Origin of the sequence: Streptoverticillium olivoreticuli subsp. olivoreticuli (assembly GCF_003391135.1) — a bacterium.
Taxonomy (GTDB): Bacteria; Actinomycetota; Actinomycetes; order Streptomycetales; family Streptomycetaceae; genus Streptomyces; species Streptomyces blastmyceticus.
This window is the reverse complement of record NZ_CP031455.1, coordinates 7,763,096-7,877,705: the sequence shown is the minus strand read 5'-3', so window position 1 is coordinate 7,877,705 and position 114,610 is coordinate 7,763,096. Positions and strand designations below refer to the sequence as shown.

At 72.6% G+C, this 114,610-nt stretch carries 94 protein-coding genes and 2 tRNA genes (2 of these 96 cut by a window edge); 39 read left to right on the top strand and 57 right to left on the bottom strand.

Annotated elements, in window-relative coordinates; genetic code table 11:
- Both DXZ73_RS34165 and cynR read right to left on the bottom strand, forming a co-directional pair.
- Positions 1-209 carry the beginning of a terpene synthase family protein gene (locus tag DXZ73_RS34165; protein ID WP_116214810.1) on the bottom strand. Its footprint begins 814 nt before the window's first position, so the window shows 209 of its 1,023 coding nt (coding positions 1-209); the start codon lies at positions 207-209; the stop codon falls past the left edge of the window.
- Positions 210-910: 701 nt separating this feature from the next.
- A complete protein-coding gene (gene cynR / locus DXZ73_RS34160; protein ID WP_116214809.1) occupies positions 911-1,819 on the bottom strand; it encodes a transcriptional regulator CynR in 909 nt (302 codons plus the stop codon).
- A gap of 136 nt (positions 1,820-1,955) precedes the next feature.
- Here cynR and DXZ73_RS34155 point away from each other — a divergent pair, with 136 nt between their 5' ends.
- The 4 genes from DXZ73_RS34155 (at position 1,956) to DXZ73_RS34140 (ending at position 4,096) form a co-directional block, all read left to right on the top strand.
- On the top strand, positions 1,956-2,570 hold the full coding sequence (locus DXZ73_RS34155; protein WP_116214808.1) for a carbonic anhydrase: 615 nt from the start codon (positions 1,956-1,958) through the stop codon (positions 2,568-2,570).
- Positions 2,571-2,627: 57 nt separating this feature from the next.
- Positions 2,628-3,098, top strand: a complete 471-nt coding sequence (gene cynS, locus DXZ73_RS34150; protein ID WP_116216062.1) for a cyanase — start codon at positions 2,628-2,630, stop codon at positions 3,096-3,098.
- Positions 3,099-3,176: 78 nt separating this feature from the next.
- Positions 3,177-3,677, top strand: a complete 501-nt coding sequence (locus DXZ73_RS34145; RefSeq protein WP_116214807.1) for a nucleoside deaminase — start codon at positions 3,177-3,179, stop codon at positions 3,675-3,677.
- 11 nt (positions 3,678-3,688) lie between these two features.
- Positions 3,689-4,096, top strand: a complete 408-nt coding sequence (locus tag DXZ73_RS34140) for an NUDIX hydrolase (protein ID WP_205519286.1) — start codon at positions 3,689-3,691, stop codon at positions 4,094-4,096.
- A gap of 56 nt (positions 4,097-4,152) precedes the next feature.
- On the opposite strand, the gene DXZ73_RS34135 is transcribed toward DXZ73_RS34140, so the two are convergent.
- From DXZ73_RS34135 to DXZ73_RS34100, 8 genes are all read right to left on the bottom strand, one after another.
- The gene (locus DXZ73_RS34135; protein ID WP_240351613.1) at positions 4,153-5,706 is read right to left on the bottom strand and encodes a GMC family oxidoreductase; all 1,554 of its coding nucleotides are present in this window, start codon (positions 5,704-5,706) and stop codon (positions 4,153-4,155) included.
- 2 nt (positions 5,707-5,708) lie between these two features.
- Entirely contained in the window at positions 5,709-6,110 is a 402-nt protein-coding gene (locus DXZ73_RS34130; RefSeq protein ID WP_116214805.1) for a VOC family protein, read from the bottom strand.
- Positions 6,107-7,618 carry an MFS transporter gene (locus tag DXZ73_RS34125; RefSeq protein ID WP_162890438.1) on the bottom strand — a complete coding sequence of 504 codons (1,512 nt, stop codon included), beginning with the start codon at positions 7,616-7,618 and terminating at the stop codon, positions 6,107-6,109. The genes DXZ73_RS34130 and DXZ73_RS34125 overlap by 4 nt, the downstream gene beginning before the upstream one ends.
- 106 nt (positions 7,619-7,724) lie before the next feature.
- Positions 7,725-8,681 carry a hypothetical protein gene (locus DXZ73_RS34120; RefSeq protein ID WP_116214803.1) on the bottom strand — a complete coding sequence of 319 codons (957 nt, stop codon included), beginning with the start codon at positions 8,679-8,681 and terminating at the stop codon, positions 7,725-7,727.
- Complete coding sequence (locus DXZ73_RS34115) at positions 8,678-9,541, bottom strand: alpha/beta fold hydrolase (RefSeq protein ID WP_116214802.1); 864 nt, start codon at positions 9,539-9,541, stop codon at positions 8,678-8,680. The genes DXZ73_RS34120 and DXZ73_RS34115 overlap by 4 nt, the downstream gene beginning before the upstream one ends.
- Complete coding sequence (locus tag DXZ73_RS34110; RefSeq protein WP_116214801.1) at positions 9,534-10,682, bottom strand: SDR family oxidoreductase; 1,149 nt, start codon at positions 10,680-10,682, stop codon at positions 9,534-9,536. The genes DXZ73_RS34115 and DXZ73_RS34110 overlap by 8 nt, the downstream gene beginning before the upstream one ends.
- On the bottom strand, positions 10,679-11,248 hold the full coding sequence (locus tag DXZ73_RS34105; protein WP_116214800.1) for an acyl carrier protein: 570 nt from the start codon (positions 11,246-11,248) through the stop codon (positions 10,679-10,681). Before DXZ73_RS34105 ends, DXZ73_RS34110 begins: the two co-directional genes overlap by 4 nt.
- Positions 11,245-12,870, bottom strand: a complete 1,626-nt coding sequence (locus DXZ73_RS34100; protein ID WP_162890437.1) for an AMP-binding protein — start codon at positions 12,868-12,870, stop codon at positions 11,245-11,247. The genes DXZ73_RS34105 and DXZ73_RS34100 overlap by 4 nt, the downstream gene beginning before the upstream one ends.
- Positions 12,871-13,296: 426 nt before the next feature.
- Here DXZ73_RS34100 and DXZ73_RS34095 point away from each other — a divergent pair, with 426 nt between their 5' ends.
- Positions 13,297-15,606 carry an AfsR/SARP family transcriptional regulator gene (locus DXZ73_RS34095; protein ID WP_162890436.1) on the top strand — a complete coding sequence of 770 codons (2,310 nt, stop codon included), beginning with the start codon at positions 13,297-13,299 and terminating at the stop codon, positions 15,604-15,606.
- A 64-nt stretch (positions 15,607-15,670) separates the two neighbouring features.
- Here DXZ73_RS34095 and DXZ73_RS34090 read toward each other — a convergent pair whose 3' ends face one another.
- The 11 genes from DXZ73_RS34090 to DXZ73_RS34040 form a co-directional block, all read right to left on the bottom strand.
- On the bottom strand, positions 15,671-17,122 hold the full coding sequence (locus DXZ73_RS34090; RefSeq protein WP_205519285.1) for an aldehyde dehydrogenase family protein: 1,452 nt from the start codon (positions 17,120-17,122) through the stop codon (positions 15,671-15,673).
- Between the two features lie 2 nt (positions 17,123-17,124).
- Positions 17,125-18,423 (bottom strand): hydroxyacid-oxoacid transhydrogenase, encoded by a 1,299-nt coding sequence (locus DXZ73_RS34085; protein ID WP_116214796.1) that lies wholly within the window; start codon positions 18,421-18,423, stop codon positions 17,125-17,127.
- A 94-nt stretch (positions 18,424-18,517) separates the two neighbouring features.
- Complete coding sequence (locus tag DXZ73_RS34080; protein ID WP_205519284.1) at positions 18,518-19,507, bottom strand: aldo/keto reductase; 990 nt, start codon at positions 19,505-19,507, stop codon at positions 18,518-18,520.
- Positions 19,504-20,856 (bottom strand): aspartate aminotransferase family protein, encoded by a 1,353-nt coding sequence (locus DXZ73_RS34075; RefSeq protein WP_116214795.1) that lies wholly within the window; start codon positions 20,854-20,856, stop codon positions 19,504-19,506. The genes DXZ73_RS34080 and DXZ73_RS34075 overlap by 4 nt, the downstream gene beginning before the upstream one ends.
- On the bottom strand, positions 20,843-21,964 hold the full coding sequence (locus tag DXZ73_RS34070; protein WP_162890435.1) for an alpha/beta fold hydrolase: 1,122 nt from the start codon (positions 21,962-21,964) through the stop codon (positions 20,843-20,845). Before DXZ73_RS34070 ends, DXZ73_RS34075 begins: the two co-directional genes overlap by 14 nt.
- Complete coding sequence (locus tag DXZ73_RS34065) at positions 21,961-23,679, bottom strand: fatty acyl-AMP ligase (RefSeq protein ID WP_116214793.1); 1,719 nt, start codon at positions 23,677-23,679, stop codon at positions 21,961-21,963. The genes DXZ73_RS34070 and DXZ73_RS34065 overlap by 4 nt, the downstream gene beginning before the upstream one ends.
- Before the next feature lie 44 nt (positions 23,680-23,723).
- Complete coding sequence (locus tag DXZ73_RS34060; RefSeq protein WP_116214792.1) at positions 23,724-24,839, bottom strand: M14 family metallopeptidase; 1,116 nt, start codon at positions 24,837-24,839, stop codon at positions 23,724-23,726.
- Entirely contained in the window at positions 24,836-25,603 is a 768-nt protein-coding gene (locus tag DXZ73_RS34055; protein ID WP_116214791.1) for a hypothetical protein, read from the bottom strand. Before DXZ73_RS34055 ends, DXZ73_RS34060 begins: the two co-directional genes overlap by 4 nt.
- A gap of 56 nt (positions 25,604-25,659) precedes the next feature.
- Positions 25,660-26,379 (bottom strand): iron-containing redox enzyme family protein, encoded by a 720-nt coding sequence (locus DXZ73_RS34050; RefSeq protein ID WP_116214790.1) that lies wholly within the window; start codon positions 26,377-26,379, stop codon positions 25,660-25,662.
- Positions 26,380-26,420: 41 nt separating this feature from the next.
- Complete coding sequence (locus DXZ73_RS34045; protein ID WP_116214789.1) at positions 26,421-27,509, bottom strand: hypothetical protein; 1,089 nt, start codon at positions 27,507-27,509, stop codon at positions 26,421-26,423.
- Positions 27,510-27,784: 275 nt separating this feature from the next.
- Positions 27,785-28,885: a hypothetical protein gene (locus tag DXZ73_RS34040; RefSeq protein ID WP_205519283.1), complete on the bottom strand. Its 1,101-nt coding sequence runs from the start codon at positions 28,883-28,885 to the stop codon at positions 27,785-27,787.
- Between the two features lie 216 nt (positions 28,886-29,101).
- Between DXZ73_RS34040 and DXZ73_RS34035 the strand changes: the two genes are divergently transcribed.
- On the top strand, positions 29,102-30,802 hold the full coding sequence (locus tag DXZ73_RS34035; RefSeq protein WP_116214788.1) for an aldehyde dehydrogenase family protein: 1,701 nt from the start codon (positions 29,102-29,104) through the stop codon (positions 30,800-30,802).
- Between the two features lie 43 nt (positions 30,803-30,845).
- Here DXZ73_RS34035 and DXZ73_RS34030 read toward each other — a convergent pair whose 3' ends face one another.
- Entirely contained in the window at positions 30,846-32,216 is a 1,371-nt protein-coding gene (locus DXZ73_RS34030) for a S53 family peptidase (RefSeq protein ID WP_116214787.1), read from the bottom strand.
- A 296-nt stretch (positions 32,217-32,512) separates the two neighbouring features.
- Here DXZ73_RS34030 and DXZ73_RS34025 point away from each other — a divergent pair, with 296 nt between their 5' ends.
- The 3 genes from DXZ73_RS34025 (at position 32,513) to DXZ73_RS34015 (ending at position 34,677) form a co-directional block, all read left to right on the top strand.
- Positions 32,513-33,049 carry a DoxX family protein gene (locus DXZ73_RS34025; RefSeq protein WP_116214786.1) on the top strand — a complete coding sequence of 179 codons (537 nt, stop codon included), beginning with the start codon at positions 32,513-32,515 and terminating at the stop codon, positions 33,047-33,049.
- 138 nt (positions 33,050-33,187) lie between these two features.
- Positions 33,188-33,841, top strand: a complete 654-nt coding sequence (locus DXZ73_RS34020; RefSeq protein WP_116214785.1) for an ABC transporter ATP-binding protein — start codon at positions 33,188-33,190, stop codon at positions 33,839-33,841.
- On the top strand, positions 33,838-34,677 hold the full coding sequence (locus tag DXZ73_RS34015; RefSeq protein ID WP_116214784.1) for an ABC transporter permease: 840 nt from the start codon (positions 33,838-33,840) through the stop codon (positions 34,675-34,677). Before DXZ73_RS34020 ends, DXZ73_RS34015 begins: the two co-directional genes overlap by 4 nt.
- On the opposite strand, the gene DXZ73_RS34010 is transcribed toward DXZ73_RS34015, so the two are convergent.
- The 10 genes from DXZ73_RS34010 to DXZ73_RS33965 all read right to left on the bottom strand — a co-directional run bounded on the left by DXZ73_RS34010 (position 34,674) and on the right by DXZ73_RS33965 (position 45,672).
- The gene (locus DXZ73_RS34010; RefSeq protein ID WP_116216059.1) at positions 34,674-35,396 is read right to left on the bottom strand and encodes a DsbA family oxidoreductase; all 723 of its coding nucleotides are present in this window, start codon (positions 35,394-35,396) and stop codon (positions 34,674-34,676) included. The genes DXZ73_RS34015 and DXZ73_RS34010 overlap by 4 nt on opposite strands.
- 94 nt (positions 35,397-35,490) lie before the next feature.
- Entirely contained in the window at positions 35,491-39,234 is a 3,744-nt protein-coding gene (locus DXZ73_RS34005; protein ID WP_116214783.1) for a multicopper oxidase domain-containing protein, read from the bottom strand.
- Between the two features lie 94 nt (positions 39,235-39,328).
- Positions 39,329-40,363, bottom strand: coding sequence for a methyltransferase domain-containing protein (locus tag DXZ73_RS34000; protein WP_240351612.1), 1,035 nt, complete (start codon positions 40,361-40,363; stop codon positions 39,329-39,331).
- Positions 40,360-40,653 carry a Rieske (2Fe-2S) protein gene (locus DXZ73_RS33995; protein WP_240351611.1) on the bottom strand — a complete coding sequence of 98 codons (294 nt, stop codon included), beginning with the start codon at positions 40,651-40,653 and terminating at the stop codon, positions 40,360-40,362. Before DXZ73_RS33995 ends, DXZ73_RS34000 begins: the two co-directional genes overlap by 4 nt.
- Entirely contained in the window at positions 40,650-41,480 is an 831-nt protein-coding gene (locus DXZ73_RS33990; RefSeq protein WP_116214782.1) for an iron-containing redox enzyme family protein, read from the bottom strand. Before DXZ73_RS33990 ends, DXZ73_RS33995 begins: the two co-directional genes overlap by 4 nt.
- The gene (locus DXZ73_RS33985) at positions 41,477-42,271 is read right to left on the bottom strand and encodes a dihydrodipicolinate synthase family protein (protein ID WP_116214781.1); all 795 of its coding nucleotides are present in this window, start codon (positions 42,269-42,271) and stop codon (positions 41,477-41,479) included. Before DXZ73_RS33985 ends, DXZ73_RS33990 begins: the two co-directional genes overlap by 4 nt.
- Positions 42,271-42,783, bottom strand: a complete 513-nt coding sequence (locus tag DXZ73_RS33980) for a DUF6190 family protein (protein ID WP_116214780.1) — start codon at positions 42,781-42,783, stop codon at positions 42,271-42,273. The genes DXZ73_RS33985 and DXZ73_RS33980 overlap by 1 nt, the downstream gene beginning before the upstream one ends.
- Positions 42,773-43,972, bottom strand: coding sequence for an aminotransferase class I/II-fold pyridoxal phosphate-dependent enzyme (locus tag DXZ73_RS33975; protein ID WP_116214779.1), 1,200 nt, complete (start codon positions 43,970-43,972; stop codon positions 42,773-42,775). Before DXZ73_RS33975 ends, DXZ73_RS33980 begins: the two co-directional genes overlap by 11 nt.
- Before the next feature lie 761 nt (positions 43,973-44,733).
- On the bottom strand, positions 44,734-45,309 hold the full coding sequence (locus tag DXZ73_RS33970) for a YceI family protein (RefSeq protein ID WP_116214778.1): 576 nt from the start codon (positions 45,307-45,309) through the stop codon (positions 44,734-44,736).
- A gap of 18 nt (positions 45,310-45,327) precedes the next feature.
- A complete protein-coding gene (locus DXZ73_RS33965; RefSeq protein WP_116214777.1) occupies positions 45,328-45,672 on the bottom strand; it encodes a rhodanese-like domain-containing protein in 345 nt (114 codons plus the stop codon).
- A 93-nt stretch (positions 45,673-45,765) separates the two neighbouring features.
- Between DXZ73_RS33965 and DXZ73_RS33960 the strand changes: the two genes are divergently transcribed.
- The 3 genes from DXZ73_RS33960 (at position 45,766) to DXZ73_RS33950 (ending at position 48,275) form a co-directional block, all read left to right on the top strand.
- The gene (locus DXZ73_RS33960; protein ID WP_240351610.1) at positions 45,766-46,242 is read left to right on the top strand and encodes a MarR family winged helix-turn-helix transcriptional regulator; all 477 of its coding nucleotides are present in this window, start codon (positions 45,766-45,768) and stop codon (positions 46,240-46,242) included.
- A 137-nt stretch (positions 46,243-46,379) separates the two neighbouring features.
- Positions 46,380-48,128, top strand: coding sequence for a TIGR03767 family metallophosphoesterase (locus DXZ73_RS33955; protein ID WP_116216056.1), 1,749 nt, complete (start codon positions 46,380-46,382; stop codon positions 48,126-48,128).
- Positions 48,129-48,201: 73 nt separating this feature from the next.
- Positions 48,202-48,275, top strand: a tRNA-Lys gene (locus DXZ73_RS33950).
- A gap of 51 nt (positions 48,276-48,326) precedes the next feature.
- Here the strand turns inward: DXZ73_RS33950 and DXZ73_RS33945 are convergent.
- From DXZ73_RS33945 to DXZ73_RS33925, 5 genes are all read right to left on the bottom strand, one after another.
- Positions 48,327-49,547 (bottom strand): beta-ketoacyl-[acyl-carrier-protein] synthase family protein, encoded by a 1,221-nt coding sequence (locus DXZ73_RS33945; protein ID WP_116214775.1) that lies wholly within the window; start codon positions 49,545-49,547, stop codon positions 48,327-48,329.
- Complete coding sequence (locus DXZ73_RS33940; protein ID WP_116214774.1) at positions 49,544-49,783, bottom strand: acyl carrier protein; 240 nt, start codon at positions 49,781-49,783, stop codon at positions 49,544-49,546. Before DXZ73_RS33940 ends, DXZ73_RS33945 begins: the two co-directional genes overlap by 4 nt.
- Positions 49,784-49,806: 23 nt before the next feature.
- Positions 49,807-50,736 (bottom strand): lysophospholipid acyltransferase family protein, encoded by a 930-nt coding sequence (locus DXZ73_RS33935; RefSeq protein ID WP_116214773.1) that lies wholly within the window; start codon positions 50,734-50,736, stop codon positions 49,807-49,809.
- Positions 50,733-51,497 carry a GNAT family N-acetyltransferase gene (locus DXZ73_RS33930; RefSeq protein ID WP_116214772.1) on the bottom strand — a complete coding sequence of 255 codons (765 nt, stop codon included), beginning with the start codon at positions 51,495-51,497 and terminating at the stop codon, positions 50,733-50,735. The genes DXZ73_RS33935 and DXZ73_RS33930 overlap by 4 nt, the downstream gene beginning before the upstream one ends.
- A gap of 236 nt (positions 51,498-51,733) precedes the next feature.
- Positions 51,734-52,108, bottom strand: a complete 375-nt coding sequence (locus tag DXZ73_RS33925; RefSeq protein WP_116214771.1) for an ArsR/SmtB family transcription factor — start codon at positions 52,106-52,108, stop codon at positions 51,734-51,736.
- 96 nt (positions 52,109-52,204) lie between these two features.
- Here DXZ73_RS33925 and DXZ73_RS33920 point away from each other — a divergent pair, with 96 nt between their 5' ends.
- The 4 genes from DXZ73_RS33920 (at position 52,205) to DXZ73_RS33905 (ending at position 58,640) form a co-directional block, all read left to right on the top strand.
- Positions 52,205-54,190, top strand: coding sequence for a heavy metal translocating P-type ATPase (locus DXZ73_RS33920; protein ID WP_116214770.1), 1,986 nt, complete (start codon positions 52,205-52,207; stop codon positions 54,188-54,190).
- A gap of 207 nt (positions 54,191-54,397) precedes the next feature.
- On the top strand, positions 54,398-55,174 hold the full coding sequence (locus tag DXZ73_RS33915) for a lysophospholipid acyltransferase family protein (RefSeq protein WP_116214769.1): 777 nt from the start codon (positions 54,398-54,400) through the stop codon (positions 55,172-55,174).
- A gap of 289 nt (positions 55,175-55,463) precedes the next feature.
- On the top strand, positions 55,464-57,221 hold the full coding sequence (locus tag DXZ73_RS33910; RefSeq protein WP_116216055.1) for an ABC transporter permease: 1,758 nt from the start codon (positions 55,464-55,466) through the stop codon (positions 57,219-57,221).
- 39 nt (positions 57,222-57,260) lie between these two features.
- Positions 57,261-58,640, top strand: coding sequence for a nitrate/sulfonate/bicarbonate ABC transporter ATP-binding protein (locus DXZ73_RS33905; protein WP_116214768.1), 1,380 nt, complete (start codon positions 57,261-57,263; stop codon positions 58,638-58,640).
- On the opposite strand, the gene DXZ73_RS33900 is transcribed toward DXZ73_RS33905, so the two are convergent.
- Positions 58,641-59,063 (bottom strand): ArsR/SmtB family transcription factor, encoded by a 423-nt coding sequence (locus tag DXZ73_RS33900; RefSeq protein ID WP_116214767.1) that lies wholly within the window; start codon positions 59,061-59,063, stop codon positions 58,641-58,643.
- Positions 59,064-59,267: 204 nt separating this feature from the next.
- Here DXZ73_RS33900 and DXZ73_RS33895 point away from each other — a divergent pair, with 204 nt between their 5' ends.
- Complete coding sequence (locus tag DXZ73_RS33895; protein ID WP_425315886.1) at positions 59,268-60,269, top strand: SMP-30/gluconolactonase/LRE family protein; 1,002 nt, start codon at positions 59,268-59,270, stop codon at positions 60,267-60,269.
- A 33-nt stretch (positions 60,270-60,302) separates the two neighbouring features.
- Here the strand turns inward: DXZ73_RS33895 and DXZ73_RS33890 are convergent, their stop codons facing one another.
- Both DXZ73_RS33890 and DXZ73_RS33885 read right to left on the bottom strand, forming a co-directional pair.
- Positions 60,303-61,097, bottom strand: coding sequence for a GNAT family N-acetyltransferase (locus DXZ73_RS33890; RefSeq protein WP_338059150.1), 795 nt, complete (start codon positions 61,095-61,097; stop codon positions 60,303-60,305).
- Between the two features lie 198 nt (positions 61,098-61,295).
- Positions 61,296-62,108: an SDR family NAD(P)-dependent oxidoreductase gene (locus tag DXZ73_RS33885; RefSeq protein ID WP_116214766.1), complete on the bottom strand. Its 813-nt coding sequence runs from the start codon at positions 62,106-62,108 to the stop codon at positions 61,296-61,298.
- Between the two features lie 410 nt (positions 62,109-62,518).
- On the opposite strand from DXZ73_RS33885, the gene DXZ73_RS33880 reads away from it, so the two are divergent.
- The 4 genes from DXZ73_RS33880 to DXZ73_RS33865 all read left to right on the top strand — a co-directional run bounded on the left by DXZ73_RS33880 (position 62,519) and on the right by DXZ73_RS33865 (position 68,125).
- Positions 62,519-64,504: an APC family permease gene (locus DXZ73_RS33880; protein ID WP_425315933.1), complete on the top strand. Its 1,986-nt coding sequence runs from the start codon at positions 62,519-62,521 to the stop codon at positions 64,502-64,504.
- Positions 64,505-64,612: 108 nt separating this feature from the next.
- Entirely contained in the window at positions 64,613-65,914 is a 1,302-nt protein-coding gene (locus DXZ73_RS33875; protein ID WP_116214764.1) for an MFS transporter, read from the top strand.
- Positions 65,915-65,934: 20 nt separating this feature from the next.
- Positions 65,935-67,107 carry an anhydro-N-acetylmuramic acid kinase gene (locus DXZ73_RS33870; RefSeq protein ID WP_116214763.1) on the top strand — a complete coding sequence of 391 codons (1,173 nt, stop codon included), beginning with the start codon at positions 65,935-65,937 and terminating at the stop codon, positions 67,105-67,107.
- Between the two features lie 88 nt (positions 67,108-67,195).
- A complete protein-coding gene (locus tag DXZ73_RS33865) occupies positions 67,196-68,125 on the top strand; it encodes a DUF5996 family protein (RefSeq protein ID WP_116214762.1) in 930 nt (309 codons plus the stop codon).
- A 22-nt stretch (positions 68,126-68,147) separates the two neighbouring features.
- Here DXZ73_RS33865 and DXZ73_RS33860 read toward each other — a convergent pair whose 3' ends face one another.
- Entirely contained in the window at positions 68,148-69,005 is an 858-nt protein-coding gene (locus DXZ73_RS33860) for a maleylpyruvate isomerase N-terminal domain-containing protein (protein ID WP_116214761.1), read from the bottom strand.
- 219 nt (positions 69,006-69,224) lie between these two features.
- On the opposite strand from DXZ73_RS33860, the gene DXZ73_RS33855 reads away from it, so the two are divergent.
- Positions 69,225-69,671, top strand: a complete 447-nt coding sequence (locus DXZ73_RS33855; RefSeq protein WP_116214760.1) for a nitroreductase family deazaflavin-dependent oxidoreductase — start codon at positions 69,225-69,227, stop codon at positions 69,669-69,671.
- A gap of 98 nt (positions 69,672-69,769) precedes the next feature.
- Here the strand turns inward: DXZ73_RS33855 and DXZ73_RS33850 are convergent, their stop codons facing one another.
- The gene (locus DXZ73_RS33850; protein WP_116214759.1) at positions 69,770-70,837 is read right to left on the bottom strand and encodes an ABC transporter permease; all 1,068 of its coding nucleotides are present in this window, start codon (positions 70,835-70,837) and stop codon (positions 69,770-69,772) included.
- A gap of 75 nt (positions 70,838-70,912) precedes the next feature.
- Between DXZ73_RS33850 and DXZ73_RS33845 the strand changes: the two genes are divergently transcribed.
- Positions 70,913-71,359 carry a MarR family winged helix-turn-helix transcriptional regulator gene (locus DXZ73_RS33845; RefSeq protein ID WP_116216052.1) on the top strand — a complete coding sequence of 149 codons (447 nt, stop codon included), beginning with the start codon at positions 70,913-70,915 and terminating at the stop codon, positions 71,357-71,359.
- Positions 71,360-71,509: 150 nt separating this feature from the next.
- Entirely contained in the window at positions 71,510-72,397 is an 888-nt protein-coding gene (locus DXZ73_RS33840; protein ID WP_116214758.1) for an MBL fold metallo-hydrolase, read from the top strand.
- Between the two features lie 27 nt (positions 72,398-72,424).
- On the opposite strand, the gene DXZ73_RS33835 is transcribed toward DXZ73_RS33840, so the two are convergent.
- From DXZ73_RS33835 to DXZ73_RS33810, 6 genes are all read right to left on the bottom strand, one after another.
- The gene (locus DXZ73_RS33835; RefSeq protein ID WP_162890434.1) at positions 72,425-73,342 is read right to left on the bottom strand and encodes a hypothetical protein; all 918 of its coding nucleotides are present in this window, start codon (positions 73,340-73,342) and stop codon (positions 72,425-72,427) included.
- A gap of 147 nt (positions 73,343-73,489) precedes the next feature.
- Positions 73,490-78,034, bottom strand: coding sequence for an AAA family ATPase (locus DXZ73_RS33830; RefSeq protein WP_116214756.1), 4,545 nt, complete (start codon positions 78,032-78,034; stop codon positions 73,490-73,492).
- Positions 78,031-78,438, bottom strand: a complete 408-nt coding sequence (locus tag DXZ73_RS33825) for an effector-associated constant component EACC1 (protein ID WP_116214755.1) — start codon at positions 78,436-78,438, stop codon at positions 78,031-78,033. Before DXZ73_RS33825 ends, DXZ73_RS33830 begins: the two co-directional genes overlap by 4 nt.
- Positions 78,439-78,511: 73 nt before the next feature.
- The gene (locus DXZ73_RS33820) at positions 78,512-79,060 is read right to left on the bottom strand and encodes a PadR family transcriptional regulator (protein ID WP_116214754.1); all 549 of its coding nucleotides are present in this window, start codon (positions 79,058-79,060) and stop codon (positions 78,512-78,514) included.
- 31 nt (positions 79,061-79,091) lie between these two features.
- Positions 79,092-81,113 (bottom strand): FAD-dependent oxidoreductase, encoded by a 2,022-nt coding sequence (locus DXZ73_RS33815; RefSeq protein ID WP_116214753.1) that lies wholly within the window; start codon positions 81,111-81,113, stop codon positions 79,092-79,094.
- A gap of 137 nt (positions 81,114-81,250) precedes the next feature.
- Positions 81,251-82,612, bottom strand: coding sequence for a glycosyltransferase (locus DXZ73_RS33810; RefSeq protein WP_116214752.1), 1,362 nt, complete (start codon positions 82,610-82,612; stop codon positions 81,251-81,253).
- Between the two features lie 587 nt (positions 82,613-83,199).
- Here DXZ73_RS33810 and wecB point away from each other — a divergent pair.
- From wecB to DXZ73_RS33780, 4 genes are all read left to right on the top strand, one after another.
- Positions 83,200-84,522, top strand: a complete 1,323-nt coding sequence (gene wecB / locus DXZ73_RS33800; RefSeq protein WP_116214750.1) for a non-hydrolyzing UDP-N-acetylglucosamine 2-epimerase — start codon at positions 83,200-83,202, stop codon at positions 84,520-84,522.
- Between the two features lie 178 nt (positions 84,523-84,700).
- Positions 84,701-87,007, top strand: a complete 2,307-nt coding sequence (locus DXZ73_RS33790) for an NHL repeat-containing protein (RefSeq protein ID WP_205519281.1) — start codon at positions 84,701-84,703, stop codon at positions 87,005-87,007.
- Positions 87,008-87,029: 22 nt separating this feature from the next.
- A complete protein-coding gene (locus tag DXZ73_RS33785; protein ID WP_116214749.1) occupies positions 87,030-89,336 on the top strand; it encodes an NHL repeat-containing protein in 2,307 nt (768 codons plus the stop codon).
- A gap of 132 nt (positions 89,337-89,468) precedes the next feature.
- Positions 89,469-90,545: a hypothetical protein gene (locus DXZ73_RS33780; protein WP_240351609.1), complete on the top strand. Its 1,077-nt coding sequence runs from the start codon at positions 89,469-89,471 to the stop codon at positions 90,543-90,545.
- 22 nt (positions 90,546-90,567) lie between these two features.
- Here the strand turns inward: DXZ73_RS33780 and DXZ73_RS33775 are convergent, their stop codons facing one another.
- Positions 90,568-91,641, bottom strand: a complete 1,074-nt coding sequence (locus DXZ73_RS33775; RefSeq protein WP_116214747.1) for a HoxN/HupN/NixA family nickel/cobalt transporter — start codon at positions 91,639-91,641, stop codon at positions 90,568-90,570.
- Positions 91,642-92,172: 531 nt separating this feature from the next.
- Here DXZ73_RS33775 and cseB point away from each other — a divergent pair.
- The 6 genes from cseB to DXZ73_RS33745 all read left to right on the top strand — a co-directional run bounded on the left by cseB (position 92,173) and on the right by DXZ73_RS33745 (position 99,097).
- Positions 92,173-92,868, top strand: a complete 696-nt coding sequence (gene cseB / locus DXZ73_RS33770; RefSeq protein WP_116214746.1) for a two-component system response regulator CseB — start codon at positions 92,173-92,175, stop codon at positions 92,866-92,868.
- A gap of 5 nt (positions 92,869-92,873) precedes the next feature.
- Entirely contained in the window at positions 92,874-94,136 is a 1,263-nt protein-coding gene (locus DXZ73_RS33765) for a sensor histidine kinase (RefSeq protein ID WP_240351608.1), read from the top strand.
- Positions 94,137-94,259: 123 nt separating this feature from the next.
- Positions 94,260-95,105 (top strand): ABC transporter ATP-binding protein, encoded by an 846-nt coding sequence (locus DXZ73_RS33760; protein WP_116214745.1) that lies wholly within the window; start codon positions 94,260-94,262, stop codon positions 95,103-95,105.
- A 73-nt stretch (positions 95,106-95,178) separates the two neighbouring features.
- Positions 95,179-97,716, top strand: coding sequence for an FtsX-like permease family protein (locus DXZ73_RS33755; protein ID WP_116214744.1), 2,538 nt, complete (start codon positions 95,179-95,181; stop codon positions 97,714-97,716).
- A 144-nt stretch (positions 97,717-97,860) separates the two neighbouring features.
- A complete protein-coding gene (locus tag DXZ73_RS33750; RefSeq protein WP_116214743.1) occupies positions 97,861-98,652 on the top strand; it encodes an alpha/beta fold hydrolase in 792 nt (263 codons plus the stop codon).
- Between the two features lie 133 nt (positions 98,653-98,785).
- Positions 98,786-99,097 (top strand): hypothetical protein, encoded by a 312-nt coding sequence (locus tag DXZ73_RS33745; protein ID WP_116214742.1) that lies wholly within the window; start codon positions 98,786-98,788, stop codon positions 99,095-99,097.
- Positions 99,098-99,159: 62 nt separating this feature from the next.
- Here DXZ73_RS33745 and DXZ73_RS33740 read toward each other — a convergent pair whose 3' ends face one another.
- Entirely contained in the window at positions 99,160-99,756 is a 597-nt protein-coding gene (locus DXZ73_RS33740; RefSeq protein WP_240351607.1) for a 2'-5' RNA ligase family protein, read from the bottom strand.
- A 400-nt stretch (positions 99,757-100,156) separates the two neighbouring features.
- Here DXZ73_RS33740 and DXZ73_RS33735 point away from each other — a divergent pair, with 400 nt between their 5' ends.
- Positions 100,157-100,567 carry a hypothetical protein gene (locus tag DXZ73_RS33735; protein WP_162890433.1) on the top strand — a complete coding sequence of 137 codons (411 nt, stop codon included), beginning with the start codon at positions 100,157-100,159 and terminating at the stop codon, positions 100,565-100,567.
- Between the two features lie 27 nt (positions 100,568-100,594).
- On the opposite strand, the gene DXZ73_RS33730 is transcribed toward DXZ73_RS33735, so the two are convergent.
- From DXZ73_RS33730 to DXZ73_RS33705, 6 genes are all read right to left on the bottom strand, one after another.
- The gene (locus DXZ73_RS33730; RefSeq protein WP_116214740.1) at positions 100,595-103,405 is read right to left on the bottom strand and encodes a pyridoxal-dependent decarboxylase; all 2,811 of its coding nucleotides are present in this window, start codon (positions 103,403-103,405) and stop codon (positions 100,595-100,597) included.
- On the bottom strand, positions 103,402-104,292 hold the full coding sequence (locus DXZ73_RS33725) for a hypothetical protein (protein WP_162890432.1): 891 nt from the start codon (positions 104,290-104,292) through the stop codon (positions 103,402-103,404). Before DXZ73_RS33725 ends, DXZ73_RS33730 begins: the two co-directional genes overlap by 4 nt.
- A 22-nt stretch (positions 104,293-104,314) precedes the next feature.
- Positions 104,315-105,688: a pyridoxal phosphate-dependent decarboxylase family protein gene (locus DXZ73_RS33720; RefSeq protein WP_116214738.1), complete on the bottom strand. Its 1,374-nt coding sequence runs from the start codon at positions 105,686-105,688 to the stop codon at positions 104,315-104,317.
- A 151-nt stretch (positions 105,689-105,839) separates the two neighbouring features.
- Positions 105,840-107,327 carry a CoA transferase gene (locus tag DXZ73_RS33715; RefSeq protein ID WP_116214737.1) on the bottom strand — a complete coding sequence of 496 codons (1,488 nt, stop codon included), beginning with the start codon at positions 107,325-107,327 and terminating at the stop codon, positions 105,840-105,842.
- Between the two features lie 39 nt (positions 107,328-107,366).
- On the bottom strand, positions 107,367-108,365 hold the full coding sequence (locus DXZ73_RS33710; protein WP_116216049.1) for a 3-hydroxyacyl-CoA dehydrogenase family protein: 999 nt from the start codon (positions 108,363-108,365) through the stop codon (positions 107,367-107,369).
- A gap of 50 nt (positions 108,366-108,415) precedes the next feature.
- Positions 108,416-109,153, bottom strand: a complete 738-nt coding sequence (locus DXZ73_RS33705; protein ID WP_116214736.1) for an acetoacetate decarboxylase — start codon at positions 109,151-109,153, stop codon at positions 108,416-108,418.
- 209 nt (positions 109,154-109,362) lie between these two features.
- Between DXZ73_RS33705 and DXZ73_RS33700 the strand changes: the two genes are divergently transcribed.
- On the top strand, positions 109,363-110,259 hold the full coding sequence (locus DXZ73_RS33700) for a LysR family transcriptional regulator (protein WP_116214735.1): 897 nt from the start codon (positions 109,363-109,365) through the stop codon (positions 110,257-110,259).
- Between the two features lie 127 nt (positions 110,260-110,386).
- On the opposite strand, the gene DXZ73_RS33695 is transcribed toward DXZ73_RS33700, so the two are convergent.
- Positions 110,387-110,463 (bottom strand) — tRNA-Pro (locus DXZ73_RS33695).
- A 66-nt stretch (positions 110,464-110,529) separates the two neighbouring features.
- On the opposite strand from DXZ73_RS33695, the gene DXZ73_RS33690 reads away from it, so the two are divergent.
- From DXZ73_RS33690 to DXZ73_RS33680, 3 genes are all read left to right on the top strand, one after another.
- Positions 110,530-111,174, top strand: coding sequence for a transketolase (locus tag DXZ73_RS33690; RefSeq protein WP_240351828.1), 645 nt, complete (start codon positions 110,530-110,532; stop codon positions 111,172-111,174).
- 19 nt (positions 111,175-111,193) lie between these two features.
- Positions 111,194-112,105 (top strand): transketolase family protein, encoded by a 912-nt coding sequence (locus tag DXZ73_RS33685; RefSeq protein WP_116214733.1) that lies wholly within the window; start codon positions 111,194-111,196, stop codon positions 112,103-112,105.
- A gap of 142 nt (positions 112,106-112,247) precedes the next feature.
- A protein-coding gene (locus tag DXZ73_RS33680; RefSeq protein ID WP_116214732.1) for an amidohydrolase family protein crosses the window boundary here: on the top strand, positions 112,248-114,610 show its 5' portion. The gene runs 865 nt beyond the window's last position; 2,363 of the gene's 3,228 nt are visible here — the first part of the coding sequence; its start codon is at positions 112,248-112,250; its stop codon lies off the right edge, out of view.

The window sequence follows — 114,610 nt, the reverse complement described above, 5'->3', positions numbered from 1 at the left end:
AGGCCGAAGGTCAGCTCCCGCTCGGAGACGTCCGGCAGGAAGCCCGCCGCGAGCAGGGCGATGTTCCACGACCGGTAACGCTCTATGTTCTGCTGGCTGCTGAGCAGACCCGCGGAAATCAGCCATCGCTCGTTGCGATCGGCCACGGCGTCCACCCGTGGATTCGTCTTGGTGGGGAACGGTATGTCCAGGGCGATGTCCTGTGGCATCTGGGGCCGGCCTCCTTCGGGCCATTCCGAGCCGAACTCGTCGTTGCGGTACGGGGTTGCTCGGGCCGGGCGCTGCCGGTCCTCATGCGCGCGTGGTGCCCTCGGCGGAGCGGAGGCTGGCCTTCCGTCGGGTCGGCACGGAAGAAGGAGGGGAACGCCTGCGTTCGCTCCCCCATGGCGCGGCACCCGCGCCGTGTCCCCCTGGACGGTCGCTCCCAGGCTGGATCACTGCCCTCTCCCTCGTCCCCCCGCGGCAGGCCGTGCCTCCGGGCCCCGACTCCTCCCCGGCGCGGGGCCTGGCAGGATGGTGCCCTCTAGACGCGAGCGTAAAAACGAAAACCATACATTCGATAGATGTATTGGGGCACACGGCGCACTCGGTCCATGCTGCATAGGCATTCGTCCTGATCCGTGCGCCACGCGCCCCCTGATGCGGTTCAACTGCGGCGCAGGGGTTCCGGCGCCGTGATCCGGACGCCCGGGGAGGGCACACCGCGAGCGTGCGGCAGGGGCTCGGCGGGCCACCGGCGACACGCACGGCACTCGGGTCCGCAGCAGCGCCAGTGGGCACCGGTACGGACCTGGCTACGCGCCCATCGGCATATGGTGTCGGCATATCGGAGTGACCTGAAACCGTACCCCGCGACCGTCTGTTCCGGCCCGGAAGACAGCGAACGGGCGGCCGTGCGCCCCATGTTCGCTCACCTGCGCGGTCCGCACACCGCCCCGGCGGCGACGTCCCGGGCCAGGGCGGTGAAGGCGCGGGCGGCCGCGCTGCGGTAGGCCGCGTCACGGCGCAGCAGCGTCACGGTGCGCGTGGGCAGCGGGGGGTCCAGGGGGACCGGGTGGAGGTGGGGCTGTCCGCTGGTGATGGCGTCGGGCAGGACCGTCGCGAGGGGGGTCCTGCCGACGATCTCGACGAGCGCGCTGATGGAGTTGGCCTCGACGGCGACGTCGGGCCGGACCTTGTGCTCCGCGAAGTGCGCGTCGATGTGCCGGCGGGTGGCGAAGTCACCGCTGAGCAGGGCGAGCCGGTGCCCGCCGACCTCCCCGAGCGGCAGCGGCTCCGCGCGGCCCGCGTGCGGATGGCCGGGGCCGACGACGAGGCCGAGCGTCTCGGTGAAGAGGTCGGTGCCGGCGATCCCCGGCAGGTACGTCCCGCTGAAGGCGATGCCGAGGTCGAGCGTGTCGGCGAGCAGCTCGGCCTCGATGCGGTCCTGGGTCAGCTCCCGGATGTCCAGGGTGATGCCCGGGTGCCGGGCGTGGAAGTCCGCCACGAGCGGGCCGAGCAGATAGGCGGTGAAGGTCGGGGTCATGGCCAGCCGGAGGCTCCCGCGCGAGAGGTCCTGCACGTCGAGGACCGCGCGTTCGCCCGCCGCCAGGTTCTGCAGGGCGCGGCGCGCGTAGTCCGCGTACACCTCGCCCGCACCGGTCAGCCGCACCGCGCGCCCGGAGCGGTCGAGCAGCTGGACGCCCAGGGCCCGCTCCAGCTGTTTGATCTGCTGCGAGAGCGTCGGCTGCGAGACGCGCAGCGCCTCGGCGGCGCGGGTGAAGCCGGCGTGCTCGGCGACGGCGAGCAGATACCGCAGGTGGCGAAGTTCCAAGACCATGCGACCCACTATAGATGCCATCAATGGGTTTCATGGATACCACGTCTTGGACACTATAGGTACAGGTCATGCATGGTGGAACACGTCGGACGGCGGGACACGCCGACCGGCACCGTCACCGGAGAAGGAGTGACCCATGCACGACATCGCCGAGGGGTTCCAGCGCTTCAGGCAGGACGTGTTCCCCGCCCGCGCCGAGCTCTTCGCCCGGCTCGCCAACGACCACCGGCCGGGCGCCCTGTTCATCAGCTGCTCGGACGCCAGGGTCGTCCCCGAGCTGATCACCCAGCGCGATCCGGGCGAGCTGTTCGTCATCCGCACCGCGGGGAACCTCGTACCGCCTTACGCACCCGGTGCGGACGGCGTCGCCGCCAGCATCGAGTACGCGGTCGGCGTCCTCGGCGTCACGGACGTGATCGTCTGCGGGCACTCCGACTGCGGCGCGATGACCGCGCTCGCCTCTGGCGGCGACCTCGGCACCCTCCCGGCGGTGGCCGACTGGCTGCGCCACGCCGACGCGGCCAAGGCCCGCACCGACGCCACCGGCCCCGCCTCGGGCGCCGGCCGGGTCGCCGCCCTGGTCCGGGACAACGTCCTGAGCCAGCTGGCGAACCTCCGCACCCACCCCTCGGTGGCCCGGGCCCTCGCCCGGCAGGAGGTGACCCTGCACGGCTGGGTCTACGACATCCCGTCCGGCTCCGTCGAGGAGCTCGACACCACCAGCGGGCGCTTCGTCGCCCTCGCCGGCTGAACCACTCCCCCGTTCCGGGTGACCGCCCGGACCACCGACGCAACGAAAGGCTTCACCATGATCCACGCACAGGCGGACCAGAACGCCCGTCAGCAGCTCGCCGTCCAGGTCGTCGACGCCAAGACCCGCAAGGACCTCTCCTGGCAGCAGCTCGCCGACGTGACCGGCCTGTCGGTGGCCTTCGTCACCGCCGCCCTGCTCGGCCAGCATCCCCTGCCCGCCGACGCGGCGAAGGCCGTGACCGAGCTGCTGGGCCTCGACGAGGACGCCGCCCTGCTGCTCCAGACGATCCCGCTGCGCGGCAGCATCCCCGGTGGCATCCCCACCGACCCGACGATCTACCGCTTCTACGAGATGCTCCAGGTCTACGGCTCCACGCTGAAGGCGCTCGTCCACGAGGAGTTCGGTGATGGCATCATCAGCGCGATCAACTTCAAGCTCGACGTGAAGAAGGTCGAGGACCCCGAGGGCGGCTCCCGTGCGGTGATCACCCTCGACGGCAAGTACCTGCCCACCAAGCCGTTCTGACCGGTGGCAGGGGCGGGGCCGGTTCCGCCGGCCCCGCCCCTGCCGCACCGCACACGCACGTCACGCACAAGGAGCAGCATGGACTTCGCACAGCGCACCATCGACATCGCCCGGGCCAATGTGGCGGAGGGCGGGCGTCCGTTCGCCACGGTCATCGTCCGGGACGGCGAGATCGTCGCCGAGAGCCCCAACAAGGTGGCGCAGACCGGTGACCCCACCGCCCACGCCGAGATCCTCGCCATCCGCGACGCCTGCACCCGGCTGGGCACCGAGCACCTGACGGGCTGCACCATCTACGTCCTCGCGCACCCCTGCCCGATGTGTCTGGGCTCGCTCTACTACTGCAGCCCGGACGAGGTCGTCTTCCTCACCCAGCGCGACGACTACGAGCCGCACTATGTGGACGACCGCAAGTACTTCGAGCTGGGCACCTTCTACGCCGAGTTCGGCAAGGACTGGGAGGACCGGCGCCTGCCGATGCGCTACGAGCCGCGAGAGGCGGCCGTCGACGTCTACCGGACGTGGCAGGACCGCAACGGCGGCGACCGCCGCGTCCCCGGCGCCCCCACCGCGGCCTGAGGAGGAAGACCATGGCCAAGCTGATCGAGAAGGTCGCGTGGATCCGGCTGGAGAACGGCCGGGTGCTCACCGCCCGTACGCAGGACAGGGCCGCGTTCTATCTGCCGGGCGGCAAGCCGGAGGCCGGTGAGAGCCGGGAGGAGGCGCTGGTCCGGGAGATCGAGGAGGAGCTCGGCGTCACGCTGGACCCCGCAACGATCGCCCACGCGGTGACGGTCGAGGCCGCGGCGGACGGCAAGGCGGCGGGCACGGTCGTGCGGATGGTCTGCTTCACGGCCGAGGGCTCGGGCACTCCGGTGCCGAGCGCCGAGATCGGCGAGGTGGCGTGGCTGGGCCACGAGGACCGCGACCGGGTCAGCGCGGCGACGGCACTGGTCCTGGACGAGCTGGTGTCGGCGGGTCTGCTGCCGCGGGCGTGAGACCGCGTACGCCGCGCGTTCCCGATGGGTTCGGGAACGCGCGGCCGCCCGCGTCGTCAGCCGCGGATCAGATCCGCCGCCCGTTCCGCGATCATGATGGTCGGGGCGTTCGTGTTGCCCCGGGGGATCATGGGCATGACCGACGCGTCGCACACCCGCAGCCCGTCGACACCCGTCACCCGGAGCGCCGCGTCGACCACCGTGCCCATCGCACAGGTGCCGACCGGGTGGTAGAGGGTGTCGGCGCGGGCGCGCGTCCACCGCTCCAGCGATCCGCGGTCCGTGCCGGACAGGGCGTACAGCGCGCCGAAGTGGCCGTTCAGCGGCCGGGTCGTCCCGATGCCGATGACCAGTTCAAGGCCGTCGACCAGGCGTGCGAGGTCGGTGGGGCCGGTGCCGTAGCAGGGGTCGATCACCGGGGCGGCCGCCGGGTCGGCGGAGCGGAGGGTGATACTCCCCCGGCTCTCGGGGGTCAGCAGGGACACCCCGATCGTGAAGCCGGGGCACGGCGGAGGCGTCAGGCCGTGGTTGTCGAACAGCACGGGGGCTGCGTGCAGTTGCAGGTGCGGCGGGGCGTCGCCGGCGGCGACGAATCCGCCCGCCTCGACCACGTGCGACGCCAGCGGCCCGCGGCGCGCGCCCACGTAGCGCAGCACGTTCGCCGGGCGCAGGGCGGACTCCAGCGTACGGATGCCCCGCACCTCCCAGCCCGCGCCGATGGTCAGGTGGTCCTGGAGGTTCCGGCCGACCTGCGGGCTGTCGGCGACCACGGGGATGCCCAGCGCGGCGAGCTCGGCGGCGGGGCCGATGCCGGAGAGCAGCAGCAGCCGGGGCGAACCGATCGCACCGGCCGCCAGGATCACCTCACGGCGGGCACGGAACTCCCGTGCCCGCCCTTCGAGTTCGGCGCTCACCCCGACCGCCCGGCCGCGCTCGACGACGACGCGCCGTACGGTCGCCCGTGTGCGCACCGTCAGATTGCGGCGCCGCGCGGCGGGCCGGAGGAAGGCGCGCGCGGTGCCGTCGCGGCGGCCGCGCCGGACGGTGGCCTGGTAGAAGCCGACGCCTTCCTGGCGGGCGCCGTTGAAGTCGGGGTTCGCGGCCAGCCCCGCCGCTTCGGCCGCCGCGAGGAACGCCTCGCTGAGCGGGTGCCGATCGCGGAGGTCGGAGACGGCGAGCGGGCCGCCGGTGCCGTGGTGGGCGTCCGCCCCGCGCGTGTTGTCCTCGGAGCGTCTGAAGTACGGGAGGACGTCGCGGTGGCCCCAGCCGTCGAGGCCGCGGGCCCGCCAGCCGTCGTAGTCGGCGGCGTTGCCGCGGATGTACACCATGGCGTTGATCGAGGAGCCGCCGCCGAGGACCTTGCCCGCGGGCCAGTACAGCTCCCGGCCGTCGAGCTCGCCCTGGGCGTGGGTGCGGTGGTCCCAGTCGACCTCGGTCCGGAAGAGCGTCGAGAAGGCCGCGGGCACGGATATCGCGCGGACCGCGTCGTCCCGCCCGGCCTCCAGCAGGAGGACGCTGGTGCCGGGGTCCGCGCCGAGCCGTGCGGCCAGGACGCAGCCGGCGGACCCGGCGCCGACGATCACATAGTCGTGGACCGCCTCGTCCCGCACGCTCACTCCCGGTCGTGATGGCAGACGGCTTCGAGCAGGAAGCCGTGGGGGTCGGTCCAGAACGTGGCGTAGTAGGGCGGCGGGTACTCCGGGAACTCCCGGGGCGCGTGGAGGAGTTCACCGCCCGTGCCGATCACCGCCGCGGCGACCTCCCGGACCCGGGTGCGGGTGCGGACCATGAAGGCGAGGTGCTGGAGGCCGGTGCGGTGGCGCGAGAACGCGCCGGAGGGTTCGGCGCTCTCGTACAGGAAGAGGTAGGTGCCGGGCTTGCCGTCCGCGGGCCGGTAGGCGTGCTGCGTCGCGTCGCCGAAGTAGGTCTCGAAGTCCAGCAGCGGCAGGATCCGGTCGTAGTAGGCGACCGCGGCCCGCAGGTCGGGGACGTTGAGGCCCAGGTGGCCGATCATGTGGTGCCGCCCTTCTCCGGGGACGAGGCGCGGCGCGGCATGGCGACCAGCACCAGCACGGCCGCGACGAGGTTGCACACGGCGGCGATGCCGATGGCCGTCTGGATGCTGTCGGCCAGGGCCCGGCCCGCCGGTTCGAGGATCGCCGCGCGCGCCCCTGGCGACAGCGCGGACACGTCGGGCCGGCCGCCCGAGGACAGCCGGTCGACGATGCGGGCGCGTTCACCGTCCGGGAGCACGACCTGCGCCAGCGCGTGGGGCAGCCGGTCGCGGAAGTGCCGGATGACGACGGTGCCCAGGACGGCGACGCCCAGGACGCCGCCGATCTGCCGGGAGGTCTGGACGATCCCGGCGCCCATGCCCGCGCGGTTCTCCATGACCGCGGCGAGCACGGCGATGGTCCCGGGCGTGACGGCCAGGGTGGTGCCGAAGCCGATGAGGACGAACGGGCCGGCGTACTCCAGGTATCCGTCGTCCATCGGCACCCGGGTCAGGGCGATCAGGCCCAGGGCGGAGACCGCGCAGCCCGCGGCGAGCGGGAGCCGGGCGCCGTACCGCCCGGTCACCCACCCGGCGACGGGCGCGGCCACCGCGGTCGCCGCGGTGAGCGGGAGGAAGCGCAGTCCGGTGTCGTACGCGGAGAGCCCTTCGAAGGACTGGAAGTGGACGGACAGGAACAGCAGGACGCCGAACATGCCGAAGAAGGTGACCATGCCCGCGAGGTTGGGCAGGGTGAAGGACCGGTCGCGGAAGAGGCCCGGTGGCAGGACGGGCGCACGGGTACGCAGCTCCCAGCCGCCGAATCCCGCGAGGAGCACCACCGACAGGGCGAGGACGGACAGGGTGGCGGCAGAGGTCCAGCCCCAGTCGTTGGCCTGGATGAGGCCGAGGGTCAGGGAGCCGACGCCCGCGGAGAAGAGCAGCATGCCGACGGTGTCGATGCGGCGCTCGGCGTGGCCGCGCGGCGCGGCGATGTACCGCCGGGCGGCGAGCGCGGCGAGGAGCCCGATGGGCACGTTGACCCAGAAGACGCTGGCCCAGCCGAAGTGGGTCACGAGCAGGCCGCCGATCAGCGGGCCGCCCGCCAGCCCGAGGCTGCCGACGCCGGACCAGATGCCGACGGCGGCGGCGCGGACCCGCGGGGTGCCGCCCTGAGCGGTGATGAGGGAGAGCGAGATCGGCATGATCACCGCGCCGGAGGCGCCCTGGAGTCCGCGGGCGAGCAGCAGGACTCCTATGTTCGGCGCGGTGGCGCAGAGCGCCGACGCGGCGGTGAACCCCAGGATGCCCGCGAGGAACACCCGTTTGTGGCCGAACACGTCGCCGATATCCCCGGCCACGAGCATGAAGCACGCGAACGTCAGGGTGTAGGCGTTGACGACCCATTGGAGCCCGGTGAAGGTCGTGCCGAGAGAGTCCTGGATGTCGGGCAGCGCGACGTTGACGATGGTCGTGTCGAGCCAGACCATGAACAGCCCGGTGCACAGGATGACGAGCACCGGCGCCATGGATCGGAGCGTGACATCCGGCGCGCGCCCGGCCCGCCCCCCGGCGGGCTGTGCCCGCCTCTCCGTCTCCGTCATGTCTCTCCACGCCTCCTCGGCCCCGGGGGGCCTACCGGCTCACAGCCGAGATCCGACAGTCCAGGTCGGCCGGTGCGGTGCGGCACCGGTGGGCGAACAGTTGCTCCCCGAGCGGGGCGGCGCTGGGCACGAGGCGGTCGGGGCGCGAGCCCGCGAAGGCCTCGGGGGCGACAGCGTCCGGTCCGAACAGGGTGCGGGCGAGGTGGTGATGGGCGACGTCGACGCTCTTCCACTGCCCGTCGTCGTCCCGGACATCGAGCCAGGTGTGGCCGACGACCTCCGGCCCCACGAGCCAGCCGGTACGGCCACGGACCTCGTATCCCGCGGCGGTGAGCCGCCGCGCGAGCGCGAGCGTACCACTGACGCAGTCGACCAGTCCCCGGTCCGCCATCCACGCGGCGTCGGCGCGTACGGCGGCGGGCATGCGGACGTAGCGCAGCGGCCGGGCGAGTTCGTCGGCGGTCTCGGCGCGCAGCCGGGGGGACTCCAGGCGGGCGTGTACGCCGCGGGTCCGCACCGAGTGGCGCAGGGTGTGTACGGCTTCGGGGCCGGACCAGCGGTGCGGCCCGGCATCGGTGACGGGTGTGTCGTACGGGACCGGTGGCCAGGCCCGCCAGTGCCCCTCCCCCTGGTGGCGTAGGCAGGTCAGTGTCGTGCGCAGCTCCCATTCCCGCGTCCGTGACCAGTGCCGGGGGTGCTGCCGGGCGAAGCGCAGGGCCAGCGACAGGGCGAGTTCGGGTACGGAGGCGCGGGATCCGGAGTGGACGGCGAGGTTGAACAGGTCCCGGCTGTCGTAGCGTTCCCCGTCGGGCGTGGGCCGGCCGGTCAGGCCCCCGGCGGTGAGCCGCTCCCACACCGGGGGCGGGCAGCGCAGCAGGTGCCGGGCCGTGGCCGCGTCCAGCTCGGGCCGGGCGTGGGCGCCGGGCACGGGCACGAAGCCGTCGAGGGCCGCCGCCCAGCCCGTCTCCGTGTCGGCGGGGCCGCTCATCCCTCGACTCGCCCCTTGGCCACGAAGCGGCCCACCACGGTCTCGAACTCCTCGGTCGCCTCGATGAACGGCATGTGGCCCGCGCCCTCGACGACGTGGCCGACGGCGTCGGGCATCAGGTCCGTGGCGTCCTTCAGGGTGGTGCGGGACCACAGGTGGTCGCCGTCGCCGATCAGCAGCAGGACGGGCCGGCCGATCCGTTCGAGCAGGGCGGGGTCGCCGGACGCCTGGCGGAGTTCGTTCACGCACGCGCGCACCTGGGCCTCGGAGTTCAGGGCGAGGAAGTGTTCGCGCAGCGCGAGGTAGGTGGCGCGGCCGCCGCGCTCGATGGCCTTGTCGGTGAACACCAGCGGATAGAGGTAGTCGAAGACGCCCGCGGCATGCGAGTGGTCAAGGCGCTGCAGCCAGTCCTTGGCCATGAGCCGCATGCGCAGCGGGCCGTACGGGGAGAAGGCCGGGCCGGTGAGGACCATGCCGCGGACGCGTTCGGGGTGGCGCAGGGCGAAGTCGCGGCAGATGAGGGTGGATGCGGAGGTGCCGATGAGGTGGACGTCGTCGAGCCCGAGGTGGTCGAGGAGGTCGCGCAGGTCCCCCACGTGGTCGTCGAAGTGGTGCTCGCCGGGGCCGGGGCTGGAGACGCCCTGGTTGCGCAGGTCGTAGGTGACGATGGTGTGGTCGCGGGCGAGGCGTGAGGTGAAGTTGCGCCAGGCGGGGGCGACGATGAAGAAGTTGTTCAGGCAGACGACGGGCGGCCCGGAGCCGACGCACTCGTAGTACAGCTCGGCGCCGGTGGCGGTGGGGCAGCGGCCCTGGCCGCGGTAGCGCAGGTCGAGGGTGCCGGGGTCGGCGAAGTCAAACACGCTGCGCCGCCTTCCGCTGCGCGCGGGCCGCTTCGGCGGCGCCGTCCTTGATGTAGCGGGCGATGTACTCCCCGATGCGCTCGGGGCCCAGCGGGACGGTGAGGAGGTCCGCGCAGTGTCGCCGGGCCCGGGAGGCGTCGAAGACCTTGTCCTGGAGCATGTAGGCGCCCTGGAAGTCGAGTCCTTTGTTGAACGCCTCGTCGATGGAGTTCAGTTCGGCCCGGTCGGACACCCAGCGCGGCGCGCGGATGCCGAGGGCGCCGGTCAGGGCGGTGAGGGCCTCGCCGAGACGGGTGGGTTCGGTGTTCGTCAGGTGGTAGATGCCGCCGGGCGCCCCCACGAGGCCGAGGCGCACCGCCGCCGCCGCGACGCGGTCGACGGGGACGAGGTTGCCGCGGGTGGCGGGGTCGCCGAGCATCGCCACGGGGTAGTGGTCGAGGTAGTTGCCGAGCCGGGGCTCGATCCGGGCGCGGAACGCGTTGAGTTCGCCCACGTAGCTGTAGAGGCCGAAGGCGGTCGGTGCGGCGAGGGTCTCGCTGTGGCCGATGACGATGCCGGGGCGCAGGATGCGTACGGTCCCGACCGGCACCCCGGCCACCAGGGCCTCGGCCGCCATCTTGGAGCTCTCGTAGGCGTTGTTGGGGCGGCAGTCCGCGGGGACGGGTTCCTCGGTCAGCAGTCCGGTGCGGTCGCCCACCGCGTAGGCGGTGCTGACGAGGTCGAAGGTGTGAGCGCCCAGCCGTACGGCCAGTTCGGCGACGTTGCGGGTGCCGGTCACGTTGTGCAGGTCGATCTCCGCCCGGTCGCGGGCGCGGAACTTCAAGGACGCGGCGGCGTGCCACACCTCGCCGACCGCCGGGGGCAGCAGGCCTTCGGGTATGCCGCAGCCGGGGGCGGTCACGTCGCCGGGCAGCACCCGGCAGCGGGTGGCGATCGCGCCCGCGACGTCGTCCATGCCGTAGTCGGCGGCCGCGCGGGCGAGCAGCCGGGGGACCCGTCGGGCGGCGGGTTCGTGGCGGCGGTCGCGGGCCAGGCAGAAGACCTCGGCGTCGGTGCGGCGCAGCAGTTCGAGGACGATCGCGCCGCCAACGAGGCCGGTGACGCCGGTGACGAGTGCGGGCGGTGCGCCGGACGGCGTCATGGAGCGGGCTCCCTGTGGGCGGGGCGGCCGGTGGTGGCCGGTGGTGTGGCGTGGCCGTCGATGTGGCGGGCGAGGGCCGCGAGGGTGGCGAAGGTCTGGGGAGGGGTGTCCTCGTCCCAGGTGAAGGCGAATTCCGTCTCGATGCGGACGAAGAAGTCCACCAGGACCATGGAGGGGAGGCCGAGTTCGCGCAGGGGTGCCGACGGGTCGAGGCGCGTGGTGTCGAGCGGCTCCGGGCCGACGCGGGCGAGCAGGCGCAGGAGCCGGTCGAGGGTGTCGCCCGCCGGTGCTCCGCTCAGCCTGCGGTAGAGGTCCTGGACGTCGCCGACGGTGCGGAGGGTGGTGAACTCCTCGACGGCGTGGCCGGGTCCGGTGTCGGCCTCCTGGCCGAGGTCCTCGCTGATGCGGGCGGCGAGCGCGACCCTGGCCAGCGAGTCGAGGCCCAGGTCCTCGCGCAGGCGGGCCGAGGGCACGACGGCGGTGTGCTCCGCCCAGGGCGGCAGGGTCTCGGCGATCAGAGCGACGGCCCGTGCGCCGGGGTCGTCCGCCGGTGTCCGCTTGCTCATCGCGCCTCTCCCGTGCCGGGTGCGGGGGTCGTCCGTGCGGGGAGGTCCCCTGCCACAGGCGTGTGCGCCGGGGCGAACAGGCGCTTGCCGAAGTGGGCCGCGATCGCGGCGCGGTCCGGTTTGAGGGTCCGGGTCAGCAGTCCGTTGACAGCGGTGAACGCCTCCTCCGTGCAGAACAGACGGGCGATCCGGGCCGGTTCGGGCAGGGTGCGGTTGAACTCCTCGACGGCGCGGTCGAGTCCGGTGCGCACGGTGTCGTCGGCCGGGCCGCACAGGGAGACGACCGCGGTCACGACATGGGCGTGCTCGCCGCCCAGCAGGACGGCGTGCGCGACCCCCGGCAGAGCGGCCAGGGCGCGCTCGGCCGGTTCGGGCTGGAACTTGTAGCCGGATCGCGTGATGATGACGGCCTTCTTGCGTCCGGTGAGGTGCAGGTACGGGCCGTCGAAGCGGCCGAGGTCGCCGGTGCCGATCCAGCCGTCGGGGCGGTAGACGTCGTCGGTGCCGTGGTCGCCGTGGTAGCCCACGCTGCGGGGCGGCTCGAAGCGGATGAGGACCTCGCCGTCCTCGGCGATCCTGACGGTGCCGGGGAGCAGCGGCCGGCCCACGGAGCCGTGCCGGGTGCGGTCGGGCAGGTTCCAGGAGATGACGCCCGCCTCGGTCATGCCGTAGAACTCGTGCAGGGCGAAGCCGAGTTGTTCCATGAGCCGCAGGGTGGTCACCCGGGCGGGCGCCGAGCCGGTGAGCAGCAGCCGCGCCCGGCCGCCGAACAGGGCGTGCAGGTCGGCGAAGAGCCGTCGGCGGACGCGCTGCCGGACGGTGCGCAGGGGGATCAGCGCGGTGAGCCGCCGCAGCCGGTCGGCCTTGCGGCGGGCGGCGGGCGGCAGGGCGCGGTAGCGGCTCTCGACGGTCTCGAAGAAGGCCGGGGGGCCGACGACGACGGTGGGGGCCATCGCCTTGAGCGCCGGATGCAGCCGGGGGATGTCCGCGAGCCGGATGTCGAAGCCGCGCCAGATGGCGAGGTAGACCATGAGCCGCTGCGGGAAGGCGGTGAGCGGCAGGACCACGAAGATGGCGTCGCCCGTGTCCAGCCGCAGCTGGGCGGCGTACTCCTCCAGGGTCGCGACGGTGCCGGGCGCGCTCATCATGATGCACTTGGGCCGTCCGCTGGACCCGGAGGAGAACACCAGCGTGAAGACGTCGGCGCCGGGGCCGTGGTGGGCGTCGTCGACCGGTGCGACGACGGCGGCGCCGGGGTCGTCCAGCGGGGCGGTCCAGGGCGGGAGGGGACCGCGCCGGGTGTATTCGCTCCGCGACATCAGCAGCAGCCCGAGGCCGTACGCGGCGCGGAGCTCCTCCGGCGGGGTGTCGCGGTGGGTCTCGACGGGCAGGGCGACGGAGACGGCCCGCAGCCGGGTCAGCGCGAGGTCGGCGACGATCCACTCGTAGCTGTTCCCGCCGAGGATGCCCACGTGTGTGCCGGCGAGGACACCTGCCCCCTCCAGCGCGGCACAGGCGGCGAGGACGTCGTCGTGGACCTGTGCGTAGCCGCGGCGGACGATTTCGCGTCCCCGGTAGCACCACAATTCACGCCCGGGATATTCGGCGAGGCGATCGACCATCGTATGGAATTCGGAATTCGGATTTCCCCCGCGCACTCCGGGCGACTGTCCCTTCCGGCCCGGAACGCGCATGAACGATCCCCCCGTTGACACCTGCCGGCCCCTGACCACCGGACCCAGTCGACTTTAGGAGCGCACCGTCTACGCGACGTCTACCGGGCGTCCGCCGGGCGCGGACCGATACGCCTGCCGAGCCGGTCAGGGAGTTGCTACTCTCAGGCAATCGCTCTCCGATGCGCGGTGACCCCCGTTCCGGCCCCGGTGCGAGCCCTTGCTTGATCACCAAACAGCCGGTCCCCCGCCTCATCCGGAGTGCCCTCGAACTGACTACAATCCGCGCGACCGAAGGCGTCGCCCGGAGTCGGCAGATCCCCATCGGTGGCCCGCTGCCGGTCCGGCGTCAAACCTCTGCATCCCGGGGGAACCGTGAAATTTCGAGTCTTGGGATATCTGGAGATCCGTACTGCTGACGATCACGTTCTCGATATCACACAGCCCCAGCAGCGGGCCCTCCTCAGCATCCTGCTGCTGCACGCCAACCGCCCCGTGCCCAAGCACCGGCTGACCGACCTGATCTGGGGCCCCGGCCCCCCGGCCTCGGCCTGCGGCATGCTGCGTACGTATCTCTGGAGGGCGCGGTCCCTCTTCGACGACCCGGGCCGGCTGCGGACCCACCCCAGTGGTTACGTGCTCCACGTGGAGCCGGGCGAGCTCGATCTGCACGACTTCCGCCGCCTCGTCGACATCGGCGAGCAGCTCCTCGACGACGATCCGCACACCGCTTCGCTCCTGCTCCAGCAGGCGCTGGCCCTGTGGCAGGAGCCGGTCCTGGGCGATCTGCCGCCCACGGCCGCGATGGAGGCCGAGGCCATTCACCTGATGGACCGCCGCCGGCTCGCCGAACGCTCACTGGTGTGGGCGGAGTTGGCGCTCGGGCGGCATCATGAGATCGTTCCCCGGCTGCGGGCCATGGCCGCGGCCGACCCCTTGGACGAGCACGCGTGGGCGCAGCTGATGCTCGCGCTCTACCGCAGCGGCCGCCAGGCGGACGCCCTGATGACCTATACCCAGGTCCGTACGCTCCTCGCCGACGAGCGCGGGGTCGATCCCGGCCCCGAACTGCGCCGCCTCCACCAGCGGATCCTCGACGAGGACGAGTCCCTGGGCTACCGCGGCGCCGATACGGACGGGCCGGGCGGCGAGCGGGCGCCCGAGCCCCGGCCGCCGGCCGGACGGGGCGAGCAGCCGCCCGCCCCGCACCAACTTCCTCCGGACATACCGGATTTCACGGGGCGCGAGGCCGAGACGGCCCGGCTGGTCATGCTGCTCGACACGGCCGGGACCGCCGCCGCGCCGCCCGTCGTCCTGGTGTGCGGCCAGCCGGGCGCGGGCAAGACGGCGCTGGCCGTGCACGCCGCGCACCAGCTGCGGCACCGCTTCCCCGACGGCCAGCTCCATGTGCAGCTGGGGGCGACCACCGACAGCCCGAAGTGCGTCCACGACGCGCTCGGCGAGCTGCTGCGCTCGCTGGGCGTCGCCTGCGGGTCCGTGCCCGAGTCCACCGACGAGCGGGCGGCGCTGTTCCGTACGTGCCTGTCCGGTCGCCGCGTCCTGATCGTCGCCGACGACGCGGCGGGCCCGACGCAGGCGCGGCGGCTGATGCCGGGCATGGCGGGCTCCGCGCTCCTGCTGACGAGCCGGATGCGGCTGGCCGCGCCGCCGGGCGCGACCCTGGTCGACCTCGCGCCGCTCTCCCCCGCCGACTCGCTGCTGATGCTGGAGCGCATGATCGGCCGGCGGCGGGTCACCACCGAACCCGACGCGGCGGGCAGGGTCGCCGCCGCGTGCGCCGAACTCCCGCTCGCCCTGCGGATCGCCGGGATGCGGCTGGCCGCGCGCCCGAACTGGCCGCTGAGCACCTTCGCCGAGATCATCGGCGACCGGCACAGCCGCCTCGACGTGCTGGAGGCGGACGACGTGGGCGTACGGGCCCGGCTCGCCCCGAGCTGCGCGGCGCTGGACCCGCGGGCCCGGCGGGCGATCCGGCTCCTCGCGCACGGGGAACTCGACGACTTCGCGTCCTGGGTCGTCGCGGTCCTGCTCGGGGAGCCGTACGCCGACACGGTGGTCGGCACCCTGGTCGACCACTGCCTGCTCACCCCGGTCGGCGTCGACGCGACCGGCGAGCCGCGCTACCGGCTGCCGGAGCTGCTGCGGCTGTACGCGGCGGCCGGCCAGGACGGCGGCGGCCCCGAGGAGGCCGCCTCCGTGCGCGAACGGCTGCTCGACGCCTGGCTGTTGCTGGCCCGGGCCGCCGACCGCGGCATCGCGCGGGTCCCCCTCCTTCCGGCCGCGGACGACGCCCGCGGCGACTGGGCCGAAGCGGTCGCCGCCGCGATCCCCGGCCGGGTGGCCACCCGGATCACGGTGGACGCCTCCGCGTGGTTCACGGCGGAGCACGAGAACCTGCGGCGCGTCATCGACCGCGAGTGCCCCGTCCGCCCCGGCACGGCCGCCCGGCTCGCGGACCGCCAGTTCGCCTGGCAGCACCGGCACGGCCTGCTCGACGACGCCGAGCGGACGTGGCGGCGCATCGCGGAGTGCGCGGCCCGTCTCGGCCAGGAGGCGACGGTGTCGCACGCGCGGGTGCGCCTCGCGTGCGTGTCCGCCGCGCGGGTGCCGTGCGGGGTGGGCGCCTGCGGCGGGCTCGTTCCCCAGCCCCGCCCCTTCTCGTGACCAGGGGGGAGACCCCCGAATGTCCTCGGCGTCGGACGGGCCGGAATCAGCCCGTCCGGCGCGGTCACCAATCGGCCGCGTCGTCCACGCGGATCGCGACCGCCTTCACCCGCGTGTACTCCAGCAGCGCCGCGAACCCCTTCTCCCTTCCGAAGCCCGACCGCCGGTAGCCCCCGAAGGGGAGCTCGACGCCACCGGCCGCGCTGTAGGTGTTGACGAAGACCTGGCTGACCCGCAGCGCGCGGGCCACCGCGTGGGCCAGGCCCACGTCCCGGGTCCAGACACCGGCGCTCAGCCCGTACGTGGTGGCGTTGGCCAGGGCGACGGCCTCGGCCGTGTCGCGGAACGGGATGACGCACAGGACCGGCCCGAAGATCTCCTGTTGGGCGACGGCCGCGTCGGGCGGGACGTCGTCGAAGAGCGTCGGCTCGACGAAGAAGCCCCCCGGGGGGACGCTCGGCACTCCCCCGCCGACGACGAGCCGCGCGGCCTTGCGGCCGCCGTCGATGTGGTCGAGGACGGTCTCGCGCTGACGGGCGGAGATCAGTGGCCCCAGGTCGGGGTCCTCCGCGCCCGGCCCGATGCGCAGCGCCGTGAACGCCTCGGCGACCGCCTCGGTCAGCTGCGCGTGGACGCTGTGGTGGACCAGGACCCGGGTCCCCGCGGAGCAGTTCTGCCCGGCGTGCTCGATGACGGAGGCGACGATGCGCGGCACGGCGGTGGCCGGGTCGTGGTCGGGGAAGACGAGGTGCGGCGACTTGCCGCCGAGTTCGAGCGTGACCGGGACGATGCCGCGGGCTGCGGCGGTCATGACGGACTGTCCGGTCGCGCGGGAGCCGGTGAAGGCCAGGTGGTCGAGGTCGGGGTGCGCGGCCAGGGCGGCCCCGGCCTCCGCGCCGGTGCCGGGTACGGCGTTGAGCACGCCTGCCGGGAGGCCCGCCTCGACGGCGAGTTCGGCGATGCGCACAGGGGTCAGGGGGGCGTCCTCGGCGGGCTTGAGGACGCAGGTGTTGCCCGCCGCCAGCGCCGGGGCGAGGGTGCGGGCGGTGATCTGCATCGGGTAGTTCCAGGGGATGATGTGGCCGCACACGCCGTGCGGTTCCTGGAGGGTGTAGGCGAGCAGGTCGGGGTGGTCGAGCAGGGTCCGCCCGTGGAGCGCCTCGACGGTGCCGGCGTAGAAGTCGAAGTAGCGCGCGGCCACGTCCGCGTCGGTGTACGCCTGGCCGATCGGCTTGCCGGTGTCCAGGCACTCCAGTTCGGCGAGTTCCCGGCGGTGGGCGCGCAGGGTGTCCGCGATGGCCCGGCAGGCGGCCGCGCGGGTGGCGGCCGTGGTGCGGCGCCAGGTCGTCTCGAAGGCGGCGCGCGCGCCCGTCACCGCCCGGTCGACCTCGGCGGGCCCGCAGCGGCTCACCCGGGCACAGGGCAGGCCGGTCGACGGGTCGAGGTCGGCGAAGGTGTCGCGCGCCGGTACGCGCCGCCCGTCGATGAACGCCTCGACCAAAGGAAGTTGACGCATCGTCATATCACTGCCGCCGATCCGTGGTCGAGCGACCGGGCGAGGATGCCGGACAGGTGCGAGCGGTCGACGTCCCGCGGGCAGCAGGCCAGCAGCCGCTCCTGCCGGGCCGCGCCCTCGGTGAGGGCGGGGATGTCACGGGCGGTGTAGCCGAAGTCGGACAGCCCGCGGGGACCGCCGGTGTCGGCGACGAGGTCGAGGAGGGTCTGCGGCAGCAGGTCGGCGCCGTTGCGCACGGTGGTCCCGTCCAGGCTCGCGCCGAGGAGTTCGGCGGCGCGCAGGTGCCGCTCGGGGGACGTCGGATAGGTGAAGGCGAACGCGGCCGGGGCCGTGACGACCACGGACTCCCCGTGCGGGACCAGCGGGTGGTCGACCCGGTAGTCCCGGGGGCGGTAGTCCGTGACCAGGCCCGCGATCGGATAGGCGCAGGCGTGCGGGATGTGCGTGCCGGCGTTCCCGAAGCCCATGCCCGCGAAGAGCGCGGCCCGGCTCATCCCGGCCCGCGCCTCGATGTCGTACGGATTGAGGACGGCTCTGCGCAGGTAGCGCCCGACCAGGGTCAGGGCCTGCTCCGACCAGACGTCGCTGATCGGGTTCGAGCCGACGTAGATCGGGCGGACACCGGGCGAGGCGTACGGGGGCCGCCGGTCGTAGGGGCGCGCGGTGTACGACTCACAGGCGTGGGTGAGGACGTCGTAGCCGGAGGCGGCGGTCACGGCGGGTGGCATCGTGACCGTGTTCCACGGGTCGACGATCGCGGCGGTGGGGCGCAGCCGCAGGTCGGAGATGCCCGTCTTGACGCGTTCGGAGACGATGCCGAGCGCGACCATGGCGGTGCACTCGCTGCCGCTGCCCGCCGTGGTCGGCACGGTGATCAGGGGCCTGAGGGGCCGGGGCACGGGCGCGCCGTCGCCGATCGGCCGGTTGAGATAGCGCCGGAGCCCGCTGCCCGGGCAGCTCCGCAGCAGATTGATCACCTTCGCGGTGTCCATGGAACTGCCGCCGCCGAGGCCGATGTAGCAGTCGAATTCCCGGCTGCCGAGGGAGGCGGCGGCGGCTTCGCAGCCGCGGTCGGTGGGCTCGGTCTCGGCCTCGTCGAAGACGGTGGTCTCTATCCCCTCCTTCTCGACGAGCGCGCGGACGCGCTGCGGCAGGCCGAGGCGGGTGAGGTTGGGGTCGGTGACGAGGAGAGCGGACCGGGCGCCGAGCAGGGTGAGTTCGTGGCCGATCTCCTCGGTGGCGTGGAGTCCGTACCGAACGGGTGGGGCCTGCCAGGTGATCACGGTCTCGTGGGTGCGCATCGTAGGTGCCTCCTGTTGTGACCGTCGTGTTGTTCCCCGGCCCGGCCCCTTCCCGCAACCGGGGGCCGGCCCCCGGACCCCCGCCCGAGGAGGGTCACCCGTCCAGTTCCGCCATGCGGTGGGACGGATAGCGCGCTCCCGCCGCCTCCGGCGGCACCGCCGCGCCGATGGCGCTCACCTCCTCCGCGGTCAGGGACAGCCGCGTGACCTCCGCGTTCTCCCGGAGGTGACGCGACCGCCCCGTGCCCGGGATCGGCACGACGTCGTCGCCCCTCGACAGCAGCCAGGCCAGGGCGAGTTGCGCCGGGGTGACGCCGTGCCGGTCGGCGAGGTCGCGCAGGGGCGCGATGAGGTGGAGGTTGGTGGTGAAGTTCTCCGGCTGGAAGCGGGGGCTGGTGCGCCGGTAGTCGCCGTCGGCGAAGGCGTCGGGCGAGGTCAGTGTGCCGGTGAGGAAGCCGCGCCCGAGCGGGCTGTACGCGACGAAGCCGATGCCGAGTTCGCGCAGGGTGGCCAGCAGGCCGCCCTCGACGTCGCGGGACCACAGGGAGTACTCGCTCTGCACGGCGGTCACGGGGTGGGTCGCGTGGGCGCGGCGTACGGTGTCGGCGGACGCCTCGGACAGGCCGATGTGGCCGATCTTCCCGGCGGCGACGAGTTCCCCGAGCGCCCCCGCGGTCTCCTCGATGGGCACGGCGGGGTCGACGCGGTGCAGGTAGTAGAGGTCGATGCGGTCGACGCCGAGTCTGCGCAGCGAGGCGTCGCAGCACGCCCTGGCGTATTCGGGGCTGCCGTCGATGCCGAGCCAGGTGTTGCCGGGGCCGCGCCGCAGCCCGAACTTGGTGGCGACGGTGACCTGTTCGCGGATGCCGGCGATGGCCTTGCCGAGGAGTTCCTCGCCGGTGTGCGGGCCGTAGACGTCGGCGGTGTCGAGGAGGGTGACACCGAGGTCGACGGCCTCGCGCACGGTGCGGACGGCGGTGTCGGGGTCGGTGGTGCCGTAGAAGTCGGTCATGCCCATGCACCCGAGGCCCAGGGCGGAGACCTCCAGGGCGCCCAGGCGGCGGGTCGGCAGCGGCTGCGTCATGAGGCCGTGCTCACCTCTTCCAGCACCTTGGCGAGGGTCTCCATGCCCTGGTCGATCTGATCGAGTGTGGTGCTGGCCGGGGGGACGAAGCGCAGGACGCTGCCGCCGCGGCGCACGCTGAAGATGAGCCCGGCCTCGAAGCACCGGCGGCCGATCTCGTTGCCCGTCTCGAAGGCGGGTTCCTTGGTGTCGCGGTCCTCGACGAGCTCGACGCCGACGAGCATGCCGCGGCCGCGGAGGTCGCCGATGATGTCGTACCGCTCCATGAGCGCGGTGAGGTGCTCGCGCAGGCGGTCGCCCAGCGCGCGGGCCTTGGCGGGGACGTCCTCCTCGACGACGATGTCGATGCTCGCGGAACCCGCCGCGCACAGCAGGGGGTCGTTGCTGTGCGAGCGGGTGACGGTCAGTCCGGTCCCGACGACCTTGTCCTCGATCGCGTCGGTGGTGGTGACCGAGCTGATGCCGACGCCGCCGCCGAGGTGTTTGGCCAGGGTGACGATGTCGGGGACGATCCCCTCGTCGGTGAAGCCGAACATCGTGCCGAGCTTGCCCAGGCCGGTCTGCTCGTCGTCGACGACCAGCAGCATGCCGCGCTCGTGGCACAGCTCCCGCAGCCGCGCCAGCCAGCCCTTCGGCGGGTCGATGACGCCGCCCGCGCTGAACAGCGGTTCGGTGATGACGGCGGCCGGCTGGTCGGTGGCCTGGGCGTCGACGAGCTCGAAGCTCGCGTCCAGGCAGGCGAAGCCGCAGGACGGGAAGGACTTGGCCAGCGGACAGCGGTAGCAGTACGGGGCGAGGAGGGCGTAGGAGTCGCCGGACAGCGGGCCGTGGCCGCGCCGCCAGCCGGCGAAGGTGACCGAGCGGGCGCTCGCGGACAGGCCGTGGTAGCTCACGTGCGGGCTGAAGACCTCATGGCCGCCGGTGTAGATCCGGGCGATCAGCAGGGCCAGCTCGTTGGCGTCGGCGCCGGACTCGCCGAACAGGCTGCGGGTGAGCGGGTCGGGCAGCAACTCCCCGAGTTTCGCCGCCAGTTCGATCTCCTTGACGTTGAAGTGGCTGCTGTGGGCGTGCAGCATCGTGTCGCACGCCTCCTGGATGGCGGCGAGGATGCGCGGGTGGTTGTGGCCCAGCGCGGCGCACATCTGGCCCGAGTTGAAGTCGAGGTAGTCGTTGCCGTGCAGATCGGTGACGACGGAGCCGCGCGCGGACGCGAACACGGGACCGGAGAAGGCGCTCGTGTCGATGCGGCCGCGGAAGCTGTACCGCTGAGCGGTGTCCAGCAGCTCGCGCTCGCGCCGGCCGGGGTCGGCCGCGCCCGCGGGCCGGCCGGGGTGCTCAACTGTGGTCATCACGAGCTCCTTGTTCCATCGGGCGGTCTGTCGGGCGATCCGTCGGGCGCCCGGCCGGGCCGAGGGCGGTCTCGCAGACCGCCGCCAGCTCGGACACGTGCGTGGTGAACAGCGTCCAGTGGTCGCTCGGCACCTGGACGGCGCGGAACCGGCCGCCCACGGCGTAGGGGCCCCACCCGTAGTCCTCCGGGCCGGTGCCGCCACCGCCGCGGGTGCCCTCGCGGGTGTGGACGAGCGTCATGTCCCCGGCGTACGGGGGCGGTTCGTAGCCGGTCATGGCCCGGGCGTTCTCCAGGTAGACGGCGGCGAAGCGGCCCACCTGGCGAGGGGTGAGGCCGGAGCTTTCGCCGCCCGCCCGGTGGCAGATCTCGGCGGCCGCCGCGTCCAGTTCCTCGTAGGGCGCGGTGACCGGTGGGTCCAGGCCCAGGGCGCGGGAGACGAACTCGACGGTCCGGGCGCGGATCGCCGGGATGTCGGGCGGGCGCAGGTCACAGTCCAGGAGGAGCACGTGGGCGACCTGCTCGCCCTCGGCGGTCAGGGCGGCGGCCATCTCCAGGGCGACGGCGCCGCCCATGGAGTAGCCGCCGAGGAGGTACGGGCCGTGCGGCTGGACGCGTCGCATGTGGCGGATGTAGCGGGCGGCCATGGCGGGGACGGTGCGGTCGGCGCGCGCGGCGTCGTTGCGGCCGACGGACTCGAACCCGTACGTCCGGACGCGGTGTTCCAGGCGGCGGGCGAGCTGTCCCAGCACCAGCACGTGGCCGCCCATGCCGTGCACGCAGAACAGCGCGGGATGCTCGCTGCCGGGCGGTGCGAAGCGGACGAGGGTGCGTTCGGCGGCGTCCTCGGGGGTGCGGGTGGTGATCCAGTGGGCCATGCGGCGTACGGTCGCGAACTCGGCGGCGCCGCGCCGGGGCAGCCGCACCCGCAGGTCGCTCTCGACGCTCGCGACGAGTTCCGCGGCGAGCAGGGAGTCGCCGCCGAGGTCGAAGAAGTTGTCGTCCATGCCGACCGGGGTCCCCAGCACGCGCGTCCAGACGTCGCCGAGGGTCTTCTCCAGGCCGGTGCGGGGCTGCCCGGCGAGGTGCTCGCCGGTGGTGGCCGTCATCCGCGGCCCGCCCCGACCGGGGCGGGGACGCGGGCGATCTCGTCGAGCCCGCCGTGCAGATAGGCGTCCTTGGCCGTACCGCGGCGGATCTTGCCCGCGCTGGTCTTGGGCACGGTGCGGCGCCGGATCAGGACGAGTTCGGACAGGCGCAGGCCGCATTCGCGGGCCACGGCCCGGCAGGCGGCGGCGCCGACGGCGGTGGCCCCGTCGGGCGTGCCGTCGTATTCGGCGACCACGACCAGGCGGGTGCCGCCGTCCCCGCCCTCGGTGTCGAAGGCGGCGGCGCAGCCGGGCCGCAGCCGGGGGTCGGCGGACCAGACGGCTTCCTCCATGTCCTGGGGGTAGTGGTTGCGGCCGTGGACGATGATGACGTCCTTGATCCGCCCGGTGACGTACAGCTCGCCGTCGCGCAGCAGGCCGAGGTCTCCGGTGCGCAGGTACGGGCCGGTGCCCGGTGCGTCGGCGGGGCGGGCGGCGAAGGTGGTGGCGGTGGCGTCCGGGCGACCCCAGTAGCCCGCCGCCACCCCGGGGCCGCGGACCCAGATCTCGCCCTCGGTGCCGTCCGGGCGGGAGCGCAGGGTGTCGGGGGCGACGATGCGCACCTCGGTGCCCGCCACGGCGCGGCCGACCCCGACGACGACGCGTGAACCGGTGTGCCCGGGCAGGGGGGTGACGCGGGCTCCGGTGCCGGGGTCGGGGCCGGAGACCATGAGGGTGGCCTCGGCGAGCCCGTATCCGGGGGTGATCCGCTCGGCGGAGAAACCGGACCGGGCGAAGCGCTCGGCGAACCGTTCGACGGTCGCCCGGCGCACCGGCTCGGCGCCGTTGACGGCGAGCCGCCAGGCGGACAGGTCCAGGGCGGCGGCCCGTTCCGGGGTGGCCTTGCGGACGCACAGGTCGTACGCGAAGTTGGGCGCGGCGCTGAAGGTGCCGCCGAAGCGGGTGAGGTTCTCCAGCCAGCTCAGCGGGTCGACCATGAACTCGAACGGCGAGGAGAGGACGGCGTCGATGCCCCGGCAGAGCGGCAGCAGGATGCCGAGGATCAGGCCCATGTCGTGGTAGGGCGGCAGCCATGACACCTGGCGGTCGTCGGGGGTGAGCCGGAAGCGGTCGGCCATCGCGGCCATGTTGTCCAGCAGCCCGGCGTGGGTGACGACCACGCCGCGCGGGTCCCCGGTGGAGCCGGAGGTGTACTGGAGGAACGCGATGTCGCCGGCCCTCGCGGTGCGGCCCGGTGCGGTCGCGGCCTCGTCGCGGACGGTGTCGGTGGCGAGGCCGGGGACGCCGCGCAGGCCGGGGCTGGCGCGGTGGTCCGTCAGGTGTGCGGTGACGGTGGCGAACAGGGCGGGCCGCGCGTCGCGGACGATCGCGGCCACCCGGGCCGCGCCCGCGGGGGTGTCCGGCGGGTTCGCGGGCACGGCCACGACGCCCGCGTAGAGGCAGGCGAGGAACGCCGCGACGTACTCGGGCCCGTGCGGGTGGAGCAGCAGGACGCGGTCGCCGGGCCGCACCCGGGAGCGCAGGGCGGCGGCGAGGGCGCGGGCCCGGGTGTCCAGTGCCGCGCACGTCATCGCCGCGGTGTGGCCGGGGGCGTCCGGGTCGCGGGAGTCGAGGACGAAGCGGAAGGCGAGTGCTTCGGGGGTCCGCTGCGCCCGGTCGCGGAGCAGCGTGTCCAGCCCGGCGGCCAGGGGCCGGGGCATCGAGCCGATCGACATGTCGTGTGCAGTCCGTTCTGTGCGCGCTGGGTGCGGCGAAGGGGTCACGGTCGTGCGGGTCCGGGCCGCGCCTCGGGGGCGAGCCCGGCGAGCGCCGCGTGGAGGACACCGGTCCCGGCTCTCAGTACAGCGTCGCGCCAACCGGGGTCGTCCGGGTAGAACGCCGCGCTCATCCGCCGCCCGATGCCGTCCGCGAGGGCGGGCCGGTGGCCGGGGTGGAGCCACAGCCAGTTGTCGGCCCGCAGGGCGGTGAGCACCTCCAGGCCGGCGGTGGTGCCCATCTCCAGGGTGATCGCGGTCAGCGGCGGGCCGTCGCCGAGGACGTCGGCGACCAGGCCCGCGGTGTTGCCGGTGATCGGGGTGGAGCTGGAGGTGCCGTCCTCGGAGACGGTCAGCGCGGGGCCGTACCAGGCGCGGGCGCGGTCCAGGGCCCCCGGGTCGCGGCCGCCGCGGAAGATCGGTTCGACGTGGGCCCGTTCGCCGAGTCCGGTGTGGAGGTCGACGTAGGCGACGGCCTCGGCGCCGGCCGTGTACGCGGTGACCACGTCCCGCAGCACCCGGTGCGACCAGGTCGGGGCGGTGCCGCCGTAGAACAGCCCGTCCGGGTGGGTCCACTGGCCCTGGGTGACGGTCCGCTGGAGCGCGCGGGTGCCGTGGGCGGCGGCGAAGGCGCCGAGGGAGGTGTCCGCCCGGTGGTGGGCGGGGCCCTCCCAGTCGTCGGGGACGAGGGCCGCGTGCAGTTCGCCGTAGCGCGGGTTGGCCGGGGGGCGGGCGTGGTCGACGAAGTTGCGGTTGAGGTCGACATTGTCCTCGTCGACGCGGCGGCGGTGGGCGAAGCCGAAGGGGTTGAGGGCGTGCACGGCGACGAAGGCGACGTCGCGGACGCCGTACGGGTAGCCGTCGGCGACGAGCGCGGACTGCAGGGCGGAGCCCGCGTACCCCTCGATGCCGTGGGTGCCGCTGACGCACAGGACGACGCGGCGCGCGCCGGGCGGGCCGAAGCGGGCGACGTCGGTGCACAGCGGCTCGCCGCCGGGGCCGGTGGCGCGGTCGTTGCGGTAGGAGCGGGGGGTGGCGCCGCGGGCCCTCGCGCGGGCGAGGAAGGTGCGGCGCGCCGCCGCGTAGCTCTCGCAGAAGTGCTGGGCGGGGTGGTGGGTCATCGGCCCGCTCCCCGGGGCGTCGCCGCGCTCGCGTGGAAGGCGCGCAGCAGGGCGAGCGAGGCGCCCTGGCCTCCCGCGTCGAACACGCACAGGACGCGGTCGCCGGGCCGGGTGGTGCGGGCGAAGTAGGCGTTGACGCCCGCGTCCCGGCACACCGGGCGCCGGGGGTAGAGGTCCGCGGGGACCCCGATGCCGGAGATCACGCCGGTCTTCGGGTCGAAGGGGTGGCCGGGCGACAGCAGCGCGGCGATGCGCTCGGCGCGTTCCATGTGCGCGTGGTCCTGGGGCGCGCCCGAGCAGTCGGGGTAGAGCGAGGTGCCGGGGATCCGGGTGAAGGTCCGCAGGCCGCAGAGGACGACGGGGTTGTAGGTCTTGAGGGCGATCAGGCGCGGCAGGTCGTCGGCGGTGCGGCCCAGCCCGTCGAAGTGCGCGCCCCAGCTGGCGCGGAGGACGCCGGTGTGCCGCAGCCCCTCGGCGACGAACTGGGTGGTGACGTGGAGCAGTTCGGGACCGGCGGGGAGGTGGTCGGCGCGGGAGGCCAGGGCGCCGACCGCGCCGCCGGTCGCGCGGTCGACGGCCACGGTGATCAGGTCGGCGGAGCGGAACATGTCGCGGCGCAGCCTGAACAGTTCGCGCATCCGCAGGGCGGGCAGGGCGGCCGTGAGGCCGTCGACGAGCCACTCCTCGCGTTCCCCGGTCAGCTCTCCGGGTGGCCTGAGGTTCATCAGTTCCACGGCCGGGCGGTCCCCCGTGACCGTCGTCATCGTGTCTCCCCCGTGCTCGCGCGCGTCCTCGTCGGGTCTGCCGGGCCCCGGCCGGCTCATGCCTCGACGGGGGCGGGCAGGTCCAGGCGCCGGGTGGGGTCGACGGTGAGGCGGTAGAGCTCCAGGAAGTACAGCTGCCAGAGCTGGTAGATGTCCTTGAGGTGGGCGAGGGTGCGCCTCTCGTCCGCGGGGGTGCGGACCAGCCCGGCCAGGACGTCCCAGACGAAGTCGTCGTGGTCGTCGTCCAGGTCGGTGCCGACGTGGGCGCGCTGGCCCTTGATCTTGTCCCGGCCGAGGGTCTTCTCCAGGTTGTCGAGCCAGGAGGGCTGGGTGCGGGTGGTGGTGTACTCCACGAAGTAGACGCTGGCGACGAGGGCGAGCGGGCTGTCCTCGTACTCCAGGCCGTACTGCAGGTAGCCGGTCAGGAGCTTGGTCGACAGCAGGGGCTCGGTGGCGTAGATCTCCTCCTTGGTGACGCCGACCTTGGCGAGGTCCGCGGCGAAGAGGACGTCGTGCAGCATCTCGTCCTCGGTGTAGTGCGCCCACTTCTTGGCCGTGGCCGGGTCGGTCTTGGTCCAGTGGCGCAGGGCGAGGGCGTCGATGGTGCGCTTGCGGCGGAGCCGGAGGATGGTCTCGATGTTGTGGCGCTTGTAGTAGGCGAGGTCGATCTCCTTCGACTCCAGCTGGTGGCGGGCGAAGGGGATGTTCTCGTAGAAGTCCTTGATGCACAGGTCGAGATAGGCGTCCACCCGGGTGCGGAATTCCCCGTTCGTCATGCGGTCCTCTCCTTGTCTGTCCAGCACTGATTGACGGTCCGTCAGTGACAGCCGCATCCCGCCCTGTTGGTCCGCCTGAGACGGCGGGTTGTCGCGGGGGCGCCCAGCAGCACCTCGCCGGCGCCGTCGACGACGGCGGATCCGGGGCACAGGAAGGTGAGCGCGAAGCGGGTGAAAGGGGTCAGTCCCAGTCCGAGGTGCACCACGCCGTTCGTGGCTCCGTAGACCTCGTTGAGGCCGCAGTTGGCGGGGACGGTGTCCATCTCCGTGTGGATGCCGAAGCCGAGCTCCCACACCGGCCGGTAGCGCTCGTCGGAGTCCAGGAGCACCTCGAGGGCCTTAGCGGCGGCCGCCGCGGCGGGGTGGCCGGTCCCCGGGCGGCACGCGGTGACGGCCCCGGCGGTGACGGTGATCACGACGGGGTGCCGGTGCAGCAGCAGCAGCTGCCGGAACAGGGCGTCCTGGGCCGGCGCCAGGGCCGGGTCGTAGCCGGCGTGCACGATGGGCCAGCCGCGCAGGGTGAGTTCGCCGTCCAGGGCGAGGCGGCGGTCCGCGTCGAAGCCGGTGATGGGCATGGGCAGCACGCTGATCTCGCCGCTCGGGGCGATCTGCTGCTCGCCCGGCGCGAGGACCCCGGCCTGGAGGTTGATCTCCAGGTCCGGGTCGTCGAGACCCAGGGTGCAGGAGGTGCCCTGCGCGGCGTCGACGATGCGCGGGCCGTCCGCCTGTTCCAGGCCCGCGAAGAACCGGTCGGCGCGGGCGGACTGCGCGTCGGGGTCGGTGCGCTCCAGTACGGACAGGAAGTAGCGCAGGTGCCCCTTCTCCACGGGTGTCGAGCCGCAGGGCATGACGGCGATGCGGCGGGCGCCGACGACGGCCGGGTCGGGCGAGGTGACGAACGTGCCGGGGCGGACGACGAGGAGGTCCGCGGTCTCGGGGATCCGGGTCGCCAGGAGGTCCTGGAGGGTGTCGGCCGGGCGGGCGGCGACGATCAGCGCCCCGTCGTGGGCCCGCGGCTCCTCGATGACGAAGTCACCGGCCATCGCCTCGTCGGTGACCAGGCAGAAGGCGCCCTTGGGCGCGGTGAACTGCCGGTATGCCGCCGGGCGTACGACCAGTGGGGGTTCCACGGTTTCCTCCTGGATGGGCGTCGGGGATGTGCGACGCTGGGGGTTCGGCGGGTGGGCCGGGCATCAGCCGGCCCACCCGCCTCCTGACGCGGCGGGGGCGGCCGCACCGGGCCCGCGCTCGGCCCGTCGCGCGGCCGGGTCCACCGGCCGGGCCGGGTCAGCCCAGAAGGGTGCCCAGGTAGTTGCTGTTCTTCTTGACCTTGATCTTCTTGTCGGTCTGCTGCACGGCGGATCCTCCTTCCGGACAACTCGGTGGCGTTCTCCCATGCGGGAGTTCATGGGGCGGCCGGTTCCGGGGAGCCCGGCGCCGCGGTGGCGAGCCGGTCCTCGGTGTAGCCGCCGTCGACGCCCAGGACACGGGTCCCGGTGTCGGTGTAGACGGTGGTGCCGGGGGCGATGATGTCGAGGTGGTACTGCGTGTACGGGGTGAGGCCGAGGCCCCAGTGCAGGCAGCCCTCCGTGCCGCCGTACACCTCGTTCATCGCGTGGTTGCCCGGGAGCAGGTCCAGGCTGGTGTTGAGGGCGTGGCCGATCTCCCAGACGATGCGGTAGCGCGAGTCGACGGCGAACATCGCCTCCAGCATGTCCACCGCGGGCCGCGCGCCCGGGGTGTCGGCCCGCAGGGCGGTGATGGCGCCGCCCTCGACGCGGGCGACGACGGCGTTCCCGGTCATCGCCGCGAGCCTGCCGTGCACGCGGGCCTGGTCGCGGCGGGTGTAGGAGGGGGTGCCGTTGTGGAGGATCGGGTATCCGCTCAGGACGATCTCGCCTTCGAGGGGCAGCCGCATGTCCTCGTGGAACTCGGTGATCTCCACCGGCAGCACGCTGATCTCGCCGGAGGGCACGATCTGCTGCTCGCCCCAGTCCAGGGGGCCCGCCTGCTGGTTCCACTCCAGGCCGTCGTCGAGGTGGCGCAGGACGGCCCGGGTGCCGCGCCGGTCGTCGCGGTAGACCAGGTGGTCCGCCGCCTCGAGGTGGTCGAAGAACGTGTCGGAGAAGGTGCCCTGTTCGGCCGCGGAGGTGCGCTCCATCACCCGGAGGAAGTGCCGTACGGTCTCCGTCGACGTGGGCGTGGAGTTGCAGGCCATCGCCATCAGCTTGCGCCGGGGACCGAGGTCCTCCGGGCGCGGCGACGCGAAGAACGCGTGCGGCGAGATCGCCAGGACGTGGGCGGGCTCGGGGATCCGCTCGCGCAGGACGTCCTCGAACGCCTCGTCCTGCCCCATCGGCACGATCACGTGATCCTTGTACGCGCCGCTGCGGACGATCTCGATCCGCCCCGCCAGCTCCGGGTTCGTCACCAGGCAGAACACGGCCCCCTGCGGGGCGCCGAACTGCTGGAGCCGATCGGGATCGACCACTATGACCGGGCTCATCGGTGACCTACCTCCTGGCGGAGCGCGCACTGCGGGACTGCGGAAGTGCCACTGCCTGCAACGTAGGCGCAGCCGGGTCTGCGGGGTGTCTACCGGGCGTCAACCGCGCGTACGCCGGGCCGGTGCGGGCCCCGGGGCGTTGCCAACCGCCCCTGGGAGCGGGCATGTTCGGTGCGGGACTTTTCTCTCCGTGGCACGGGATTCGAAGGAGCGCGCGTGGAGCCGACAGAGCCGTCGCATCAGAACACGGGCGTGCTGCGCGGTGCCGCGGCCGAGTGGGCGGCCCTGCCGGTCGCGGAGGGGCTGCGGCTGCTGATGGCGACGCGGCCGCGGATCGTGGCGGTGGCGGAGCGCTGGGTGGCGGAGTCGTGCCGGGCCAAGGGCATCGACCCGGGTGCCCCGGCGGCCGGGGAGGAGTGGCTCACCGGCCCGTATCCGCTGCTGCGTTACGTCGACGCGCTGACCCGCACGCTCACGGCGGTCCGCGACGGGCGCGACCCGCTGCGGGGCGTCCGCTTCACCGCCCGGCCCGGTGGGCGCACGGCGGTCCGGGTCCTGCCCTTCGACCGGGCTGACCGGCTGCTGCTGCACGGGTTCCGGGCCGAGGTGTGGCTGGCGCCCGGGGTGGACGAGGCGGGGGCGCGCGCCGGTGCCGGGCGTGGCGTACGGCCGGAGGGGGGCGGCGTGTGCGTGGTCCTCGGCGCGGGCAACATCAACTCCATCGCGCCCCTCGACGTGCTGCACCAGCTGTACGCCGCCGGGACGGTGGTCCTGCTCAAGCTCAACCCGGTCAACGACTATCTCGCGCCGCTGCTGCGGCAGGTCTTCGCGCCGTTCGTCGCGCGGGGGTTCGTGCGGATCACCACGGGCGGCGCGGCGGCCGGGGCCGCGCTCGTGCGCGACCCCGGTGTCACGGCCGTGCACGTCACGGGCAGCGCCGCCACGCACGACGCGATCGTGTTCGGCCCGGGGCCCGAGGGCGCCGCCCGCAAGGCCGCCGGGCGGCCCGTCCTCGGCAAGCCGGTGACCAGCGAACTCGGCGGAGTGGGGCCCGCGGTCGTGCTGCCCGGGCCGTGGAGCCGGGCGGACCTGCGCTACCAGGCGCGGCACCTGGTGGCGCAGAAGCTCAACAACAACGGCTTCAACTGCGCGGCGGTGCAGGTGGTGGTCCTGCCGGAACACTGGGACGCCCGCGCGGAGTTCCTCGGCGAACTGCGCTCCGCGCTGCGCGCCGCGCCCGCCCGCGTCGCCTACTACCCCGGGGCGGGTGAGCGCCGGGCGCGGGCGGTGGCGGGCCGCGCGGACGTGGAGCTGCTGGACTCGGCGGAGGTGCCGCGCACGCTCCTGCCGGGCATCGCCCCCGACGCGGACGATCCCGCCTTCCGCACCGAGTTCTTCGCCCCCGTCCTCGCCGTCACGGCGCTCCCCGGCCGGACCCCGGCGGAATTCCTCGACCGGGCGGTGGAGTTCTGCAACTCCGCACTGTCCGGCACGCTCGGCGCGAACCTCGTCGCCCACCCCCGGACGCTGCGGAGCCTCGGCCCCCGGTTCGAGGAGGCCGTGGCCCGGCTGCGGTACGGCACGGTGGGGGTCAACTGCTGGACGGCGGTGGGCTACGCGCTGCCGCGCGCGGTGTGGGGGGCGTACCCCGGGCACACGCCCGCCGACGTCGGCAGCGGCATCGGCACGGTGCACAACGCGCTGCTGCTGCCGGGGGCCGAACGGACGGTGATCACCGGTCCGTTCCGGCCCGCGCCGCGTTCGGTGCTGACCGGGCAGTGGGCGCTGTCCCCCGTCCCGCCGTGGTTCGTCGACAACCGCACGTCCGACGGGACGGGGCGGCTGCTGCTCGCGTACACGGCACGGCCGTCGGGGCGGGGGCTGGCGTCGGTGCTCCGGTCGGCGCTGCGGGGATGAGGCGGGGACGGGCCGGCTGCCCGGCCCGTCCCGGTCGTGAAGGTCAGCCGCGCCGGCTCTCGCGTACCAGTGCCGGGACGAAGCGCGCCGCGTCGATCGTGCCGACGCCCGTCGCCATGTCGTAGCCGTCGACGGCCTTGTAGCCGGTGACGCCCTGGTAGCTGTTGTCCGTACCGTCGTTCACGTCGACGATGCCGGTGCCGGGCCGGTGGTCGGCGGCGCGGTCGTAGAGGGTGTACAGCGCGTCGTGGATGTTGCCCAGCCGGTGCCCGGCGGCCTGGTCGGCGAGGGCGACGATGCCGGAGAACAGGGGGCTGGACTCGCTGGTGCCGCCGGAGACGTCCCAGCCGGTGGCGGCGGGGTCGTAGCTGGAGTACACCCAGGCACCGCCGTTGACGGCGGCGGCCATGGAGATGTCCGGGGTGCCGCGGCGGTCGCCGACGACGTTCTGCACGCTGTCCTGGAAGTCCGGGCGGTTGAAGACGTGCGACTGGCCGCCGCCGCCCGCGCCGTTGTCGTTGTAGACGCTCTCCGGGGCGGTGCGCTCGCCCTTGTCGTTCAGGTGCAGCTGGGTGCCGCCGACGGAGGTGACCAGCGGGTCGGAGGAGGGCCAGGAGTTGACGCGCTCCTTGTAGTAGCCCTTGCCGTCCGCGGTGTTGTCGGTGGCGCCGCCGTCGCCGGAGGAGGCGAGGACGGTCACGTTCTTTCTCGCGGCCGCCTTGAAGGCGTACCGCAGGTCCTTGATGCTGGAGAAGTCGCCCTTGTCGAAGCCGGGGAAGGTGTTCTCCGTGGCGCCGAAGCTCTGGGTGATGACGTCGCCGACACCGTGGTCGATCATGAACTTCTCGGCGTCCATCATCTCCGGCAGGCCGGTTGTGCCCTCGGTCTCCGCGACGGCCGTCTCGACGAGCACGATCTTCGCGTCGGGCGCGATGGCGTGCGCCATCTCCACGTCCAGCGTGGTCTCACCGGCCCAGCCGGTCATGTCCGTGTTCTTCGGGTCCCACGCGGGGACGTTGCCCCACTTGACGACCTTCACCGGGGTGCTGGCCATCCCGAACTGCTTGCTGTAGACGTCCAGGTCGTGCTGGATCGTCGGCGAGCCGAAGGAGTCCACGATCACGATCGTGCGGCCCTTGCCCGTGATGCCCGCCTTGTACAGCGGGTCGAGGTTGTACGCCTTGCGGTACTGGAGCGGGTTGTAGCAGGCGATCTTCCACTTGGCCTGGCACTCCGTGGTCGAGACCGGGCTGACCTGGCCGTGGACCAGCTGGTGGCCTGCGACGGCCGGGACCACCTTGGTCCGCGGGACGGCGGCCGCCGTCGTACCGGCCTGCGGGATCGCCGCGGCGGCGAGCGCGGCGGTTCCTGCGGCCACGGCGAGGACGCGCAACCGGGGGCGGGCTATGTGCATGGGGTCTCCCTCTGTGGGGGTGATGCCGCGAGGAGCGGCTGCCGCGATCCCATCGGGCGAGTCATGTGCAGAACAAGAGCGTTTGTCCCTTGATGCCGAATGCTTTACCTGGCGCCGGATCCTTGGGGCTTTCATGGCCCGCCCATGGGGAAAGGGTGCGGCGTGTCGCACGCCTGTCCGACAGAGGGCGCGCTCTCGGGGCCGTACGGGGAGACACTGGGAGTTGAGCCCCAGGGGGGCCGGGGGGCGCACGGGACACCCGACGACCGGACACCCGGAGAAGGCAGGCACCCACCATGGCTTTCCGCAGCAGACACCCTCTCGCCGGGCAGGCGCCCGACTCGTCCGCGACCGCGTTCTCCGCGGGGATCCTGTTGCTGCGCCTCATGCTCGGCCTGATCATGATGGCGCACGGCGCGCAGAAGCTCTTCGGCTGGTTCGGCGGCGCGGGGATCGACGGGACGGGGAAGGGTTTCACCCAACTCGGCTATCCGGCGGGCAAGGTCATGGCCGTCGTCGCCGGTCTGAGCGAGGGCCTCGGCGGCGCCGGGATCTTCCTCGGGCTGCTCACCCCGCTCGCCGCGGCGGCGGTCCTCGGCACGATGATCAACGCGCTCGACGTGACCTGGGACGGCGGGTTCTTCGCTCCGCAGGGCGTGGAGTTCACGCTCCTGATCGCCGTCACCGCCGCCGCCCTCGCGCTCACCGGCCCGGGCCGCCACGCGGTCGACCACTACCTCCCCGTGCTGCGCCACCACCGCGTCTCCTACGGCATCGCGGCGATCGTCCTCGCCGCCGTGGCGTCGTGCGTCGTGCTGCTGATCCGTGACTGACGGTATTCACATCAAACACACACCGTACGCAACGCGGAGTCGCAGCATCGAGGGGAGGCCGGCCGATGGCCGGCCGGCGCAACGGATTCCCCCGCGGGTCGTTGAGGACAGGGGGATCCGAGGCCGAGGGACAGCTCCATGCCAGGAACACCGCATGCCCTGAGCGTGCGCGACGTGCACAAGTCGTACGGAACCCACGAGGTGTTGCGGGGCGTCTCGCTCACCCTCGCGCCGGGCACCCTCGCCGGGCTGGTCGGGGAGAACGGCGCGGGCAAGACGACGCTGCTGCGCATCCTGTGCGGGCAGATCGCCGCCGACGCAGGCGGGGTGGCGCACCTGGGGGCGCTGGGCTACTGCCCCCAGGACACGGTGCTCAACGACTTCCTCACCGTGGAGCAGCACGTGCGCTACTTCCGGTCCGCCTACGGCCTCGACAATGTGGACCGTGCTGAGGAGCTCATCGAGGAGCTCCACTTCACCGAGTACCGCCGCACCCGGGTCGACGCCCTGAGCGGCGGCACCCGGCAGAAGCTCAATCTGACGCTGGCCCTGATGCACGACCCGCAGGTGCTGCTGCTCGACGAGCCCTACCAGGGCTTCGACTGGGAGACGTACCTGCGGTTCTGGGACCTCGCAGCCCGGCTCCGGGACCGGGGGCGCTGTGTCCTCGTCGTCTCCCATCTGGCCTGGGACACCGAGCGGCTGGACGAGCTGCACCGGCTGCGCGAAGGGGTCGCGGCCCGCTGGGAGCCCGGCCGGGGCACGACCGCGGGCTCGGGAGCGGCGCGGTGAGCCGGGCCCGTTCGCGGCTCACCACGGCCATCGGCTTCGCCCTGCTGGAACACGCCCGCAACCGCTTCGCGCTCGTCCTGGTCGTGTTCTACATCCCGCTGTGGCTGACGCTGGAGCACTGGTTCGTCACGTCGGAGCCCGCGACGTTCCTGCTGCGCGCGACCGGGGCGCGGCTGACGGTCAATGGCGGCCACCTCACGATGGTGTCCGGGGCGGTCAACACGGTCACGCTCATCGTCGGCTTCATGATGTTCATGACGACGTTCAAGTCCCTGGCCTTCGACGGCCGGCTGGTGCTCGCGGGCTATCCCCGGCTCCACCTGCTGATCGCCAAGGTCGTCGCGATGACGCTGGCGGCCGCCCTGATCTCGGGCTACGCCACGGCCGTGGTCTGCTGCTACTGGGACCCGGCACAGCCCGACCTGCTGGCGATCGGGCTGTTCACCGCGGCGGTCGCCTACGGCGGGATCGGCATCCTGCTGGGCGCGTTCCTGCGCGGCGAGCTGGCGGGCATGTTCGTCATCATCATGGTCAGCCTGCTGGACACGATGCTCCAGAACCCGATCAGCAACCCGGCGGCGAGCAAGGACGGGGTCTATCTGCTGCCGGAGTACGGGCCGACGCAGGTGAGCATGGCGGCGGGCTTCACGGACTCGGTGCCGTGGCCGCAACTGCTGCTGGGGCCCGCGTGGTTCGCGGGGAGCTGGCTGCTGGGCACGGCGGCCTTCCACGTCCGCACCCGCGACCACCGCCCCCGCGCCCCGCGTCAGCCGCATCGAGTCCGCCCGTCGGCCGAGGACCGGGGTCAGGGGCAGAGCCCCGTCGGACACGGCTAGGGCAGCAACTTCGCCGCGTGCGTCAGCAACTCCTCGTACACCGCGGGCCGGTCCTCGTCGATCACCGGCGAGCCGACGCCGAAGTCACCGTTCACCCACCGCGCGGACACACCGGGGTTCGAGCAATCCGTACCGTCGTACAGGAAGACGTGCGGACTGCACCGCACCCTCCCGTCGCACGCCGCGCGGTACTGCTCGATCACCGCCCGCCGGGCCCGCCCCGTGTCCAGCGCGTCGGCGAGCGCCTCCACGTCCACCACCCCCGTGGCGCGCGCCGTGTCGAGGATGACGTGCCGCATGGAGATGCACCGGCCCTGCGCCCAGAAGGCGCGCCGCAGGGCCAGGTCGAGTTGTTCGCTCGCCTGCCACCCCTGTGCCTTGGCCGCCTCGACCGCCTCCAGCGCGGGCAGTGTGGTGACGGGGTAGGTCCAGTCCGGGCCCTGCCACAGCCGCCAGCCCGCGTCCGGCTCCAGCGCGCCGAGCACCGAGATCTCCGAGTCCACGCCGGGGCGGGCGTTGACCTCCTCGTTGAACAGCTCCAGCGGGAAGGCCCGCAGGTCGAAGTGGATGCGGCCCTCCAGCCCCAGCCGGCGCCGCGTCGTGTGCAGGCGGTGCACGGCGATGTGCGCGAAGGAGCAGTTCAGGTCGGTGAAGACGACGAGGGTGTCCGGGGTGTGCGGCAGCCGGGGGTCTCTGCCGGCGGCCGTGGTGTGCGGTATGTGCTTCACGTCTCTCCTCACGGGGAGTGCCTGGAGCGGGCACCGTCACGGCGTTGCCCGCTCCGGGCACCTTGTCATGGCGTACGACGCGCCGTCACGGCGTTTCCGTCACGCGCAGCAGCCCCCACCAGCCCTCGCAGACGCCCCAGTGCAGATTGCCGGTGCGGTAGGCGTAGTCGCCGGGGTAGTTGGCGCGGAAGCGGACGGTGCGGGTGCTGCCCGCGGCGAGGGCGCCGATGGTCGAGACGTACGGTCCCCGGCCGGTCTCGGAGCCGTCCCACACCTGGCCGTGCACGGTGAAGCACTGGTTGCGGCTGCGGGCCCCGCCGACGGCGAGGTGGATCGCGACCTGGTCGCCGGCCCGGCACTGCAGCAGCGGGGTGGGCGGCGCCGGGTCCGCCAGCACCGGGTGGAGCGGGTGCAGGGCGGCGGTGCGGTAGTTGTACGCCTTCTGGCCGTCGTCGTCCCTGCTGTCCGAGAACAGATCGGCGACGGGCTGGGTGAGGTCGCCGTCGTGGAAGAGCCGCAGCCCGTCCTGGGGGACCAGCACGAGCTCGTGCACCGGCTCCGCGTTGAGCCTGCGGACGACGGCCCGTTCGCCGGTCCAGCGCTCCTCGCCGGAGTCCGGGTCGTAGGGGGTGGCGTCCGCGGCCTCCACCACCAGCGCTCCCACCAGGCCGCGCCGCATGTGGGAGACCACGTCGGCCTGGTCGCGCAGCAGGGCCACACCGGGCTCGGCGGCGTACCAGTGGTAGGTGCGCGAGCCGCCGGGCTTGACGGTGCCGTCCTCGTTGTGGCCGACGTGGGCGCCGTCGTCGGTGAGGACGTCGTAGCGCAGGCGGGTCGGGTGCAGGGACACCCGGCCGGACAGCACCCGGGAGCCGGGGTCGTCCTTGGCCAGCAGCGGGGGGTCGAAGGCGCTCGCGGGCGGCGGCCCGTCCAGCTCGTTGATCAGGGTCACCTCGACCCATTCGCCCTCCCGGCAGCGCAGCACCAGCGGGCCCTGCCGCTCCTCGCCGTCGACCTCGTAGACGAGCCCGTACGGGTCGACGCGCTTGTCGCTGTAGAGGATGTCGCGGGCCTTGGCGCGGACGGTGAAGCGGCGGACGAGCTGCTTGGGCGGCAGGTGGCCGAGGGCCGGGGCGGCGGAGGGCAGGGCGGCGAGGCCCGGCCGGGGGCTGCCGTGCAGGCGCAGGAGTCCCCAGCAGCCCAGCCAGAGGTCGTCGGTCGCGCCGAAGGACCAGAGGTGGTCGCCCGGCCCCTGCCGGGGGTCGAGGTCGAGGTCGGCGGTGTTGGAGATGCCCAGGGTCCGCTGGCCGCGCCAGGGGGTGTCGGGGCGTCCGCGCCACTCGCGCCAGCGCAGCCCGTTGGTGGTGAAGCTGTGCTGGAGGTCGTGCGAGCCCTGGAGGACGTGCAGCCGGATCTGCTCACCGGGGTAGGCGTGGAGCAGGGGGGTGCCCGGGTCGCCGTGGACCCTGCTGGCGAACCAGTCGGCCGGGTCGCCGCCGCGCTCCGACAGGGGTTCGCAGCGGTAGTTGACGGCCATCACGCCCTGGTCGTCGGGGGCGCCGGGGGTCGGGGGCGGGTTGATGGGCCCGCCGTGGCCACCGGTCATCTGCGCGCCGTCCATCTGCATGTGCTCGACGAGGGGCACGAAGTCGGCGACGGCCAGCACGAATTCGCGGAACTGGCCCTCCGGGCGCTTCACGACGGCCTGGGTGCCGCGGCGCAGCGGAGTCGTCCCGTCGGCGGGCTCGAACCACTGCGCGTCCTCGGCCTCGGCGATCATCGCGCCGAAGAGGCCGTGGCGCTGGCGGTAGTTGGCGAGCAGGTGGTCGTGGAAGAAGACGGTGCCGAACTCCTCGTTCACATACCAGCGGTAGGTCCAGGAGTTGTAGCGGCCGAAGTCCTCCGCGCCCTGGTCGACGGTGGTGGTGCCGGAGATGTAGTTCCAGCCGATGCTGGAGCCGTCGGAGATCAGGGGGTCGTATTTGACGAGGTGGGTGTGGAGTCCGCACTCGGGCTGGAAGGGCAGCCGGGGGTCGAAGGCGCTCTCCTTCTGGGGGCCGGTGGGCAGCGCGTTGGTGAGGGTGAGTTCCAGGACCTCGCCCTTGCGGGCCCGGATGACCAGGGGCTCGACCGTGCGCTCGCCCGCCTCGAGCTGCCGCCGGAACTCCTCGAGCCCGCCCGCCTCCTCGAGCTCCTCGGCGAGGACGAAGAAGTGTCCGCGGTGGTCGTGCCAGGTCATGCCGTGCTCGGCGGTGGGGTCGCCGTGGTAGTAGACGGTGCCGGTGGTGGCGACCAGGTGGTAGCGGCGTACGGGCGCGTCCGGTGGGCCGATCTTGGTGAAGGCCTCGCCGGGCTGGGGGTCCGGGCAGAAGGCGGCGGCCTCCAGCGGGCTGGGCTCGCGGCCCATGCCGATGGGCTGGTGCGGGGTGCGCGGCGGCCGGGGCGACTTCTGCGGGTAGGAGGCGACTTCCCGCATGAAGTTCGGGAAGCCGGGCCTCTCGGGCGTGGGCAGCGGCGGCGGGGCGCGGTGCGGGAGCGGGGCGAGGGCCGTGATCGGGGTGCCGTCGGGGTAGGTCCCGGTGCCGTCCTGGAGGGTGTCGAACATCCGGAAGAGGCCCCACATGCCCATGTGGAAGTGGACGTACATGTGGCAGTGCCAGATCGCGTCGCCGACGGCCGCCTGAGCGGAGCCGAGGCCGCCGATCAGCTCCAGGGTCAGGCCCTCCTGGGGGCTGATGCTGACGGAGTCCACGATCGGGGACTGCGGGTCGGCCGGGTCGGTGCGCCACTGGTGGAGGTGGGTGTGGAAGACGTGGGTGTCGCGCATGCCGCCGTGGACCAGCCGGATCACCGCGGGGTCGCCCTGGTAGCCGCGCAGGACCGGGGTCGCGGGGTCGCCGAACATCCACGAGCTGTGGTGCATCTCCTCGCCCGTCTGGGCGTCGCGCACCGGGTCGAGCCGCCCGCTGTCCAGCATCTGCTGGTAGCGGTACATCCGCCATTCCATGGGCTCGATGCGGAGGTTGACCGGGAGCATGGCGAGGTTGGGCGGGGTGAGGTCGGCGAGGGTGTCCGGGCCCCGGCCGCCCGCGGCCCGCAGGCCCGGGGACAGGGGGGCGGCCGGGGCCGCGTGGGCCGGGCCGGCCGGCGTGTCCATGGAGTGCATCCCGCCCATGGGCATCAGGGCGGAGACGTCGGCGGGGTTGTCGTTGCTGGGGTACTCCATCATGAAGATGACGAACTCGCGGAAGCTGCGGTCGGGCAGGTGCACGTCCGCGTAGAGCCCGGACGCGAGGTCGCTGCCGGTCTCCGGGTCGCTCCAGGTGGCGTCCCGCGCCTCCACCACGAGGGCGCCGATGAGGCCGTGGCTCTGGGCGCCCTCACCGCGCGGGTCGGCCATGTCGCCGAAGTGGAAGACCCCTTCGTGCTCGCACGTCCACTCATAGGTGCGGGTGCCGCCGGGCGGGACGCTGGAGTCGGGGTTGAGCCCGACGGCCAGGCCGTCCTGGGTGCGGGCGTCGTACTGCACGCCCTGCATGGTGATGCCCGTGGGGCGGTCGAGCTCGTTGGTCAGGCGCACGCGCAGCCGCTCGCCGCGGCGCACCCGCAGGACGAGGGGCCGGGCCAGCGGGTGCGGCTCCGGCACCCGCTCGGGCTCCTTGAGGTAGTCCGGGAAGGGCGACGGCCAGGTCGCCGCGAGGGACCGCAGCTCCTCCGCGTCGTCGGCGAGCGTGTAGAGGGCGCCGTTGGAGTCGTAGTCGCCGAACGCGTTGTAGGCGATGGGGACGTGCAGGGCGACGACGTCGTACGTGCGAATGGGTGTTGCCATCAGTTGTGCTCCCCCGTGATGTCGTACGTTGCGCTTGCTCTTGTGGGTGATGTGTGGGTGGTGCGGGGTGCGGGGTCAGGCCGGTCGGCACCGGTCACGCGGCAGTGCTGTGCGCGAACCGCGCGACCTCCTTCCCCTCCGAGAGGACCCGCCCCTCCCACCGGTAGCTCTGCCCGAAGGGCCCGTCCGTGCCGCTCCGGCAGAACGTGAGCACGACCCGGTCCCCCCGCCGCACCGGAACCTGGTCCTCGATCGGCAGGAAACAGTGCTTCCAGCTGTCGGAGGCCGTCCGCTCCGCGATCCCGTCACCGGATATGTCCAGGGCCACCGTGTCCGAGAGCGTCGCCACGAAGTACCCCTTGAAGCCGCTCAGCACCCCGTCACGGTGCACGGTGAAGACGAGCGGCACTTCGTACGTCGCGGACGGCTCCCCCTGCTCCAGGTCGTAGATGCGGACGATCCGCGGCGCGGAGAGGTGGCCGTCCAGCGGCAGGACCACGTCGTAGTAGAGGTCGAACGGGCCGCGGGCCCCCCGGTCGCGCAGCAGCTCGGCGAACCGGCCGGCCCCGCCGCCGTCCTGCGGGGTGCCGGCCCGCACCTGGGCGTGGGCGCGGGCGGCGGTCACCGGGACGAGGTAGCTCTCCACCCGCCGCGGGAGCATCGCGCCGCCGGGCGCGAGGAAGCGGCGGCGCGCGTCGGCGAGGATCGTGGCGAACCCCTCGTTGTCGGCGAGGTTGCCCATGATCTCCGAGATGACGACGTCGACCCGCTCGGGCAGGTCCACGTCGAAGGAGAGGCCGTGGACGGGGAGGAACCGGTCGCCGTGGCCCGCTGCCGCCACCCGGTCGCGGGCGGTGCGCAGCACGTCGGCGTTGAGCTCGATGCCGTAGACCCGGCGGGCGCCCGCCTCCAGGGCCCACTGGGCGAGGATGCCGGTGCCGGTGCCCAGGTCGAGGACGGTGGTGCCGGGGCGTACGGCCTCCAGGACGGCGGCGCGGAAGGCCTCCATCCGCAGGTCGTCGCCGAGCATCAGGTCGTGGAAGGCGAAGTCCCAGTCGGTGAGCCGCTCGGAGGCGGGCAGCCAGACCTGTTCGGCGGTGTACGCCGGGCCGTCGGCCGTGGTGGTCACTGTCGCTCTCCTTGCGTTTGCGCCGGGGCGGTGTCCGTGGTGCCGTGCCCGGCGGGGCGGACCGGGAGCGGGCCCGCGCAGGGGCCCGAGACCTGACGGCCGGTGACGAGGTCGAAGGTGGAGCGGTGCAGGGGGCAGGTGATGCGCAGGGTGTGGGCGTTGACGTAGCCGTGGACGAGCCGGCCCTCGCGGTGCGGACAGGCCGCCGCGATCTCGTACGCCCGACCGTCGACGGTGACGCGCACCCACTCCCCCGGCAGCGGTTCGACGGTGGGGCCCTTCTCGCTCACGCCGCCTCCCGGGCCCGCTCGACGGCCGTCTCGAAGGCGGTGCCGATGAGTTCGGACAGCAACAGCGCGCCGACCCACAGCCGGGTGGGGTCCAGGCCGTGGGCGGCCTCGTACTCCCGGATGGCGACCTGCATCTCCTTGCGGTGGAAGGTGTCGATGTGCAGGTGCTCGGTGTAGTACCGGCCGTGGGCGATGCCGAGCCGCTCGCAGGCGCGGGCCTGGACGGTGAAGGCGGACGGGATGCTGGCCTCCAGATAGGCGAGGGCGCCGAGGAAGTACTCCATGTGCGGGGCGCGCTGGGTGAGCCAGTAGAAGACGTCGAGGAACGCGTAGGTCTCGTCGCTGGTGCGGTCCAGATAGGCGTCCAGTTCGAGCGGGAGGCCGAGCTCCGCGAGGAGCTCCCGGTAGAGCTGGGAGTGGGCCTGCTGGAGGTTGCCGCAGCCGAACTCGTCGATGAGCACCCGCATCACGGCCATCTGCGCGCGGATGGGCAGCCGGGGTATGGCGGGGAAGAAGTTCTGCGCCTCGGTGAGGCCGTCCGGGGCGAACTCCGCGACGACCGCCGTCATTTGACCGAGCGTCGCCTTCTCCGCGAGGTAGTGTCCGGCCGGGGTGCCCGCGCTCTCCTGTGCCAGCAGCTCGTCGAGCGCCTCGACCCATTCGGCGCGGGAGGCGAGCGGTGGCGTGGTCTCCTCGAGGCGGGCCACCAGGGGCACGATCCAGTCGCGTTCGATCCGCTCGATCTCGGCGTAGGTCCGGGTGTCGGGCAGGGAGCGGTTGTGGACGAACAGCCGCTTGAGGTCGCTGTCCGCCGGCTCGGTCCTCATGCGCGGCTCCCTTCCGGTGTCGCGGTACGGCCGGTGCCGATCACCCGGCGGCGGTGGAGTTCGGATTTGAGGGCGCGGTACCAGTCGGCCCGGTCCAGCCCGTGCCGCTCGCAGGCTTCGTGTACGGCCGCGTTGTACACCGGCCGGGCGCCGAACGCCGTGGCGCAGAGGGCGGGTTCGACGTTGGCGAGGGCCATGACCCAGCCGTCGACGTCCCCGCACTCGCCCACGAGGTGCTCCAGGCCCTGGAGGACCGGCACCCCGGGGTCGGCGGCGAGCAGGGCGCGGGTGGCCGCCGCGGAGCCCGCCGAGTCCTTGACGGCGGCCACGCCCGGCAGGGCGCAGATCTTCAGCAGGGTGCCGGGCTCGATGGTGTTCCCGGAGATCTCGGACTCGTGGTAGACGACGACGGGCAGCCCGGCGGTCTCCGAGACGGCCGCGTAGTGGTCGTACATCTCCTGCTGGGTGACGTCCGGCCCGTACGGGGTGGTGGTGACGACCGCGGCGGCGCCGAGGCGGGCCGCGGTGCGGGCCCGCGCGGCCACCTCGGCCGTGCTGGGCCGCTGGATGCCGGCCAGCACCGGCAGCCCGTCCGCGCGGTCGAGCGTGTGGGCGACCATGTCCTGCCACTGACGGTCGGTCAGGGCCCAGCCCTCGCCGGTGCTCAACGCCGGGAGCAGGGCGGTGACATGGGGCCGCACCGAGTCGACGAGGCGGGCGACGTCCCGCCGGGACACCTCGTCCCGGTCGGACAGCGGGGTCACCAGGGCGACCGTCACTCCGTGGTACATCAGTCCTCCCCCCACAGCCGCTCGTGCGGGATCCGCAGGGCGAGCGATGCACGGTAGAGCTTCTCCAGGTCCTCGGGGAAGGCGACTTCCGGTCCCGGTTCGGGCGCGAGGACGGGCAGCGCCCGGCGGGCGAGCAGCCGGGGGCTGACCGAGCGGAGGACGCCGTCGCGGCGCAGGACCATGCCGGCCAGCAGCTGCTCGTGCACGGGCAGGCCCGCCGCGGCGGGCGCGCCGAGCCCTGCCCCGATGTCCTCGCGCGTGTAGCCGAGGCGGTCGATGCGCATGTCGGTGTGCAGGTTGTCCATGAAGGGGTAGTAGGCGTCCTGGAGTTCGCGCGGGAAGCGCCACACCAGGTCGTCGCAGCGGCCCACCTGTTCCAGGCTCATCGCGACCCGGCCGTGGAGGCGGGTGGCGAAGAAGGACTTGCAGGCGATCCGGGTCGCCTCGTCGGCGCTGTTCATGCCGAGGAACAGGGTGGCGTCCACATACGTCGTGCGGAGCTCACCGGGCATGGCGGTCCAGCGCGGCGGCGAGGCGGGTCATCGCGGTGGAGAACATCTGCGGGTCGCGGGCGAGGGCGATCCGCAGATAGCTCTCGCCCTTGCCGGGTTCGCTCCAGTAGAAGTAGCGGCCGGGCAGCAGGTAGAGCCCGTCGGCGGTGAGTTCGCGCTGCAGCTCGGTGGCGGTCAGCTCGGGGTGGTCGATCCTGAACCAGGCGACGCTCACGTTGACCACGGGCTCCTGGTACTCCAGGATCGTCCCGTCCAGGGCCTTCCGGGCGGTCTCGCGGTTGCGGGTGAGGACGTCGCGGACCGAGGAGAGGTCGTCCTCGATGGAGTCCTCGATGTACTCGGCGAGCATGTTCAGCACGAACGGCGAGACATTGAGCAGCACACTGGTGTGGAGGTTGTACACCGCCTCGTGGATATCGTCGCTGACGGTGAGCATGGCGCATTTCGCGTCCTGCACCGGCCAGGTCTTCCCGGTGTCCTCGATCGCCAGGTAGCTGACGCCTGAATTCTCCAGGAGCTCGTACATGTCGAACCGGGCGACGTCGGGATCGAATAGCGTGAAGGAGGCGAAGCAGAAATCAATCACCAGCAGCTTGCCGTGGTCCTTGCAGAAGCGGACGACTTCCTCGAATCCCTTCCGGCCGTGTTTCAGCAGGCTGAACCCGGTGGGATTGTTCGGGTCTACCAGAAACAGCGCGTCGGTGCGGACCCGGCGTTTGAGCTCCTGGTAGATCCGGTCGGGGTCGGCGAACGCCGATTCGTCGACGGGGTGGAGCGGCACCCCCATATTGGCGAGCACGTCGTAGAGATTGTCGAAGCACGGCTCGATGAGGGTCACCGCCATCCGCCGGCGTTTGAGGTACATGCCGACGACCATCGTCGATATGGACGCGGCGTAGGAGAGCATGGTCTTCTTCCGCGCCAGTGCGGTCGGCTGCCGGTGCAGGCGGAAGAAGGCGTCGACGAACCGCTGTTCGTAGGTCTCCTGGAGACCTTCTTCCGCTTCGTACCACAGCTGCGGGAGCCGTTCGACGATCTGCCGCTGGCTGGCCGACTGCCGCTGGTGGGTGTGGGCGTCGGCGAGGTTGAACTCGGTCCGCAGCGCCTGGATCTCGTGCTGGGTGAGGTCGACGAGGGCCCCGTCGGTGAGGTTCTCGGGTGAACTGGTGCGGGTGCCGCTGTGGTTCATGGTTCCTCCCGTGCACACGGTCGGTGATCGGGCCGGCCGGGTCCGGCGCGGTCCGTGGCGCTGCTCCGCTCGCCCGGCCGCGCCGCCGAAGGTGCTCGGCTCCGTCGCCGGGATTTCGCCGTGGGAACGCCCCGTATACGGTGCGCGGCGCGACGCCGACGCACCGGCCCGCCGGAGCGTGGAAGAAATTGCGCAGCCGCGTATTGTTCTGCCGCGCGGGGCGCAATTCATCCGGGTGGGTGCCGCCTTGAGGCGTGCGGCCACTCGGTCGTGCCGGGCCGGTGACCGGCTCCGGATTGCCTTGTGGCTCGTCGGCGGCTACGCGCGCCCGGGCAGGGCGAGTCTGTGCCCGTCAACCGTGTGGATGCCCCCCGGAATCCAATGATCTTTTCTGCTACCGCTCGCCGATGCCCCGATCACGGTGATTCTCCCGCGTCGGCCGACACCCTGATGCGAACACGGTCAAATTTCCTTGCCATGTTCCTTCTCCCCCGTAAACGGACCGAAGTCCGACGCGCAGGACTATGCCATACCCGCAACACCACGGGCAAGCGTTTTCATAGCCCCGATTTACTTGTAGGAAATAGATCAAGATCCGTTCATGTGGCCCCGGGCGACGGGGAATTGAGAGAGAGCCGTTCCGGACCGGACGCGCAGTTGAGAGCCCCTTTCCGGCCGCCGCCGGGACGGCACAGCGCCCCGCACGCGGCACCCGGAGGGGCGTCGGCGTGCGGGGCGGTGCGGTGTGCCGTCCGCCGGGGTCAGCCCTCGCGGATCGTCTCGATCTCCAGCGTCAGCTCGATCTCCTTGGAGACGAGGATGCCGCCGGCCTCCAGGGCCATGTTCCAGGTCAGGCCCCAGTCCTCGCGGTTGACCTTGCCGTGCGCCGAGAAGACCGCACGGTCGTTGTTCCACGGGTCCCGGGCGTAGCCGAGGTAGTCGACGTCCAGGGTGACGGCACGCGTCACACCCTTGATGGTCAGGTCCCCGGTCATCTTGCCCTTGCTGCCCTGCCAGGTCACCGACGTCGAGGCGAAGGCGGCCTTGGGGTGCTTCTCCACGTCGAAGAAGTCCCCCGAGCGCAGGTGGTCGTCGCGGGTCTTGTCGCCGCTGTCGACGCTGGCCATGTCGATGACCGCGGTGACCCGGCTGTCCTCGGGCCGCTCGCCGATCTCGACGGACGCCTCGACGCCGGTGAAGCGCCCGCGCACCTTGGTCAGCATGAAGTGGCGGCCCACGAAGCCGACCTCGGCGTGACCCGGGTCGACCTTCCACGTGCCGGCGGACGGCAGTTGGACGCCGTCCACCTGGCGGGTGGGGGAAGCGGAGCTGCTCATGGGGGTTTCGCCTTCCTTTCAGGCGGTCCGGGTGGAGGGCCCGGTCTCGGTCGGCAGACCGGCGTCGATCCAGTCCTGCTTGCCCTCGCCGTACTCGTACACATTGGCGTAGCCGAGCTCGGTCAGGCGCTTGGCGGCGATGCCGGAGTTGCCGCAGGGCTCGTTGGCGCAGTAGACGATGATCTCGGCCTGCTTGTCGGGCAGCAGCCCGGGGGCGAGCTTGTCGACAGCGTCGTGCGGGAGGTTGATCGCGCCGGGCAGGTGCGCCTCCTCGTAGTACGAGGCGGGGAGCGCCTCGACGACCGTCACGGCACCGCTGTCGATCTTCTTCTTGACGTCGTCACGTCCGATGTTGCGGACCATGTCGCCATCCCTTCGAGGTTCGAGTTTTCCGTGCGTCCGCACACACACTATCAAGTGCGTGCGGACGCACACAAGGGCCGATATGCTTTCCCCGTGAGCAAAGGGGATATGGGCATCGAGGCATGGCGAGCACTGCTGCTCGCCCACAACACAGCCGTCCGCGCGATCGAGAGCGACGTGCAGCGCGAGGGCCGCGTCCCCCTGACGTGGTACGACGTGCTCCTGGAGCTCAAGGCCGCCGGCGAGCACGGACTGCGCATGCAGGAGGTCGCCGAACGCGTGGTGCTCAGCCGCACCCGGGTCAGCCGTCTCGTCGACGAGATGGTCCGCGTGGGCCTCGTCCGCAAGGACGCGGACGGCGCGGACAAGCGCGTGGTCTGGGCCGTCATCACGGAGGAGGGCCTGGAGGCGCTGCGGGCGACCGCACCCGCCTACATGCGCGGCATCCGGCGCCACTTCTCCGCGTATCTCACCGACGAGGAGACCGAGGTGGTCGCGGAGGCGCTCACCAAGGTGGCCCGCGGCGAGCGTCTCGACACGGTGGCGAGCCCCGCCCGTCGGCGCGGCTGACGCGGCGACACGGCTTCGCGGACACTTTTCCTTCGCTGTTCGTTCACCGAACACCCCCTCCCGATCAGCGCGCTGACCGACGACGATTACCAGCCGGTAAGTACGGGGCTGGAACGACGGAGTCAGGGGTGCGCGGCATGTCCGCATACAGCAGACGGCAGTTCTTCACCGGAGCGTCGGCCGCGGCCGCCGGGGCGGCGCTCGCTCTGACGGACACCCGGTTCGCGAGCGCGGCGGCGCGCGACCGCGCGGTGGCCGCCTCGGCCGCGCGGGCCGTCCGCATCGGCGGGACCACGCTGGAGCAGGTGGCCACGCCGACGGGCGGCGGCCCCTACAAGCGCCTGCGCTCCGGCCCCGGTTGGCCCCTGGTCGTACGGACCGACCTCGCCCCGGCGGCCTCCGCCCGGGACGGCCGGCGTACGGCGCTGGCGTCCTTCGTGCAGTTCACCGACCTGCACCTGGCCGACACCGAGTCGCCGGTGCGCTTCGAGTTCCTCGCCCCGCACCTCGACAGCGCCCACCGCCCGCAGGAAGTGCTGACCGTGCGCGGTGCCTCGTCGCTGGTGGAGCGGGTGAACGCGCTGTCCGGCGGCCCCTGGACGGGGCAGCCGTTCTCCCTGGTCATGGCGACCGGCGACAACACCGACAACCACGAGCTGATCGAACTCGACTGGTACCTCTCCGTCATGAGCGGGGGCCGCGTCACGCCGAACAGCGGTGACCCGGCGCGCTACGAGGGCGTGCAGAACTCGGGCAACGCGGCCTTCTGGCACCCGGAATCCTCCTTCCGGGACGCCTACAAGGGCCGGGGCTTCCCCGAGATACCCCGCTTCCTCTCCGCCGCGGGCAGCTCCTTCACCGCTCCGGGGCTGCGCACCCCGTGGTACTCCACGGTCGGCAACCACGACGACAGCATCGAGGGCACACTGCCCGACCTCGGCCTCCTCCACTCGCTCTACACCGGCGACCGCAAGCTGGAGGGCTGCGACCAGGCGGAGGCGGCGAAGCTGGCGGATGCCCTGCGCAGGGATCCGGCGCAGGCCTTGCTCAGGCTCGCGCAGCTGCTCAAGAACTCCGGTCCGGTGCGCCGCGTCACCCCGGACGCCCGGCGCGCGCCGTTCACCCCGAAGGAATTCGCCGCGGCGCACCTCGACCCGAAGTACACCGGCCCCGGCCCCGTGGGCCACGGCTTCACCGCCTCGGCCGCCGACAGCGGGAAGCTGTACTACACCTTCCCCGTCACGGACGGCGTGCTCGGCATCAGCCTGGACACCACCAACCCGGCCGGATTCGCCGACGGTTCGGTGGGCACCACGCAGCTGAAGTGGCTGGAGTCCGTGCTGAAGTCCCACAGCGGCCACTGGTACGACACCGACGGCCACGTCGTCAGGGGCGGGTCCGCGGATCAGCTGGTCGTCGTCTTCAGCCACCACACCAGCACGAGCATGGGCAATCTGCTGCCGGACCCGCACCACCCCTTCGAGGCGCGCCACGACGGCAACGCCCTCGTCGCCCTCCTCCAGCGCTTTCCGGGCGTCGTCGCCTGGGTGAACGGCCACACCCACGAGAACCGGATCACGGCCCACGGCCACACCGTGCCGGAACGCGCCTTCTGGGAGATCAACACCGCGTCGCACGTGGACTACCCGCAGCACGCCCGGGTCATCGAGATCGCCGACAACGGCGACGGCACGCTGTCCCTCTTCACCACGCTGGTGGAGTCCACGGCCCCCTACGACACCGACTTCTCCGACACCTCCGAGGCCGGTCTCGCGGCGCTCTACCGCGAGCTGTCCTACAACGACCCCTATGCCACACCGGACAAGAAGATCGGTGCCCCGGCCGACCACAACACCGAGCTGCTGCTGACGAAGCCGCGCGGCTGACGCCCGTCGGCCGCCCCGGGCCGGCCGACGGGCCCGGGGCGGACCACCCGGAACGTCATGTAATATTTCTTCCGCGCCGCTAGCTCAGTTGGTCAGAGCGGCTGACTCTTAATCAGCAGGTCCGGGGTTCGAGTCCCTGGTGGCGCACCGCTCAAGGCCCCCACTCCGGTGGGGGCCTTGCCCGTTCCCGCGCCCGGTTCAGGAAGTGCTGAAGACGAGCACCGCGTTCTGGCCCCCGAAGCCGAAGGAGTTGCTCACCGCCGTCGTCAGGCGGGCGTGGCGGGGCGCCTTGCGCACGACGTCCAGGGGGATGGCCGGGTCCGGGTTGTCGAGGTTCGCGGTGGGCGGGATGAGCTGGTGCTGGAGGGTGAGTACGCAGCACGCCGCCTCGATGCCGCCCGCGCCGCCCGCGGAGTGGCCGAGTACGCCCTTGGGGGCCGTGACGGGCGGCGGGTCGTGGAACACCCGGGCGAGGGCCCGGAATTCGGTGAGGTCGTTGATCCTGGTGGCGGTGCCGTGGGCGTTGACGTGGTCGACGTCGCCGGGCGCCATCCCCGCGTCGGTCAGGGCCACGCGCAGCGCGTCCGCCGCGCCGCGCCCGTCCGGGTGCGGGGCGACGGTGTGGTGGGCGTCGCAGGAGGCGCCGTACCCCCGCAGCAGGGCGCGGGGCCTCGCGCCCCGGGCCCGGGCGTGGGCGGGGCGTTCGAGGACGAGCAGCCCGGCGCCCTCGCCGAGTACGAATCCGTCCCGGTCGGTGTCGAACGGCCGGGACGCGCCCTCGGGGTCGTGGCCGCGTACGGACAGGGCGCGCATCTGGTGGAAGCCGACGGCGGTGCTTCGGGCCCGCAGCGATTCGCTGCCTCCGGCGACGGCGATGTCACAACTGCCCGCGCGCACCAGGTCGCGGGCCACGCCGACGGCGGTGGCACCGGAGGCGCAGGCGGTGGAGACGGCCAGGTTGGGGCCGCGGGCACCCAGGTCGAGGCCGACCTCGCCCGCGGCCATGTTGGGGATGCTCCGCATGATCGCCATGGGCGAGACCCGCTCGGGACGCCCCGCCGCGATCCACGCGAACTCCCGGTCGTAGTGCTCCATGCACGCGGTGCTCGCCCCGATCACCACCGCCACCCGCAGCGGATCCCAGGCGGTGGTGTCCAGGCCCGCGTCGGCGACCGCCTCCCGCGCGGCGGCCACGGCCATCGCGCTGAACCGGTCGAGCCGGGCCGCCGCCCGGCGCCCCAGCGCGGCGCACGCGTCGAAGTCGCTCCGGCAGGAGAAGCCGACCGGCAGCCCGGCCAGCCCCGGGTCGGGCGCGGCGCGGCTCCGGCCGGACAACAGCCCGTTCCAGGTGGCGGCCGTCCCGACGCCGGCGGCGGTGACGAGCCCGAGGCCGGTGACGGCCACCTCGTCCTCGCTCACCGGCCGGTCCCACCGGGCGCGTCCAGCAGGGCCGCCGCCTCGGCGAGGGTCAGGGTGTTCAGGCCCTCGAGCGGCAGCACGGCCTCGGTGTGCTCGTCGAGGGCCACGGCCAGTTCGACCAGGGCCATGGAGTCCAGGGCCAGATCCGCGAACGTACGGTCCGGGGCGAGTCGTTCGGGGTCGATGCCTATCCGGGTGACGAGGGCCTCGGTCAGGGTTTCGTACGCACTGCCCATCGCTGTCCTTTCGCGGTCGGTTCTCACAAGGGGTGCGGTGCGCCGTGCCGGTCCGGTGCGCGAGGCGCGGGGAGCGCGCACCGGGTGCAGGCCGCGTGCGGTACGCGGCAGTGCCGTGCGGAGCAGCGGTGCCCCGCCGGGCTGTGGGCGTCGACCGCGCGCTCGGCGAGCGCGGCGAGCCCGCGGCGGTCGGATGCGGCGCCGGGGGGAATGGGGGGCAGGAGGATCACGTCGACGGTCAGTCCGCGGATCGCGGCGGTGTTGCGCAGGGACTCCGCGGCGGACATGGGTCCCACGTAGGAGGCGGCCGTCGTCGGTCTGCCCGCGACGTGGTAGCGCAGGGCCACCGGGTGTACGGCCGCTCCGGCGTCGAGGGCGGCCTGGAAGGCCGCCGGGCGGTAGCGGCCCCCGGCGGCGCCGCACCAGGTCGTGCCCTCGGCGAAGACGGCGACCGCGTCGCCGTCGCGCAGCGCCGTGGTGATGCGGGCGACGCTGTCCGGCAGCGTGGACAGCCGGTCCCGGTCGACGTAGAGGCTGCGGCCGATGGCCGAGACCCACCCGACGACCGGCCAGCGGCGCAGGTCGGCCCGGCTCACGAGGCGTACGGGCAGCGCGGCGGGGAGCACGCAGGCGTCGAGCCACGACGTGTGGTCGCCGACGACCAGCGGGGCCACGGCGGCGGTGCGGTCGTGCGCCCCGCCGACCGTCCAGCGAACCCCCATCGACCGCAGGACGCCCCGCATGAACCGGCGGTAGGCCGCGTCCGACACCCGGTGCCCGGCGAGTCTCGTCAGGGCGAGCAGCGGCACGTGGGCGAGCAGCAGCAGGAACGCGCCGGTCCGCAGCGTCCGCCGGACGCGTCCGACGGTGGGCGTGCCGGGCGGCAGGCAGTCGCGCCCGCAGGGGGAGACCGGCCGCCAGGGCGCGGCGGCCGTGGAGTGCGGTGGCGTCATCCGCTCATCCTTCGCAGCAGGCGGAGGTAGTCGGGGTGCACCCGGTCCAGGGACAGCAGGACGAAGAGGTCGGCGGCGTTGAAGTCCGCGTCGAAGGCCGGTGGTCCGCACACCCGGGCGCCCAGGCGCAGGTAGCCGCGCAGGAGCGGGGGGAGCTCGCCGTCCGCGTCCTCGGGCGCGGCGGCGGCCCGCCAGGGGACGTGGGGGTGCACCCGCTGCGACGGGGGTGCGTAGTGCCGGTCGCGGGCCGTCCGCCAGGCGGCGGCCGCCCGGCCCCCGCCGTCGTCGAGGGGCACGGAGGCGCAGCCGCACAGCCAGCGCAGCTGACGCTCGGTCAGGTAGCCGAGGATGCCGGCCCACAGGGCGAGCATCACCGTGCCGTTGCGGTGCCCGGGGTGGACGCACGCGCGCCCGGCCTCCACCAGGTCGCCGCGCAGGGGCGCGAGCGCTCCGAGGTCGAACTCCCCGTCCGCGTAGAGCCCTTGAGCGGCGCGTGCGGCTCCCGGGGGCAGCAGCCGGTAGGTGCCGACCAGCTCCCCGGTGGCGACCGCGTGGACGACGAGGTGGTCGCAGAGCTCGTCGAAGGCGTCCACGTCGCGGCCGTCCACCGCGGACACGGCGCCGTCGCCGAACTCGCCGGTGAGGACGGTGTGCCGGAGCCGCTGCGCGGCGTGCACGCCCTCGTCCGTGGCGAGCGTGACCTCGTAGCCGTGCGGGGACGTGGCGCCCGCAGTGCGGGCGAGGACTCGTGGACCGTTCATCGCGGGGCCGTCCTGTCGAAGCCGCGGGAGCCGGCGGGAGCGCCGCGGCCGCGCGGCGCCCCCGGTCAACCTGCCCAGCGCGCCCGGCCCCGTACCCTTCGCCCCTCGACTGTTCACCGGAACCTGCGGAGTTCGTGCCCCGCCCGCCCTGCTCCGGTCATCCGGGGACGTGGTTCAGGAAGTGCTCCACGTCCCGTCCGGCCACCGGCTTCCCCGCCCCCCACGCGCGGCCGGGATCACAAAGCCGCCTCCACCGGGGCGTCGCGCAGGCCGAGCCGCAAGTGCTCCACGTGATAGAGCGCCTGGTCGAGGAGTTCGGCGACGTGGTGGTCGTAGAGGGCGTAGATGATCGAGCGGCCCCGGCGTTCGGCGGTCACCAGGCCGAGGTTGCGCAGCAGGCGGAGCTGGTGGGAGCAGGCGGACTGCTCCATGCCCACCGCCTGGGCGAGGTCGCCCGCGGCGCAGGGGCCCTCCTGGAGGCGGGCGAGGATCAGCAGCCGCGAAGGGGTGGCCAGGGCCTGGAGCGTGGCGGCGACGTCCGCGGTCCCGACGGTGTCCAGGCGTTCGCGGGTGGTGGCGTTCTTTTCGTTCTTGTCGGCTCCATGACCCATATGGCCATCCTACCGACGATGAATGAAGACCTGTTCATTCGTTCCTGTACGGTGGTCGTGTTGCCGCTCCTCCGTCCGCGAAGGGTTGTCCCCGCCATGCCTTCCACCCTGCTCCGGCGCCCCGAACGCGCGGTACCGACCTCCACGACGCCGGCGCCGCGGCGCCGTACCCGGGTGTTCGCGCTGGCGGAGGCCCGCTGGGCGGCCGCGGCCACGCTCGCGTTCCTGACCGCGCTGCCGCTGCACCTCACCGGGGCGCCGGCCTGGGCCTGGGGTCCGCTGTACGCCGTCGCGTATGTGGCCGGGGGCTGGGAGCCGGGCTGGGCCGGGCTGGTGGCCCTGCGGGAGCGGACCCTCGACGTCGACCTGCTGATGATCGTCGCCGCGCTCGGCGCGGTCGCGATCGGGCAGGTGATGGACGGCGCGCTGCTGATCGTCATCTTCGCCACGTCCGGAGCGCTCGAGGCGCTGGCGACCGCCCGTACCGCCGACTCGGTCCGCGGCCTGCTCGACCTCGCCCCGGACACCGCCACCCTCCTGCTGGACGACGGCGAGGAGCGGACGGTCGCCTCCGGGGACCTCGTGGTCGGCGACACCATCCTGATCCGGCCGGGCGAACGGGTCGGCGCCGACGGGCGCGTCCTGGACGGCGGCAGCGAGGTCGACCAGGCGACCATCACCGGCGAGCCGCTGCCGGTCGCCAAGGAGGCGGGGGACGAGGTCTTCGCCGGGACCGTGAACGGCACCGGCGCGCTGCGCGTGAAGGTCGAGCGGGACGCCTCGGACTCGGTCGTCGCACGGATCGTGGCCATGGTCGAGGAGGCCTCGGAGACCAAGGCGCCGACGCAGCTGTTCATCGAGAAGGTCGAGCAGCGGTACTCCATCGGCATCGTCCTGGCCACGCTCGCCGTCTTCGCCGTGCCGCTCGCCTTCGGCTCGGGCCTGACCGGCTCGCTGCTGCGGGCGATGACCTTCATGATCGTTGCCTCCCCGTGCGCGGTGGTGCTGGCCACCATGCCGCCGCTGCTGTCCGCGATCGCCAACGCCGGGCGCCACGGCGTGCTCGTGAAGTCCGCGGTGGTCATGGAGCGCCTCGGCCGGGTGGACGCGGTCGCGCTGGACAAGACCGGCACGCTGACCGAGGGCACGCCCCGGGTGACCGACGTCCGCCCCCTGGCCGGGAGCGGCCTGGACGCCGACGAGTTGCTCGCGGTGGCCGCGGCGGCCGAGCACCCGAGCGAGCACCCGCTGGCCCGCGCCGTCGTGCGCGCCGCCCGGGAGCGGGGCCTGCTCATCCCGCTCGCGGAGGGCTTCGCCTCCTCCCCCGGCGTCGGAGTGACCGCCTCCGTCGACGGGCACGCGGTCGCCGTCGGCGCTCCGGCCCGGCTGACCGGCGGAGCCGGTGACGGGGCGGCCGCCGACGCCGCGGCCGTCGCCGGGGAGCTGGAGGGCGCGGGCCGCACCGCGGTCCTCGTCCGCCGCGACGGCGTCGCCGTCGGCGTGCTCGGCATCGCCGACCGCCTCCGGCCCGGCGCCGCCGCCACGGTCGCCTCGCTGACGGCGCTGACCGGCACGGCCCCGATGCTGCTGACCGGCGACAACCCCCGCGCCGCCGCCCGCCTCGCCGCCGAGGTCGGCATCGGCGACGTACGCGCCGGTCTGCTGCCGGAGGACAAGGTCGCGGCCGTGCGGGAGCAGGGGGCCGCCGGGCGGCGGGTGCTGATGATCGGTGACGGTGTCAACGACGCGCCCGCGCTGGCCGCCGCCCACACCGGCATCGCCATGGGCCGGGCCGGTTCCGACCTCGCGCTGGAGACGGCGGACGCCGTCGTCGTCCGCGACGAACTCGCCGCCGTCCCCCAGGTGGTGGCCCTGTCCCGGCGGGCCCGCGGCCTGGTGGTGCAGAACCTGGTGATCGCCTCGGTGTTCATCTCCGGCCTGGTGGTCTGGGACCTGGCAGGGCATCTGCCGCTGCCCCTGGGCGTCCTGGGACACGAGGGCTCGACCGTCATCGTCGGCCTCAACGGCCTGCGGATGCTCCGCGAGGCGACGTGGCTGGGGGCGGGCGAGGCAGGCCGGTGACGGCGCGTCAGAGCGCGGGGGTGGAGAGCGCGCGGCGGCCCGGCACCCTGCCGGGCACCGCGCGACGACCGCGCCCGGCGGACCGCGGCTCCCGGCCATGGCACGCAGTGCCGTCACGAATGGCTCAATAGTCCCTCTCCCCATGATCCGTGCGGCCGACTAGCGTGCCTCGGCGCGGGGGCCAGTCGGCCGAGGGGGTCACTGATCGTGTTCTACTTCGCTTTCAAATCCGTGGTGTTGGTGCCGTTGTTGCGCTGGCTGTTCCGGCCGCGCGTGGAGGGGATGGAGCATCTGCCGGGCACCGGCGCGGCGATCATCGCGGGGAACCACCTGTCGTTCTCCGACCACTTCATGATGCCGGTCATGGTCAGGCGCCGGATCTCCTTCCTCGCGAAGATGGAGTACTTCACGGGCGCCGGCCTCAGGGGCCGGCTCACCGCGGCGTTCTTCCGGGGGATCGGGGCGATACCCGTGGACCGGTCGGGCAAGGAGGCGGCGCAGGCCGCGGTCGACACGGCACTGGGTGTCCTGGAGCGGGGCGAGTTGCTGGGCATCTACCCCGAGGGGACCCGCTCGCACGACGGGCGGCTCTACAAAGGGCGGGTCGGCGTGGCGGCCATGGCGCTCAAGTCGGGCGCGCCCGTGATCCCCTGCGCGATGATCGGCACCTTCGAGGCGCAGCCGACGGGGCGGCGCCTGCCGCGCCTCGTGCCGATCACGATCCGCTTCGGGGAGCCGCTGGACTTCTCCCGCTACGACGGGATGCACGACCACCGCGCGGTGCTGCGGGCCGTCACGGACGAGATCATGTACGCGATCCTCAAGCTCTCGGAGCAGGAGTACGTGGACACCTACGCCACGGAGGCCAGGGCGGCCCTCGGGGCGAACCGGCCGCCCACCGGCACCGGTGTCCGCACGTGGGGTCCGCGCCCGGAGCCGACGGGCCGTCTGGCGCAGGGCACCGACCGGCCCGCGGCGGCGTGAGGAGGTGGCGGCGGGTCCCGTGCGCCCCGCCGCCACACGGAACGGCCGGCCGACGACCGGCTCCCGCGAGCGCACGGCCGCCCCGTACTCGGAGCAGCCGGCCCCCGGATGCGCGTATCCGGCCCCCGACCTGCGATTATTTGCGTAATAACGCAACAAACGGCAGACTTCCGGCGTCCCGGCCCTCAAGCCCGCTCGGTGGAATCGCCCCCGCCCGCGCCGTCGGCATGCCCGCCGTGGCCGCGGCGCGGGATGATCTGTGTCCGAGGCGTGGTGGGAGGTTCTGGTGATGTCGTCGTTCCGGAGGAGCTCCGCCGTCGCGCGGACCGCGCTGCCGCCCCGGGTCGCGGGCCGGCTGACCCGCACGACCTGGGTCGACCTGGTGGTCGCCGCCGGTGTGCTCGTCCTCTTCTACATCACCCTGCGGGTGGGGCAGGGCACCACGGTGCGCTTCTCCACCGGCCAGTCGGTGGTGATCGACACCGATCCCTCGCGGCTCCCCTACGACGCGGCGCGCAGCCTGCTGCGCATGTTCGTCGCGCTCGCGGCCTCGATCGTCTTCACCCTCGGCTACGCCACCGCCGCCGCCCGCAGCCGACGGCTGGAGCGGATCCTCATCCCGGCGCTGGACATCCTCCAGTCGGTGCCGGTGCTCGGCTTCCTCACGGTCGCGGTGACGGGCTTCATCGCCCTCTTCCCCGGCTCCCTGCTGGGCCTGGAGTGCGCGTCGATCTTCGCGATCTTCACCTCGCAGGCCTGGAACATGACCTTCGGCTTCTACCACTCCCTCACCTCGCTCCCCCGCGAACTCGACGAGCTGTCCCGCTCGTTCCGCTTCACCCGCTGGATGCGCTTCTGGAAGGTGGAGCTGCCGGCCGGGGCCATCGGCCTGGTCTGGAACGGCATGATGAGCTTCGGCGGCGGCTGGTTCTTCCTGGTCGCCTCGGAGGCCATCAGCGTCAACAACAGGAACTACGCGCTGCCGGGCGTCGGCTCGTACGCGGGCGCCGCGATCGCCGCCGGCGACCTCGGCAAGGTCGGCTGGGCCATCGTCACCATGGCCGTCATGGTCATCGGCGTGAACTTCCTCTTCTGGCGGCCGCTGACCGCCTGGGTGGAGAAGTTCAAGAACGAGCAGTCCGAGGCCGGCGAGATCCAGCGCTCTTACGTCCTCGACCTCCTGCGCCGCTCCTCCTGGCCCCGGCTGCTCGGCCGCCTGCTGCGGCCCGTGGGCCGCGGGCTCGGGCGGGCGGGCCGGGTACTGGGCGTCGACGACCGGCCGCTGACCGTCGACCCGCGGCAGCAGCGCACCGGCGACATCGCCTTCGCCGTGGTGGCGGGCGGGCTGATCCTGTGGGGCCTGCTCGACCTCGTCGGCTATCTGCGCGCGCGGACCGGCCTCGGCGTCTTCGGCGAGCCGCTGCTCCTGGGCCTGGCCACCCTCGCCCGGGTCGTCGTGGTGGTCGTGGGGGCCACCGCGGTGTGGGTGCCCATCGGCGTACGCATCGGGTTCTCGCCCAAGCTGACCCGCATCGCCCAGCCACTCGTCCAGATCCTCGCGAGCTTTCCCGCCAACTTCCTCTTCCCGCTCGCCGTCTGGTTCTTCCTCAAGACCGGGCTGTCGATCAACATCGGCGGTGTCCTGCTGATGGCGCTCGGCGCCCAGTGGTACATCCTCTTCAACACCATCGCCGGCGCCATGTCCATCCCCACCGACCTGCGCGAGGCCATGGACGACCTGGGGGTGCGCGGATGGCAGCGGTGGAAGCGGCTGATCCTGCCCGGGATCTTCCCCTCGTACGTCACCGGCGGGATCACCGCCTCGGGCGGTGCCTGGAACGCCTCGATCGTCTCCGAGATCGTCCCCTTCGGCGCCACCACCCTCACCGCCACCGGCCTCGGCGCGTACATCTCCCACGCCACCGCCGACGGCGACTTCCCGCACCTGATCGCGGGGGTCGCCGTGATGAGCCTCTACGTCGTCGGCCTCAACCGCCTCTTCTGGCGCCGCCTCCACCGCATCGCGGAGACCCGCTGCGCCATCTGACCACCACGCCCGTTCCCGAAAAACGCGATGGAGCCCCCCATGGTCCTCAGCGCCCTCCGCAACCTCCGCGGTGTCCGGACCGCCGCGCCGGTCGTGCGCGCGGCGGACGGTGACGTCCTGCTCGCCGCCGACGGCCTGACCAAGTCCTACGCGGGCGCCGACCGCGAACTGCCCGTCCTCACCGGCATCGACCTGACGGTCCGGGCCGGCGAGGTCGTCGCCCTGCTCGGCAAGTCGGGCTCGGGCAAGTCCACCCTGCTGCGCTGCCTGGCCGGGCTCATCCCGCCCAGCTCGGGCACCGTCTCCTACCGCGGCACGCCCCTCACCGGCGCCAACCCCGGCACCGCCATGGTCTTCCAGACCTTCGCGCTGCTGCCCTGGCTCACCGTCCAGCAGAACGTCGAACTCGGTCTGGAGGCCCGCGGGGTCCCCGCCGACAAGCGCGCCGAGGCCGCCCTCCAGGCCATCGACCTCATCGGCCTCGACGGCTTCGAGTCCGCGTACCCCAAGGAGCTCTCCGGCGGCATGCGCCAGCGTGTCGGCTTCGCCCGCGCCCTCGTCGTCGAACCCGACGTCCTGATGATGGACGAACCCTTCTCCGCCCTCGACGTCCTCACCGCCGAGAACCTGCGCGGCGAGCTGATGGAGCTGTGGGAATCGGGCCAGTTCCCCACCCGCGCGGTCGTCCTGGTCACCCACAACATCGAGGAGGCGGTGCTGATGGCCGACCGCATCGTCGTCCTCGGCTCCCGCCCCGGCACCATCCGCGAGACCTTCGAGGTCGCCCTGGAGCGCCCCCGCGACCGTGACTCCGCCGCCTTCGAGGACCTCATCGACCGTGTCTACCGCACCATGACCGGCCGTACGAAGGAGACCCGGACCCCGGGCCGCGCGGAGGCTGCCGAGCCGGAGCGGCGCACGCACGCGAACACCCCGCTGCCCACCGCGAGCGTCGACGGGCTGTCCGGTCTCGCCGAGATCGTCGACCACCGCGGCGGCCGCTGCGACCTCGCCGACCTCGCCGACGACCTCGGCCTGGAGATCGACGACGTGCTGCCTCTCGTCGACGCCCTCGACCTGCTGGGCCTCGCCTCGATGAGCGAGGACGACCTGGTCCTCACCGGGCGCGGCACCGCCTTCGCCGACGCCGACGTCCAGCGGTCCAAGCAGATCTTCGCCGAGGCCGCGCTGGAGGTGCCGCTCGTCAGGCTGATCACCACCAGCCTCCGCCAGAACCCCGGGCGCACCCTGCGCGCGGGGTTCTTCCGCGATCTGCTCGCCCACCACTACACCAGCGAGCAGGTCGACCAGCAGCTGGAGACCGCCACCGACTGGGGCCGCTACGCCGAGCTGTACGCGTACGACGCCGACCCCCAGGAGTACCGCCTCGACGCCGCGGCCGCCGGAATCGAGGACTGACTAGCGCTCCGTCGCCGGGCGGCGGGCCCGCAGCGGGCGGGCCGCCCGCGCCCGGACCGGCTGCTCCTGCGCGACGGTGGCGGGCCGCTCCCGCGCGGCCTCCGGCGCCGCCCCCGCGGCCGGGGCCGACGCGACCAGCGACGCCTCCTCCAGCAACGCCTTCACATGCGGACCGGCGACGCGGTAGTAGATGCGCGTGCCCTCCCGGCGCGAGAGCACCAGGCCGGCCGTGCGCAGCTTCGCCAAGTGCTGGGAGACCGCGGCCACATGGGCCCCGGTCAGCTCCGCGAGACTGCCCACCGGGAACTCCTGCCGGGACAGCGCCCACAGCAGGCGGTAGCGCGTCGGATCGGCCACCGCCTTCAGCATCGCCACTGCCCGCTCGGCACCGGCCGCATCCCACGCCTCGACTTGCCCACCCATGCAAATACCCTAACCCAGCCCTCCCCCGGCGGCCGGGACGCGCGCGACGGTCCCGCCCGGCACGTGGGAATCCGGGGCCGGGCCCCGCAGGGCGTGCGCGGCGCGGTCGCCCGATCGCGGCCGCCGTGGGAGCCTGGGGCGTCCTGCCGTGCGCGCGGGAGACGCTCCGCCGTCTCCGGGCCGAGCGAAGGGTGTGAGTCGTCGATGGCACACAAGCCGCCCATCGATCCGGTGGTCTGGCGGCCTCCGCCGCGCCCGCGGGCGGGCCGCCGCACCACCATGCCGCCGCCGCGGCTGCTCCCCATCGGCGGGGAGGGGCCGGAGCACCTCGCCGTCGACGCGTCCGGGCACCTGCTCACCGGTGTGGCGGACGGCCGGATCCTGCGGGTGGACCCCGCCGGAGGGCGCGTGGAGGAGGTGGCCCGTACGGGCGGGCGGCCGCTGGGGCTGCACACGCTGCCGGACGGGCGGATCCTGGTCTGCGACGCCTACCGCGGGCTGCTGCGGATCGATCCGTCGAGCGGTGCGGTGGAGAGCGTACTGACCGAGGCCGGGGGTGAACCGCTGCGGGTGTGCAGCAATGTCGCCGTGACCCGGGACGGCACGGTCTTCGTCAGCGACGCCAGCCGCAGGTTTCCCCTCCACCTGTGGAAGGGCGACCTGCTGGAGCACTCCGGCACGGGCCGTGTGGTGCGGTGGGTGCCCGGGAGCGCCGCGGAGGTCGTCCTGGACGGGTTGCAGTTCGCCAACGGCGTCTGTCTGGCGCCCGACGAGTCGTTCCTGGTGGTCGCGGAGACGGGGGCCTACCGGCTGCGGCGCCTGTGGCTCACGGGCCCGCGGGCGGGTACGTCCGATGTGTTCGTCGACGACCTGCCCGGCTTCCCCGACAATCTGACGACCGGTGGGAGCGGTCTGGTCTGGGTGGCGCTGGCCTCGGCGCGCGACGCCATGCTCGACCTGTTGCACCGTCACCACCCGTTCCTGCGCAGGGCGGTCTGGTCCCTGCCGACCGCCCTGCTGCCCGACGCGCGCCGTACGGCCTGGGTGCAGGGCTTCGACGCCCGAGGCCGTACGGTGCACGACCTGCGGCGCCGCGACCGCGATTACCACATGGTCACCTGCGCCCTCGAACACGACGGCCGGCTCCACCTCGGCAGCCTGGTGAAGCACGCGATCGCCACGCTCCCGCTGTCCCACGCCGGCTGATCGCCGGATCCGGGAGCCGGGGCCCGCCCGTCCTCATACTCCGGACGGGCTGAGTTTTCCGTACGCCGGAGCCGGCGCCCCCACCGCGTAGTGGACGTACTCGCGCACGAGCCGGAAGCCCGCCTTGGCCGCGAGGCGGCGGCTGGGCTCGTTGTCGCGGGAGCAGGTCCAGCTCGGGGTGCGGCCCCGGGCGGCGATGTCCGCGCACAGCCCGCCGACGCAGGCGGAGGCGAGGCCCCGGCGGCGTTCGCCGGGGACGGTGACGACGGCGATGTCCTCGTAGGGGTCGCCGAGGAAGTAGGTGCAGGCCAGCGAGAGCGGACGGCCGTCGCGGAAGGCGCCCCAGCAGTGGCCGGACGCGGCGAGGCCGAGGGGCCCGCCCCAGCTGTCGCCGATCCACGCCGCGCCCGGGCCCAACTCCCTTACGGACCGGGCGTCGTCGCGGGTCAGCGGGCGTACGGTCACGGCGGGGTCCGGCGACGGGGCGGGGGCGGGCTCGCCGCCCACCCACACCATGCGTTCCCACGGGACGATGCGGTCGAAGGCCGCCGCGAGGACGGGCAGGAAGCGGTCCGGGGCCGCGACGTAGCTGTGGGCCAGCGGGGCCAGCCCGCCCGGGTCGACGGCGCCCGGGTCGCCGCCCAGCAGGACGTACCCCGCGCAGCCGACGGCGACCGCCCTGGGGCCTTGCGGGCGGTCGGCCCACAGGCGTCCGACGCCGGTCCGCCGGACGTGGTCGGTCAGCGCCCCCGGGCCGGGACGGCCGGACGGGAACCAGGTCGCCCAGGATCCGGCGCCGCGAGGGGTACGACGAGGAAGCTCGATCACGGGATCCGCTCCGGGTGTGCGCGGGGCGGGCGGTGCGGAGCCATCCCCCTGGCTCCGCACCGCCGCCGATCTGTGGTGACCTACCGTCAGACGCAGGCTTTCCTGCCGTGGTTGGCCTTCTTCTTGCGACGGGCCTTCTTCTTGCGGGCGCGCTTGGACACGTACGCCCTCCTTTTCGTTCGCGCGGGTGACGAGGGGTCAGGCGGTCCTGGCGACCAGCTGGTCGGCGAGCTTGCACAGGCGGCGGACCGTGCGCTCCTCCAGGGCCACCGGGGCGGCCGGGGAGAGGGCGGTGCGGTCGTAGTAGGCGCCGGGCACGAGCTCGGTCGCCGGGTCGCACAGGCGCACCACGCGCTCGGCGCCCTCGACGGCGGAGTCGCCCGCGTGCGCGTACAGCGGCAGCAGGGCCGTGTCGCACACGCCGGGGTGCACGCTGACGGAGGTCCAGGGCGCCGTTTCCCTCGCGAAGATGGTCAGCGCGAGCTGGGACTGGGCGTAGGCGGCGAGCCGGGAGTAGCGCTTGGCGCGGTGGGGGTCGCTCCAGGAGATGGAGGCGGTCCGGTGCATGGAGGAGGACACGTTGACGACGCGGCTGCCGGGCCGGGCGGACAGGGCGCCCGCCAGCTCGTGGGTGAGGAGGTAGGCGGCCAGGAAGTTGACCTGGAGGGAGAGTTCGTTGCCGTCGGCGGTCAGGGTGCGGCGCTCGGGGGCGGCCACCGCGGCGTTGTTGACCAGGACGTCCAGCGCGGGGTGCTCGTCGGCGACGCGGGCGGCCATGCCCCGCACCTCGTCCAGCCGGGAGAAGTCCGCGACGGCGAGCCGCAGGCGCGCCGCGTCGGCACCGGCGGCCGTCATCCGGTCGACCGCTTCCCGCCCGGACGCGGCGTCGGGCGCGTGCACGATGACCGTGTGGCCCTGCCCGGCGAGCAATCGGGCGGTCTCCCAGCCGATGCCGGAGGTGGCGCCGGTGACCAGGACGGTCCGGGAGGCTGACGGGACGACAGAAGACATGGTGATCCACTCCGGGATGTCGGCAGCGCTCCGCCGGGTGGCGGTCTGCCGGTGAAAGAGATGGCTTGGCGGCACGGCCTTCGTTCGGTCGAAGGGGCCGCGCCGGGAGACTCCGGTGTGCTTACAGCACCGGGAGCGAACAGCGCGCGGGAATCGACGGCGCCGTATGAGGCGGCCGGTCGTCGTGGCGCAGAGGGCTGTTCACGTCACCTATCCAACGAGCGGGGGCGGCCGGTTTCAACGACCGGGCCGCTTTCCTGACGCGGCCCTGATGGTCCCGGCCGGGCGTTCGGGCGGCGTACGCGGCCGGACACACCACCCCATACGGCGAAACAACCACATAAACGACATACGCTCGCACCGTGATCAACGTGACGGCCCTCCTCAAACGGCTGGCCATCGGCCGCGCCATGCGCAGCGAAGAGCTGCACGAGACACTCCTGCCCAAGCGCCTGGCGCTGCCGATCTTCGCATCGGACCCCCTGTCGTCGGTGGCCTACGCCACGCAGGAGATCCTCCTGGTGCTCACCCTCGGCGGCCTGGCCTATCTGCACTTCACACCGTGGATCGCGGCCGCGGTCGTGGCGCTGATGGCCGTGGTGGTGCTCTCCTACCGGCAGGTGGTGCACGCCTATCCCAGCGGCGGCGGTTCCTACGAGGTCGTCTCGACCAACCTCGGCGCCTCGGCCGGGCTGGTGGTCGCCGCGTCCCTGCTGGTCGACTATGTGATGACGGTGGCGGTCTCGGTCGCCTCGGGCGTGGACAACATCATCTCGGCGGTGCCCGGGCTCGCGGACCACCGGGTGCTGATGGCGGTCTGCTTCGTCGCCCTGCTGACCGGGGTGAACCTGCGGGGCATGCGCGAGTCCGGGCGGGCCTTCGCCGCCCCCACCTACCTCTTCATCACCGGCGTCCTGATCATGGTGGGGACCGGGCTGCTGCGCTATCTGCTCGGGCACGCGCCGCTCTCCGAGAGCGCCTCGTTCGGTGTCGCGGCGAAGCCCGCGGACGCCGGTCTTGCGGGCTTCGCCCTGATCATGCTGTGCCTGCGGGCCTTCTCCAGCGGCTGTACGGCCCTGACGGGCGTGGAGGCGATCTCCAACGGCGTGCCGGCGTTCCGCAAGCCCAAGTCGAAGAACGCCGCGAGCACCATGAGCATCATGGGCACCATCGCGGTGGTGATGTTCGTCGGCGTCACCGCGCTCGCGCTGATCACCAAGGTGCACATCACCGGCGACTCCTGCCGGCTCACCGGGCTGCCGGGCGACTGCGCGTCGTACACCCAACGGACCGTCATCGCGCAGCTGGCGGCCGCCGTCTTCGGCGGCGAGCACAGCGTCGGGTTCTACTTCGTCCAGGCCGCGACGGCCTTGGTGCTGATCCTGGCGGCGAACACCGCGTTCAACGGCTTCCCGCTGCTCGGCTCCATCCTGGCCCAGCACCGCTATCTGCCGCGGCAGCTGCACAGCCGCGGCGACCGGCTGGCCTTCTCCAACGGCATCCTCGCCCTGGCCATCGCCGCGGGCCTGCTGCTGTGGTTCTTCAAGGCCGATGTCACCAGCCTCATCCACCTCTACATCCTGGGCGTCTTCACCTCCTTCACGCTGTCGCAGACCGGCATGGTCCGGCACTGGAACCGGGAGCTGCGCACCGGGACCATGGACGCGGAGGCGCGCCGGCGCGGCCAGGTGGCCCGGGTCATCAACGCGGTCGGCGCCGTGGTCACCGGTCTGGTGCTGGTGATCGTGCTGGCCACCAAGTTCACCCAGGGCGCGTGGCTGGCGGTGGTCGCGGCGATCGTGCTGTGGGTGACGATGCGGGGCATCCGCCGCCACTACGACACGGTCGCCGCCGAGCTGGCGGTCGCCGACCCCAGGAAGGAACTCGTCCGCCCCTCCCGGGTGTTGGCGGTCGTGCTGATCTCCACCCTGCACAAGCCGACGCTCCGCGCCCTGGCCTACGCCCGCGCCTTCCGGCCGGACGAGCTGGAGGCGCTCACGGTCGCCGTCGACCGCGAGGAGACCGCCCTCCTGCAACGGCAGTGGGAGGCCCTCGACACCGACATCCCCCTGAAGGTGATCGACTCCCCCTACCGCGAGATCACCCGGCCGGTCGTGGAGTACGTCCGCTCCATCCGGCGGTCGAGCCCGCGCGAGGTGGTCTGCGTCTACATCCCCGAGTACGTCGTCGGCCACTGGTGGGAGCAGCTGCTCCACAACCAGTCCGCGCTGTGGCTCAAGAGCCGGCTGCTCTTCACCCCCGGTGTCATGGTCACCAGCGTCCCCTGGCAGCTCACCTCGTCGGCCAAGGCCGACCACCCCGCGGCCCGGGCCCCCGGCGCGGTCCGCCGCGGCGAGCCCCAGCCGCACCACGGCCGGCCCGCCGCCCACGACTGAGGCCGAACCGGTTCGTACGGAACGACCGGTGACCGCGCTGCCCCCGCGCTCCCCCGGCTGCTACACCTGTCAGGGCACCCCCTCGTCCCCGACGGGAAGGGCTCCGCCGTGTCCGTACTGACCGCCGACGACCTCGGCGCCACCCGCCGGACGCGGGCGCGGCGCGCCCTCCTCGCAGGCTCGGTGGGCAACTTCGTCGAGTGGTACGAGTTCGGGGCGTACGGCTGTTTCGCCACGGTCATCGCCGCCGAATTCTTCGGCGGCGGCACGGGGAGCGGCACCGAGGGCCTGATCAAGACGTACGCGTCGTTCGCGCTGGCCTTCTTCTTCCGGCCGGTCGGCGCGGCGCTGTTCGGGCGGGTCGGGGACCGGCTCGGCCGGCGGCCCGCGCTCGTCCTGGCGCTGCTGCTGATGACCGTCGCCACCACCGCGATCGGGCTGCTGCCCACCCGCGCCACGCTCGGAGCCGCGGCCCCCTGGGTGCTCACCCTGGTGCGCGTGCTCCAAGGCCTCTCCGCGGGCGGGGAGTTCGGGGGCGCGGTGTCGCTGATGACGGAGTCCGCCCCGCGCGGGAAGCGCGGGCTGTACGGAGCGTGGCAGTCGTTCACGGTCGCGCTCGGGCTGCTCGCCGGGACGGGACTGGCCGCCGGGGCGGCGACGATCCTGGGGGAACGGGCGCTGTACGACTGGGGGTGGCGGGTGCCGTTCCTGCTGGCGCTGCCGCTGGGTCTGGCGGCGCTGTGGCTCCGGCTGAGGCTCGACGAGACGGCGCCGGTGCGCGGCCGCGCGGACCCGGCGCCGGTGGCCGCGCCGGGCGAGGTGCTCCGGGCCGTCGCGCTGGGCATCGGGCGGATCATGGGCTGGTCGGCGGCCGGATACACCTTCCTGGTGGTCCTGCCGGGCTACCTCCAGCACACGCTCGGCACCACGTTCCGGGAGGCGCTGACCGCCACCTTCCTGGCCGACCTCGGGTTCGCCCTGTCCATCCTCCCCGCGGGGGCGCTGAGCGACCGCGTCGGCCGCCGCCCTGTCATGGCCACCGGGGCGGGGCTGGTCGCACTGCTCGCTTTCCCGCTGCTCAGGGCCGTCCAGGGCGGGGGCACACCGCCGGTGGTCAGGGGCCTCGCGGTGCTCCTCGCGGGGGCGGTGGTCGGGCTCATGGCCGGGCCGGGTCCCGCGATGCTGGCGGAGATGTTCCCCGCACGGGTGCGCTGCACGGGCCTGGGGCTGGCCTACTCCCTGGCCAACGCCGTCTTCTCCGGCTGCGCCGGGCTCATCGTCACCGAGCTCGTCGATCGCACCGCCGACGCCGACATCCCCGCGTACTACGCCATGGCGACCTGCGCGGTCAGCGCCGCGACGCTGTTGACGCTGCGCGCCGACGACCACCGGCGCGCGCTGCGCGACTGACGAAGGAGGCGGGTGCGGCCATGCGGGTGATCGGCCTGATGTCGGGCACGTCGTACGACGCCGTCGACGCCGCGGCGGCCGACCTGTGGACCGAGGGTGACACGCTGCGCCTGACGCCGCTGGGCACAGTCGGCCAGGCGTACGACGAGGGGCTGCGCGCGGAGCTCGCCGCCGCGCTGCCCCCGGAGCCCACCACCCTGGAGGCGGTGTGCCGCCTGGACACCGGGATCGGCCGGGCGTTCGCCGAGGTCGCCGCCCGCGCCGACCGCGAACTGTGCGCCGGGCGCGCGGACCTCGTCGCCTCGCACGGCCAGACCGTCTTCCACTGGGCGGAGGACGGCCGCGTCCACGGCACGCTCCAGATCGGCGGGCCGGCGTGGATCGCCGAACGCACCGGGCTGCCGGTCGTCTCGGACTTCCGCTCCCGCGACGTGGCGGCGGGCGGCCAGGGCGCACCGCTGGTCGCCCTCGTCGACACCATGTGGCTGCGCGACCGGCCGGGCCGCCCGATCGCCCTGAACCTCGGCGGCATCGCCAACATCACGGTGGCCGACGGCGGTTGCGCGTACGACACCGGGCCCGGCAACGCGCTGATCGACGCGGCCGTCCGCCATGTCACCGGTGGCCGCCGCGCCTTCGACGCCGACGGCGCTCTGGCGGCGCGCGGCACCGTGCACCGCCCGCTCCTGGACCGGCTGCTCGCCGAGCCGTACTACGCGCGGCCCGCGCCGAAGACCACCGGCAAGGAGCTCTTCCACCTGCCGTATCTGCTCGGTGCCTCGACGGGGCTCGGGCCGCTCCCCGCCGAGGACGTCGTGGCCACCGTCACCACGCTCACGGCGCACACCGTGGCCGACGCGGTCCGGGCCCAAGGGGGCACGGAGGTCGTCGCCTCCGGCGGGGGCACGCGCAATCCGACGCTGATGGGCATGCTGGGGGCGGCGCTGCCCGGGGTCGTGGTGCGCACGTCCGACGAGTTGGGCCTGCCGTCGGCGGCCAAGGAGGCGTACGCGTTCGCGGTGCTGGGCTTCCTGAGCGCGCACGGGCTGCCGGGCTCGGTCCCTACGTGCACGGGGGCCCGGCACGCCCGCGTCCTCGGCTCCCTCACCCCCGGCGCCGCGCCACTGCGCCTCCCCGCGCCCCCGCCCGGACCACCGCCGGTCCGCCTCCGCCTGACGCCGGGCCCCGGGTGACGGCTCGCGGGCGACTCCGTCCGGGATGCGGCGGCCCCGGCGGTCGCCTAGCGTCGGGGCCGGGGGCGAGCGCGAGGAGTGAGGTGGCGTGGAGATCTTTCCACCGGTTCCGCTGGCGGAATGGAAGGCTTCGAAGGAGACGCTGCACCGCTTCGCGCAGGTCGTCGGGAAGATCCGGCTGGCCGGGAGCGTACGGCGCAACCACTGGTGGAACGTCCCGTTCCATGTCACGGGGTCCGGCATCACCACGCGCCCGATGGGGCTCGTGGACGGCAACCCGGTCTTCACGATCGACTTCGATTTCGTCGCCCACCGGCTGATCGTGCGCGCCCTGGACGGCAGCGAGCAGTCGTTCTCCCTGATCGGGCGGTCCGTGGCCGACTTCCACCACCGGACGCAGGAGGCGCTGCGCGCGATCGGGGCCGAGGTGAGCGTCGAGCATCCGCACCCGTTCGACCTGCCCGATGTGCGGCGGCCCTTCACCGAGGACACCGAGCACGCCGCGTACGATCCCTTTTGGGTCAACCGGTACTGGCAGGTGCTGAGCCAAGTGAACCTGGTGCTGGAGGAGTTCTCGTCCCGCTACTCCGGCAAGATCAGCCCGGTGCATCACTTCTGGCACACCTTCGACATCGCGGTCACGCGCTTCTCCGACCGCAGGATCGACCAGCCGCGGGAAGTCGACCCGGTGACCCGGGAGGCGTACTCACGGGAGGTCATCAGCGCGGGCTTCTGGTTCGGCGACGACACCTTCCCCGCTCCCGCCTTCTACTCGTACGCCGCGCCGGAGCCCGCCGGTCTGGCCGACCGGCCGCTGCGGCCGGCGGCGGCACGGTGGAACGAGCAGCGCGGCAGCCATCTCGCCACGCTGGCCTACGACGACGTGCGCGGCGAGCCGGACGCCCGGCAGCAGGTGCTCGACTTCTACGAGTCGGTCTATCGGTCCGCGGCCCGCCTCGCGGGCTGGGACGCCGAACACCTCGCCTGCCCCGGGGGCGTCACCGACCCCGTCGCCTGACGGGGTCGCGACTTCTCCGGGGTCAAGGGCTGGCGACGAGTTCCGTGAGGCGGGTGGCGAGCCACGGTCTGCGGCCGGCGGCCCGTATCCGGCCGCGCGCGATCGCCTTCCACAGCGGTGTGCGCCGGAAGCCGATCAGCAGGAACGCGGTCGGCGCCGCGGTGATCCGGCAGTCGTAGGCGCGCGGCGGAGCGTCACGGGTCACCGTCGCCGTCCCGTCCTCGACGACGACCGCCAGCCGCGGGCCGCCCTTGATCGCGACGTCGAACGCGATCCGGACTCCTTGCGCCTTCGCCGTGTCCAGGGCGAGCGGCATCATCGTCGGGAACGCCTGACCGATCACCAGGCGGGCCTCGTCCGCCCCGATCGCCCATGGGAGCCGGGTGCCGCGGGCGATGTCGAGTCCGTGGACGAGGGTCTCGCTGAGCATCAGCCCGGTCGCGGCCGCGAGCGTGAGCCGGACGCCCTCCCCGTACCAGGGGGTCGCGACGGGAGTGTCCGGGGCGAGCCCCTCGGTGACCCTCAGGAACGTCTCGCCCCGCTCGGCGACGAAGTCACCGGACCCGCCGCACCCGTCCCCGCCGAAGAGGCCGATCGCCTTGGCGTTCACGGCCGTGATCCGCTCGATGAACGCGCCGCCGCCCGTGGGCAGTACGGCGTCCCACCCGTCGAACTCCCCGGTGAAAGCCGAGCAGTACGCCAGATACACGGCCTGGAGGTGCGCGCCGACATCGCTCACCGTCCACACCGGCACACCGGAGGGCGCGCCCCCGTCCGGGACGTCGCGCAGCAGCCGGACCAGGCGCGGGACGGCGGCGCGCAGCGCGGCGCGGGTCTTCTCGTGCTCGGCGACGGGATCGAGGCCGACGGCTGCGCCCACGGGACACCCCTCTGGCGGCGGACGGGCCCGCAGGTTACCGCCGGGGGCCTGGCGGCGGAAGGCGTCGGCGCGTTCCCGTCGACCGCGGCGTGGCCCTGCTGCGCCCGGCGCGGACGCCGGGGATGATGACAGCCGATCCGGTTGTTGAGCCGAGGTGCGGGGCGGATGCCCCGGCTGTGTGCGATGCGACTTGAGACTTCGTCGGACGGGACGGACAGCATGCCTCTTGAGGGAGAGTACGAACCGAGCCCGGATCACCGGGTGAGCGAACAGGTCGAGCTGTACGAGAGCTCGGGCGGCACGCGGGGGACGACGATAAGGGGCATGCCCGTCATCGTCCTCACGACCCGGGGCGCGAAGAGCGGCAAGATCCGCAAGACGCCGCTGATGCGGGTGGAGCACGAGGGCGGGTATGCCGTGGTCGCCTCCCTGGGCGGCGGCCCCAAGCACCCCGTCTGGTACCACAACATCGTCGCCGACCCGCGCGTGGAACTCCAGGACGGGCCCGTGCGCCGGGACATGACGGCCCGTGAGGTCACGGGCGAGGAGAAGGCCCTGTGGTGGGAGCGCGCGGTCGCGGCCTACCCCGACTACGCCGACTACCAGAAGGCGACGGACCGCGAGATCCCGGTCTTCGTCCTGGAGGCGGCACCGGCCGGGCACTGACCGCGAGCTCGCGCCTGCCGGCGTTACAGCGGTCCCCGGGGTCCGGGGCGGCGGCTCGCCTCCGCCCCGGTGACGCCCGCCCGGCCGGCGCTCCGGGCTCAGGAAGCGGGGGCGGTCCGCTTGCGGGCGTCGCGCGCGTCCCGCAGGTGGAGCAGCCCCGCGCAGGCGACGATCCAGACGACCAGGACGGCGATGCCGCGCCCCAGGCCGTCGTTGTGGAAGTACGCGAGCCCCTGGAGGGCGCGCACACCGGCGGCGACGGGCAGGACCTCGGACAGCGGGTGCAGCCATCCCGGGAGGTAGGGAGCGGGCATGACGCCGCCGCTGGTGCTGTTGCCGAGGGTCAGCAGGACGACCGAGGCCAGTCCGGCGCCCGCGGCTCCGGCCCACTTGATGAACACCATGGTCGCGCCGCCCGCCGCCATGGCCATCAGGGCGATCGTGCCCGCGATGCCCACGAAGGAGCCGGGCAGCGCGCCGAAGCCGGTGTCGCCCGCGACGAGGGCGATGATGATGCCTCCGAGGACGCCGAAGAGCGCGAGGCTGGCCATGCGCTGCCGGAAGCGCAGGACGGGCGCGGCCTGGTAGGTCATCATGCCGAACAGATAGCCGGCGAGGACCAGGCCGAAGGCCGCGTAGAAGATCGACAGACCGCGGGTGTCACCGGCGGAGGCGGGGAGGACGTCCTCCTGGGCGAGCCGGTGGCCGCCCGCCGCGGCGACGGGGCCGAAGGCCCCGGTGAGGGTGCCGGTGACCGAGGGCCCGTTGGCGCCCGCGTAGAGCAGCTTCGGGTCGCCGTGGCCGGTTCCGGGGAGGTAGGCGGCGTAGACGTGGCGGTGCTCGACGGCGTCCCGGGCGGCGCGCTCGTCGGCGTAGGGCCGCACGTCGAAGCCGCCGGGCAGGCCGGAGTCCAGACCTTCCCGGAGCCGGTCGGCCTGGTGGGACGTGCCCACGGCGGCGACCGGGAGATCGTGCGGTCTGGGGGCGTGGAAAGCGGCGAGGTAGACGCTGACGAAGATCGTCCCGATGGCCAGCACGACGGCCACCGGGAGGAGGACGCCCTTCAGGCCGCCCTGCGGGTGCCGCGGCGGCGCGGGGTCCGGTATGTCGGAGTGCGGGGCGGCGTGCCGCGCGGAGGTGGCGGGCGGGGAGGCGGGAAGTGACACGAAGACCGTCCAAACTTGTAAGCTGCCTTATAACAGTAACAGCGATCATAAGGTGCCTTACAAGTGGCGGTCCCCATGAACGAACAGACCCCTTACACCGGCTACCTCGCCTGGCAGTTCTCCCAGGCCATGGGCTCCCGTCTGGAGAAGGAGCTGCGCACCCTGGATCTGACCCTGGCGCAGCACCGCGCGCTCCAGCACGCCCTCCAGCGGCCCGGGGTCTCCAGCGCCGACTCCGCCCGCCGCGCCGGCATCACGGCCCAGTCCATGGGAGCCGCCGTGACCGGGCTCGTCGAGCGCGGAATGATGGAGCGCCGCCCGCACCCCACCAACCGCCGAGTGCTCTGCCTCTACCTCACCGAGGACGGCCGACGCCTGAGCGAGCGCGCACAGGCCGTCGTCGGCCGGGTCAACGACGCGGCGCTGGCCGTCCTCTCCCCCGCGGAACGGGCCACCGCGCACGACCTCCTGAGCCGCCTGGTCGCACACCTCAACCCGGACGCCCTGCCGCCGTCCGCGTGACGCCCCAGGGGGCGCCCTCGAGGCGACCGCCGAGAGCAGCGCCCCCGCGCAAGCACAAGGCCCGGACCCTGTTCCCTTTTCCGCACGGCGCGCGATACCCCTGAGGGTGGACGGCCGGCCGGCGGCCGCGGCGCGTGAGGGAGTCGGGCGATGGGCGACGAACGGTTCGAGGGCGGCTGGCGTGTGGACGAGCGGTGTACGAACTGCGACGTCGCCCGGCAGCTCGCCCCCGGCCTCATCGGCGAGGCGGACGGCCGCTCGGTCGTCCTGCGCCAGCCGCGCGGACAGGATGAGGTCCAACGGTTCCACGCCGCGGCGCACGCCTGCCCCACCCGGTCGATCCACCCGCCGGCCGGGCGGCTGGACCCGGCGCTGGACCCCTTCCCGATGGCCCTGGACGACACGGTGCACCTGTGCGGGCACAACTCCACGCAGACCGCGGGCGCCAACTCCTATCTGCTGAGCCGCCCCGACGGCACGACGATGATGATCGACACACCGCGCTGGAGCGCCCCACTGGCCGCGCGCTACGAGGCACTGGGCCCCGTCACCGACGTCCTGCTCACCCACCGCGACCACGCCGCGCACGGCCGCCGCTACGCCGACCGCTTCGGCGCCCGGCTGTGGATCCACGAGGGCGACCTCGACGCCGCCCCCGACGCCGACCGCGTGCTCCGCGGCACCGACCCGGCCCGGATCGCCGAAGGCGTGGTCGCCCACCCCCTTCCCGGGCACACGCGCGGGAGCGTCCTCTACGTCGCGGACGAGCGCTACTGCTTCAGCGGCGACAGCCTCTACTGGTCACGGACGACCCAGGACATCGAAGTGGTCGACAACGTCATCTGGTACTCCATCGAGGAACTGGCCGCCTCCCTGACCCGGACCGCCGCCAGCCTGCGCTTCGAATGGCTCCTACCGGGCCACGGCGACCGCCGCCACCTCCCGGCCGATGACATGGCCCGTCGAATGCGACGACTGACGTCATACGTACAGCAACTACGGCCCCGCCCGGTCGACTTCACGGCGACGCGCTGGTGAAGCAGGGCGGCGATGGCCCCGCCGCGCTCAGGAGGCCCCGTTCACCGTCACCTTCACGATGCGCCCCGACGCCTCGGACACGAACAGCTCGTGCCGGGGGTCGTGTTCGCCGAAGCCGCGGGCGACCCGGACGCTCGTGGGCGTACGCAGGCCGGTCACCAGGGTGCAGGAGCGGCCCGTGGCCGGGTCCACCTGGATGAGTTCGCCGTCGCGGAAGCTCGCGACCACCAACTTGCCCTCGAAGTACGTGAGGTCGTCGAGGAGCTTGGCCTTCAGGGGGTTCGGGCTGAGCTCGGTGACCGTGGTGTGGGCCGCAGGGTCCTTCAGGGGGACGCGTACGACCGGGGACGTGGTGTTGGTGATGACGCTCGCGTAGAGCGTGTCACCGACGATCTCCAGGCCATTGGTGCCGAAGACGTTCGCCGCCCGCGTCCACTCCTCGTCCTTCGTGCCGTCCGGGCGGAACTTGAGGATGCCGGTGGCCAGCTCGCGGCTGACGTAGAAGTTGCCTTCGGCGTCGATGGCCAGGCCGTTGACGCCGGAGATCCCGTCCACGACCTTCTCGGCCTTCGGCGTGGCGGCGGTCGGGTCGAACCGCATGACGCCGCCGCCCGTGGCCCACGACGTCAGCGGGCTCACACCGAAGTTGACGTACATCATCCCGTCCGGACCGCGCCGGATCCCGCCGGGGCCGCCGACGGGGAAGCTGGTCCTGAGCGTGCCGTCGGGGGCGTACCCCTCGACCCGGTTCTTGTTGAGGTGCGAGACCCAGAGCGTGCCGCGCCCGTCGAACTCCAGGTTCTCCCGCCAGTCGACCAGCGGTATGCCGCCCTCCCGGAACACCTCCACGTTCGCCTGCTCCGCACACGACCCGAGGGCCTTGGCGCCCGACGCCTGGGATGCGGCCGCCGGGATCTGCGAACCACCGACCAGTAATGCAGACACCAGACTCGCAGCGAAGACCGCTCTGCGTACGCGCTTCATGACGGGGCAGTTCCCTTCGGTAGCCAACTGAGGACGAATGTGCGCCAGTTGTCGGGAACTATAGAAGCAAACCGGAGGAATTCTCCAGAAAAACTCTCCAGGCGCCTCTCACTCGCAGGCATCCTTGTATCCGACGCCGGGCAGCAGTTCGTTCCATTGCTTGTCCGGCATCGGTGCGCGGCGGACGGAGCACAGGGTGCGGGTGAGCCGGTCGAAGTCGGTGCTCACTACGAGACTCTTGACCCCGAAGGCTTTGAAGGGGCTTCCGCTCATGGTCTCCATGAGGAGGTCACCACCAGGGCTCACTTCGAGGACCCTCACGTTCTGCGTCGCATCGGGCAGCACAAGCTGTTCATCGTCATCACCCGGTCGGGCACCGTCCGGATCGGAGACGCGCCACGCCCCGAGGAAGCCCTCATAGTTCGAGGCCACCAACAGTCGACGCTCCCGGGAGACGTGCAGCTTCTGCATCTTGGAGGCGGGACCCGGCAGGGGGGTGCCGTGTTGCTGCGGCTTCCGCAAGTCCCATAGCATCGGCTGACCGGCTTTGGTAAGGGTGGCCAGGGTGCGGTCGGAGGTCAGGGTGGACACCATCCAACTCTCCTGGCTGATCGACCCGGTGAACCGTGCGGTTCCATCGTCGGCCACGGCCCGTATATGCGCGTTCGGCTCCTGGAGCGAACTCGTCTTCTCCTTGCTCACCAGGAAAGCCCCGCTGGAACTGCCGAACACGGCTGACGGCCGTTCTTTCACCGTATCCGCCAGACGAGGGCGCCGGGCGTCGCGGACATCCCACAGCTGGGTCGCCAGTGGAGTCATCAATACCAACACACGGGGCCTCGCGAAGCCGACCAGTATCCGACCGCCGCTCTCCGGCCACGGCACCTGTCCGACGCGCTCCGGATGATCGATGTCGCGGATATCCCAGATCCCGATCGTCTTTTCGGACGGACCGCGCAAAGCGAGCAGCGTTCCGTCGCGGTCCACGTTGACCTCCACCGGGTCTTCGTCCCCCACTGCGCCGCCACGCACCACGAACTCGTGCCCGGGTCGCAGGTGACCGTCCTCGAAGTGCCATAACTTCAACCGCGTGTAGTCGCCGTTCTGGCTGAGGAGAAACCGGCCTTGCCCGACGAACATGGCCTTGTTCCACGGCTGCGGCAGTTGGGCGACTTGCTTCGGGGCACGCAAGCCGCCGACGTCCCAGATCTGTACGGGGCTCTTGTCGTTGCCCACACCCGCTGTCACGACATAGCGCGCGGATGGGTCGAACGCCTTGCCCGGCGCGTCCCCCGGATCCAGGATCGTCCCTGGAACCGATCGCGGCGGGGGCTCGCGCAAGGTGATGTGCCCAGCCTCGTCGCCGACCACTATGCCGCGCCCGTCGGGCTGGTAGGCGACGGAACGCGCCTTGCCGCCGACCAGCACGTCACTGTCCCTGTCGGGATCGGGTCCGTCGATGAACTCGTAGGTGTGGACCTGCTGGTCCGAACCACCCGCCGCCGCCACGAACCGCCCATCGGGACGGAAGGCGAGGGACGCATAGGCCCCGTTGGCGAGGCCGCTGATGCTGTCGCCCTTGTCCCGGGGATGGGCCGGGTCCGTCGTGTCCCAAGTCCTCAGCTTTTGCTTACCTCCTCCGGCCAGCAGCCGGGTTCCGGGCCGGAAGGCCAGGGAGAAAACCGATACGTCCTTCAGCGTGGCGAGCGGCTTGAGCGTACGGCCCTGGCTGCTGTCCAACAGCCGCAGGCTTTCGTCCTGCACTGACGCGGCGAGTACACGGCCGTCCGGGCTGTAGGCCACCTCCCCGACGATCATGCCCTCCTTGTCCTCGGCGATCTGGACCGAGGTGGGCACGGGGTGGAGGGGGTCACTCATGTCCCACAGCCATACGCGCCCGTTGTGGGCCGGTACCGCGAAGGTGCGACCGTCCGGGCTGAAGGTCACACCACCGCTGGATATCTCGTCGCGCCCGGTGGGCACCTTGGCCACCTGCCGGGGGTGCAGGGCATCGGCCGTGTCCCAGACGAAGAGAGCGTCCCGAGTGGCTCCGACGAGGTAGCGGCCGTCGGGGCGCCAGGCGGCGGCCACCGCGCCGCCGGTCCTCAGCACGGGGCCGGAGGCCGGGCGGTACGGGTCACTGGTGTCCCACAGCCGCACAGTGCCGTCCTTGGACGAACTCGCCAGCACCCTCCCGTCCTTGTGGAACGCCAGTTTCACGACCTTGTCGGTATGCCCCGTCAGGCTGAGCGTCACCGGGGACAGCGCGCTCCGGAGCAGGCTCGTACGCGCCTCGACCGTGTGCGCGGTGCGGTAGGCCGCGAGGCTCAGATCGAGCGCCGCCACGGCATCAGACGAGCGCATGGCCTCCGCCTGCCCGGCGATGAGTTTGGAGTCCAGCATCGCCGCTCGCTGCTGCGACCTCCCCCGCTCGATCACCGCGAACGTACCGACCCCCGTGAGCAGCAGCGCCAGACAGGCCGCCACGACGGCGTACGCCACCCGGCGCCGCCGCCGGATCCGCGCCGCTCGCACCCCGGCCTCGGCGAAGGCCCGTTCCGTCGCGGTGAGCGCGATGCGCGCCCCCGTGCCCTCGGTGGTCAGCCAGGGCCGGATCCGCTCCAGGCGGCTGCCGGTGTAGAGGTAGCCGGGGTCCCGGGCGTGTTCCTCCCAGGCCGTCGCGGCCTCGGAGAGCTGCTGGTGGTCGAGGAGTTCTGCCCTCGCCTCGCGGATCCACGAGCGCAGCCGGGGCCAGGCGCGCAGCAGTGCCTCGTGGGATATCTGGGTGCCGTCCTGGTCGGCGGTGACCAGGCGGGCGGCGGCGAGGCGGTCGCGCACGTCGGTGATGAGCCGGCGGTCGTTCTCCGCGCGGTCGGCGAGCAGGTCGGGAAGGTCGACCCGGCGACGTACGGCCTCGGCGCTCGCGGTCAACTGGATCATGCGCAGGAGGAGTTCCCGCAGGGCTCTGCGGGCGGGTTCGTCCAGTTCCTGGTAGAGGGCTTCGGTGGTGGTGGCGACGGACTCCCGGATGCCGCCGGTCGCCTGGTAGCCGGCCAGGGTGAGGACGGCGCCGGAGCGGCGCAGCCAGGTCTCGCGGAGGGCGTGGGCGAGGAATGGCAGCGCGGTGGCCTCCGGTGCCTCGTCCGCCGGGCCGTCCGGTCCGGCGTCCTGCCGCAGGTCCGCCATGAGCCGGTCGGTGAGGCCGCCCTCCAGCGCGAGTCCGGCGCCGAGTGCGGGCCGTTCGACGGCGGCCCGCAGGGCCTCCTCGCCCATGGGCGGGACGGTGAACTGACCGCGCTCCAGGGCCCGTACGAGCTCCGGGTGGGCCAGGCAGCTGCCGTAGTGGTCGGCGCGCAGCCCGAGGACGACACGGGGGCCCGCGCCGCCGGTGGCACACAGCAGGCGTACGAAACGGGTGCGTTCCTCCGGGTCCGTGCAGCGGGTGAAGGTCTCCTCGAACTGGTCCACGACCAGCAGCCGGCAGGCCGGGAATCCGGGGAGCGGTGCGGGGAGTTCCGCTCCTGCGGAGAGCGCCCGGTGGACCTCGTCCGCCGGGCGCCCGGTGGCCTGGGCCCAGCGTTCGGCGAGTGCCCGCAGCGGGTGCGGGCCGGGGGCGGGCAGCAGCAGGGCGGGCCAGGGCACGCCGGGGCGTCCGGCTCCGTCCCGGCGCTCCAGACCCGCGAGCAGCCCGGCGCGCAGCAGCGAGGACTTCCCCGCGCCGGAGGCGCCGACGAGGACGAGCGGGTGACCGTCGGCGGCCGGGTCGCAGACGGCGTCCAGGAGCCGTTCTGTGGCCTCTTCGCGGCCGAAGAAGTGGGTGTGGTCCTCGGCCCGGAAGGGTTCCATGCCGGGGTACGGGCAGGGCACGTCGGCGGGTGGCAGCGCGGCCGCCGGGAGGTCCGGGCGGTACGCGCGGTTCGGCGCGACGACGAGTGCGCCGAGGGTGCCCTCGCTCCGCCGGTGCGGGCGCACCGGACCGTCCCGGAACTCCCGGTCGAGGAAGGCGTGGACGTGGTCCATCGTCAGCCGGGGCGGGCCGGACGGATCGCCCTCCTCCAGCAGCCTCAGCAGCCGGCCGCCGAACAGGGTGTGCCGCTCCCCCTCCGGCGCGTAGGAGACGGCGAAGTCGGAGGCGGAGGTGAGCAGGAAGCTGCCGTCGGGGAAGGCCGAGTCGTAGACGCCGCGGAGGCCGCCGGGGGCCGCGGCGCGCCCGGAGAAGCAGCAGTCGAGCACCACCACGCTGCCGCCCCCGGCGCCGCCGAGCAGGCCCTTGACGACGCTGTACGGCACGCTGTGGGCGATCCTGTCCTCGGCCGGTGTGGCGCGGGTGGCGAGGTGGAGCTCGTCGCCGGGGCCGAGCAGGCCGTGTCCGGTGTAGCAGAACAGCACGGTGCCGGTGGCTTCGGCGACCGCCTCTTCCACGGCGCCGATCACGTCGTCGGCCGTGGCGTCGGCGGGCACCCGGTGGATGCGTTCCTCGGGCATTCCGCACACATCGCGCAGGGCGCGGGCCAGGTCGTCGAGCGTCGTGTCCACGCCGGGCAGGTCGGGGAGCGTCGATCCGGGCGCGTGCCGGCCGGTTCCGACGAGGACGGCCCGGGTGCCCGGTGCGGCCAGGCCGTTCGCGGTGGTCACGGCCGCGTCGCCGGTCATGGCGCCGACGGTGCGGAGGGCGGCGGCACTTCGGCGCGGCCGCCGCCCTCCACGGTGGCGGCCAGCCGCTCGGCCAGCTCGGCCGCCTGCCGGGCGTCGAGCCCCTTGACCTGGGTGGTGCTGAGGGTGAAGCGGGTGCCGTCGGGTCTGGTGACCGTCACCGTCTGCGTGCCACGGCGCGTCCGCACCCAGGCGACCACGGCCCCGGCGAACGCGGCCGCCACGCCTCCCGGTTCGAGCACCGCCAGCACCACGTCCCCGGCGGCCCCCATGGTCCCCGGCGCGGGCCCGTCCACCTGTCTGTGGACCCTGCCGCGCAGCCCCGGCTGCCCGACGAGCCAGCGCCTCAAGTCATCCGGCCCCGCGGGGCCGTTCACGCTCTCAACGGTGATGGTCACCTGCATGCTGTGATCGTAGTGAAGACCAGCGGCGCGTGAGGGGTTGTTGACGGGAACGGATGTCCGAGCGCGGCAGGCTCTATGCCCGGCCGCCCCCGATCTCCTCGATCTCCGTGAGCGCCTCGTCGAGCCAGGAGATCCAGAAGGACTCCAGGCCGATGCCGCCGCGGAGCACGAGACGGCGGAGCCGGTCCTGTTCGGCGTCCCGCTCGGGCGGGAAGTCGCGCTTCCCGATCGCCTCGTACTCCGCCAGCTGTTCGCGGTGCAGGGCGAGATGGCGGCGCAGCTCGGCATCGAGTCCCCCGGCGCCGACCACGCCCGCGGCGCGCACGCGCAGCAGGAGGGCGTCCCGGACGGGCTTGGGGTCTTCGGCTTCGGCCACCCAAGCGGTCAGTTCGGCGCGGCCCGCGGGCAGGACCTCGTACTCCTTCTTCTGCCCACGGGTCGGCCGCGCGGACGGCAGGGCGCGGATGAGCCCCTTCTCCTCCAGCCTGCCCAGCTCGCGGTAGATCTGCTGGTGCGTGGCAGACCAGAAATAGCCGATCGACTTGTCGAAGCGGCGGGTCAGTTCCAGCCCCGACGACGGTTTTTCGGCCAGCGCGGTGAGGATGGCGTGCGGCAGGGACATGGGCGTCATCCTATGCGGGGGCCTGTGCGGCTCAGACGGCCGAGGCGAGCTCCGTGCCCTGGCGGATGGCGCGCTTGGCGTCGAGTTCGGCGGCGACGTCGGCTCCGCCGATGAGGTGGACGGTGTGCCCGGCGGCGCGCAGCTCCTCGTACAGGTCGCGGCGCGGTTCCTGGCCCGCGCAGAGGACGACGGTGTCGACGGGGAGGGTGGCGGGGGTGCCGTCGACGGTGAAGTGCAGTCCGGCGTCGTCGATGCGGTCGTACGCCGCCCCGGCGATCATGGTGACGCCGCGGTGCTTGAGTTCGGTGCGGTGGATCCAGCCGGTGGTCCTGCCCAGTCCGGCGCCGACCTTGGACGTCTTGCGCTGCAGGAGGTGGACGGTGCGCGGCGGCTTCGGCCGCTCGGGGGCCCGCAGGCCGCCCGGCGTGCGGTAGTCGGTGTCGACGCCCCACGTGCGGAAGTACGTCTGCGGATCCCGGCTCGCCCCGTCGCCGACGTCGGTGAGGAACTCCGCGACGTCGAAGCCGATGCCTCCGGCGCCGATGATCGCGACGCGGTCGCCGACCTGGGCGCCGTCCCGCAGCACGTCGAGGTAGGTGACGACGCTGGGGTGGTCGATGCCGTCGATGAGGGGGAGGCGCGGGGTGACTCCTGTGGCGACGACGATTTCGTCGTACGCGCCCTGCGTGAAGGTGTCGGCCATCACCGGGGTGTTGAGCCTGACGTCGACGCCCCGGAGTTCGAGCTGTACCCGGAAGTACCGCAGGGTCTCGTCGAACTCCTCCTTGCCCGGGACCTTGTCGGCGATGTTGAGCTGTCCGCCGATCCGGTCCGCGGCGTCGTAGAGCGTCACCGCGTGGCCGCGCTCGGCCGCCGACACCGCGAACGCCAGACCCGCGGGCCCGGCCCCGACGACGGCGATGCGCTTGCGCAGCCGGGTGGGCGCGAGGACGAGCTCGGTCTCGTGGCAGGCCCGCGGGTTGACCAGGCAGGAGGTGATCTTTCCGCTGAAGGTGTGGTCGAGGCACGCCTGGTTGCAGCCGATGCAGGTGTTGATCGTCTCGGCGCTCCCCCGCCGCGCCTTGGCGACGAAGTCGGGGTCGGCGAGGAAGGGACGCGCCATGGACACCATGTCCGCGTGGCCGTCGGCGAGCAGCTGCTCGGCCTTCTCGGGGGTGTTGATGCGGTTGGTGGTCACCAGGGGGATCGAGACCGAGCCCATCAGCTTCTTGGTGACCCAGGCGTACGCGCCGCGCGGCACGGACGTCGCGATGGTGGGGATGCGGGCCTCGTGCCAGCCGATGCCCGTGTTGATGATCGTCGCGCCCGCCGCCTCGATCTCCTTGGCGAGGGCGATCACTTCCTCCAGCGAGGACCCGCCGGGCACCAGGTCGAGCATCGAGAGCCGGTAGATCAGGATGAAGTCGGTGCCGACGCGCTCACGGACCCGGCGGACGATCTCGACGGGGAAGCGTATGCGGTTCTCGTACGCCCCGCCCCAGCGGTCGGTGCGGTGGTTGGTGGCGGGGGCGATGAACTCGTTGATCAGGTACCCCTCGGAGCCCATGATCTCGACGCCGTCGTACCCGGCGAGCTTCGCGAGGCCGGCGGCCCGTACGAAGTCCTCGACGGTCCGCTCCACCTCGTCGTCCGTGAGGGCGTGCGGGACGTCGGCGGCGATGGGCGCCTTGAGCGCGCTGGGCGCCACCAGGTCCGGGTGGTGCGCGTAGCGGCCGAAGTGGAGGATCTGCATCGCGATCTTCCCGCCCTCGCGGTGCACGGCGTCCGTCACGACCCGGTGCCGCCCCGCCTCCGCCTCGGTGGTCAGCGAGGCGCCGCCCGCCCAGGGGCGGCCCGCCTCGTTGGGCGCGATGCCACCGGTGACGATCAGCCCCACGCCGCCGCGCGCCCGGGCGGCATAGAACGCGGCCATCCGCTCGAAGCCGTTCTCGGCCTCTTCGAGGCCGACGTGCATCGACCCCATGAGCACCCGGTTGGGCAGCGTGGTGAACCCGAGGTCGAGCGGGCTCAGGAGGTGCGGGTACGGGCTCACGGCGAATCCCTCTGCTTCCTGCCGGGTCTGTCGAGACAGCCCTGTCTCTGGAAGCGAGGTTACGACCGGCCGGACCCTTTTGCAACGAGTTGCATAACCGAGCCCATCGACCGCGCCCGCCTGCCCCTCGCGGCAGCTCAGCCCGCCGCCTCGGCCTCCCGGGTGGTCTTGGTCCAGCCCGTCTGCCCGCGCACCATGCGGAACAGGGCACTCCAGGCGCACAGGAACGACATGTAGTTCATGACGACGAAGGAGTGCCCGAGCATCAGGGCCCGCGGCAGGCCCACGGCCTTGTCCCGGCGCAGATACGTCCAGGAGGTGATGAGCGCGGGCGCGAAGGTGAGCAGGTACCAGGCGGCCAGGTTGGCGGGCCACTTCAGCCAGGTGGCGTTGAGGGCGGTGGCGCGCCGGCCGTGCAGCACCAGGACGTTGGGGCTGCGGATGAACCAGATCAGGCAGTACTGGAAGAGGATCGACCACGGCAGGTCCAGCACCCAGGGCACCAGCAGGTAGGAGAACATCTCCAGGGCGGCCAGGTGCCTCATCCGGGGCGCCCGCCATATCTCGCCCATCCGCCCGATCGACGTCATGTGGCCCTGGTACCAGCGGGTCCGCTGCCGGATGAGCCGCCGCAGATCGCTGACGCCCTGCTGGTCCACGGAGGCGTGGGCGGTGGTCCGCAGCCGCCAGCCGCGCACGGCGAGGCTGATGGCCAGGTCCAGATCCTCGGTCAGCGATCGCGACCAGGGGCGTTCACCCAGGCCGTCCAGAGCGCGGAGCCGGGTGAACTGCCCGTTGCCGCCGAGGCTGACGGTCGAGGTGAGGTTGCGGCCGAACTGGGTGACCGCGGCCATCGCCCAGAACTGGTAGTCCTGGAACCAGGTCAGGAAGTTCCCGCGGCGGTTGCGGATGCGGACACCGAGTTGCACACCGCCGACGCGGGGGTCGTCGAAGAGCGGCAGGACGTGGCTCAGCGCCCGGTCCGAGAGCCTGCCGTCCGCGTCCATCACGCAGACGATCGCCTCGCGGGGGTCCTGGCCGCGCGCCGTGACACTCTCCCGAATCCGCCGTATTCCATGGTTGAGGGCCTCGCCCTTGCCCTGCCGGGCGTTCGGCGGCTCCCGGCGCAGCACGACCACCTCGCCCGGCCGTCCCGCCGCCCGTGCCTCCGCACCCGCCCGTTCGGCCTCCTGCCCCGTGGCGTCGTCCGAGCCGTCGTCGATGACGACGACCGTGGTGCGCGGCCCGAGCAGCCCGGCGACCGTGGCGCCGATCACGGACTCCTCGTTGAGGCAGGGGACGAGGGCGTACAGATGACGACGGTCGCGGCGGCCGAGGTGCGGGCTGCCGTACGCCGTGTCTCCCTGGACGCGCAACGCGGCCTTCTGGCGGCGCAGTTCGAAGAGTCCCGCGCCCATGGCGAGGGCGAGATAGCCCGCGGACATGCCGATGACGGCATAGCCGATCGTGTCAACGGCCTTGAGCAGCTTGCGTCTCACTGGCGGATCTCCCACTTCTGGCGTCTCCATGAGGCCGACCCCACCGGAATGATGGGGTCCGGATATCGACGGGCGGGCACCACCGGTTGGCCGATTCCTCGTTCCGGGGCCGGTTCCACCCATTCCCGTCCGGTCAGGCGACGCTGTATCTCCCGCCCCAGAACGAAACCCACGGGCAGCACCGCCACACCGATCGTCGCCAGCAGGGCCCCGCGACCGGATGCCACACCTCCCCCGACACGGGCCGCCGCCATGCCGCCGACCAGCGGCCAGGTGAATCCCGTGTACATAGCGCGGAGGCACCTCCGGGCAGCAATGAGCGCATCCTGTGCGCGAGGGGAGAGGAGAGCCCGACCACTCTCGCTCAGGAAACGGCCGGTGACCAGACCCCGCTGCGGCTTGAACGGGGCGACGGAAGGCGGTTTCGCGCCGACCCGGATGCATCCGGCTGCCCATCCCTTCAGGCATACCAAGGATTTCCCGCCCAACGATTATGAACGCTGCCCGGATCAGGCCAACCATGCCGAATCGGGCCCGTTGCACGGAGCGCACACCGGGAGTTAGTTTCATCGGCGGGCCGCACTCCAATGCCTGGAGCAGTAGGTACCTATTTCAACTTCCGCGCCTTCACGCGATCTTCCGTACTGCTCAGCGACGGTAGTTCCGTGCGCCACCATTCTTTGCGTTTACGTCATCTTGACGGCGGCCCGATTCCCCGCGCGACGGACGGAGAGCATGGAACGTTGAACGGCAGACAACGCATTGTCATTGTCGTGGGCACTCGCCCCGAGGCCATCAAACTCGCCCCGGTCGTGCGGGAATTGAATCGACGCAGCTGGGCGGAGCCGGTTCTCATCGCCACCGGCCAGCACGGCGAGGTCGTCCGGGACACCCTCTCCTGCTTCGGGCTGCGCGCACAGGTGGAGTTGACGGCACCACCCGGTGCGGATTCGGTCACCGAGCTGACGGCCGGGCTGCTGAGCCGACTGGGCGAAAGGCTGCGCGCGCCCGCGGCCCACGCGGTCGTCGTCCAGGGCGACACCGCCTCCGCCCTGGCCGGGGCCATGGCCGGGTTCTACTCCTCGATCCCCGTGGTGCACGTGGAGGCGGGGCTGCGCTCCGGGGACCTGCGCAACCCGTTCCCCGAGGAGGCGAACCGCCGCATGATCACCGAGGTGAGCGATCTCCATCTGGCGCCCACCCGTGCCGCTCACCGGAATCTGGTCGCCGAAGGGGTCGCGGCCGAGCGGATCCTGGTGACCGGCAACACCGTGATCGACGCGGTCGTCGCCGCGAGCCGGCGCCCGCCCGCCGATGGCGATCCGCTTCTGCGTCGAATCGAGAAATCCGCTCCGCTGGTTCTGGTGACCGCGCACCGCCGGGAGAACTGGGGAGCCCCCATCCGGCGCATCGGCCGGGCAGTGGCGAGTCTCAGCCACCAATACCCGGAAGTCACCTTCGTGGTGGCGGCGCACATGAACCCTTTGGTCCGTACCACGATCGAGGAATCCTTGCACGACCGCCCCAATGTGCAACTGCCGGGCCCCATTCCGTACGACGCCTTCGCACGGCTGCTCGCCCGCTCCGTTCTGGCCATCACGGACTCGGGCGGAATTCAGGAGGAGGCCGCCGCCTTCGGCATTCCGGTTCTGGTGACCCGTGACAACACCGAGCGAACCGAAGGAATCAATTCCGGTCTCGCCCGGCTCGTCGGCACCCAGGAGTCGGAGATCGTGGCGGCGGCGGAAAAGGAATTCGTACGCGAGGGCGCGCTGTCGGGCACGACGAATGGCCCGTACCCGCAGCGCAATCCCTACGGCGACGGAAGGGCGGCCCGGCGCTGCGCGGCCGCCTGCGGCTGGCTTCTCGGCCTGGCGTCCAGGCCGTCCGACATCCCGAGGGAGTGGTGATGACGCCTCGGCAGCGCGGCCCGCGGTGGCGGTCGCGGACAAGGGCGCGGCCGGGAGCGCGGAAGACAGCGCTCCGGCGGCGGCCGACAACCGCACGACCCACAGACCGCCTTCGGCCGTCAGGTCCCACCACCTCTGAGCGCCCCAGTTCTCCGACCAGAGACAGGAGCACCAACTCATGGCAACCACATCCAGCACCGGAATCGGCCCGCAGCCCGCGGGCCTCGCCGAAGGCGCCATCGCCACAGTGGCGGGCACCGGCGCGGCGGGGTACGTCTCCGACGGCGGGCCGGGCGCGCTGACCAATCTCCACTACCCCGAGGGCCTGGCGGTGGACAAGGCGGGGAACCTGTACATCGCCGACCGGCTCAACCACCGGGTCCGCAAGGTATCTCCCAGCGGCATCATCACCACCGTCGCAGGCAACGGCGAGGCCGGGTACATGTCCGACGGCGGACCCGCCGTCGCCACCCGGCTCAACGCGCCCGTGGACGTGGTGATCGACGACGCGGGCAACCTCTACATCGCGGATCTCTACAACCACCGGGTCCGCAAGGTCACACCCAGCGGCATCATCACCACCGTCGCAGGCAACGGACAAGCCGGATACGTATCCGACGGCGGACCCGCCATCGCCACCCCCCTCCACCACCCGCACGGCGTGGGCCTGGACCGCGAGGGCAACCTCTACATCAGCGAGTGGTCCGGTCACCGCGTCCGGAGGGTGAACCGGAGCGGCATCATCACCACTGTGGCAGGCAACGGCACCGCCGGATACATCTCCGACGGCGGACCCGCCATCGCCACCAGGCTCTACTGCCCGGACGGACTGACCTTCGACCGCGAGGGCAACCTCTACATCGCCGACGTGGGCAATCACCGGGTCCGCAAGGTCACACCCAGCGGCATCATCACGACCTTCGCGGGCAACGGCACCGCCGGATACATCTCCGACGGCGGACCCGCGGTCACCACCCGGCTCAGTTCCCCCCGGAGGGTGACGTTGGACGAGGGCGGCAACCTGTACATCTCCGACCAGGACAACCACCGCATCCGGAGGGTCGACCCGGACGGCATCATCACCACCGTCGCGGGCAACGGCACCGCCGGATACGTGGACGACGGCGGACCCGCCGCGACCACCCGGATCTACTTCCCTCAAGGCCTGGCCCTGGACCGGGCCGGGAACCTGTACATCGCCGACTACAACAACCACCGCGTCCGCGGCGTGACACGCGTGGCCAAGATGACCCCACCGCTCCCGCCGGCCGCCGACCTGTACGGGGAGGTCGTCAGCCCGTACCGGGTCCAGCGCGGCCAGGAGTTCGACCTAGGCGCCCGCATCGCCAACCGCGGCCCGAACACAGCCGACGGACAGCACGTGACCGTCGTCCTGACCTTGGCCGACGGGCTGGTCGGCGGCCCCGGCGCCACAGGACGACGACTCACCCGCACCTTCACCGGACAACAACTACTGCCCTACCAAGGCACGTTGGACGGAGTCTTCCGGGTCAGCGCACCCGACAGCACACCGCCGGGCACGTACGAGTCCACGCTGGAGATCCACTACAGCGGCGACCTCAACCTCAAGGACAACACCTTCACCCTCCCCGTCACGGTCGTCGCACCCACCCCCGTAGCGGACGAGACCGCGCTGACGATCTACCAGGACACGGTCCCCGAGGTCGCACCGGGCCAGCGGGCCACCTTCACCGTGCGGTACGCATCGCCCACCGGGCAGCCGGTGAACCCGGGCACGATCACCCAGCGCTTCACCGCCCCGACGGGCTTCGTCTTCACCGGTCAGCCCACGTACGCGTACTACGAGACCGTCCACGGCATCGTCTCCGGAAACCTCGACCACCGGTTCGAGGACAGTGGCCGGACCCTGATCATCACGGCCAATCCGCACGTCAACACCACGACGACCGATGCCGGTTCGGTGATCTACACGATCCCGGTCCAGGTCCTGCCCGACGCCACGCCCGGACGGTACGACAACGGTTCGGCCAGCATCGGCCGCCACACCCCCGTCCAGATCTCCGGCAAGGTCACCGGCACCGCCCAGGACGAAACCGCGCTGCACGTGGTCCAGGTATCGGTTCCCCAGGCCGCACCGGGCCAGACCACCAAGTTCAACCTGGAGATCCGCTCGCTCAACAACCAGCCGGTCAACCCCGGCACCATCGAGCAGCGCATCACCGCCCCGACGGGCTTCGCCTTCACCGGCGCCGCCTCGTACGGCTACTACAACGTCAAGCCGTACGTCACCGGAAACCTCGACGCCTCGCTCGAGGACGGCGGAAAGACACTCGTCATCCGCTCCAACCCGCACCTCAACACCGGAACCACCGACAAAACAGCCCTCATCCACACCCTCGTCATTCGAGCCCTGCCCGACGCGAAGCCCGGCACACAGCCCGGCGACGGCCGCGCCGCGATCGGCCGCCTCGCACCTGTGCCACTGAGCGCCCGAGTCCTCTGACCAGAGACAGGAGCACCAACTCATGGCAACCACATCCAGCACCGGAACCGGCCCGCAGCCCGCGGGCCTCGCCGAAGGCGCCATCGCCACAGTGGCGGGCAACGGCGCGGCCGGATTCGTCTCCGACGGCGGTCCGGGTGCGCTGACCAAGCTCAACAGCCCCATCGGGGTCGCCGTGGACAAGGACGGCAACCTGTACATCGCCGACCGGTTCAACCACCGAGTTCGCAAGGTGGCGCCGAACGGCATCATCACCACGGTCGCGGGCAACGGCACCGCCGGATACATCTCCGACGGCGGACCCGCCACCGCCACCCCGCTCAATGCCCCTGATGGCGTCGCCGTGGACAAGGACGGCAACCTGTACATCGCCGACCGGGCGAACCACCGGGTCCGCAAGGTCACACGTAGCGGCATCATCACCACCATCGCGGGCAACGGCACCGCCGGGTACATCTCCGACGGCGGACCCGCCACCGCCACCCCGCTCAACAGCCCATACGCGGTGGCCTTGGATCCCGGCGGAAACCTGTACATCGCGGACTTCGGCAATCACCGGATCCGCAAGGTCACACCCAGCGGCATCATCACCACCGTCGCAGGCAACGGGCAGGCCGGATACGTCTCCGATGGCGGCCCGGCGATCGCCACCCGACTCTACGGCCCCTTGGGGCTGGCTGTGGACGCCGAAGGAAGTCTGTACATATCGGACAGCAGCAACCACCGGGTCCGCAAGGTCACACCCAGCGGCATCATCACCACCGTCGCAGGCAACGGCACCGCCGGATACATCTCCGACGGCGGACCCGCCGTCGCCACCCGGATCCACTACCCCTGGGGCCTGGCGGTGGACGAGGCAGGCAGCCTGTACATCGGGGAGCACTCGGGCCAACGAATCCGCAAGGTCGCTTCGGACGGCACCATCACCACGGTCGCGGGCAACGGTACCGCCGGATACGTGGACGACGGCGGCCCCGCCGCGGGCACACGCCTCTACACCCCCACTGGGGTGGCGCTTGACCGGGCCGGGAACCTGTACATCGCCGACTACAGCAACCATCGGGTCCGCGGCGTCACGCGCGTGGCCAAGATGACCCCGCCGCTCCCACCGGCCGCCGACCTGTACGGAGAGGTCGTCAGCCCGTACCGGGTCCAGCGCGGCCAGGAGTTCGACCTCGGCGCCCGCATCGCCAACCGCGGACCCAACTCGGCCGACGGACAGCACGTGACCGTCGTCCTCACCCTCGCCGACGGCCTGCTCGGCGGCCCCGGCACCACAGGACGACGACTCACCCGCACCTTCACCGGACAACAACTCCAGCCCTACCAGGCTACGTTGGACGGAGTCTTCCGGGTCAGCGCACCCGACACCACGCCCCCGGGCACGTACGAGTCCACGCTGGAGATCCACTACAGCGGCGACCTCAACCTCAAGGACAACACCTTCACCCTGCCCGTCACGGTCGTCGTACCCGCTCCCGTAGCGGACGAGACGGAGCTGACGATCTACCAGGACACCGTCCCCGAGGTCGCCCCGGGCCAGCGGACCACCTTCAACCTGCGATACACCTCAGCCACCGGACAGCCGGTCAACCCAGGCACCATCACCCAGCGCTTCACCGCCCCGACCGGCTTCGTCTTCGTCGGGCAGCCCACATACGCGTACTACGAGACCATCCACGGCATCGTCTCCGGAAACCTCGACCACCGGATCGAGGACGACGGCCGGACCCTGATCATCAGCGCCAACCCACACGTCAACACCACCACCAGCGACGCCGGCTCGGTGATCTACACGATCCCCGTCCAGGCCCGCCCCGACGCCATCCCCGGACAGTTCGACAACGGCTCGGCCAGCATCGGCCGCCACACCCCCGTCCAGATCTCCGGCAAGGTCACCGACACCGCCCAGGACGAAACCGCCCTGCGTGTGACCCAGGCATCGGTACCCGCGGCGGCCCCCGGCCAGACCACCAAGTTCAACCTGGAACTCCGCTCGCTCAACAACCAGCCCGTCAACCCCGGCACCATCGAGCAACGCATCACCGCCCCGACAGGCTTCGAGTTCACGGGCGCCGCCTCGTACGGCTACTACAGCACCAAGCCGTACGTCACGGGGAATCTCGACACCCGGCTGGAGAACGGCGGAAAGACACTCGTCATCCGCTCCAACCCGCACCTCAACACCGGAACCACCGACAAAACAGCCCTCATCCACACCCTCGTCATCCGCGCCCTGCCCGACGCGAAGCCCGGCACACAGCCCGGCGACGGCCGCGCCACCATCGGCCGCCTCGCACCTGTGCCACTGAGCGCCCGAGTCCTCTGAGCCGTCCGAGCCGCGGGCGCGAACTTCGTGCCCGCGACTCAGCGGCGATCCACGCGGGTCCCGTCCGGCCCACCCGAGCCGGACGGGACCCGCGTGCACGTCAGCCATCCGACGAAGAGGTGTTACATGGACGTGGCAACAACGAACGACGGAATCGCGGAGCCGACAGCGCCACTGTTCGGCGGCACCATCACCACCGTGGCGGGGATCGGGACCGCCGGGTTCGGTGGCGACGGCGGGCCCGCCACCGCGGCCGGTCTTCGGTGTCCCTACGGCGTGGCGCTCGATGCCTCCGGCTCCCTCTACATCGCCGACTATCAGAACCACCGGGTGCGGAGGGTGGGCCCGGACGGCATCATCACCACCGTGGCCGGTGACGGCACCAAGGGATACGGCGGCGACGGCGGACCCGCCACCGCGGCGAGCCTCAAGGATCCCGCCGGTGTGGCAGTGGACCGCAAGGGCAACCTCTACATCGCCGACCGCTCCAATCAGCGGGTGCGGAAGGTGGGACCGGACGGCATCATCGTCACGGTCGCCGGCGACGGCACCGCCGGGTTCGGCGGTGACGGAGGGCCCGCGACCACCGCCTCGCTGAACTTCCCCCACGCCATGGTGGCCGACGGCGCCGGTAACCTCTACATCGCCGACGACTACAACCACCGGGTGCGGAAGGTGGGACCGGACGGCGTCATCGTCACCGTGGCCGGTAACGGCTCCGACGGTTTCAGTGGTGACGGAGGCCCCGCCATCGCCGCCTCACTGCACTTCCCCCACGCCGTGGCGGTGGACGGCATCGGCAACCTCTACATCGCGGACCGGTACAACTACCGGGTACGGAAGGTGGGCCCGGACGGAATCATCACCACGGTCGCCGGCGACGGCACCATCGGGTTCGGCGGTGACGGGGGACCTGCCACCGCGGCCGCCCTCGACCTGCCGCAATGTGTGGTGGTCGACGACGACGGCAACCTCTACCTCACCGATTACGGCAATGAGCGGGTGCGGAAGGTCACCGCGGACGGGATCATCACCACGGTGGCCGGCGGTGGGGCCAAGGGGTACGGCGGCGACGGCGGACCCGCCCTTCTGGCCACGTTCGACCAACCGCTCGGAATCGCGCTCGATGACGTCGGCGGTCTGTACATCGCGGACTTCGGCAACCACCGGGTGCGGAGGACGAGCGGCGGCGCACCGCGGCACGCATGATTCCGCCGCCCTCACCGGGCCGCTAGTCGGACGTCACCTCGGCGGGCTTGACGTTGGCAGTCCATTTTTCCTCGATGCGGGCGAATTTCCAGATCGCCAGGGCGATGATCCACGTGGCGAAGAACAGCCCGACGATGACGAAGCCCACGACGTTGAGGTCGAGCCCGCCGACCCAGTCCCAGAACGCCCCGTGCAGATCGAGCTTGTCGGCGATCAGGCCCAGCAGTTCGACGGTGCCGATGAGGAGGGCGACGGCGACGGACAGGCCGGTGATGGTGAGGTTGTAGTAGACCTTGCGCACCGGCTTGGAGAAGGCCCAGCCGTAGGCGAAGTTCATGAACGAGCCGTCGATGGTGTCCAGCAGGGACATGCCCGCCGCGAAGAGGACGGGCAGGCAGAGGATCGCGTACCAGGGCAGGCCGGACGCGGCGCCGGAGCCGGCCAGGACGAGCAGCGCGACCTCGGTGGCGGTGTCGAAGCCGAGACCGAACAGCAGGCCCAGGGGGTACATCTGCCACGGCTTGGTGATGGACTTCATCACCCGGCCCAGCAGGCGGTTCATGAAGCCGCGGTTGTTGAGCTGCTCCTCCAGCGCCGCCTCGTCGAAGTGACCGGCCCGCATCCCCCGGAAGACCTTCCAGATGCCGGCGAGGATCACGACGTTGACGATCGCGATCGCGTAGAGGAACACACCGGAGACGGTGGTGCCGATCCACCCGGTGATCTGGTGGAGCTGGGAATTGTCGTCCTGCACGGGACCGGCCAGGGCCTTGACGCCGAGCGAGAGCAGGAAGGCCAGCGCGAAGACGACGCTGGAGTGGCCGAGCGAGAACCAGAAGCCCACCGACAGCGGCCGCTTGCCCTCGTGCATCAGCTTGCGGGTGGTGTTGTCGATCGCCGCGATGTGGTCGGCGTCGAAGGCGTGCCGCATGCCGAGGGTGTAGGCGGTGACGCCGATGCCGATGCCGAAGGACTTGGTGCCGACGCTGTAGTGCTCGGGGGCGACGATGGCGATGAGGACGAACCAGCCGATGACATGCAGAGCCAGGATGAAGGCGGCCATACCACCCATGCGGCGCCACTCGGCGGGCGTCATCACTCCCGATATTCGCTGTCGACGAGTGGGACGTACGTCCTGGGTGACGGTGGTGGTGACCATGGCGGCCCCTTCCGAAGGTGCGCAAACAACGGCACACCGTAGGCGCATGGTCTTCGTAGCTGCAACCTGTGTGCACCAGCACCCTGGAGTACGGAAGCCGACACGGGCGCGCGGGCCGCCCCCACGCATCCGGAAGGCGGCCCGCGGGCCTGTCGCCGGGAAGCCCGGCGGGGTTATCGTGCGCCGGCCGTGGGCGGACGGAGCCGAGGCCGCGGGATCGTCGAAGGCCGGGTCCCCTCAAGCGGGGCGCCGCGGGCGGCTTTTGTGTCGGCCGGGTATCAGGGAGCGCTTGGTTGTCCATCGAATCCGTGCGCAGGGCTGTGCGACACAGTCGCCACGACCGATGTCTGCCTTATCGTTCCTTTCAGGCCGGGTCGCAGGACCTGTGCCCTACACCACCGTCCGAACAGGAGTCGTCTGCCCGTGTCCTCGTCCGCCCCGGCTCCGGCCTCTCCGCGACCTGTTCGCGTGCTGCTGGTGGAGGACGACGATCTGATGCGCCGGTCCTTCACCGTCGCCCTCGAGCGCTACGGCTACGAGATGAAGGCCGCGGCCGACGGGCTCGCGGGGCTCGATCTCTTCCGTGACGAGAGCTTCGACCTGCTGATTCTGGACGTGATGCTGCCCGGGCTGGACGGGATCGGCCTGTGCCGCAGGGTCCGGGAGACCAGCCTGGTGCCGGTCCTGATGATGTCCGCCCGCGGCGACGGGCTCGACGTCGTCGCCGGTCTGGAGGCCGGGGCGGACGACTACGTGGTCAAGCCCGTGGACACCTACGTACTCGTGGCACGCATCCGCTCGCTGCTGCGGCGGGCGACCTACGCGCCCGCCCCGGCCCCCGGGCAGGACGCGGGCGACGGGCCGCCGCCGTCCGAGGGCGAGTCGCTGGTCTTCGGGGACCTGACCATCGACACCGGCGGCCTGGAGGTGTTCGTCTCCGGCAGCCCGGTGGCGCTGACCCCGACGGAGCTGAAGCTGCTGCTGGAGTTCGCCGCCCACCCGGGCATCGTGCTGGAGCGGCACACCCTGCTGCGGAACGTGTGGGAGTACGGCTGGGACGGCGACAGCCGGGTCGTGGACCTGTGCGTGCAGCGGCTGCGCAGGAAGCTGGGCCGGGACCGGATCGAGACGGTCCGCGGCTTCGGCTACAAGCTCAGGCGCTGAGGTCGGTGCACCCGTTCCACCGGCCGCGGCCGGCCCGCGTGCCCCTGCGCTGGAAGATCGCCGCGCTGGCCGCGGCCACCGCCTGCCTGGTCGCGGCGGCGGTGGGCGTGCTGGTGCACCTGTGGACCGCGCAGGACATCCGGAGCCGGGCCGAGGCACAGGCCTTCAACAGCGTGTACTCGGCCATGGACGTCTACCGGCACACCGGGACGCTGGCGGACGGTGCCGAGCTCGATCCGGCCGAGCTGCCCGCCGGGCTGCGGCACCCGGCCGACGGCGACCGGCATACGGCCTACGACGGGCGCGTCGAGGGGAATCTGGGCCCGAGCGTCTGGGCGGCCCAGCGGACGGGCGGCCCGGGCAGCCGGGTGCTGGCCATTCGGGTCAACATGGGCCCGGAGCTCCACGGGCTGCGCCGACTCGACATGACCATGACGGTCGCCTCGCTGGTCGCGCTCGCTGCCGCGACGCCCCTCGCGGTGTACGGGGCCGGGCTGCTCGGCCGCCGACTGCGGCGGGTCTCCGAGACCGCGGGCCGGATCTCCGCCGGGGACCTCGATGCCCGGACCGGGCCCACCAAGGGAGGCGACGAGGTGGCCGACATCGCCGCCACCGTCGACCGCATGGCCGACAGTCTCGGCCGACGGCTGCGCACCGAGCGCCAGTTCACCGCGGACGTGGCCCACGAGCTGCGCACCCCCGTCGGCGGTCTGCTGGCCGCCGCCGACCTGCTGCCGCCCGGTGAGACGGAGGATCTGCTCCGGGCCCGGGTGCGCGACCTGCGCGGCCTGGTCGAGGACCTGCTGGAGATCTCCCGGCTGGACGCCGGGGCCGAACAGCCGGTCCGCGTCCGTGTGCCGCTCGACGCGGTCGTCTCCGAGGCCGTGACGCGCACCGGCTACGAGACGGAGGTCACCGTCGCCGACGCGCGGAGCGCGGAACCCTCGCCGACGGTGGAGACCGACCCGCGCCGCCTCGAACGGATCGTCAGCAATCTCGTCATCAACGCCCACCGGCACGGGGCCACCCCGGTGCGGGTCACCGTCGAGGGCCGTACGGTCGTCGTGCGCGACCACGGCCCCGGCTTCCCTCCGGACCTGCTGCGCGACGGCCCGCGCCGCTTCCACACGGGCGCGAAGGAGCGGGGCTCGGGCCACGGCCTGGGCCTGACCATCGCCCTGGGCCAAGCCCGGCTCCTCGGCGCCGAGCTGCGCCTGGACAACGCCCCGGACGGCGGCGCCGTCGCCACCCTGCGCCTGCCGGCCTGACCGCCCGGCCCCCGCAGAACCGATACGAAGCGGAGCGGACGCCGATACACGGCGGCCCGGGCTCCGATACGTTCCCCGGACACCCTTCGACGTGCACCCTTTGGCACCCGAAGAGGAGTCCCCGTGACCGCCGACCCCGTTGACCAGCTCGCCACGCCCGCGCCGTACCCGACGACCGGGATCGCGGCCACCGTCACCGACCTGTCGAAGGCCTACGGCAGCGGCGACACCCGTGTCGTCGCCCTGGACCGTGTCGGCATCTCCTTCCGGGAGGGCGAGTTCACCGCGATCATGGGCCCCTCCGGCTGCGGCAAGTCCACCCTGATGCACTGCGCCGCCGGGCTCGACTCGTTCGACTCCGGCTCCGTCCGCATCGGCACCACCGAACTGGGCACGCTCGACGACCGGCGGCTCACCGCGCTGCGCCGGGACCGGATCGGCTTCATCTTCCAGGCGTTCAACCTGCTGCCGACGCTGACCGCGCTGGAGAACATCACGCTGCCGCTGACCATCGCGGGCCGCCGGCCCGACCGGCAGTGGCTGGACCGCGTGGTCTCCATGGTCGGTCTCTCCCAGCGGCTCGACCACCGGCCCGGGCAGCTGTCCGGCGGGCAGCAGCAGCGCGTCGCGGTGGCCCGGGCCCTGGTCTCCCGCCCCGCGATCATCTTCGGCGACGAGCCCACCGGCAACCTCGACTCCCGCGCCGGGGCCGAGATCCTCGGCTTCCTGCGCGACTCGGTGCGCGGGATGGGCCAGACCGTGGTCATGGTCACCCACGACCCCGTCGCCGCCGGGTACGCCGACCGCGTGGTCTTCCTCGCCGACGGCCGTCTGGTCGACGAGATGGACCGTCCCACCCCGGAGAGGGTCCTGGACCGGATGCTGCGCCTTTCCGGGGGCGATATCACCAGCGGCTCCGCCGCACGGCCCCGGACCCCCGCGTTCGACACCCGCTCACGCACCAGCTGACCCGCACGCACGCCGGCACCGACCCAGCCGCCCGCTCGCATCCGCCGAGCCCGCCTCCCAGGATCCGCACCCCATGTTCCGTACCGCCCTGCGCAATGTGTTCGCGCACAAGGCCCGCCTGCTGATGACCGCGTTCGCGGTCATGCTCGGCGTCACCTTCATCACCGGCAGCCTCGTCTACGGCGACAGCCTGAACCGGGCCGCCGCCGGCCGGGCGACCGACGGCTACGAGCGCATCGCCGTCGACGTCGCCGCCGATGCCGATCCCGCCGACGGCGGCCGGCCGGGCAACCTCGATGCCCGCACCGTGGCCACCCTGGCCGAGCTCCCCGGCGTCGCCGCCGCCGCGGGCCGGGTCGACGGCTTCGCCGCCGTCGCCGGCCGCGACGGCCGGCTGATCGGCCACGGCTCGTCCCACCAGGGCGGCAACTTCGCCCCGGGAGCGGACGGCACGGACCCCGCCTACCGCTTCGTCCGGGGTTCCGGCCCGACCGGCGACGACGCGATCGCCCTCGACGAGACCACCGCCGCGAAGGGCGGCTACCGCGTCGGTGACACCGTGCGCGTCGGCACGGACAAGGGCGCCGCCTCCTACACCCTCAGCGGGGTCTTCCGCACCGACGGGACCAAGCTCCCTTCCGGGGGCAGCCTGACGCTGTTCGCCGGCGCCACCGCCCAGCGGCTCTTCCTCGAACCCGGCCGCTTCCAGAACGTCGAGCTCACGGCCGCACCCGGCACCCACCCGCAGGAGCTCCTCGGCCGCGTCCAGTCGGTGCTGCCCAAGGGCACCACCGCGGTCACCGGGGCCCGGCTCGCCCAGATCAAGGCGAACCTCGCCACCGCCGACAGCGACACCATGAGCCAGATCCTGGTGGGTTTCGCCGCGGTCGCCCTGTTCGTCGCCACCTTCCTCATCTCCAACACCTTCACCATGCTTGTCACCCGACGCACCAGGGAGCTGGCCCTGATGCGAGCCGTCGGCGCCTCGCGCAAGCAGGTGCGCCGCATCCTGCTGACCGAGTCCCTCCTCGTCGGCGCGATCGCCTCCGTGGCCGGCCTCGCCGCCGGCACCGGGGTCGCCGCCCTGCTCCGGACGCTGTTCGCCCCCGCCGACACCCCGGCCGCCCCGCTGGTCCTCACCCCGGGCACCGCGATCGTCTCCATGCTGGTCGGCACCCTCCTGCCCATGGTCGCCGCGTGGCTTCCGATCCGCCGGGCCATGGCCATCCCGCCCGTCGCCGCGCTCAGCGCGGCCGAGCCCGCGGCGCCCGCACGCGCGGGCTCCCTGCGCACCGGCATCGGCGCCGCGCTGGCGCTCGCCGGCACCGCCGCCGTGGTGTACGGGGCCCTCACCACGGGGAAGGACGCCCGGACCGTCATCGGCGTCGGCGCGGCCCTCGCCCTGACCGGGGCGATCGGCCTCATACCCCTGCTGTCCCGGCCGTTCGTCGCCCTGTTCAAGCCGTTGCTGACCCGCCTGCACCCGGTGCACGGTGACCTCGCCGCCCGCAACACCGTGCGCGACCCGCGCCGCACCGGCGCCACCGCCGCCGCGCTCGCCATCGCCCTCACCCTCGCCTCGGGCCTGTCCGTCCTCGGGGCCTCCGCCGCCCGGTACCTCGACCGCGCGACCACCCACGCCTTCACCGCCGACTATCTGGTCAAGCCCGCCGAGGGCGGCCGGCGGTTGACCCCGGCCGCCACCGCGCCCCTGAAGAAGCTGCCGGGCGCCACCCTCAGCCCGCTCGACCAGTCCACCGGATACCGCCTGGCCGGCGTCTCCTCCGTCCTGACCGGCGTCGACCCCGCCACCATCGGCCGGCTGCTGCGGTACGACGTCGTCAAGGGCTCCCTCGACTGCCTCGCCGAGGGCCGGATCGCCGTGGCCGACTTCAAGGCCGAGGAGGCGGGCTGGCACGTCGGTCAGACCCTCCCCCTGCAGCGTCAGGACGGCCAGCGGGGCAGCGTCACCATCGGCGCCATCTACCGGGCGGACGAGCAGAGCGAGCTGATGCCCAGCATCACCGCGCCCGACTCCCTCGTCGCCCGCTACGACTCCGCCCCGCACACCGCCGGGATCCTTCTCGCCACCGACGGCGGACCCGGCCGGGCCGCGCTCGCGGACGTCACCCACGCCCTCGGCGACAACCCCGCCCTGGCCGTCCTCGACCAGGCGGACATCCGGGACCGGGACAGCGGCAGCATCGGCGACCAACTCAACGTCTTCTACGCCCTGCTGAGCATGGCCCTGACGATCGCCGCGCTGGGCATCGCCAACACCCTCGCCATGTCCGTCCTCGAACGCCGCAAGGAGATCGGCACCCTGCGCGCCCTCGGCCTGGACCGCGCCGGAGTGACCCGGATGATCCGCCTGGAGGCCCTGCTCCTCGGCGCGCTCGGCGCGACCGTCGGCACGGTCATGGGCGTCTTCCTCGGCTGGGCACTCGGGCGCACCCTCCAGGAGAGCGTCGTGGGCTACGAGTTGGTCCTGCCCTGGGGACGCCTCGCTCTCGGCGTGCTCATCGCCCTGGCGGGCGCGCTGCTCGCCTCGCTCTGGCCGGCCCGCAGGGCCGCCCGCGTCGACATTCCCGCCGCGACGACGGCGCAGTGACCACGCGCCCGGAACGCCGATCCGATAACCCATGAGACGAAGCAGGCACTCCGGGAGATGATCTCTCCTGTGGTGGTCGGCGGCTGCCGGCATCGTGGGCAGCCGCCGACCACCGTCGTACCAGGCCCCGGAAGGACGCCCGCCGTGCCCTACGCCAAGACCCCCGACGGGGTCGACATCGCCTACCAGCTCCGCGGTGACGGAGCCCCGCTCGTCCTGCTCGCAGGCCAGGCGAACAACCACCACTGGTGGGACGACATCCGCGACGATTTCCACGTCACCCGCAGCACCCTCACGATCGACTACCGCGGCACCGGCGCGAGCGACGCACCCCACACGCCGTACAGCACCGGGCAGTTCGCCCGGGACGTGGTCGCCGTGCTCGACGAACTGGACATCGACCGCGCGGACGTCTACGGCACGTCCATGGGCGGGCGCGTGGCCCAGTGCGTGGCCGTCCACCACCCGCGGCGTGTCCGCTCGTTGGTGCTCGGCTGCACCTCGCCCGGCGGAGGGCACGGCATCGAGCGCGGCGACGACGTCCGCCGGTCACTGGCCGGTACGGACCCGGAGGCGACGCGGCGGGCACTGCTCGACCTGATGTACACCCCGTCCTGGCTCGCGACCCACCCCGGCCCGTACCGCACGCTGGGAGACCCCACCATGTCCGTGCACGCCCGGCGGCAGCATCTGGCCGCGAGCGACGGGCACGACGCGTGGGACGCGCTGCCCGGCATCAAGGCTCCCACCCTGGTGCTGCACGGCGGTGACGACCTTCTCAACCCCACCGCCAACGCGCCCTTGCTCGCGGACCGCATCCCGGACGCCCGGATGGTGATCATCCCAGGGGCCAGGCACGCCTACTTCGAGGAGTTCCGCGACACCGCAGGCCCCCTCGTACTCGACTTCCTCGACCGTGCGGCGCACAGGGCATGACCCGCGCGGGCGCCCCGGGACCGGACGCGGCCAGGATGGGCGGCCTGAGCCATTTCGGCTGAGGCCGAAGTTCTTGGGGCCGCGCGCAGGGGGCCGACATGCTGTTCTCCGGCAGCACACCGAGGAGGGCATCATGAGGAAGCTCCGCAACACAGTCGCCGTACTCGCCGCGGCCACCGCTCTCGGCGGCCTGGGCATCAGCACGGCGGTGGCCGCTCCCCCGGCCGCCCCGGCCCGGATCATGGAGTCGCCGACGCCGGACTGCGCCGACAGGGGCGGCCGCGCGCCCTGTTACGAGTACCGGACGTGGTTCTGGACCTTCGCCAACTGCGAGGAGTACGTGAGGAACCACGAGGTGGACCCCGTGAAGTACAACGGACACGTCTGCGCGGTCTTCACGAACGGCGCGACGGTCGGGCTCTGGTACCACAAGTACCGCGACTGACCGCGGCGTTCGCGCAGGACCGGCGGGTCCCTGGCCGCTCCTCGGACAGGGACCCGCCGCCGTCACTCCGGCGGTCGGTGGATCCCGCCCGTGCCCAGCGTGATCACGGCCCGGGGCCGCATGGGCCCCTCGCCGCGCCGGGAGAGCAGGACCACCTCCCCGACCACGACCGACAGCGCGCCGAGCCGGACGGCGCACTCGGCGGCCAGCCGCCGCGGGTCCCGAGTACGGCCGAGGGACAGATGCGGGGTGAAGCGGCCGCCGCGCCCGCGGCAGAGCGGGAACCGCGATCCCAGCGCCTGATGGAGACGGGCCCACGGCGCCGGGCCCGCCGCGGCCGGATCGAGCCACACCGTCGCGTCGTGCCGGTGCCGGAAGTACCGCACCCCGGCCAGCCGCGCCGTGAACGCCGCGCTCTCCGCCGCCCCGGCGGCCAGCAGCGGCACAGCCCGCGCGAACTCCTCCTCCGGCACGAAGCCGAACAGCAGATTCACATGCGGCGGCCATCGCCGTACCTGCGGATCGTGCTCCCAGCGGATGTCCTGAATCGCGGGCCAGAGCTCCTGCGGCGGCAGCCACGCCACCGCCGTCCGGGCCGTCGGCGCCACCTCGAGCACGTCCATCGGCTCGGCCCCGCCGAAAACCCGGTTCCCGTCCACACTCCCATGATCCGGACCGCGTCCGATTCGCACGAGTCGGCAAGCGGCGAGTCGCGGGACCGCGCCGTCACGGCCTTTGTCCAGGCATCCGGCGCCATGACGACCGCGAGCGCGTCCACATGGGGCACGGCGCATGTGCGACCCCCCGCGCCTGCCGTGGATCAGATGCTGCCTCCGGCCCGGCCTCTGTCGCCGATCACCCGTCGTGGTCCGGGCGGGAACGGGAGGATGCTGCTGCCGTCTGCGGGTGGCCGCAGTCCTGGAGAGGGAATGGGGAGCCATGGGCAAGGAGTTCTCGTGGGGCAGGACCTTGGGGTGCGCGGCAGCGGCCGCGGCCCTGCTGGCGGGACCGGCGGCGCTTCCCGCGGCCGCGCATACGTCGGACGCGATCGTCAGCTGCGTGGGGAACAACACCATCGAGTTCTCACCGGGGTTGTCGTTGCAGGCGCGGCACACCCGGATCAGCGGCAGCGGTGCGTACAGCTGCCTGTCGGCGGATCCGGCTCTGAAATGGGGAAAGTCCGTCATCACCGGTGACGGGTCGAACGGCTGCTTCGCTTCCGACGCGACCACCGTGGAGCACATCACGTGGAACACCGGAGAAACGACCACGGTCGTGTACCGGCTGGGAAATGTGCAGCAAGTGGCGGGGGAAGCCGTTGTGTTGGTCGTGGGCCGGGTGAAGTCGGGGAAGTTCAAGGACAGGACGGTGGCCTCTCCGGGCTTTCACGTCACGGTCGATCCGCTGCGGTGCGCCTCCGAGAAGGGCGTGCAGCTGATCACCGGGCCATCCACACTGGTGATCGTCTGACGGGCGTCGACGTCGTCGCGTCCGCGGTCACAGCCGACGGCCGATGCCGGTGACCAGGTCCAGGACGTGTGCGACGTCGTCGTGGGTGCTGGTGGGGTTGATGGTGCACATTCGCAGCACGGTGGCACCGCGCACGCGGGTGGTCAGGATCAGGGCCTGACCGTCGGCGCACACCTTCCGGCTGATGTGTTCCTGGGCGGAGTCGGCGTCCCAGCCCGGGGGCGCGTCCGCCGGGTGGTAGCGGAAGGTGACGATGGCGAGGCTGGGCGGGGTGACGAGCCTCAGCTCGGGGTGGGCCTCGATGAGCGCCCCGGCGTGCTCGGCAAGGTCCATACCGTGCTCGATGGCCTGCCGGAAGGCGCGGGCGCCGAATGTCTTCAGCGAGAGCCACAGTTTCAGGGCGCGCAGGCCACGGCTCTGCTGTGGCCCGTAGTCGGAGAGGTTGACTTCGTCCCCCTGGGATTCGGCCGGGTCGAGATAGCCGGTGTCCAGGCAATGGCGTGCCATGCCGAAGGTGGCCGGGAGCAGCTCGGGGCGGCGCAGCAGGGCGCAGCCGATCTCGTAGGGCTGGAACAGCCACTTGTGCGGGTCGACGGTGAGGGAGTCGGCTCGGCACAGGGCGCCGCGCAAGTGGTGACCACGGGTGGTGCCTGCGGCGGCCGCGCCGTGGGCACCGTCGATGTGCAGCCACAGCCCTTCCCGTTCGCACAGGTCGGCAAGGTCGTCGAGGGGGTCGACGGCGCCGGTGCCGGTCGTGCCGAGGGTCGCGACGACGCCGAAGGGGCGACGGCCCCGGCTCCGGTCGTGGTCGATCCGCCGGGCGAGGGCGGTGACGTCCAGCCGCAGGCCGTCGACGGCGGGGATGACGGAGAGTTGCTCCCGGGTGAGGCCCAGGAGGTGAACCGCACGGGCGATGGAGGGGTGGGCCTGGGAGGAGCAGTACAGGCGGGCGTGTGCCCGGTCGCCGTCGAGGTGGTGGTCGCGTGCGACGGCCAGGCAGGTGAAGTTGGCCATGGAGCCCCCGCTGACGAACAGGCCGCCGTGGCCGCCGGGGAGGCCCAGGAATGTCTTGAGCCAACCGAGGGTGGTCAGTTCGAGCTGAGTGGGTCCGGCTCCTACGAGCCAGGCTCCGGGGACGGACAGATAGGCGGAGGCGAGCGCGTCGGCGAGTACGGCCGGGAAGTTGCCGGTGGAGGGCACGAAGGCGAAACAGCGCGGGTGGTCCAGGCGGGTCGCCCGGTCGAGCGCGTGACGCGTCACGTGGTCGAGAAGGGCGCACACGTCCTCGGTACCGCGCTCGGGGAGGGGCTCTTCCAGGGCGGTCCTGAGGCTGTCGGGCGAGGGCACGCGGCGGGGCGGCCGGTCGCCGGCCGTGGTGATCCGGTCGATGATCAGGTCGATGGTGTGGCCGCCGGCCTCGCGCATCCGCCGCTCGTCCAGGCGCAGGAAGGGAGGTTCTGCCCCGGGTGGACCCCCGCCGGGAAATCCGGGGCGGCCTTCCGGACGTACCGGCCCGGTCCGGTGCCGCTGGTCGAAGGCGGCGATCCAGTCCCGGGCCGCCGGGCTCGGGCGAGGGCGGGGCTCCAGCGCGGCGACCGGCCGGCGGAACTGGAGGAGGGCCAGCTCCTGGCCCGCGGTGACCGGTCCCGGGTGGGCGACGGCCCACCACAACGCCTCGTCGTCGGCGAGGCGGGCGACGTCGGCCGGCGCGGGGAGAGGGCCGGTCACTCCGTGGCCGTTCTTGCGGTAGCGCCCTGTGGCCGCGAGGCCGTGCACGGTGGTTTCCGTGGGAGCGTGCACGACCAGCTGGCTCTGGCGCGGCCCCGGTGGGAACGCCCTGGCCGCCGGCGGCGGCAGAGCGGGGAGGAGGAAGGCCAGGATGTGCAGGCCCAGGGAGGGCAGCAGTCCCGCGGCACGCTCGGTGGCCTGGACCAGGGAGACCACGGTCTGGAAGCGGGGGTTGACCTCGATGGCCAGCAGCCGGCCCTCGTCCGCCACCAGGTCCAGGCCGAAGACGCCGCGGAAGCCGCGCCCTCGAAGCACCTCGCCCACGCGCCGGGCGGCCTGGCGTGCCTGCTCGTACAGATCCCCTGGCAGGTCGTGCGGGTGTACGAGCTGATTGCCGCAGTGCGTTCCCCAGGACGCGGCCAGTTCCGGGATCCCCACCAGCTGGTGGGACACCGCCGAGACGACGGTCCTGTCCGGTCCGGCGCAGGCGGTGACGGTCAGGGAGATCCCGGGAGAGTAACGGCTCAGCTTGACCGGCTGGTCCGGCCAGGAGTCCAGGCAGGCCCGCAGGCTCGCCGGTGAGTCGACAAGGACGGTCCCCCGGCCGATGAGGTTGTTCTCCCGCCGCTGGGCGACCGCCTGCTGCCATTGGCAGTTCCAGTACGCTTCGGCCGGCCCGCGCCCGGTCGCGGGGATGACCAGGGCCGGCGGGGCGGGCACGCCGGCCGTCGCGAACAGTCCGATGGCGCTGATCTTGTCCGCGGCCCAGGCGGTGACGCCGAGGTCCGGTGCGAGCAGACGGTACCCGTACGTTCTCGCCCAGGTACGGGCGTTGGTGCCGTGCTCGGGGGCGAAGGACACACAGACGCGGCGCGCGTCCGGCGTGCCCGGCCGGTGACCGGGCGGAGGCACGGGCAGTGACCGGAACGCGGAGACCGGCTCATGTCTCAGCCAGGCCGGCATCGGCTGGAACGATGCGCTCAGGAACGGGCAGTGGTCCAGCCACACGACCTCGTCGACCGTGTCGGCCAGGATCCGAAGCCCTGTGTGCGCGTCGACGCCCTCGATGTCTCCGGCAGTCCGGGAGGAGGTGCTCCGGTACTCGGTCATGTGCTGGTGTTCCGCCCCTCTTCCCGGACGAGATGCTGTCGGCGGAGCGAGCCGCCTTCGGGGACGCAACGCTCACAGATCCTCACGTGATTTCTCCGGTTCCGCCGTTGTGCCGCCCGTAAGGAAGCTTCCGCCCGGCGGATCGCGTCGATGGCGCCGGTCTCCGGCGAGAGGTTTTCGAGAGCGCGTCCGAGCGTGTGCAGTCGGTCCGCCATCACTTGGTGTTCCCGGTTGAAGACTCCGGAGAATCCCGGCGCGACGAAGGGGGGTTCCATGGTCGGCCGGATCTCGTTCCGGTACACGGAGGAGGGGAAGTCCGAGGCGTAGGTCATGGCGGCGGTGGCGGCCTCGTACAGCGCCTCCAACCGTTCCATGCCACTGACCAGAGACGGCCACTGGGAATCGCGCGCGGCGGCCACGGTCTCGTCCAAGGTGGTGTTCATGACGGTGAGCAGCAGGTGGAAGAGCTGATGCCCCAGCTTCCAGCGCCGCAGCGCGCCGGCCTGGTCACCGGCCGACGCCACCGTCGACGGCGCGGAGGGCTGTTCCGTGACAGTTCCGGGAGGAGTCTCTCCGGGCCCGGGCGCGGTACGCGTCCAGGACATCAGCGTGGCGTGCGACGCGAGCAGCAGGCCGGTCACAATGCCGACGCGCTGTTCCTCTTCGAGGCCGGCACGGGGGAGGTCGTCGAGGACGGCCGCCTGGAGATCCAGGCAACCACGGGTCCAGGTGGCCAGGTCCGGCGCATCGCGGGAAATGTGGAAGTACCGCTCGTAGTCGGCCACGCCGCCACTCGTCGGTGCTCCGGGGATCCGCGAGTCGTCCGGCAGGCTCAGTGGATTCAACAGCGCGGCACTCGGCAGAGCTTCATGGGATCCCGTACTCATGTGCCCACTCCTCCGGCAGAGTTCATTTCGAAGCCTTCGCGAGGCCCTCCACACGTGGGTGCAAGCGCTCCAGGTAGAGCTCGCTCTCCGGTTTCATCAGCACGCTGCGCAGGATGTGCGCGTGGTCGGTGTCCACGACGACGTCCGTACGACGGGCGGTGAAGTCGGCCGCTCCGATACGGGCGGTGCTGAGGAACACGGGGTCCTCTTCGGCGTTCATGCCCCGGCGCATCACGTCGTTGCTGGCCGCGCCGATACGGGACAAGGTGGCGGGCGTGCAGGACGGGTAATACGTCACGATGTCGAGCTCGGGCGGCTGGTACAACTCCAGGTGCGGGGATCCGTCGATCAGAGCGGCCCAGCGCAGGGCGGCCCGGCGTCCGGCGGCGAGCACTCCGCCCAGCCCTTTGCGGCTGAGGGGCAGCAGTTCGAGGGTCAGCCACAGGGCGGCGGCGGACGCACCGGACCGTGAGCACTCGAGGCTGATCTCCCCCAGGTGCGGCCGGTCGGACGTGAAGTAGGTGTAGGGCGACTCGTGCCGGTAGAACCGGGCAATGGCCGGATCACGGAAAATCACCGCTCCGCAGCCGTACGGCTGCAGGCCGTGCTTGTGCGGGTCGATCACCACGGAATCGCAGTGGGCGATCGCGTGCCAGGCTTCCCTGGTCACCAGCGCGCCAGGAGGTTCCTCATCCGCGAGGAGAGCGAAGAAACCCCCGTAGGCGGCGTCCACATGGACACGCACTCCGTGCCGCCGCGCCAACGGCACGATGCGGTGGAGCGGGTCGACGGCACCCAGCGCCGTGGTCCCGGTGGTGGCCACGACGGTCCCCACGGTTCCGGTGGACAGCAGACGCTCCAGCGCGGCTGTGTCCATCCGCCCGCGATCGTCCGCGGCCACCATGTGCGCCTGTACACCCAGCAGATGGCACATCCGGGTATGGGTGTAATGCCCCTCGACGCCGACCGCGACGCCCTTGCCGGGATGACTCTCCCGGGCGACGAACAACGCCTCCAGATTCGCCTGGGTGCCGCTGCTGGTGAGATGCCCCAGGTGCTCCTCGAAGCCGAACATGGCCGCGAGCCGCTCGACCACCTCCTCTTCCATGGCCGAGGTGGCCGGACCGCCGTCCAGCGCATGGTTGTTGGAATTCACGAGCATGGCCGCGAGATAGCCGGCGACGGCGACCGGGTGCGGCGGTTTGAGCATCTGACCGGCATAGCAGGGGTGGAAGAAGGGGTAACTGCCGCGCAGTCGGGCGGTCAGCTCCTCGAACGCCGCGGCGCAGGCGCCCTCGTCCACCGCCATGGCGGGATGGGCCGCGTAGTCGGCGTACGACTGCGTCCACGCCCGGAAATCCTCCACCCCTCGCTCGAGCCAGTACCTCAGCTCCATCCCCACCCCCGACGCCCGGTTGCCCCCGACCGCGGTAACCGTAGTCACGGCAAATCGCCCAGCTGGTGTGATCATTGAGACAATCACCTGAAAGGCGGCAAACCTGGTCCGGCAGGTTTACCTTCCGACGCCGCTCTCCGGCAGCCGGTGGTCAGCCGCGGGGCAGCCACTCCGGGCGGCAGGCGCCGCGCGGGAGGAGGATCTGCCGGTACGCGCCCGGGGTTTCGGACATCCGCACCTGGTCGGTGACGCCCTGGTAGTGGCCGAGCGGGGTCCGCGCGGTGAAGGTCTCGGGGTCGGGGTAGGCGTGCTCCTCGCCGGTGCCGGCGATCGCGGTGGCGTACGCCTTGTCGAAGACGCCCATGCTCAGGATCCACAGGGCGACCCGGGACAGGGAGACGTGGACGCGGTAGCTGCCGCCTTCGACGGCGCGGCGGCGCAGGGCCTCCACGATGCCGGCTGTCATGAACCACGAGACCAAATAGTCGTTGACCACCGTGATCGGCGGCAGGGCCGGCCTGTCGCCGTCGCCCTCCAGGTGCAGCAGCCCGGTCAGCGCGCCCGCGGTCTGGTCGAAGCCGAGGTAGTCGGCCCAGGGGCCGCTCCTTCCGTTCAGCGAGACGGTCGCGTACACCAGGCCCGGCCGCCGGGCGATCGCCTCGTCCTCCGACAGCCCGATGGACTCCAGGAAGCCGGGACGGCGGTTGGCGAAGAAGACGTCGGCCCCCGCCTGGAGTCCATGGATGCGGGCCAGGCCCTCGGTGGTGTACGGGCTCACCGTCGCCGAGCGGACGCCGACGTTGGCCGTACGGTAGGTGACGTCGTGCTCCAGCTCGTTCGGCCGCCACAGGTTGAGCACGTCGGCCCCGTGCAGGGCCAGCGCCCGGCCGGCGCCGGCGCCCGCGATGATGTGGCCCATGCCCAGCGCCCGCACCCCGTCCAGCGGCGCGGTCGCGCCCTCGGGCAGCGGCTCGGGCGCGCTGTCGCCGACACGCGCGATCTCCACCAGCGGCATGTGCGCGAGGTGGTCGGTGTATTGACGCTCTGTCAGAATTTCGCTCGGCGTACGGACCATGGGCATCACCGCACCGGCTTCGGCCCCGGCCCGCTCCAGCTCGCGGGCGTCCCACTTGGCGACGGCGGCGGCGACGGCCTCGGGTATCTCCGGCGCGCCCAGCAGCTTCTGCGCGGCCTGCTTGATGTTGGGGTAGATGTTGAACGGCATCATCCAGCGCCCGTCGGCCGTCCGGTAGAACGCGTTGGCATAGGCCATGTTGGGGATGGACGGAGTGCCGGCGGGGTAGCCGTTGAGCAGCTCCCACTTCTGATCGTAGAAGGGGCAGAGCCGGTGCGGGCCCACCCGCAGGTCCATCGCGATGTCCTGGCCCGGGCCGCCGCGCTGCCGCCACAGCGCGGCGACGGCGGCGGACTTGGCGACGAGGGCGATGCCGGAGGCGGCGCCGAGCCGCAGGGTGCTGGGCACCACCGGGTCGGCTCCGTAGTACGTGATCGTGCCGCCGGTGTCCTCGGGCTTCAGCCCGATGCCGGCCAGGACGTCGGCCGTTTCGGCATGGACGTCGAACGTGTCGTCCGTCGCGGGGGCGGCGATCGCCTGGGTGATCTTGTCGGTGAGAGACATGGTGCGTCGTTTCCCGGGTGGGTGAGGTTCGGTGAGGGGTCAGTCGCGGGTGGGAGCGGGTGTGCCGGGGGCGTCGCCGAGGACGCGCATCAGGGCGATCTGCGCGCGGTCGCGGCGAGCGGCGAGCTCGCCGACCGGCACATCGCCGAAGGCCTGCCGGGCCTGCTCGGTCAGCCGGGCGACGGTGGTCTCGTCGAAGGCGGGGCTGCCCAGGCCCGGCCACGTGGCCTCCATGGCGCGGCCGAGGTGCTCGATGAAGTGCGGCAGGCCGCCGGGGCCGCCGCCGAGGTGGAAGGTGCGGAAGGGGCCCGCCACGGCCCAGCGCGGACCGATGGAGGCGGTGACGATGTCGTCGAGCTCCTGCTCGGTCACCACTCCTTCGGCCACCAGATGCACGGCCTCGCGGAAGAGAGCGGACTGCAGCCGGTTGGCGACGAAGCCGGGGATCTCCTTGTGCAGGACCTGCGGCCGCTTGCCCAGCGCCGCGTAGAAGTCGCGGGCCCGCTCCACGGTGGCCGGGGAGGTCCGCTCGCCGGGCACGATCTCCACCAGCGGCACCAGGTGCGGCGGATTGAAGGGGTGGCCGACGACCAGACGCTCGGGCTGCCGCATCGCCCGCGCGATGGCGGTGGCCGGGATGCCGGAGGTGGAGGTGGCCAGCAGCGCGTGGGCGGGCGCGGCCCGCTCGACGGTCCGCCAGATCTCCTGCTTGACCTCCAGGCGCTCGGGCCCGTTCTCCTGGACGACGTCGGCGTCCGCGACGGCGGTGGCGAGGTCGGCCTCGAAGCGCAGCCGGCCGGTCAGGCCCTCGGTGGGCAGCCCCAGCGCGGCCAGGCCCGGGACGACCTCCTCCAGACCGTCGAGAACCAGCTTCTCCACGTCGGGGCGCGGGTCGCTGACGACGACGTCCATGCCGTGGGCGAGGAACAGGCCGGCCCAGGAGATGCCGATCACCCCGCCGCCGATGATCGTGGCCCGCCGGTACGCGCCCGGGAGGCGGGCGGCGTCCGCGGCTGCCGGTTCAGTGCTGTTGTCCATCGTCTTCACGCTTCTCCTGATGTCTGTGGTGCCGGCGGGATAGGGAGCCTTCAGCCGGCGAGGTAGTCGTGGACCGCTTCGGCGGGGCTGAGGGTGAGGTCGGCGACGATGTGGCTCGCGCCGACGACCTCCAGGACGGGCAGGTCCGCGAGCGGCGCCAGCGCGTGGGCGAAGAGCTGCAGCCGGGCCGGGCCGCGGAACGCGCTCTTGACCGTGATGTCGTCGATCCGGGTGCGGACCAGCTCGCAGATGCGCGGCGTACCGTCGTAGCCGAGCGCGGTCTTGACCATGAACGTGGGCGTACGGATCTCCGCGCGGGCCTCGTCCGGGTCCATCGGGTCGTGCTTGTAGCCCATGGTGGCGGTGGCCACCCGCAGCGAGCCGTAGTCGAGGGTGCCGACCAGCGTGTCGGAGTCGACGCGGAGCACGGGGGAGCCGAACTTCTTCGGGTAGGCGCTCAGTTCGCGGCCGCTGGTGATCGCCGGCACGCTGTCGACGTACATCGCCAGGTTGAACTCACCGTGCTCGCCGTCGTGTTCGACGGAGATGAGCTGGCCGGCCTCGGTGTAGTCACCCAGGCCCGTCACGTCCGGCATCCGGATGACCTCGAAGCGGACCAGCGGCTCGGTGACGGTCAGCGGCTCGGGGACGATCCGGCGCAGGGCCTCGGGGTCGGTGCGATAGGTGATGTTGAGGTACTCGCGGTCGGTGAACCGGTACCGGGTGGGGGCATAGGCAGGCGCGTTCACCGGGGTGGTGAACAGGCGCGCGACGTCTTGCGAGCGCATCGGAGGACTCCAGGGAGACCGCTGCGGCACCGCGGGCGGAGGCCTGCCGGCTCGGCGCCGCACGGCTCCCGCAGCGTCTCCCGTCTCGGGGATTCTCGGGAGGGAAGGAGCGCCGGGCTCGTCGACCGGAGCTCCCACGACCGAGTGAACGCCCCGGGCGGGATGTCTGTCCAATATATGTTTTCGTAGATCGAGATATGGTTGACCATATGGAACTGACCAGGCGCCTCCTCGAACAATTCCTGGCCGTGGTCGACGAGCAGCACTTCGGCCGGGCCGCGGAACGCCTCTCGATGAGCCAGCCACCCCTCAGCCAGGCCATCCAGCGCCTGGAGCGGGGCATCGGCGCGCCCCTCCTGGAGCGTGGGCCGCGCGGTGTGCGCCCGACCCCCGCAGGTGCGGTCTTCGCCACGGACGCACGGCGGATGCTCCACCTCCAGGACGCCGCCGTCGAACGCGCGCGGCGCGTCGCCCACGGGCTGGAGGGCGATGTGCGGGTGGGGTACGTCAGCATCCTCAGCCACCGCTATCTGCCCCGACTGCTGCGCGCGGCCGCCCGGGAGATGCCCGGCCTGCGGATCAAGCTGCGCCAGGACTCCTCGGCGTCCGTCGCGGAAATGGTCCGGTCCGGCGCCCTCGACCTGGGATTCCTGCGCGACCCCGCACCCGTACCGGCCGACCTGGTCACCCGGGACGTCGCCGTCGAGCGCCTCGCCGCCGCGCTCCCCACCGACCACCGGCTGGCCGGTGAGCAAACGATCGGACTGGCGGACCTGCGCGAGGAGGACTTCGTCCTGCCCGACGCCACGGCGCTGCCGTCGCTCGCGCAGCAGCTCCAACTCGCCTGCCACGAGGTGGGCTTCACCCCCCGGCTCCGGGCCACCGCCGACGACCTCACCGGCCTGTTCGGCTACGTGGCCTCCGGGCTGTGCGTCAGCGCCCTCCCCGAGGAACTGAGCGAGTTCGCCCTCCCCGGAATCACCTTCGTCCCGCTCCGGGGCACATCACCCAACCTGGACACCCACGTCACCGCGGTCCTCCGCCCGGACGCGGACGCGGCCGTCCGACGGCTGCTCGATCTGATTACCCGTCACATGTCTGACTGAGGAGCATCGGCCGATCGGCCGCCCACTCCCCACGGCTCACACCGGCACCGCGACCACAATCCGGCACAACACGGGAAAGGCCGCCCTCGCATCCCTGCGAGAACGGCCTCTGACCTGCGAAAATCGCTGGTCGGGACGGCGGGATTTGAACCCACGACCCCTTGACCCCCAGTCAAGTGCGCTACCAAACTGCGCCACGTCCCGGTGCTTGTCCGGCTCGGGTTTTTCCCCTCGCCGACCGCGCACGAGAACAATACCGCACATCAGCGGGTGGCCGCGCACGGCTTTCGGGCCGGGGTGGATCACCGGTGGGGGTTGACCTCAAGTTTGGTCGAGTACGACCGTGTCCTGCGGGTCTCCCCGGAGCTGCGGGAGGCGCCCGGGCGGGACCGGTTCCTGTTGTCCAAGGGGCACGGGCCCATGGCGTACTACGCGGTGCTCGCCGCCAAGGGCTTCTTCCCTGAGGAGTGGCTGAGCGGCTTCGGGGCGTACGAATCGCCGCTGGGGCACCATCCGGACCGGGTGCTGGTGCCGGGCGTGGAGATCGGCAGCGGCTCGCTGGGGCACGGTCTGCCGCTGGGCGTGGGGACGGCGCTGGGGCTGCGGGCCCAGGGCAGGGACGAGGCCCGGGTGTGGGTGCTGATCGGGGACGCCGAGCTCGACGAGGGCAGCAACCACGAGGCCATCGCCTACGCCGGGGCCGCCGGGCTCGGCGCGCTCCACGCGGTGGTCGTCGACAACGCCTCGGCCACCCACGGATGGCGTGGCGGGATCGCCTCCCGGTTCGAGGCGGCCGGGTGGTCCGCCACCACGGTCGACGGCCATGATCACGAGGCGCTCCACGAGGCCTTCACCGCGCCCCACCCCGGCAGGCCGCACGCCGTGGTCGCCCGCGTCACCCCCAAGAACGCCTGAAGCCCAGGAAGGCACCCCCATGGACACCATGCGTGAGCGTTTCACCTCCATCCTCTCCGGGCTGCTCGACACCGACCCCCGCCTCGCCCTGGTGCTCGCCGACATCGGCGCGGCCGGATTCGAGGAGGCCCGTCTCGCCCACCCCGATCGTGTGATCAACGTCGGCATCCGGGAGCAGCTGCTCATCGGCGCGGGCGCGGGGCTGGCCCTGACCGGGATGCGGCCGGTCGTGCACACCTTCGCGAGCTTCCTCGTGGAGCGCGCCTTCGAGCAGGTCAAGCTGGACTTCGGGCACCAGGGCCTGGGCGGGGTGCTGGTCAGTGCGGGAGGCTCGTACGACTGGCCGGCCGGTGGCCACACCCATATGTCGCCCGGGGACATCGCGCTCCTCGACACCCTCGACGGCTGGACCGTGCACGTCCCGGGCCACCCCGACGAGGCCGAGACCCTGCTGCGGCAGGCGGTCGCGGCGGGGGACGACCGGGTGTACGTACGGCTCTCGGCGCACTCCAACGCGACGGCCCGGCCGGTCGGCCACGGGTTCCGCACCGTGCGCGAAGGGCGCGCCGGGGTGGTCGTGGCGGTCGGGCCGATGCTGGACAACGTGCTGGCGGCGGTCGAGGGGCTGGGCGTGACCGTGCTGTACGCGGCGACGGTACGGCCCTTCGACGGCGCCTCCCTGCGGGCGGCGGTCGGCGAGGTCACCGGGACGGGTGGCGGCGCCGATGTCGTCCTGGTCGAGCCGTACCTCGCAGGCACGTCCGGCGCCGCCGTGAACGACGCCCTCGCCGATCTGCCGCACCGCGTGCTCGGCCTCGGCATCGGCCGGCGGGAGCTGCGCCGCTACGGCTCGATCGAGGAGCACCTCGCGGGGCAGGGTCTGGATCCCCGTTCGCTCGGTGAGCGGATCGTGTCCTTCCTGAAGCGGTGATTCCTGAAGCGGTGAGCGGCGGTCCGACGCGTCGACGATGCGACCGGCGCGGTGTTGACCGACCGGCCACCCCCCGTGCAACCATCGAGCCGCCCCGATTCCAGCTCCCGTATCACGCAACTCCCCCGTCGCAGGAGGACAGTTGGACACCCCCGGCCCGGTCGATGCACCTCCCTTCGCCCTCTCACCGCTCTCCCGGCGCAGATTCCTGCAGGCCGCGGCCGGTACCGCCGCGGCGGCGGGGGTCGCCGCGGCCCTGCCCGCCGATGTCGCGGCCGCGGCCGTCCCCCACGCGCCGCCCGCGGCCCTGTCCTTCACCGCCGCCACCAACGGCTCCGCCTCCCTCTCCCCCGCCGGCGACCGGCTGATCGCCGAGGTGCAGAACACCCTGTGGTCCGTCCCCCGCGAGGGCGGTGACGCCGTCGCGATCACGCCCGCCGACCTCGAACCCACCCGTCCCGTCCACTCCCCCGACGGCAGGACGCTCGCCGTCTGCGCCTACCGCGGCGGCGGCTTCCACCTCTGGACGCTGCGGCCCGACGGCTCCGGGCTGCGGCAGCTCACGGACGGGCCGTGGGACGACCGCGGCCCCGCGTGGTCGCCGGACGGCACGCGGATCGCGTTCGCCTCCGAGCGCGGCGGCGATCCGGTGACCGGGAGCCCGTACCGGGTGTGGGTGGTGGACGTACGGACCCGTGCGCTCACCCGGATCAGCGGCCTGACCGGCCAGGACGGGCCGTTGCAGGACGGCGCCTGGGAGGACTTCGACCCGGTGTGGTCGCCGGACGGCAAGCGTCTGCTGTTCGTCCGCGCGCGCGTCGCGGGGGCCGCGCTGGAGGCGCGTACGGTCGTGTCGGTGGCGTCCGACGGGCGGGGCTCGGTGCGCACGGAGCACACCGAGACGGCCGCCGCGCAGGTGATGACACCGGCCGTGTCGCCGGGCGGCAGGCTGGCGTATCTGCGGACGACGGCCGCGCCCGGCGCGTCCTGCACGCTCGTCGTGGACGGTGCGGCCGTGGCGGTCGAGGGGGACGTGGCGCCCGTGCCGCCGCGGTGGGTGTCGCGCGACGAGCTGCTCCTGACCGTGAGCGGCGAGTTCCGGATCGTCCGGCCCGGAGGGGCGGACGCCAGGGCCGCCGCCGCGGCCGTCGCCATCCCCTTCGCCGCGAAGCTGCCGCTGGACCGGCCCCGCTACCGCGTCAAGCGGTACGACTTCGAGATCGGCGGCGTGCACAAGGCGCGGGCCCTGCACCTGCCCGCGCTGTCGCCCGACGCCCGGCAGGTGGCGTTCGCCGCGCTCAACTCCCTCTGGGTCGCGGACATTTCCGGCGGACGGCCGCGCAAGGTCGTCGGCGCCGAACCGACCCGCTATCTGCTCGGACCGACCTGGACCCGCGACGGGCGGTCGCTGGTCTACGCCGACGACCGCGACGGGCTGCTGGCCGTGCGCCGCCGCGACCTCGCCTCCGGCGAGGAGACGCTGCTGGCCGACGGGGGCCGGGTCCTTCCGGCGCTCTCGCCGGACGGGACGCGGCTGGCGTGCCTGGACATGTCGGGCAATCTTCTGGTGCGCGATCTCGCCGCCGGTACGGACCGGGTGCTCGCGGCGCCCCTGGCCGCGGGCGGCCTGCCCGGCAGACCGAGCTGGTCGCCCGACGGCCGCTATGTCGCGCTGTGCGACCGCAACCGGCTCAACCAGCGGTTCCGCGAGGGCTACAACCTCATCCGGGTGCTCGACACCACCGACGGCGGCAGCCGTCTGCACGCCATCGCGCCGCACGCCTCGATCGCCGACCGCTACGACTCCGGCCCGGTCTGGTCACCGGACGGCCGCCACATGGCGGTGATCCACGAGTCGGCGCTGTGGCTGCTGCCCGTGCGCGCCGACGGGACGCCCGACGGCGAGCCGCGCCGGCTGACGGACGAGGCGGCGGACCACCCGTCCTGGTCCGCGGACTCCCGCCACCTCCTCTATCTGTCGGCGGGGCGGCTGCGACTGCTCGACGTGGCGGACGGCTCGGCCCGTACAGTCCCGGTCTCGCTCGACTACCGGCGCCCGACCCCCGCGGACATGGTCGTGCGCGCCGGGAGGTTCTGGGACGGCACGGGCGAGGCGGTGCGGGAGGACGTCGACCTCGTGGTGCGCGACGGCCGGATCGCCGCCGTGGAGCCGCACCGGGCGCGGCGGGCGGCCCTGCGCACCGTCGACGCCTCACGGCACACGGTGATCCCCGGGCTGTGGGACGCGCACACGCACCCGTGGCAGAGCACCTACGGCGGCCGGCAGACGGCTCTGCAGCTGGCGTACGGGATCACCACGGCGGTGTCGCTCGGCGGCTTCGCCTATGAGCAGGCCAGGATCCGCGAGGCCGTAGCGGCGGGGGCGCTGGCCGGGCCCCGGCTGCTGGCCACCGGCGAGCTGCTGGACGGGGCGCGAGTGGCGTACAGCATGGGGCGCCCGCACCGCACCCGCGAGGGGCTGCGGAGGTCGCTGGAGCGGGGGGC

What these genes read in the sequence shown, in the direction of transcription:
- cynR (WP_116214809.1), bottom strand. Translation starts at nt 1,819, where the DNA reads ATGGTCTTGGAACTTCGCCACCTGCGGTATCTGCTCGCCGTCGCCGAG.
- DXZ73_RS34155 (WP_116214808.1), top strand. Translation starts at nt 1,956, where the DNA reads ATGCACGACATCGCCGAGGGGTTCCAGCGCTTCAGGCAGGACGTGTTC.
- cynS (WP_116216062.1), top strand. Translation starts at nt 2,628, where the DNA reads ATGATCCACGCACAGGCGGACCAGAACGCCCGTCAGCAGCTCGCCGTC.
- DXZ73_RS34145 (WP_116214807.1), top strand. Translation starts at nt 3,177, where the DNA reads ATGGACTTCGCACAGCGCACCATCGACATCGCCCGGGCCAATGTGGCG.
- DXZ73_RS34140 (WP_205519286.1), top strand. Translation starts at nt 3,689, where the DNA reads ATGGCCAAGCTGATCGAGAAGGTCGCGTGGATCCGGCTGGAGAACGGC.
- DXZ73_RS34130 (WP_116214805.1), bottom strand. Translation starts at nt 6,110, where the DNA reads ATGATCGGCCACCTGGGCCTCAACGTCCCCGACCTGCGGGCCGCGGTC.
- DXZ73_RS34125 (WP_162890438.1), bottom strand. Translation starts at nt 7,618, where the DNA reads ATGGCGCCGGTGCTCGTCATCCTGTGCACCGGGCTGTTCATGGTCTGG.
- DXZ73_RS34120 (WP_116214803.1), bottom strand. Translation starts at nt 8,681, where the DNA reads ATGAGCGGCCCCGCCGACACGGAGACGGGCTGGGCGGCGGCCCTCGAC.
- DXZ73_RS34110 (WP_116214801.1), bottom strand. Translation starts at nt 10,682, where the DNA reads ATGACGCCGTCCGGCGCACCGCCCGCACTCGTCACCGGCGTCACCGGC.
- DXZ73_RS34105 (WP_116214800.1), bottom strand. Translation starts at nt 11,248, where the DNA reads ATGAGCAAGCGGACACCGGCGGACGACCCCGGCGCACGGGCCGTCGCT.
- DXZ73_RS34100 (WP_162890437.1), bottom strand. Translation starts at nt 12,870, where the DNA reads ATGGTCGATCGCCTCGCCGAATATCCCGGGCGTGAATTGTGGTGCTAC.
- DXZ73_RS34090 (WP_205519285.1), bottom strand. Translation starts at nt 17,122, where the DNA reads ATGCGTCAACTTCCTTTGGTCGAGGCGTTCATCGACGGGCGGCGCGTA.
- DXZ73_RS34085 (WP_116214796.1), bottom strand. Translation starts at nt 18,423, where the DNA reads ATGCGCACCCACGAGACCGTGATCACCTGGCAGGCCCCACCCGTTCGG.
- DXZ73_RS34080 (WP_205519284.1), bottom strand. Translation starts at nt 19,507, where the DNA reads ATGACGCAGCCGCTGCCGACCCGCCGCCTGGGCGCCCTGGAGGTCTCC.
- DXZ73_RS34075 (WP_116214795.1), bottom strand. Translation starts at nt 20,856, where the DNA reads ATGACCACAGTTGAGCACCCCGGCCGGCCCGCGGGCGCGGCCGACCCC.
- DXZ73_RS34070 (WP_162890435.1), bottom strand. Translation starts at nt 21,964, where the DNA reads ATGACGGCCACCACCGGCGAGCACCTCGCCGGGCAGCCCCGCACCGGC.
- DXZ73_RS34065 (WP_116214793.1), bottom strand. Translation starts at nt 23,679, where the DNA reads ATGTCGATCGGCTCGATGCCCCGGCCCCTGGCCGCCGGGCTGGACACG.
- DXZ73_RS34060 (WP_116214792.1), bottom strand. Translation starts at nt 24,839, where the DNA reads ATGACCCACCACCCCGCCCAGCACTTCTGCGAGAGCTACGCGGCGGCG.
- DXZ73_RS34055 (WP_116214791.1), bottom strand. Translation starts at nt 25,603, where the DNA reads ATGACGACGGTCACGGGGGACCGCCCGGCCGTGGAACTGATGAACCTC.
- DXZ73_RS34050 (WP_116214790.1), bottom strand. Translation starts at nt 26,379, where the DNA reads ATGACGAACGGGGAATTCCGCACCCGGGTGGACGCCTATCTCGACCTG.
- DXZ73_RS34040 (WP_205519283.1), bottom strand. Translation starts at nt 28,885, where the DNA reads ATGAGCCCGGTCATAGTGGTCGATCCCGATCGGCTCCAGCAGTTCGGC.
- DXZ73_RS34030 (WP_116214787.1), bottom strand. Translation starts at nt 32,216, where the DNA reads ATGCACATAGCCCGCCCCCGGTTGCGCGTCCTCGCCGTGGCCGCAGGA.
- DXZ73_RS34025 (WP_116214786.1), top strand. Translation starts at nt 32,513, where the DNA reads ATGGCTTTCCGCAGCAGACACCCTCTCGCCGGGCAGGCGCCCGACTCG.
- DXZ73_RS34020 (WP_116214785.1), top strand. Translation starts at nt 33,188, where the DNA reads ATGCCAGGAACACCGCATGCCCTGAGCGTGCGCGACGTGCACAAGTCG.
- DXZ73_RS34005 (WP_116214783.1), bottom strand. Translation starts at nt 39,234, where the DNA reads ATGGCAACACCCATTCGCACGTACGACGTCGTCGCCCTGCACGTCCCC.
- DXZ73_RS33990 (WP_116214782.1), bottom strand. Translation starts at nt 41,480, where the DNA reads ATGAGGACCGAGCCGGCGGACAGCGACCTCAAGCGGCTGTTCGTCCAC.
- DXZ73_RS33985 (WP_116214781.1), bottom strand. Translation starts at nt 42,271, where the DNA reads ATGTACCACGGAGTGACGGTCGCCCTGGTGACCCCGCTGTCCGACCGG.
- DXZ73_RS33980 (WP_116214780.1), bottom strand. Translation starts at nt 42,783, where the DNA reads ATGCCCGGTGAGCTCCGCACGACGTATGTGGACGCCACCCTGTTCCTC.
- DXZ73_RS33975 (WP_116214779.1), bottom strand. Translation starts at nt 43,972, where the DNA reads ATGAACCACAGCGGCACCCGCACCAGTTCACCCGAGAACCTCACCGAC.
- DXZ73_RS33970 (WP_116214778.1), bottom strand. Translation starts at nt 45,309, where the DNA reads ATGAGCAGCTCCGCTTCCCCCACCCGCCAGGTGGACGGCGTCCAACTG.
- DXZ73_RS33965 (WP_116214777.1), bottom strand. Translation starts at nt 45,672, where the DNA reads ATGGTCCGCAACATCGGACGTGACGACGTCAAGAAGAAGATCGACAGC.
- DXZ73_RS33955 (WP_116216056.1), top strand. Translation starts at nt 46,380, where the DNA reads ATGTCCGCATACAGCAGACGGCAGTTCTTCACCGGAGCGTCGGCCGCG.
- DXZ73_RS33940 (WP_116214774.1), bottom strand. Translation starts at nt 49,783, where the DNA reads ATGGGCAGTGCGTACGAAACCCTGACCGAGGCCCTCGTCACCCGGATA.
- DXZ73_RS33935 (WP_116214773.1), bottom strand. Translation starts at nt 50,736, where the DNA reads ATGACGCCACCGCACTCCACGGCCGCCGCGCCCTGGCGGCCGGTCTCC.
- DXZ73_RS33930 (WP_116214772.1), bottom strand. Translation starts at nt 51,497, where the DNA reads ATGAACGGTCCACGAGTCCTCGCCCGCACTGCGGGCGCCACGTCCCCG.
- DXZ73_RS33925 (WP_116214771.1), bottom strand. Translation starts at nt 52,108, where the DNA reads ATGGGTCATGGAGCCGACAAGAACGAAAAGAACGCCACCACCCGCGAA.
- DXZ73_RS33920 (WP_116214770.1), top strand. Translation starts at nt 52,205, where the DNA reads ATGCCTTCCACCCTGCTCCGGCGCCCCGAACGCGCGGTACCGACCTCC.
- DXZ73_RS33910 (WP_116216055.1), top strand. Translation starts at nt 55,464, where the DNA reads ATGTCGTCGTTCCGGAGGAGCTCCGCCGTCGCGCGGACCGCGCTGCCG.
- DXZ73_RS33905 (WP_116214768.1), top strand. Translation starts at nt 57,261, where the DNA reads ATGGTCCTCAGCGCCCTCCGCAACCTCCGCGGTGTCCGGACCGCCGCG.
- DXZ73_RS33900 (WP_116214767.1), bottom strand. Translation starts at nt 59,063, where the DNA reads ATGGGTGGGCAAGTCGAGGCGTGGGATGCGGCCGGTGCCGAGCGGGCA.
- DXZ73_RS33895 (WP_425315886.1), top strand. Translation starts at nt 59,268, where the DNA reads ATGGCACACAAGCCGCCCATCGATCCGGTGGTCTGGCGGCCTCCGCCG.
- DXZ73_RS33885 (WP_116214766.1), bottom strand. Translation starts at nt 62,108, where the DNA reads ATGTCTTCTGTCGTCCCGTCAGCCTCCCGGACCGTCCTGGTCACCGGC.
- DXZ73_RS33880 (WP_425315933.1), top strand. Translation starts at nt 62,519, where the DNA reads ATGCGCAGCGAAGAGCTGCACGAGACACTCCTGCCCAAGCGCCTGGCG.
- DXZ73_RS33870 (WP_116214763.1), top strand. Translation starts at nt 65,935, where the DNA reads ATGCGGGTGATCGGCCTGATGTCGGGCACGTCGTACGACGCCGTCGAC.
- DXZ73_RS33855 (WP_116214760.1), top strand. Translation starts at nt 69,225, where the DNA reads ATGCCTCTTGAGGGAGAGTACGAACCGAGCCCGGATCACCGGGTGAGC.
- DXZ73_RS33845 (WP_116216052.1), top strand. Translation starts at nt 70,913, where the DNA reads ATGAACGAACAGACCCCTTACACCGGCTACCTCGCCTGGCAGTTCTCC.
- DXZ73_RS33840 (WP_116214758.1), top strand. Translation starts at nt 71,510, where the DNA reads ATGGGCGACGAACGGTTCGAGGGCGGCTGGCGTGTGGACGAGCGGTGT.
- DXZ73_RS33830 (WP_116214756.1), bottom strand. Translation starts at nt 78,034, where the DNA reads ATGACCGGCGACGCGGCCGTGACCACCGCGAACGGCCTGGCCGCACCG.
- DXZ73_RS33825 (WP_116214755.1), bottom strand. Translation starts at nt 78,438, where the DNA reads ATGCAGGTGACCATCACCGTTGAGAGCGTGAACGGCCCCGCGGGGCCG.
- DXZ73_RS33820 (WP_116214754.1), bottom strand. Translation starts at nt 79,060, where the DNA reads ATGTCCCTGCCGCACGCCATCCTCACCGCGCTGGCCGAAAAACCGTCG.
- wecB (WP_116214750.1), top strand. Translation starts at nt 83,200, where the DNA reads ATGCCTGGAGCAGTAGGTACCTATTTCAACTTCCGCGCCTTCACGCGA.
- DXZ73_RS33790 (WP_205519281.1), top strand. Translation starts at nt 84,701, where the DNA reads ATGGCAACCACATCCAGCACCGGAATCGGCCCGCAGCCCGCGGGCCTC.
- DXZ73_RS33785 (WP_116214749.1), top strand. Translation starts at nt 87,030, where the DNA reads ATGGCAACCACATCCAGCACCGGAACCGGCCCGCAGCCCGCGGGCCTC.
- DXZ73_RS33775 (WP_116214747.1), bottom strand. Translation starts at nt 91,641, where the DNA reads ATGACGCCCGCCGAGTGGCGCCGCATGGGTGGTATGGCCGCCTTCATC.
- DXZ73_RS33755 (WP_116214744.1), top strand. Translation starts at nt 95,179, where the DNA reads ATGTTCCGTACCGCCCTGCGCAATGTGTTCGCGCACAAGGCCCGCCTG.
- DXZ73_RS33745 (WP_116214742.1), top strand. Translation starts at nt 98,786, where the DNA reads ATGAGGAAGCTCCGCAACACAGTCGCCGTACTCGCCGCGGCCACCGCT.
- DXZ73_RS33730 (WP_116214740.1), bottom strand. Translation starts at nt 103,405, where the DNA reads ATGACCGAGTACCGGAGCACCTCCTCCCGGACTGCCGGAGACATCGAG.
- DXZ73_RS33725 (WP_162890432.1), bottom strand. Translation starts at nt 104,292, where the DNA reads ATGAGTACGGGATCCCATGAAGCTCTGCCGAGTGCCGCGCTGTTGAAT.
- DXZ73_RS33720 (WP_116214738.1), bottom strand. Translation starts at nt 105,688, where the DNA reads ATGGAGCTGAGGTACTGGCTCGAGCGAGGGGTGGAGGATTTCCGGGCG.
- DXZ73_RS33715 (WP_116214737.1), bottom strand. Translation starts at nt 107,327, where the DNA reads ATGTCTCTCACCGACAAGATCACCCAGGCGATCGCCGCCCCCGCGACG.
- DXZ73_RS33710 (WP_116216049.1), bottom strand. Translation starts at nt 108,365, where the DNA reads ATGGACAACAGCACTGAACCGGCAGCCGCGGACGCCGCCCGCCTCCCG.
- DXZ73_RS33705 (WP_116214736.1), bottom strand. Translation starts at nt 109,153, where the DNA reads ATGCGCTCGCAAGACGTCGCGCGCCTGTTCACCACCCCGGTGAACGCG.
- DXZ73_RS33700 (WP_116214735.1), top strand. Translation starts at nt 109,363, where the DNA reads ATGGAACTGACCAGGCGCCTCCTCGAACAATTCCTGGCCGTGGTCGAC.
- DXZ73_RS33685 (WP_116214733.1), top strand. Translation starts at nt 111,194, where the DNA reads ATGGACACCATGCGTGAGCGTTTCACCTCCATCCTCTCCGGGCTGCTC.